This is a genomic window from Bacillus pretiosus, from assembly GCF_051294775.1.
GTDB classification, from domain to species: domain Bacteria; phylum Bacillota; class Bacilli; order Bacillales; family Bacillaceae_G; genus Bacillus_A; species Bacillus_A wiedmannii.
The window spans coordinates 1-115,343 of the sequence record NZ_JBPPHF010000006.1 but is presented as its reverse complement, the minus strand read 5'-3'; the positions used below and the strand labels follow the sequence as shown (position 1 = coordinate 115,343).

The 115,343-nt window shown below is 32.1% G+C and carries 90 protein-coding genes and 10 pseudogenes (1 of these 100 running past the window's edge); 40 read left to right on the top strand and 60 right to left on the bottom strand.

Annotation, left to right across the window (positions count from 1 at the left end; all coding sequences use genetic code 11):
* The 13 genes from ACSG5Z_RS24925 to ACSG5Z_RS24865 all read left to right on the top strand — a co-directional run.
* Window positions 1-2,364: the 3' portion of a hypothetical protein gene (locus tag ACSG5Z_RS24925; RefSeq protein WP_435712422.1), read on the top strand. 1,152 nt of this gene lie to the left of the window's left edge; 2,364 of the gene's 3,516 nt are visible here — the last part of the coding sequence; the start codon falls outside the window, past its left edge; it ends in the stop codon at window positions 2,362-2,364.
* A gap of 100 nt (window positions 2,365-2,464) precedes the next feature.
* Window positions 2,465-10,864 carry a carbohydrate binding domain-containing protein gene (locus ACSG5Z_RS24920; RefSeq protein WP_435712421.1) on the top strand — a complete coding sequence of 2,800 codons (8,400 nt, stop codon included), beginning with the start codon at window positions 2,465-2,467 and terminating at the stop codon, window positions 10,862-10,864.
* 32 nt (window positions 10,865-10,896) lie between these two features.
* A complete protein-coding gene (locus ACSG5Z_RS24915) occupies window positions 10,897-13,674 on the top strand; it encodes a hypothetical protein (RefSeq protein ID WP_435712420.1) in 2,778 nt (925 codons plus the stop codon).
* Between the two features lie 12 nt (window positions 13,675-13,686).
* Window positions 13,687-14,370, top strand: a complete 684-nt coding sequence (locus ACSG5Z_RS24910) for a DUF4376 domain-containing protein (protein ID WP_098000121.1) — start codon at window positions 13,687-13,689, stop codon at window positions 14,368-14,370.
* Between the two features lie 74 nt (window positions 14,371-14,444).
* On the top strand, window positions 14,445-14,672 hold the full coding sequence (locus tag ACSG5Z_RS24905; RefSeq protein ID WP_098000122.1) for a hypothetical protein: 228 nt from the start codon (window positions 14,445-14,447) through the stop codon (window positions 14,670-14,672).
* A 92-nt stretch (window positions 14,673-14,764) separates the two neighbouring features.
* Window positions 14,765-15,145, top strand: coding sequence for a hypothetical protein (locus ACSG5Z_RS24900; protein ID WP_327988606.1), 381 nt, complete (start codon window positions 14,765-14,767; stop codon window positions 15,143-15,145).
* Window positions 15,146-15,147: 2 nt separating this feature from the next.
* Entirely contained in the window at window positions 15,148-15,897 is a 750-nt protein-coding gene (locus ACSG5Z_RS24895; RefSeq protein ID WP_000456148.1) for a hypothetical protein, read from the top strand.
* 15 nt (window positions 15,898-15,912) lie between these two features.
* Window positions 15,913-16,860: a hypothetical protein gene (locus ACSG5Z_RS24890; RefSeq protein WP_435712419.1), complete on the top strand. Its 948-nt coding sequence runs from the start codon at window positions 15,913-15,915 to the stop codon at window positions 16,858-16,860.
* A 14-nt stretch (window positions 16,861-16,874) separates the two neighbouring features.
* Window positions 16,875-18,089 carry a hypothetical protein gene (locus ACSG5Z_RS24885; RefSeq protein WP_327988603.1) on the top strand — a complete coding sequence of 405 codons (1,215 nt, stop codon included), beginning with the start codon at window positions 16,875-16,877 and terminating at the stop codon, window positions 18,087-18,089.
* A gap of 12 nt (window positions 18,090-18,101) precedes the next feature.
* Entirely contained in the window at window positions 18,102-19,883 is a 1,782-nt protein-coding gene (locus ACSG5Z_RS24880; RefSeq protein ID WP_327988602.1) for a hypothetical protein, read from the top strand.
* 3 nt (window positions 19,884-19,886) lie between these two features.
* Window positions 19,887-21,941, top strand: a complete 2,055-nt coding sequence (locus ACSG5Z_RS24875) for a hypothetical protein (protein WP_435712418.1) — start codon at window positions 19,887-19,889, stop codon at window positions 21,939-21,941.
* A gap of 178 nt (window positions 21,942-22,119) precedes the next feature.
* Complete coding sequence (locus tag ACSG5Z_RS24870; protein ID WP_435712417.1) at window positions 22,120-22,893, top strand: hypothetical protein; 774 nt, start codon at window positions 22,120-22,122, stop codon at window positions 22,891-22,893.
* A 13-nt stretch (window positions 22,894-22,906) separates the two neighbouring features.
* Entirely contained in the window at window positions 22,907-24,154 is a 1,248-nt protein-coding gene (locus ACSG5Z_RS24865) for a hypothetical protein (protein WP_435712416.1), read from the top strand.
* Window positions 24,155-24,336: 182 nt separating this feature from the next.
* On the opposite strand, the gene ACSG5Z_RS24860 is transcribed toward ACSG5Z_RS24865, so the two are convergent.
* Window positions 24,337-24,540 carry a hypothetical protein gene (locus ACSG5Z_RS24860; RefSeq protein WP_327988333.1) on the bottom strand — a complete coding sequence of 68 codons (204 nt, stop codon included), beginning with the start codon at window positions 24,538-24,540 and terminating at the stop codon, window positions 24,337-24,339.
* A 659-nt stretch (window positions 24,541-25,199) separates the two neighbouring features.
* Between ACSG5Z_RS24860 and ACSG5Z_RS24855 the strand changes: the two genes are divergently transcribed.
* From ACSG5Z_RS24855 to ACSG5Z_RS24825, 7 genes and pseudogenes are all read left to right on the top strand, one after another.
* Complete coding sequence (locus ACSG5Z_RS24855; protein WP_435712415.1) at window positions 25,200-25,481, top strand: hypothetical protein; 282 nt, start codon at window positions 25,200-25,202, stop codon at window positions 25,479-25,481.
* 13 nt (window positions 25,482-25,494) lie between these two features.
* Window positions 25,495-26,562, top strand: coding sequence for a DUF3994 domain-containing protein (locus ACSG5Z_RS24850; protein ID WP_435712414.1), 1,068 nt, complete (start codon window positions 25,495-25,497; stop codon window positions 26,560-26,562).
* A 59-nt stretch (window positions 26,563-26,621) separates the two neighbouring features.
* The gene (locus ACSG5Z_RS24845; protein ID WP_435712413.1) at window positions 26,622-26,858 is read left to right on the top strand and encodes a hypothetical protein; all 237 of its coding nucleotides are present in this window, start codon (window positions 26,622-26,624) and stop codon (window positions 26,856-26,858) included.
* A gap of 369 nt (window positions 26,859-27,227) precedes the next feature.
* Complete coding sequence (locus ACSG5Z_RS24840; protein ID WP_435712484.1) at window positions 27,228-28,496, top strand: glycoside hydrolase family 5 protein; 1,269 nt, start codon at window positions 27,228-27,230, stop codon at window positions 28,494-28,496.
* Between the two features lie 1,290 nt (window positions 28,497-29,786).
* On the top strand, window positions 29,787-30,041 hold the full coding sequence (locus tag ACSG5Z_RS24835) for a UvrD-helicase domain-containing protein (protein WP_435712483.1): 255 nt from the start codon (window positions 29,787-29,789) through the stop codon (window positions 30,039-30,041).
* Window positions 30,042-30,453: 412 nt separating this feature from the next.
* Window positions 30,454-30,732: pseudogene (locus ACSG5Z_RS24830) on the top strand (GNAT family N-acetyltransferase); the annotation flags it as partial.
* Between the two features lie 339 nt (window positions 30,733-31,071).
* Entirely contained in the window at window positions 31,072-31,704 is a 633-nt protein-coding gene (locus ACSG5Z_RS24825; RefSeq protein ID WP_435712412.1) for a hypothetical protein, read from the top strand.
* A gap of 176 nt (window positions 31,705-31,880) precedes the next feature.
* Here the strand turns inward: ACSG5Z_RS24825 and ACSG5Z_RS24820 are convergent, their stop codons facing one another.
* On the bottom strand, window positions 31,881-32,135 hold the full coding sequence (locus tag ACSG5Z_RS24820; protein WP_002165351.1) for a SunI/YnzG family protein: 255 nt from the start codon (window positions 32,133-32,135) through the stop codon (window positions 31,881-31,883).
* A 244-nt stretch (window positions 32,136-32,379) separates the two neighbouring features.
* Here ACSG5Z_RS24820 and ACSG5Z_RS24815 point away from each other — a divergent pair, with 244 nt between their 5' ends.
* Window positions 32,380-33,123 carry a M15 family metallopeptidase gene (locus tag ACSG5Z_RS24815; RefSeq protein WP_088065122.1) on the top strand — a complete coding sequence of 248 codons (744 nt, stop codon included), beginning with the start codon at window positions 32,380-32,382 and terminating at the stop codon, window positions 33,121-33,123.
* Window positions 33,124-33,454: 331 nt separating this feature from the next.
* Here the strand turns inward: ACSG5Z_RS24815 and ACSG5Z_RS24810 are convergent, their stop codons facing one another.
* Window positions 33,455-33,859 (bottom strand): DUF3221 domain-containing protein, encoded by a 405-nt coding sequence (locus ACSG5Z_RS24810; protein ID WP_098649429.1) that lies wholly within the window; start codon window positions 33,857-33,859, stop codon window positions 33,455-33,457.
* A gap of 582 nt (window positions 33,860-34,441) precedes the next feature.
* Complete coding sequence (locus tag ACSG5Z_RS24805; protein ID WP_316250522.1) at window positions 34,442-36,088, bottom strand: S-layer homology domain-containing protein; 1,647 nt, start codon at window positions 36,086-36,088, stop codon at window positions 34,442-34,444.
* Window positions 36,089-36,483: 395 nt separating this feature from the next.
* Between ACSG5Z_RS24805 and ACSG5Z_RS24800 the strand changes: the two are divergent.
* The 4 genes and pseudogenes from ACSG5Z_RS24800 to ACSG5Z_RS24785 all read left to right on the top strand — a co-directional run.
* A pseudogene (locus ACSG5Z_RS24800) lies at window positions 36,484-36,627 on the top strand (gamma-aminobutyrate permease); the annotation flags it as partial.
* 592 nt (window positions 36,628-37,219) lie between these two features.
* Entirely contained in the window at window positions 37,220-39,829 is a 2,610-nt protein-coding gene (locus tag ACSG5Z_RS24795) for a putative mucin/carbohydrate-binding domain-containing protein (protein ID WP_435712411.1), read from the top strand.
* Between the two features lie 255 nt (window positions 39,830-40,084).
* Window positions 40,085-40,633 carry a fascin domain-containing protein gene (locus ACSG5Z_RS24790; protein WP_088123170.1) on the top strand — a complete coding sequence of 183 codons (549 nt, stop codon included), beginning with the start codon at window positions 40,085-40,087 and terminating at the stop codon, window positions 40,631-40,633.
* A gap of 1,565 nt (window positions 40,634-42,198) precedes the next feature.
* Complete coding sequence (locus ACSG5Z_RS24785) at window positions 42,199-42,534, top strand: hypothetical protein (protein ID WP_435712410.1); 336 nt, start codon at window positions 42,199-42,201, stop codon at window positions 42,532-42,534.
* 485 nt (window positions 42,535-43,019) lie between these two features.
* On the opposite strand, the gene ACSG5Z_RS24780 is transcribed toward ACSG5Z_RS24785, so the two are convergent.
* The 12 genes from ACSG5Z_RS24780 to ACSG5Z_RS24725 form a co-directional block, all read right to left on the bottom strand.
* Entirely contained in the window at window positions 43,020-43,394 is a 375-nt protein-coding gene (locus ACSG5Z_RS24780; protein ID WP_088065106.1) for a hypothetical protein, read from the bottom strand.
* 688 nt (window positions 43,395-44,082) lie between these two features.
* Complete coding sequence (locus tag ACSG5Z_RS24775) at window positions 44,083-44,244, bottom strand: hypothetical protein (RefSeq protein ID WP_435712409.1); 162 nt, start codon at window positions 44,242-44,244, stop codon at window positions 44,083-44,085.
* A complete protein-coding gene (locus ACSG5Z_RS24770) occupies window positions 44,244-45,359 on the bottom strand; it encodes a response regulator aspartate phosphatase (protein WP_330939117.1) in 1,116 nt (371 codons plus the stop codon). Before ACSG5Z_RS24770 ends, ACSG5Z_RS24775 begins: the two co-directional genes overlap by 1 nt.
* A 1,023-nt stretch (window positions 45,360-46,382) precedes the next feature.
* Window positions 46,383-47,471, bottom strand: coding sequence for a CDP-glucose 4,6-dehydratase (rfbG, locus tag ACSG5Z_RS24765; RefSeq protein ID WP_435712408.1), 1,089 nt, complete (start codon window positions 47,469-47,471; stop codon window positions 46,383-46,385).
* 28 nt (window positions 47,472-47,499) lie between these two features.
* A complete protein-coding gene (locus ACSG5Z_RS24760) occupies window positions 47,500-48,459 on the bottom strand; it encodes an NAD-dependent epimerase/dehydratase family protein (protein WP_435712407.1) in 960 nt (319 codons plus the stop codon).
* 82 nt (window positions 48,460-48,541) lie between these two features.
* Window positions 48,542-50,611 carry a glycosyl transferase gene (locus tag ACSG5Z_RS24755; protein WP_435712406.1) on the bottom strand — a complete coding sequence of 690 codons (2,070 nt, stop codon included), beginning with the start codon at window positions 50,609-50,611 and terminating at the stop codon, window positions 48,542-48,544.
* Window positions 50,612-50,631: 20 nt separating this feature from the next.
* Window positions 50,632-51,381: a sugar phosphate nucleotidyltransferase gene (locus ACSG5Z_RS24750; protein WP_435712405.1), complete on the bottom strand. Its 750-nt coding sequence runs from the start codon at window positions 51,379-51,381 to the stop codon at window positions 50,632-50,634.
* Between the two features lie 655 nt (window positions 51,382-52,036).
* Window positions 52,037-52,714, bottom strand: a complete 678-nt coding sequence (locus ACSG5Z_RS24745; RefSeq protein WP_340438645.1) for a papain-like cysteine peptidase — start codon at window positions 52,712-52,714, stop codon at window positions 52,037-52,039.
* A gap of 414 nt (window positions 52,715-53,128) precedes the next feature.
* Window positions 53,129-54,256 (bottom strand): Ger(x)C family spore germination protein, encoded by a 1,128-nt coding sequence (locus ACSG5Z_RS24740; RefSeq protein WP_435712404.1) that lies wholly within the window; start codon window positions 54,254-54,256, stop codon window positions 53,129-53,131.
* Complete coding sequence (locus ACSG5Z_RS24735; RefSeq protein ID WP_097891992.1) at window positions 54,253-55,356, bottom strand: GerAB/ArcD/ProY family transporter; 1,104 nt, start codon at window positions 55,354-55,356, stop codon at window positions 54,253-54,255. Before ACSG5Z_RS24735 ends, ACSG5Z_RS24740 begins: the two co-directional genes overlap by 4 nt.
* Window positions 55,343-56,851, bottom strand: a complete 1,509-nt coding sequence (locus ACSG5Z_RS24730; protein ID WP_097891989.1) for a spore germination protein — start codon at window positions 56,849-56,851, stop codon at window positions 55,343-55,345. Before ACSG5Z_RS24730 ends, ACSG5Z_RS24735 begins: the two co-directional genes overlap by 14 nt.
* Before the next feature lie 850 nt (window positions 56,852-57,701).
* A complete protein-coding gene (locus tag ACSG5Z_RS24725) occupies window positions 57,702-58,745 on the bottom strand; it encodes a Fic family protein (RefSeq protein WP_435712403.1) in 1,044 nt (347 codons plus the stop codon).
* A gap of 1,472 nt (window positions 58,746-60,217) precedes the next feature.
* On the opposite strand from ACSG5Z_RS24725, the gene ACSG5Z_RS24720 reads away from it, so the two are divergent.
* Window positions 60,218-61,594, top strand: a complete 1,377-nt coding sequence (locus tag ACSG5Z_RS24720) for a lytic polysaccharide monooxygenase (protein WP_435712402.1) — start codon at window positions 60,218-60,220, stop codon at window positions 61,592-61,594.
* A 194-nt stretch (window positions 61,595-61,788) separates the two neighbouring features.
* Here the strand turns inward: ACSG5Z_RS24720 and ACSG5Z_RS24715 are convergent.
* A pseudogene (locus tag ACSG5Z_RS24715) lies at window positions 61,789-62,145 on the bottom strand (phosphatidylinositol-specific phospholipase C); the annotation flags it as partial.
* A 1,071-nt stretch (window positions 62,146-63,216) separates the two neighbouring features.
* Between ACSG5Z_RS24715 and xerS the strand changes: the two are divergent.
* Entirely contained in the window at window positions 63,217-64,293 is a 1,077-nt protein-coding gene (gene xerS / locus ACSG5Z_RS24710) for a tyrosine recombinase XerS (protein WP_435712401.1), read from the top strand.
* 108 nt (window positions 64,294-64,401) lie between these two features.
* On the opposite strand, the gene ACSG5Z_RS24705 is transcribed toward xerS, so the two are convergent.
* The 9 genes from ACSG5Z_RS24705 to ACSG5Z_RS24665 all read right to left on the bottom strand — a co-directional run bounded on the left by ACSG5Z_RS24705 (window position 64,402) and on the right by ACSG5Z_RS24665 (window position 71,959).
* Complete coding sequence (locus tag ACSG5Z_RS24705) at window positions 64,402-65,646, bottom strand: MFS transporter (protein ID WP_435712400.1); 1,245 nt, start codon at window positions 65,644-65,646, stop codon at window positions 64,402-64,404.
* Entirely contained in the window at window positions 65,624-66,811 is a 1,188-nt protein-coding gene (locus ACSG5Z_RS24700; protein ID WP_435712399.1) for a spermine/spermidine synthase domain-containing protein, read from the bottom strand. Before ACSG5Z_RS24700 ends, ACSG5Z_RS24705 begins: the two co-directional genes overlap by 23 nt.
* Entirely contained in the window at window positions 66,804-67,478 is a 675-nt protein-coding gene (locus ACSG5Z_RS24695; RefSeq protein WP_435712398.1) for a pentapeptide repeat-containing protein, read from the bottom strand. The genes ACSG5Z_RS24700 and ACSG5Z_RS24695 overlap by 8 nt, the downstream gene beginning before the upstream one ends.
* Window positions 67,479-68,255, bottom strand: a complete 777-nt coding sequence (locus ACSG5Z_RS24690) for a CmcI family methyltransferase (protein ID WP_435712397.1) — start codon at window positions 68,253-68,255, stop codon at window positions 67,479-67,481.
* A gap of 13 nt (window positions 68,256-68,268) precedes the next feature.
* A complete protein-coding gene (locus tag ACSG5Z_RS24685; RefSeq protein WP_435712396.1) occupies window positions 68,269-68,886 on the bottom strand; it encodes a DUF6445 family protein in 618 nt (205 codons plus the stop codon).
* A gap of 12 nt (window positions 68,887-68,898) precedes the next feature.
* A complete protein-coding gene (locus ACSG5Z_RS24680; protein WP_435712395.1) occupies window positions 68,899-69,543 on the bottom strand; it encodes a DUF6445 family protein in 645 nt (214 codons plus the stop codon).
* Window positions 69,536-70,165 (bottom strand): DUF6445 family protein, encoded by a 630-nt coding sequence (locus ACSG5Z_RS24675; protein ID WP_435712394.1) that lies wholly within the window; start codon window positions 70,163-70,165, stop codon window positions 69,536-69,538. Before ACSG5Z_RS24675 ends, ACSG5Z_RS24680 begins: the two co-directional genes overlap by 8 nt.
* A 76-nt stretch (window positions 70,166-70,241) precedes the next feature.
* Window positions 70,242-70,388, bottom strand: a complete 147-nt coding sequence (locus ACSG5Z_RS24670; RefSeq protein WP_170955027.1) for a hypothetical protein — start codon at window positions 70,386-70,388, stop codon at window positions 70,242-70,244.
* Window positions 70,389-71,452: 1,064 nt separating this feature from the next.
* Complete coding sequence (locus tag ACSG5Z_RS24665; protein ID WP_435712393.1) at window positions 71,453-71,959, bottom strand: DUF3902 family protein; 507 nt, start codon at window positions 71,957-71,959, stop codon at window positions 71,453-71,455.
* Window positions 71,960-72,228: 269 nt separating this feature from the next.
* Between ACSG5Z_RS24665 and ACSG5Z_RS24660 the strand changes: the two are divergent.
* Window positions 72,229-72,649 (top strand): annotated as a pseudogene (locus ACSG5Z_RS24660) (helix-turn-helix domain-containing protein); the annotation flags it as partial.
* A gap of 253 nt (window positions 72,650-72,902) precedes the next feature.
* Here the strand turns inward: ACSG5Z_RS24660 and ACSG5Z_RS24655 are convergent.
* The 6 genes and pseudogenes from ACSG5Z_RS24655 to ACSG5Z_RS24630 all read right to left on the bottom strand — a co-directional run.
* Window positions 72,903-74,825: a M56 family metallopeptidase gene (locus ACSG5Z_RS24655; protein ID WP_435712392.1), complete on the bottom strand. Its 1,923-nt coding sequence runs from the start codon at window positions 74,823-74,825 to the stop codon at window positions 72,903-72,905.
* The gene (locus ACSG5Z_RS24650) at window positions 74,825-75,226 is read right to left on the bottom strand and encodes a BlaI/MecI/CopY family transcriptional regulator (protein ID WP_000661422.1); all 402 of its coding nucleotides are present in this window, start codon (window positions 75,224-75,226) and stop codon (window positions 74,825-74,827) included. The genes ACSG5Z_RS24655 and ACSG5Z_RS24650 overlap by 1 nt, the downstream gene beginning before the upstream one ends.
* A gap of 441 nt (window positions 75,227-75,667) precedes the next feature.
* Window positions 75,668-77,410, bottom strand: coding sequence for a methyl-accepting chemotaxis protein (locus tag ACSG5Z_RS24645; RefSeq protein WP_435712391.1), 1,743 nt, complete (start codon window positions 77,408-77,410; stop codon window positions 75,668-75,670).
* Window positions 77,411-77,633: 223 nt separating this feature from the next.
* The gene (locus ACSG5Z_RS24640) at window positions 77,634-78,455 is read right to left on the bottom strand and encodes a peptidoglycan-N-acetylglucosamine deacetylase (RefSeq protein WP_435712390.1); all 822 of its coding nucleotides are present in this window, start codon (window positions 78,453-78,455) and stop codon (window positions 77,634-77,636) included.
* 134 nt (window positions 78,456-78,589) lie between these two features.
* Window positions 78,590-79,093, bottom strand: coding sequence for a DUF3902 family protein (locus ACSG5Z_RS24635; protein WP_435712389.1), 504 nt, complete (start codon window positions 79,091-79,093; stop codon window positions 78,590-78,592).
* 69 nt (window positions 79,094-79,162) lie between these two features.
* Window positions 79,163-79,525, bottom strand: a pseudogene (locus ACSG5Z_RS24630) (pyridoxal-phosphate dependent enzyme); the annotation flags it as partial.
* A 227-nt stretch (window positions 79,526-79,752) separates the two neighbouring features.
* On the opposite strand from ACSG5Z_RS24630, the gene ACSG5Z_RS24625 reads away from it, so the two are divergent.
* Window positions 79,753-80,307, top strand: a complete 555-nt coding sequence (locus ACSG5Z_RS24625; protein WP_074565440.1) for a helix-turn-helix domain-containing protein — start codon at window positions 79,753-79,755, stop codon at window positions 80,305-80,307.
* Window positions 80,308-80,454: 147 nt separating this feature from the next.
* Here ACSG5Z_RS24625 and ACSG5Z_RS24620 read toward each other — a convergent pair whose 3' ends face one another.
* Entirely contained in the window at window positions 80,455-81,882 is a 1,428-nt protein-coding gene (locus tag ACSG5Z_RS24620) for an S-layer homology domain-containing protein (RefSeq protein WP_435712388.1), read from the bottom strand.
* A gap of 651 nt (window positions 81,883-82,533) precedes the next feature.
* Between ACSG5Z_RS24620 and ACSG5Z_RS24615 the strand changes: the two are divergent.
* A pseudogene (locus tag ACSG5Z_RS24615) lies at window positions 82,534-82,806 on the top strand (S-layer homology domain-containing protein); the annotation flags it as partial.
* A gap of 68 nt (window positions 82,807-82,874) precedes the next feature.
* On the opposite strand, the gene ACSG5Z_RS24610 reads toward ACSG5Z_RS24615, so the two are convergent.
* Window positions 82,875-84,110 (bottom strand): cytochrome P450, encoded by a 1,236-nt coding sequence (locus ACSG5Z_RS24610; protein WP_088609990.1) that lies wholly within the window; start codon window positions 84,108-84,110, stop codon window positions 82,875-82,877.
* Window positions 84,111-84,271: 161 nt separating this feature from the next.
* Here ACSG5Z_RS24610 and ACSG5Z_RS24605 point away from each other — a divergent pair, with 161 nt between their 5' ends.
* A complete protein-coding gene (locus ACSG5Z_RS24605) occupies window positions 84,272-84,856 on the top strand; it encodes a TetR/AcrR family transcriptional regulator (RefSeq protein ID WP_435712387.1) in 585 nt (194 codons plus the stop codon).
* Between the two features lie 231 nt (window positions 84,857-85,087).
* Here ACSG5Z_RS24605 and hfq read toward each other — a convergent pair whose 3' ends face one another.
* The 5 genes from hfq to ACSG5Z_RS24580 all read right to left on the bottom strand — a co-directional run bounded on the left by hfq (window position 85,088) and on the right by ACSG5Z_RS24580 (window position 89,047).
* On the bottom strand, window positions 85,088-85,276 hold the full coding sequence (gene hfq, locus ACSG5Z_RS24600) for an RNA chaperone Hfq (RefSeq protein WP_088609988.1): 189 nt from the start codon (window positions 85,274-85,276) through the stop codon (window positions 85,088-85,090).
* A gap of 430 nt (window positions 85,277-85,706) precedes the next feature.
* Window positions 85,707-86,312, bottom strand: coding sequence for a TetR/AcrR family transcriptional regulator (locus tag ACSG5Z_RS24595; RefSeq protein ID WP_435712386.1), 606 nt, complete (start codon window positions 86,310-86,312; stop codon window positions 85,707-85,709).
* Between the two features lie 259 nt (window positions 86,313-86,571).
* Window positions 86,572-87,153, bottom strand: a complete 582-nt coding sequence (locus tag ACSG5Z_RS24590) for a 5' nucleotidase, NT5C type (protein ID WP_088609985.1) — start codon at window positions 87,151-87,153, stop codon at window positions 86,572-86,574.
* A 51-nt stretch (window positions 87,154-87,204) separates the two neighbouring features.
* A complete protein-coding gene (ribD, locus tag ACSG5Z_RS24585) occupies window positions 87,205-88,317 on the bottom strand; it encodes a bifunctional diaminohydroxyphosphoribosylaminopyrimidine deaminase/5-amino-6-(5-phosphoribosylamino)uracil reductase RibD (protein ID WP_435712385.1) in 1,113 nt (370 codons plus the stop codon).
* Window positions 88,310-89,047 (bottom strand): GTP cyclohydrolase II, encoded by a 738-nt coding sequence (locus ACSG5Z_RS24580; RefSeq protein WP_404520289.1) that lies wholly within the window; start codon window positions 89,045-89,047, stop codon window positions 88,310-88,312. Before ACSG5Z_RS24580 ends, ribD begins: the two co-directional genes overlap by 8 nt.
* Before the next feature lie 303 nt (window positions 89,048-89,350).
* Here ACSG5Z_RS24580 and ACSG5Z_RS24575 point away from each other — a divergent pair, with 303 nt between their 5' ends.
* A complete protein-coding gene (locus ACSG5Z_RS24575) occupies window positions 89,351-89,668 on the top strand; it encodes a winged helix-turn-helix transcriptional regulator (RefSeq protein ID WP_435712384.1) in 318 nt (105 codons plus the stop codon).
* Between the two features lie 214 nt (window positions 89,669-89,882).
* On the opposite strand, the gene colA is transcribed toward ACSG5Z_RS24575, so the two are convergent.
* A complete protein-coding gene (colA, locus tag ACSG5Z_RS24570; protein WP_435712383.1) occupies window positions 89,883-92,765 on the bottom strand; it encodes a collagenase ColA in 2,883 nt (960 codons plus the stop codon).
* A 732-nt stretch (window positions 92,766-93,497) separates the two neighbouring features.
* Entirely contained in the window at window positions 93,498-94,196 is a 699-nt protein-coding gene (locus ACSG5Z_RS24565; RefSeq protein ID WP_435712382.1) for a DUF1963 domain-containing protein, read from the bottom strand.
* 361 nt (window positions 94,197-94,557) lie between these two features.
* Between ACSG5Z_RS24565 and ACSG5Z_RS24560 the strand changes: the two genes are divergently transcribed.
* On the top strand, window positions 94,558-95,028 hold the full coding sequence (locus tag ACSG5Z_RS24560) for a DUF5065 family protein (RefSeq protein ID WP_435712381.1): 471 nt from the start codon (window positions 94,558-94,560) through the stop codon (window positions 95,026-95,028).
* 182 nt (window positions 95,029-95,210) lie between these two features.
* Here the strand turns inward: ACSG5Z_RS24560 and ACSG5Z_RS24555 are convergent, their stop codons facing one another.
* The 7 genes and pseudogenes from ACSG5Z_RS24555 to ACSG5Z_RS24525 all read right to left on the bottom strand — a co-directional run bounded on the left by ACSG5Z_RS24555 (window position 95,211) and on the right by ACSG5Z_RS24525 (window position 100,159).
* The gene (locus ACSG5Z_RS24555) at window positions 95,211-95,972 is read right to left on the bottom strand and encodes a hypothetical protein (protein WP_435712380.1); all 762 of its coding nucleotides are present in this window, start codon (window positions 95,970-95,972) and stop codon (window positions 95,211-95,213) included.
* 109 nt (window positions 95,973-96,081) lie between these two features.
* Window positions 96,082-96,291 carry a DUF2642 domain-containing protein gene (locus ACSG5Z_RS24550; RefSeq protein ID WP_435712379.1) on the bottom strand — a complete coding sequence of 70 codons (210 nt, stop codon included), beginning with the start codon at window positions 96,289-96,291 and terminating at the stop codon, window positions 96,082-96,084.
* Window positions 96,292-96,377: 86 nt separating this feature from the next.
* Window positions 96,378-97,166: a flagellar motor protein MotB gene (gene motB / locus ACSG5Z_RS24545; RefSeq protein WP_435712378.1), complete on the bottom strand. Its 789-nt coding sequence runs from the start codon at window positions 97,164-97,166 to the stop codon at window positions 96,378-96,380.
* A pseudogene (locus tag ACSG5Z_RS24540) lies at window positions 97,097-97,456 on the bottom strand (MotA/TolQ/ExbB proton channel family protein); the annotation flags it as partial. The pseudogene ACSG5Z_RS24540 and the gene motB, both read right to left, overlap by 70 nt.
* Window positions 97,457-97,523: 67 nt before the next feature.
* Window positions 97,524-98,363: a peptidylprolyl isomerase gene (locus ACSG5Z_RS24535; protein WP_435712377.1), complete on the bottom strand. Its 840-nt coding sequence runs from the start codon at window positions 98,361-98,363 to the stop codon at window positions 97,524-97,526.
* Between the two features lie 45 nt (window positions 98,364-98,408).
* Window positions 98,409-99,755, bottom strand: coding sequence for a M56 family metallopeptidase (locus tag ACSG5Z_RS24530; RefSeq protein ID WP_435712376.1), 1,347 nt, complete (start codon window positions 99,753-99,755; stop codon window positions 98,409-98,411).
* A gap of 2 nt (window positions 99,756-99,757) precedes the next feature.
* Window positions 99,758-100,159: a BlaI/MecI/CopY family transcriptional regulator gene (locus ACSG5Z_RS24525; RefSeq protein WP_435712375.1), complete on the bottom strand. Its 402-nt coding sequence runs from the start codon at window positions 100,157-100,159 to the stop codon at window positions 99,758-99,760.
* A gap of 250 nt (window positions 100,160-100,409) precedes the next feature.
* On the opposite strand from ACSG5Z_RS24525, the gene ACSG5Z_RS24520 reads away from it, so the two are divergent.
* Together ACSG5Z_RS24520 and ACSG5Z_RS24515 are read left to right on the top strand one after the other, a co-directional pair.
* Window positions 100,410-100,670, top strand: coding sequence for a hypothetical protein (locus ACSG5Z_RS24520; RefSeq protein ID WP_435712374.1), 261 nt, complete (start codon window positions 100,410-100,412; stop codon window positions 100,668-100,670).
* 409 nt (window positions 100,671-101,079) lie between these two features.
* Window positions 101,080-101,847 (top strand): polysaccharide deacetylase family protein, encoded by a 768-nt coding sequence (locus tag ACSG5Z_RS24515; protein WP_435712373.1) that lies wholly within the window; start codon window positions 101,080-101,082, stop codon window positions 101,845-101,847.
* A 211-nt stretch (window positions 101,848-102,058) separates the two neighbouring features.
* Here ACSG5Z_RS24515 and ACSG5Z_RS24510 read toward each other — a convergent pair whose 3' ends face one another.
* Entirely contained in the window at window positions 102,059-102,271 is a 213-nt protein-coding gene (locus ACSG5Z_RS24510; RefSeq protein ID WP_435712372.1) for an alpha/beta-type small acid-soluble spore protein, read from the bottom strand.
* Between the two features lie 284 nt (window positions 102,272-102,555).
* Between ACSG5Z_RS24510 and ACSG5Z_RS24505 the strand changes: the two genes are divergently transcribed.
* Complete coding sequence (locus ACSG5Z_RS24505; RefSeq protein WP_435712371.1) at window positions 102,556-103,023, top strand: YndM family protein; 468 nt, start codon at window positions 102,556-102,558, stop codon at window positions 103,021-103,023.
* Between the two features lie 55 nt (window positions 103,024-103,078).
* On the opposite strand, the gene ACSG5Z_RS24500 is transcribed toward ACSG5Z_RS24505, so the two are convergent.
* The 3 genes from ACSG5Z_RS24500 to ACSG5Z_RS24490 form a co-directional block, all read right to left on the bottom strand.
* Entirely contained in the window at window positions 103,079-103,594 is a 516-nt protein-coding gene (locus tag ACSG5Z_RS24500) for a DUF3231 family protein (protein WP_435712482.1), read from the bottom strand.
* Window positions 103,595-103,906: 312 nt separating this feature from the next.
* Entirely contained in the window at window positions 103,907-104,119 is a 213-nt protein-coding gene (locus tag ACSG5Z_RS24495; RefSeq protein ID WP_002090678.1) for an alpha/beta-type small acid-soluble spore protein, read from the bottom strand.
* Window positions 104,120-104,344: 225 nt separating this feature from the next.
* Entirely contained in the window at window positions 104,345-104,908 is a 564-nt protein-coding gene (locus tag ACSG5Z_RS24490; RefSeq protein ID WP_435712370.1) for a spore coat protein, read from the bottom strand.
* Window positions 104,909-105,008: 100 nt separating this feature from the next.
* Between ACSG5Z_RS24490 and ku the strand changes: the two are divergent.
* Window positions 105,009-105,503 (top strand): annotated as a pseudogene (ku, locus tag ACSG5Z_RS24485) (non-homologous end joining protein Ku); the annotation flags it as partial.
* Between the two features lie 482 nt (window positions 105,504-105,985).
* On the opposite strand, the gene ACSG5Z_RS24480 reads toward ku, so the two are convergent.
* On the bottom strand, window positions 105,986-106,204 hold the full coding sequence (locus ACSG5Z_RS24480; RefSeq protein WP_435712369.1) for an alpha/beta-type small acid-soluble spore protein: 219 nt from the start codon (window positions 106,202-106,204) through the stop codon (window positions 105,986-105,988).
* Window positions 106,205-106,287: 83 nt separating this feature from the next.
* Complete coding sequence (locus ACSG5Z_RS24475) at window positions 106,288-107,460, bottom strand: tyrosine-type recombinase/integrase (protein ID WP_435712368.1); 1,173 nt, start codon at window positions 107,458-107,460, stop codon at window positions 106,288-106,290.
* Between the two features lie 403 nt (window positions 107,461-107,863).
* Here ACSG5Z_RS24475 and ACSG5Z_RS24470 point away from each other — a divergent pair, with 403 nt between their 5' ends.
* The gene (locus ACSG5Z_RS24470) at window positions 107,864-108,865 is read left to right on the top strand and encodes a helix-turn-helix domain-containing protein (protein ID WP_435712367.1); all 1,002 of its coding nucleotides are present in this window, start codon (window positions 107,864-107,866) and stop codon (window positions 108,863-108,865) included.
* A 298-nt stretch (window positions 108,866-109,163) separates the two neighbouring features.
* Window positions 109,164-110,318, top strand: a complete 1,155-nt coding sequence (locus tag ACSG5Z_RS24465) for a ribonuclease (protein WP_353841969.1) — start codon at window positions 109,164-109,166, stop codon at window positions 110,316-110,318.
* 381 nt (window positions 110,319-110,699) lie between these two features.
* Here ACSG5Z_RS24465 and ACSG5Z_RS24460 read toward each other — a convergent pair whose 3' ends face one another.
* A complete protein-coding gene (locus ACSG5Z_RS24460) occupies window positions 110,700-110,942 on the bottom strand; it encodes a hypothetical protein (RefSeq protein ID WP_060487299.1) in 243 nt (80 codons plus the stop codon).
* 243 nt (window positions 110,943-111,185) lie between these two features.
* Here ACSG5Z_RS24460 and ACSG5Z_RS24455 point away from each other — a divergent pair.
* Window positions 111,186-111,251 (top strand): annotated as a pseudogene (locus tag ACSG5Z_RS24455) (DUF2187 family protein); the annotation flags it as partial.
* 58 nt (window positions 111,252-111,309) lie between these two features.
* Here the strand turns inward: ACSG5Z_RS24455 and ACSG5Z_RS24450 are convergent.
* From ACSG5Z_RS24450 to ACSG5Z_RS24430, 5 genes and pseudogenes are all read right to left on the bottom strand, one after another.
* The gene (locus ACSG5Z_RS24450; protein WP_060487300.1) at window positions 111,310-111,609 is read right to left on the bottom strand and encodes an ArsR/SmtB family transcription factor; all 300 of its coding nucleotides are present in this window, start codon (window positions 111,607-111,609) and stop codon (window positions 111,310-111,312) included.
* Window positions 111,610-112,234: 625 nt separating this feature from the next.
* Window positions 112,235-112,975 (bottom strand): YrrS family protein, encoded by a 741-nt coding sequence (locus ACSG5Z_RS24445; RefSeq protein WP_262751746.1) that lies wholly within the window; start codon window positions 112,973-112,975, stop codon window positions 112,235-112,237.
* Window positions 112,976-113,213: 238 nt separating this feature from the next.
* Window positions 113,214-113,648, bottom strand: coding sequence for a hypothetical protein (locus tag ACSG5Z_RS24440; RefSeq protein WP_002004029.1), 435 nt, complete (start codon window positions 113,646-113,648; stop codon window positions 113,214-113,216).
* 355 nt (window positions 113,649-114,003) lie between these two features.
* A pseudogene (locus ACSG5Z_RS24435) lies at window positions 114,004-114,131 on the bottom strand (Holliday junction resolvase RecU); the annotation flags it as partial.
* Window positions 114,132-114,984: 853 nt separating this feature from the next.
* On the bottom strand, window positions 114,985-115,170 hold the full coding sequence (locus ACSG5Z_RS24430) for a hypothetical protein (protein WP_097890069.1): 186 nt from the start codon (window positions 115,168-115,170) through the stop codon (window positions 114,985-114,987).
* Window positions 115,171-115,343: the final 173 nt, after the last annotated feature.

Below are 115,343 nucleotides of genomic sequence, written 5' to 3'. Positions count from 1 at the left end.
ACTCTTGTTGATGCAATTAATGATAATAATCACCTGATTCATTATTCGAAAATTGCTGGGTTAACTGGGAGCGGGGCAACTCCGGATTCAATTAAGGATACAGTTATTAGGGCAATCAATAACTCTCCTGCGGCTGTAGCTAAGAATGGTCCTGGTGGTTATGATGCAATAGCAGGAAATGACTTCTTACACGGTGGTGTTATTGACTACATTGATGCGGGATCTATTAAATCAGGTGTACTTAACGTTGATGCAATCAAGACCAATATTATTGAAGCGATTAACGCTTATATTGGTACAGCTAAAATCAATACTGCTGTTATTGGTGAGTTATCAGCAGAACATATCGCAGCCAATGTTATTGACGCAATCAATATTTATGCTTCAAACATTTCTGCTGGACAAGTAAAAATTGATAATGCGGTTATTGGTGAACTATCAGCAGATAAAATTAAGGGGGCAGTTATTGAAGCTGTTAACTTATATGCAGGAGAGGCTGTAATTGATTCAGCAAAGATCGGTCAACTTGATGCAGACCATATCAAGGCAGCTGTAATTGAAGCAATTAACGCGTCTATTGAAACTGCTGTAATTGACTCTGCAAAGATTGGTACCTTAACTGCAAGTCATATTAAAGGTATGGTTGTTGAGGCTATTAACCTTTATGCAGGACAAGCGAAAATCGATGCTGCGCAAATTGGTGCCTTAAAAGCTGAAAACATTTCAGCCGGATTAATCGAAGCTTTAGAAATCTCAGCAGGAAGTGCGGACTTCGATAGATTACAAGCTTCTGTAATTGGAGCAATTAATGCAAGTATCGAACATGCTTTTATTGATGGAGCGATTATTGGTGAAGGTACGATTGATTCCGTACAAATCGCAGATGCTAGTATTACAGATGCAAAGATTGTTAGTTTAACAGCCGCTAAAATTAAAGCAGGTACAATTGATACCTCATTAGTAACCTTACAAGGTCCAGGTGCGCGATTAAAAATCACGAATAACAGATTGCAAGTTTTTGATGACCAAGCAACTCCAATTGAACGTATCTCTCTTGGTGATGTCAATGGAGACGGATCAGAGTTTGGTTTCCGTGTTCGTGGTGCAGATGGAACTACTATCCTATTAGACCATAATGGTGTAAGGGAAGAGGGTATTACTGACGGGGCAATTACTAATAAAAAAATTGAAGACGGAGCGGTAGACAATGACAAGGTTTTACAAAATTCCTTGCAAGGTGACCGACTAGTAGTTGATGCTATTACCGCTAGAGAGATAGCAGCAAAGTCTGTTAATGCTAATCACTTACAAGCAAACTCTATTGTTGCAGGTAGTGGGGTTATTGGAAAAGGTGCTATTGGTGAAGCTGAAATCGCACAAGCCAGTATCACAGATGCTCATATCAAAACATTAAGCGCTAACAAAGTGACTGCTGGTTCTATTCAGATGACGAGTAGAAACTTAGTATCGAATGCAACATTTAGAAAAGGGACAATTGATTGGACTCTTGATTCAAATTTTAGTACTTCTGGAGTAAGTGAAATTGTTCGTTTAAATACAACAAATAGTCTTCATTTATTTACTACTGGAAAACCTCTGCAGAATTCAAGTGCGTATTCTAAGTTTGTTCCCGCAAGTGCAGGGGAAAACTACTCCGCTTCTGTATATGTCCTCACAAAAAATCTCTCCGGTTATGATGGTGGACATCCTAGAGTCGAAATCGAATACCACAATGACTCCGCTCGTATCACATCTAAAATCACCACATCCATCTTAACAGGAAATGATATATGGAAACGTATTAGTGTTACAGAAACTGCTCCTGCAGGAACAACAAGAGTTCGTTTACGAATCTATCATCCTAAAAACGGAGATTCTTATTTCTGTAGACCAATGCTCCAAAAAGGAAACATCGTAACAGAGTGGACTGGTGACGGTTCATTTATGACTGAAGATGGTTTCTATACAGGAGAATTACATGCGGAACAAATAACTACTGGAAAGATTAAAGCTGGTATGGTTCAGATTGGACCAGATACACAGTTCGAACCAGGTTATAGCCCCGGTGAACTTCTTCAAGAAATAGAAAAACGAACGCCTTATCGTGTAGAAATAATAAGTACAAATGGAATGTTCTTTAAACAAGGTGTTGTTTCAACGACATTAAAGGCTCAGGTGTACAAAGGATCTACTGACGTAACAAGCCAGTTACAAAACAGTCAGTTTCTATGGAGAAGAGTAGATAAAGATGGTAATGAGGATACTGCATGGAATCAGACACATGCCGGATTAAAAGAAGTACCAATTACCAGACAGGATTTAAAACAAAGAGCAACATTTCTATGTCAGATTATTAATAATTAGGTGTTGCGATTCCATAATGTAATAGATTACTTTGATTGGGTAAAACAAAGTAGTCTATTACTTTTTTAAATAAAACATAAATCAGAAAGAAGGGAACAATATGGAAGTATTAGCAACTGGGCACATATCACTTGTTGATATTAACGATGCAATCGTATCAGATGTACCGCCCGCTGACCCTTCATTAGGAGCACTTTGGATTGACACAACTAAAGATCCTAATACATTAAGTAGTTGGGACGGGACTAATTGGGTTGAACAATCATTATCTATTTCCTCATTAGATCCATCATTTTATCAAGACGTAGAAAAACTAAAAGATTTTGCTGATAAAGCAGGAAGTGACGGTATCATTTCTTCAGGCGAAAAAGCAAATATTAAATTAATTCTAATGGAAATCACAGGTGATGTTCTTTCTGGACAAACTCTTCCTACTCTTGAAACGATTGATAAGGCAAAGGGCGGACAAGTTTATTTAGCAAGAGCAGAAGCTAGAGCTTCAGGTATTCCAATAACTCATGCGGATTATACAGCTTTTGAAACAGCCTATAGTAATTTAAAAACATATTTAGAGTCATTAACTCCGAGACCTTGGTTAACAGGGGATACGACAATTGACCCCGTTACATGGACAGCTAAATGGGATGCTTACTACGAAAAACTTTCAAGATTGGCAGTAGCAACATCTACATATCTAGCAAACAGTATTAGACCAGGAGAAGACTACAATGGTGTCACTATCAATACTGATAAAGGTATCGTTGTTTTAAGAGGGGATGGTCTTTTCAGAACAATCCTTAATGCAACTGAGGGTATTTCTATCGAGAAGAACAATGCAGGTACGTGGAACAAGATGTTCTATACAAACATAGACGGTAAAATCTATGCTCATGGTTTAATTATTAGTTCTGATTCTAAAATCGCTGGAACTGATGCAGGCACAGTTACAGATAACGCTGCAAAAGGTAAGGCAGGTATTGATGAATTAACCAGTGATTTAAAGGTCACTCCGTCGGAAAAAACACAGCTGAGCAGAGAATGGGAAGCCATCAAAGCAGAATACACACAAGTGTTAGCGCAAGCAACTTCTCTTGGTGTTACAACTTCTACTTACACGACATCTTATACAAACTTAGATGGTGTTACTCCGAAAATAGGAGCGGAAGTATTAGCTACTATGACAACCACTTATACATTCGCTTCAGCATCTACGAGAGATACATTTAAATCAAAGATAAGTGCTTATTTCAATGAATCCGAAAAAGTTAAGAAAGCAATTAATGATGCAATCAACAAGTCAGCAAGTGATGCTAATGACAAAATTGCTAATTTAAAAATTGGTGGAGTGAACTTTTTACGCTACACCTCAACTTTTGCTGGGTGGCCGGGTGTCACTATCAATACAAATGATTTTCAAGGTAGTAATTCTATAACTTTACAAAGAACGAATTATCAAAGTGGAAACCCTAGAGCGCAAGTAGCACAAAGAAATATCCCTTTACCAAGCATTGAGAAAGGTAGTAATTACTCAGCTAGTGCTTGGTTGTATGTTGATAGTAGTGTACCTCTTATTGGTAACGGTTCTGATGATCTTTCTGTTAGATTCACAAAAGCTACAAGTGATACAAGCGGTACGCAGTTTGATGTGAAAGTTACAGACTTGTCGAAATTGGCTAAGGACAAATGGGTCTACGTTTCTCTTTCATTTGAATTACCTCAAAATGTTACAGACAAAGCAGAATTTATGTTGTCTCTATCTCAAAACGGTATGGTAAAAATGGCAAGACCTCAGTTCGAAGAAGGAAGCAAAGCTACTAGTTGGACACCCCATCCTGCTGATATTGATGAAATGATATCTGCAGCAGACATAAAGGCTCAAGATTCAAAGAACTCAATTGCTGATATGTCTAATGATAGTAAGCTAACTCCTATTGAAAAAGTGCAATTGAAGAAAGAATGGTCAGAAATTGTAGCCGAAAAACCCCAGTATGAATCTCTAGCAAATTCATTTGGAATCGATACAGAGAAAACGAACTACGTAAACGCTTATAACGCATTAAACACAGTTCTTAATGTAACCCCTGGTTATTTCAAGAATATGCAAACGACGGACACTATTAATGGTGCAACGTTTCGCGGTCAATTTGAAGACTACTACAGTAAGTTAGCGACACTAGTTAAGAAGATAAACGAAACAATACAAGGTAATGTTGATAACATCACCATTGGTGGACGTAATATCTTGAATGGTTCTAGTGTTTTAACTGGTTGGGGTTCAGACCAAAACTTGGATGTTGAAAGAACGTTTCAAACTGACGCAAACGGAAAATACATTCAAGCTAAAGTTTTAACCGCTGGGAAACCATATTACAACATGTACAACTGGCTCAATGAATCTTGGACTAGAAAACCAGACAACAAAGAGTACACTCTAAGTGTAGATGCTTGTGCATCTATAGATGGCTGTATGTTTAAGATTCGCGATGATGTTAAGTCAAAATATGTTGAAACTAAAATTCCAGTAGGAGATTTTAATAGAATATCCGTAACCTTTAAATACGATTGGGCATTTACAAAAATGTTAGCTATTGCAACTCTTCCTGATAGTTCACCAGTCGGGGCGACAGTCAAACTTAAAAACTTCAAGCTTGAGGAAGGGAATAGAGCAACAGATTACACAATAAGTCCTGAAGATCTTGATAAGTTAATTTCTGCAGCTGATAAAAAAGCAGAAGCAAGTAAGAGTGCTATTGCTGATATGTCTAATGACAATAAAGCGACACCTTTGGAAAAACAACAGCTGAAAAAAGAGTGGGCTACAATCTCAGCAGAGAAGCCACAATACGAAGCACTTGCTACTACTTATGGAATCACAACTGAGAAAACAAACTATGTGAATGCTTACAACGCTTTAAGTGCAGCAATCTCTCCTATTACTGCTGATATTACAACAACTAGTGATATCAATGGTGCAACTTTCCGTAATACATTTGATGACTATTACGATAAGAAAGCACAATTAATTAAGAAGATTAATGAAACAGCTAAGAAGCGCGCAGAAGATGCTGAGAAAAACGCGAAGGATTACACGAATGTAATTGCATCTAATGAATCTTCTTATATTAATAAGAACTATAACTTTGCTGATTGGACGGGTTCACTACCTAATGGATATGCAGGTGCGGTAGGTACTGCTCCAACCAAAGTAGCTTCAGAGAATGGAAATGGTAATTCTGTTAAATTTACTACGGCAGCAGGGCAAGCGGGATACATGAATATTGTTTCTAAGAATAATCCGTTCTATGAGTATGTTTATTTGGAATCTACATTCAAATTAGAAAGCGGTTCTATCAATGGTGCTGGTGTCCTGTTTAGACATTGGAGAGCAGATATGACAAATATCTATTGGGACAGTTATCTAAAGTTTAAAGACTTAGTTCCGGCTCCAGTTTTAAACAAATGGTATACAGTTTCTAAAGTAGTTAAAATTACCCAAACTGGTGATTTTGGTGGCTATTCAGTTTATCCAATGGCCTCATTTAGTGCGATGGACGCTACAATGCCTGCTAATGTAATTTACTTTGATTCTGTGATCACAAGATCTGCAACCGAGCAAGAAATCAGTGCTTATGAATCTAAGTTAGCTATTGCTGATATGACAAGCGACATGAAGATTACGCCACTAGAAAAACAAACACTAAGCCGTGATTGGGAGTCAATCAAAGCGGAATACACACAAACATTAGCTCTGGCAAACTCTCTTAGTGTTTCAGCTGCTACATATACAACTGCTTATTCAAATTTAGACAGTGTATCTCCAAAGATCGCTTCAGAAGTTTTAGCGAACATGAACACAACATATACATTTGCTTCAACTACTGCTAGAGATTTATTCAAAACACAGATGAATACCTACTTTAATGAATCTGAAAAAATCAAAAAAGCGATTAATGATGCGATTAATAAGTCGGCAAATAATGCTAATGACAAAATCGATAATTTAAAAGTCGGTGGTAAGAACCTATTGTTAGAGTCCAATACAGACTCCTCAACAACAGATTACCTTATTAAGATGTATAGCTTGTCCGAGGATTGGATTACTGGACAAGAATACACTTTTGTTATTAAAGGAACTGTTCCTGCGGGGCAAAGATTCGGCATATGGCAAAATGGTGGCTCAAACAAGGTAGGGGAAGCTACAACTACATACGTTAATGGAGTAACTTATGTAACGTTTAAAGCAATAGCTACAACAACAGGAAACGAAAGAAAACTGAGCTTATATAACTATCCTCAAAATACAACACTGGCTACTGTAGATTGGGTTGCTCTATACAAAGGAAACAAACCAATGGACTGGTCTCCTGCTCCAGAAGATATTGAAAATACAATTCTTGGACAGCTTAACAGTGGTAACAATTTACTTAGAAACTCTGGAGATTTCAGAAATCTAAATGGTTGGGTATTAAATAGTGGTACATCTTTAAACATTGTTCAGAAGGATGGTTTTTCTGTACTAGAAGCAGTTGGTTCTATAACTTCTACTAACACAGTAAATGTCCCTGTAATTAAAGCAGGAACAGAATATGTATACACTACGGAAATCATGTTTAGTGAAGATACAGCAATAGCTAGCACAACCCCGATGCACTTTTGGTTCTTTGATACAGGTGGAAACAACAATGCAATAGAAAGAAGTGCATTGATATCTAGTGATACCGTTGCTAAGGCAAACACTTGGACACGAATTTCGATACTCTTCAAGACAAAATCTACTATTAGTTCAGCAGCTTATTTCAAAGCCTTTATCTATGGTGCTCAATTAACAGCCACTAATAAATACTGGGTTAAGAATGTTATGTTTTCTGAGGCTAACAGAATTGTTAACTGGTCTCCATCGGCTCTTGATGTTTCAGATATGATCACAGACATACAAGTTGGCGGAAATAATATCATTCCAAACTCTTTATTTAAAACAATGGGTAAATGGAGAGGTTTCGGTACTTCTGGCGGAACAAAAACAGTAGGTGTAGATGTTGACCTGGCAGGATTCGGAACTGGTTTCCAATTCGAATCAGTCGTAAGTGGTGAATATGGTCTTGCATTAGACAGTGTTAAAGTAACTACAGGAGAAACCTATACACTTTCAGCTTGGTTTAAATTAACTAAAACTGGTGTCATTAAGATGCAAGAAGGTAATTCGAATGTAAAATGGACGTATACAAAATCTCAACCGGAAGTAGGTAAGTGGGTTCGTGTAGTTCATACATTCGTTGCAAAAGACAGTACATTAAGTGTCTATGCTGGGGCAGATTCATCATCAGTAGCAACTGCAGGATTCGTTACTGGATTCCAATTAGAAAGAGGAAATAAGGTAACAGACTGGAGCTTAGCTACTCAAGACATTAATGATTTAATCGATGCCGCAAATAAAAGATATGATGATATGAAAGTCGGCGGTACTCAAATGCTGACTGGAACAGACTTTAAAGATGCTTCAGGTTGGAATCGTTGGGGGAGCATTGGGTCTATTGGTCATTATGCACAACCACTATTACCAACAGGAAAAGCACTCTTTATGGAAACAAGAACCGGACAAACACAATTGCCAGTTCCATTAGGTAGTAAAGTCGGGATGGCAAGTGATGGAAGGAAGTTTGCGGTTAAAAGTGGACGACAGTATACACTTTCTATGAACGTAGCAACAAGCGAACTAGGGGATACATTAGATTACATGTACTTAATGTATACAGTAGCTGGTGGTAACCGTCGTTTAGGTGATATTAAAACAACCGACTTCCCAAAATTCGCACCAATTGCTGAAGGAAGTTTAACGAACTATTACAGTGTTAAACTAACGTTTACAGCCGATCGCGACGACGACAATGCGTATATCTTAATTGCTGGTGGCACAACACGAGAGTTAACAGGTTCTAATGGTTATGCGTGGATTCGTGTTAACTCATTAAAAATCGAAGAGGGTAACGTTGCCACATCTTGGGAGTTGGCTCCAGCAGATATCGATAAGGCTATTGCGGATACAGATAAGAAAGCTCAGAACGCAGCGAATAATGCAAATAATGCATTGAAGCAGGGACAGGTAGTTGTAAACTCAACTTTCTCTGATTGGACAGGATCATTCCCAGCTGGACTCGCTTCATGGAGTAGCTCATCGGTTTCAAAAGAAACAACTTTAACAAGAACTGGTAGTGCAATGAGATTTAATGTCGGTGCAGATACTACACAAGTAGGAGCACAAATTACAACAGGATACTTTATTCCAAACCTTCCAAATAACAAGTACTACGTAGTTGAATTAGACTTTATGTTAGTTAGTGGTTCAATAACAGGAGCATGTGTCTTATTAGATTGGAACAGTATGAGTCCTTCTAGGGCATCAATTCATCTTTCAGATGTAGTAACTGCTCCAACGTTAGGTAAGTGGTATACGGTTCGAGCAGTTATGAAAAGACCAACAGACAATCTATCTGGCTATTCAGCTATGGCTGGTTATTTACTTGCTAACTACTCTGGTTCTACAACAAACAAAGTTAAGAACATTGTCTTTGACAGACTTGTGTTTAGAGAACCTACACAACAAGAAATAGATGCTTATGAAATCACTACTATTGAAAACGGAATAACTGTTATTGATGGTGGCAAACTTAAAACTAACTCTGTAAAAGCGGAATCAGTCGATGCAAGACGTTTAAGAGTAACAAACAATAGTGGTACTGTTACATTAGAAATTACCAACACAGGGGAAGTAACTGTTAATGGTACAGTTTATATTAATAGTAGCTCAATGTTTGCCGATGGTTACGACCCATCAAAAACAGATGGTGGACGTAATATTGTTTTAAACTCTCGTTTCTCTACTGCAGATGCAACAAGTTGGACAACCTGGGGATCTCCTTCTGTAAAACAGGTAGAAGATATTACAGACTTGCCTGGTTTTGATAAAGCAGTTAAATTTACAACAACAGGAGCAAACCAAGGATTATACCAAACGCTTTCTGTTGAAAGTGGTAAGAAATATACTGCTTCTTGCTATGTGAAATCTTCATCTGGGCAAGGAATTATCCAAGTGAATGATGGTGCATCAGGTTATCCAGGCGCAACTATGGATGCAGGTGATGCAGGTAAAAATAAATGGGTCAAGTTGTACTTTACCTTTACCGCAAAAGGAAACACCGCACAGGTATACATCGGTAGAAGTGGTGGAGGTACAAATGGAACCTATTGGTTTACTGGTATTAAGTTAGAAGAAGGATCAAAGTTGACAGCTTGGAATCCTGCTAATGAAGATATTGATGGATTAATTGGAAAAGTAGTAACTCCAAATGGAGACATTAAAGCACTTGATATTGCTTCTTCTATGTCTGTCACACCAGGAGCTATTGATGTAGTAAGTAAAAATATCAACTTAAAAGGTAAAGTAACCTTCTCTGATTTTGCTTCTGGATGGGCACTTGACTCCAAAGGAAATAAGATTAGTAACTCTGATCAACCGGGTTATGATCCAGCAAATCCACTTTATCTAGATATGGACGGAAACTACAGACCATTATCAGATGAAAAGAATTTCATGTCGAACCTATTTGCCAAAGATGACACAACTGGAGTTACAGTTATCGATGGTAAATATATTAAGACAGGAACAATTCAAGCGAAATACGCTAACTTTAGAGATGTTCAAGTATACAATGATTCAGGTCAACAGACTTTTCGTATCGACACGAACGGTAACCTTTCTACATCTGGTACATCTCGATCTATTGGATATGAAAGACAGAAAAAAGGTTGGAAGATCGATGCTGATGGTTCTGCTGAATTCAATGCCGCTACATTCCGTGGAGATATTGAGTTAGGATATTACGATGCTAAAAAAGACAGCTTTGTTGTTACAGGTGGACTGTTAAGTAGTATTGGTGGAACTGGTAAGGACTTACGTTTCTGGGCAGGAGATAACAAATCTACCGCTCCATTCAAAGTTTTCTCTGATGGTACTTTGGAAGCGACGAAAGGGTTCTTTACAGGAACATTCTCTGGTGAAGTGGTGGTAGGAAATATCTCAATTCGAGATAGTGCTTCAATAAAAGGCGATGCAAAAATCATTCTTACTGATGATTCTAAGATTCAGAAAGTTGTTCTTGGAGAATCCGCAGTAGAATTAAATACGAAAACGACTTTTGGTAATTTCTTAACAGTAGATATCATCAATCAAAAACTCGACTTCGGGGCAAATGATTTCAGAATTGATTATAAGAACAATACAATCAAAATGAAAAGCTTCTCTATTAAAGGAACTACAGCTTTAGAATTTGTATCTGATGGTTCATCTGGTGATGATTTCGTATTTAAAAACCTAACTGGTGATACATCGGTTCGAGTAGATGGTAGCTTTATTGCTAGGGACGATATTGAAATTACGAACGTCTTACGTATGAAAAAGTCTACAGATTCCGGCAATAAGGGTATAGACTATGTATTCATTTAATAGATAAATAAATTAAGAGAGGAGTAAAACATATGGAGTTATTTTCAGCATTGGCGTCGGGTTCATACCCGACCATGCTTTATACAGTTTATGCAGAACAGACAAGTCGTTCTGCAAATTCAGTTACATATAGCGTTACATGTTGGGCTAGGTTAGATAACCAAACTTACGATTATTTTAACGCACTTGTTTATCCCAAGATTAATATAGGTGGTACTACTGCTTCTTTTGCTGCTTTAGGTAAATTCCCAAAAGGAGCAGGAGCTAAATTTAGCACAATCAGCGTAACTGTATCTGGAATATCAGCGGCAACATCTAGCTTGTCATACACATTCTCAGCAACGTCACAACTTGGTGGAACATCAAGTAGTACAACAGGTTATGTCGGAGGTAAATCGGGAACCGTACCTGTTTCCGTTTATGCTACGACTCCCTCATTAGGTGGCTCAATTACCATTAAGGATGGTTCGACAGTGGTTTCTTCTTATTATAGAGAAAATCTTGGGACAGGCTCCTTTAATATTAGCTGGCCAAGCGCATCAGGGGCAAATGGAACTCTTGTTTATGAACTACAAAGAAGTATTAATGGTCAAAACTGGACCATTGTAAATAGTGCCATAAGTGGTACGTCTATTAATGATGCTCCAGGAGCAGGTGCAAACTCGGTTCGATATGCTGTGCTGGCAAAGAACCGTGTAGGAACAGACGAAATGATGTCTGGGTTTATTTACTCTCCAACAGTAAATAAAAATGAATTAAAATCACCGTCATTAACTTCTAGTGCTAATGTTACTTACAATACAAGAACCTTTGTTGTAACACTTGGAGCTGCTTCTGACAATTTGGGTTCTTCAATAAGTTACACCATTAGTGGGATATCAAGTAAGTACACAACTATTAATGGAACTACTAATGTTTCTCCAGGGAACATTACAATCAATGCAAACAATGGTACGGGCGGTACTTATATGACGCTAGATAATCTAAAGGCCGCAGCACTAAATGGGGCTGCCCATTCAGATACAAATCCCTACAAAGGAACCATTGATTTACAGGTAACTGCTACAAATGGTAAAGGTTCATCGAGAACTGAAACAGTAGCTATTCCACTCAATTTAGGAATAGACGCTCCTGTAAATGGAACTCCTAGCGTATCTATAGCAGCCAATTCTTACTACTCAATAAATTCAGTAAACTATATCTTCCCTGAATATAAACCACTTTCACTTTCGATTGCCGGCTCAATCAAGGACATGCTTGGCCGAAATTGTAGCTATGACATAATAATGGAAGAAGGAGAAGCATTATGGGTACTTAAAAATACAGGTATTGTTACTGCCGCAACTACAGCAACTCTCAACCACACTGAAGTCGGTTTATTAACTAGTAAGAAAAATGTTTCCTTCTTTATAGAAGCTAAAACAATAGGTAACGCATCGAAACTTTCTGCAAAAACCCAAAAAGTAGATCTTCACTACTACAAAAAACCAAGTGTTACCTCAAGTGAACTATCTCGTATAGTTGGTAAAGCAGCCTTCAAAGTTAGTATTACTCCTAATACTTCATTAGCAGGAGCTACAAATACCTCAACAATGCCATCAGGATATACAAAAGGAACTTCAAATATAACTTCCGGAACAGAGTCTTACACAGTAACAAGTAGTACAACTCTTGCTGATTCGTATACTGCGACAATTTCTGTTGTAGTTCGTGATTCAATAGGTTACATATTAAATGGTTCAAATGATGTTACCTTGAAAGTTACTATTCCTACATTTACACCTGCATTATCTATCCGTCAAAGAGGGGTAGGTATTAATGGTTTTGCAGGAACTACTGAAAAACTTTATGTTGGTGGTAATGTAAAACTTACTGGAAACTTAATTGTTGGTGGAATAATTGACATGGGTAATATGAATATCGAAAACGTAAACCATATTACAATCACTGATCCAGGTGGTGGAGAAGGGCTAGAATGGAAAGACCCTACAAACAATTGGAAGATTGTAGTTTCACCAGATAATCTTTCAAACGCTACAGGGGATTTACAGTTCGCTCGAAATGGTGCAAGAAGAGCTACGGTAAGAGCAAACGGTGAGGTTGCTGCAACAGGTGGTTTTGCTACCATTAATCCTAGCAATACGAATGCATCAGTTTCATTAAACTTCCTTAACAATATCGCAAGAATTCGTACTGGCGGATCAGGTGCTGGTGCAGATAATGGACTTGAAATACATGGAACAGGTGATGTTGTTAGATGGAAAGTAGACGGCGCTGGTAACGTATCAAACTATGGAGACCTAAGAATATACAACGGTAAGCAGATTCAATTTATGAATAGCTCAGGTATGGCAATGGACGGATACGGGAACATAAAACCTAGGGATCCTGCAAGTCATGGATCGACTGCAAACTGGTGGGTTTCAGATGTGAATGGTACCCAAGTAATCAGGGTTAACACGGGTAGTGCTGGTGGTTATGCAGAAATCATAAGTAGACCATTCACGCAGGTTACAGCATTCACAAATGGATGGGCTCAGTATGGTGGATTCGGAGGAGTTGCCTATACAAAAGATGCAGCAGGATTTGTTGTACTGCAAGGATTGTTAAGAGGTAATAGCGGTACGAGCGGGTCTGCATTCCAATTACCTGCTGGATTTAGACCAAACACAACACTTATTTTTAATGCTATTAATGGTTTTAATGGTAGTTCTCGTCTTGACATAAATGCAGATGGAACCGTTGTGATGCAAGGTGGCGCTCCTGATTTCTGTTCTCTAAATGGAGTTAGGTTCCTAGCTAGACAATAAAGGAGGTTTGTTATGGAAAGTTTAGAAAATATTGAAGTCGTAGGTGAGGTAGGAATTACAAAAGAACCTATTATAGAAGAACCTGTTAATAATTTTCCGTTTACTCCTATAAATGTAGGATTACCATGTTGGGAAGTAGATGAGGAAGGTTATGTGATTGAGCACTACTTAATGTCAGAGGACAAAATAGAAAAAGCTTTATCTGAAGGACGAAGAATTATTAAGTTTTGCTGGAAAGAAAGTTATTACAAACCCCGATTTGATGAAACTTTAAATGAGTGGGTTGAGGGTGCAGATATGGAAGTTGTTTTAAAAGATGTTAAGGCAGTTAAATTCAATCAACTAAATGATGCATGCAATAAAGATATCTTAGGCTACTTTGATGCTTCTGTTGGTTCAGAGACATATACATTCTCTTTTGATACAGAAGCACAGTCTAATTTCATTGGTAGCTTAGCATTATTTAATGAAGGTCTTATGACAGAAGTTGAGTGGACTGCATGGAAAGGTGATACACCCCATAGAGTTACTTTAAATAGAGAGCAGTTTATGAGTGTTGCATTTGTAGCGTACCAAGAAAAGGATGCGAAAATATCTAAACTAAGAAATGTACTTCAGCCACGAATAGAGGCATGTACAACTATTGAAGAAGTAAATGCTATTCAGTGGGACGAAAAACCAACACAACTAGCTTGATATTTTAATAAGTAGTCCTTATGATTTGTTCAGAAAATAATATGTTCCAAATATTCAATAGGAGGAAAGACAAAATGAATCAACAAGGGAATACAACAAATTTAGATGTAAATCTACTAATAAAAGAATATGAATCAACAATTACTACGTTAATCAGTGAAAATGTTAAATACAAAACACTTCTAAAACAAAAAGCTATCGAAGAACAGCAGCTTCAGGAAGAAATGATGCGACATGCAGCACCCCCTGCGCCACCTGCGGTTCCGACAAAAGAAATAGTAGAAGCTGAAGTCGTAGCATAACAATAACTTATATATTGACTGGTCATATACGAATGGTTACGTTCATGAGGGAGCAATAGCTCCCTCTTATTATATTTTGGAGGTGTTTCTGAATGACACAGCTACGAATCCGAATTCGTTCTATTACAACAGACGAAAAATCCCCCTGGGTTTATATTCAAGAAGAGACCAGAAAGGAAACTCCAAAAGCAAATGCATTCCAAGTGAAAGCGGAACCTGCTATGAAACGAACGACTAAGACAAATCAATATGGACATTTTCATTACAGCGAAATGCAATATGGAAGAATTGAATCAATTTTAGCTTCTGCTTTAGAGATAAGTAAATCTCCTATGAGAATAAGAAACGAAAAAGGAGAATGGATTTATATTCAACAAACAACCATCGATAGTGCTTGTCCTGCTATTCGGATACGAAATCGATATAGTGAACAGGCAGGTCCTTGGGTTTATATCCAACATAAGGAGGTGTAGATATGGAATATTTGAATAATTATTTATCTGTTCTACCTAATTATGATCGTAAAGAAGTAGAGCAGCTATTACAAGAAAATATGGATTTGTTTGATGTAAAAGTCATAACAAAAGAAGAGTTCGAAGCACTTATTCAACAACTTGCAAATAGAAAAGAAAAGGTTACGACTCTTACGACAACGGGTGAAAAAGTCGATGCCGAACATTTTAACCAAATTCACTCGAATGTAGCTCTGGATTTAAAGAGACTTTATAACTCACATCTTATTATTGAGAAAGTAATTGCGAATTACGACAGAATTCTTCGAGGAACATTAGATGATGTAAAAAGAGAAGTGGACTCACTTTCTACTCGTGTTGAGGAATTAAACCTCAAAGCAAAAGGAGAAGATGGTTTAGTCGTAAAGACATACGGTTTTGAAGAAAAAGAAAAGAGTTTGTACATGGAAACAGATCATGATCAATATGCACATTTATTCTTAGACCGCGACGGTAAATCTTTACAAAGCGCATCATTGAATCGTAGTTTTCATCAACACTATTTATCACTACCTATCAGAGAAGTGGAGAACACAATGCAAAATTCAAATGGGGCAACAACTGCAAAGATTGAAGTTATGTATCAAGCACCAAATAGCATTTCAGATAAAAACCATCCATTGGAACATGCAATAGATGATTCACTTGAAACGTATTGGGCACAAGCAGTTAAAACGAATGCACCTGCTTATACGGAAATAAAAAAACTATAGAAAGGAGGAAAGAGAATGCCTACTCCCATTTATATTGAACAACATTATTCATTATCCGTATCTGAATTTGAAGGACTATGGGAAATGACATTTATGCACCCATACAATCGACAAGAGCATTTTAGTATCTATCTAGTTGCTCCTAATAGTGATTATGAACATGCTGAGCTTGATGATCGCCCGATTGTAGAAGCTGGACCAAGATTAACGGAAGTATTAAAACGATTACTTTATAAAATCGAATACTATCCTTATTCTTGGGACTTCGCGGGAAAGAAAATTGTTTCATATGGATATGATTTTGAAACAGACTTTACAGGTACTAGTTTGACCTATATTGATTTAACGGAAATCGCCCTTAAAGAAGTAAATGAGTTTTATAATTTCTTCTCTGCGTTAGAAACAGATGTAGTAGATGAAACAGAAAAAGTCAGCGGAAAAGGTGTTATGGCCAAGCTGAAAATCACGTTAGACAAGCCTAAAACCGTAAATCATTTGTTCATTGATTTCTTTACAGAGTATCCAATCGAGTTACTTTCATTGATGTATCAAGTTGACCAAAATGAAGAATCGACTACTTACGAAATTCCTCTTTCAAGAGCAGTTCAAACAAATGGATCGATCTATCTTCATTTCTCTCCTGTATTTGCAAAGACATTCTATTTAATCATTAAACAAGAGTCTTATACATTACTAGACCAATCAAAGAAGGAAGAAGAAGTAATGAAAACAGAGTTATGGGATCAAGCTTCAACAAGAAGCCAATCTATTTATGAGTCTGCAGTTGGAGAATATGTAGACCAATTATTTTCTTCTAAATCTGGTATTCAGCTGCATCAAGAAATCTTAGATAGTTACCAAAACATTAATGTAAGTCACTCATCTATTTCATCGGACCCTATGAATTTATACCGTAGTGATTTTGAACAAGCGAAAAGATCTTTAGATAGCCAACAACGATAGAAAGGAGGATTTAGATGGTTAACAGTTTTGAAAGTGCAAGTAAACCAAAAACAACTTTACTACAAAGTCAAAGTACTACAAGTAGCACAACACCTGGACCGCTTCCTCCAATCGTAGAAGGAATTGGTTCAAGTAATCGTACAAATAGTTCAACAGAATATGTTTACCAATATGGAATAAAGAACCTTCAATTAAATCATTCTTTGTATGAACAAGCTGGAATTTTTGTTACAAAACCAATTGAAGTAGAGGGGAATATTGTAGAGGTTTCATTATCTACCTTTGAAGACCATCCGCTGTTTAATGAGCTAAATGGGATGGCAACAGATCGAGTCACTTCTATTGAATACTACATCTCATTAGAAGAAAATCCTTCACTTAATGATTGGGTTTCAATCCTTCCTGAAGGTACAAGGAATGTGAAGTGTGAAAAGCTATTCTTCCGTGGCTCAAGTGCGGGACTTCGATTCCATGCAGACATTAGTGATGAAGATAATACAAGAGTATACCGCAATAATATTTTAATGAATAGGAGTGACTGGTACTTTACAGAAAGAGGAGCTGCTATTCAGTTGGCTGTGCCTCATGATAATAGTTCAATTTACACTATTGATTATGTACCAAACGCAAACTTATTTGACCCTTGGACAGTTAAGGTAGGAGATCGATTTTCTAAAAGGGTTCGTAAAGTGGAGTCTTTCCCAAATGGAACTGATTATAACAATACAATTAAGCTGTCTAAGTATCCATATGTTGATTATAAACAAGTGAACAGTGAAGAGAGTTATGATCCGAATACAAGTGATTACAGACCAATTGATGTATTTCTAACGAATGGTTCAATTGTAGTAGAAGGGGGAAAGACACAAAAAGAGTTCTTCCCAATCTCTTATTCAAGCAAAAATGAATTTACAACAAAAAACCGTACAGATTATAAAACTAACAAAGATGTGTTTTTAAATAAGTACAGCATTGTTCCGGATTCTGTTTACAATACATTTGAGTATAAGCAAGAGAAGAATAAACTCATTTTCATCGAAAGCTTTAATCGATCGGATCTTTATTATAATGAAGCAACAAATCATGGTAATGCTACAGTGGTTGTACACTACGATTACTTAGTGACAAACTTTCGATTAAAAGTTATTTTGCGTAAAAACGTAGGTGATGAACTAGTGGTAACGCCAATGGTCGATAGTTACCAATTAAAATTTAAAGTCATGAAGTAGGGAGGTGCAAGAATGAATGCCCCTGTTATTGAATCTAAAATATTAGAGAAACAAAGAGAATATCTTTTAGAGCAAGCGAAAATACGATTAAGTAGTTCTGCTACACAAGAAGAAGTATCTCAATTAGCAGATGAAATCTTTTACAGGTATCAATCTTGTATAGGTAAGCCTTTATTCCAGGCACGTAAAGTTGTGTATGGAGAACTACCTTTTCTTGAGGATTACTATGATAACAACAAGGAGATGGAGAAAGACTTAGGTATTTTATTCTCAGAACTAAATACCATTGCTACATACCTGGTAGATTATTTTAATTATTCTCAGAGTGAGAAAGATAGAATCTTATCTATCGTGCGCAGTATTAATGGGGTCGTATCAGACCTTCAAATGTTAACTGAAGAAACAACCCCTAACACGGTTTATTTAAAAGAATCGTTTACGAATTACGATAATGTGGATCCTGCTTTAACTCCAGTAGAGAACAGAAGCATGATTCATACACAAGAAGGCGTATTAACGCTGCGTCGTACAAATGCTTTAAATAGAAGCATAGGAAGTACAGTTCGAGCTATTCAAGGTAATGGAATTGCAGGAACTTATTTTCTATCTCGTAAAGTTCAATCAGATTCAGATTTCGAAAATTACCAGTATGTTTCTTCTCAAATTAAGAATGATGATCCGAAAGCATTAATCGACGGAAACCCGGATACTGTATTTGAATATGAAATGGTAAACATCCCAGAAAGTTATAAGAAACAATCATTCTATTACGACGTTGAATGGGCAAAGGGAAAGGAACATGGTGACTTACTACGTGTAAAGATTGTTGTTCAATTACCTAAGAACGAGACAATCAACTGGATTAATTTAAATCCTTATCATGCTGCAGGTAGCCCAGGTACAGTTAATGTATATTCTATTCGAACATCTAATGACGGTATTGAATACCAAGGTCTTTTCGAAAAAGACCAATTTGTATTAAACCAAGAAATCAATAAAACACCTCAAAGCTATCGAGCCGAGGATTTATTTGATGGTAGTGAAAACTTTGCTAAAACAAAATTTTCTGGCCAAGGTGTTTGGAGCTTCCCATCAAGAGAAGCAAAATATATTGAATTCGTACTAGAACAACCAAATTCTTATAAAGAATTATTAGGACAAGAAGCATTCTATAGAAGAAAAAAAGATTCTACTTCATTTACACGTATTCGCAAACAGGAGGTGCCAAGTAATATTGTTGATGAAAAATACGGCATCCATACTATTAATAGCGACTATGAGATTAAAAAGGTATTAGAAGCTGTTGAAGGTTGGCGTTACGCTATAGGAGTTCGAGACATCGACATTATGAGTTTCGAATTCGCTGAAACGAGTGAATATATTAGCAAACCATTTCTACTTGAAGATGGTATTAAGAAAGTACTTCTATATGCAAATGAAAAAGTTCCTGCTAGATACAAAGAGAAGGTAAGTGAATCCAATGATTGGATTCAATACTTTGTTTCTTTCGATGATATAGACTGGCATAGAATTTCCCCACAACATCAGCAACCAGTAAACGATAAGTTCCCTGCAAAGGTGCTTTCAGTTAATGATAACGAATCTGATATTGAAAATGCGTTTGCTCTTTACAAACAAAACCTTCAATTAAAAGAACTTCCAAAGCAAGTAAGGTTAAAAATCATTATGAAGAGACCGGAGAAAACAACAGAAGATGAAATACCTCTTCTTCATACAACACCACTCGTTGAAGACTTCGCTTTAAAAATTCTTACCGAACAGAAAGGGGTGTAGGGGATGTCTATCAATATTCGTCAAAAACGTTTTACTGTAGCGGTAAACCAAATCCTTCAAGAAGAACTGAGAAAGGGAAATCTTCCTACATCCAAGGAATTCGCTTCTCGTTTAAATAAACTATTAAGAGATCAAGAATTAGGTGCTCCAGAGTATACATTTAAGCGTATTCGTAATGGTGAATTAGCTGAGTCTGATTTTTTTAATGAAGTTGTTGAAAGAATTCAAAAAGATTTGATGATTCTTTACGAAAATACAATTTCTGTTCATAACCAGCTAAAGGGAAAGTTTCATTGGTTTGAAGTAGAAAAGAATCGATTAGAGTATGAAGCTAGAAGATTAGAATCGAAATTAAAAGAGAAAATTTTGCTATATGGAAAGACAGGTTACTTAGCTAGTATCTTTGATACATTTGATGACCTATCTAAAATTGATTCAGAAGACAATGTTTCTATCGATATAAAAAATCATCAAATCACACTTAAAAAACAGGAGAATACCTCATTTTTAATTAATCCTGCTAGTGAAATTAAGTTCGTTATGCCAAAGAGTTCTGTAAGTACATTTAAGAAGATTCCCATTTCAGGGAAGATTGAACAAGCATTAAATGTAAATACAAATGAAACATTCCAAGAAGTATGGTTGTCTAAAACGGAAGGGCCAGCTGATGGATATATAGATATCAAATTTAATGATAAACAGGTATTGAATCGAATTGATTTAAGCCTACATACAATTAAAAGTGCTACTGTGTATATTGAATTCACGCTAGATGAACTGAATTATTTCCACTTACCATATTATCCAGATGGTAAGCAGACGGGGAATAATGTATCTTTTTATTTCCCGACAACAGAAATGAAGAATATGCGAATTTGGATTCGCAAACAGGAAAGTGATAAAGAAATTGTCCATCCTGAAGGTTATTCATATCAGTACTTGTTTGGAGTTAAAAAAATTCAATTTTTCCAATTAAGTTATCCAGAAAGAGGAGAGGTTGTTACAAAATTTCTTACGCCAAAAACAGATGAGACATTCTCTATTGGGAAAGTATCATTGGTTACAGAAGAAGAGATTCCGGACGGTACGGATATCGAGTACTTTGTACGAGTAGATGATAGGGAAGAAAGCTGGAAACAGATTTCTCCTGTTAACAGGGATACTGCACAAGCACCTAACCTAATTGATTTTAAATATGTTGTTCATGCTAGTCCAACAAACTTGGGCATTCGAAAGAATATCGGTGGCCAAGGATCTGAGATTATCGAACTGCAAGCAAATGGAGTGGCATTTTACTCATTAGGTTCTATTGAGAAGCGTAAAATCGTTCCGCGAACAGAGCGTTTGTATATGGGTAAAGATGCTTGGAGTGTTCAGAAGACAGTCGAGAATTTTGGTGAAACCCATATCCCTTCTCTTGATGATTGGAAGAAGCCATCAAATGATATCGTTCGAAATGTAATACCAATCCAGGAAGGGAATCGAGGACTGATTCTACAGGATGAACAATTCACACAACATACGCAACTGTATTATGGAATGGGTATTTTCTATGAAGGAAAAGAACAAGTGCTTTCTACAATCCCATCATCTACAGAACCGATTGCCATCTTCTTAAATGGAGAAAAGTTATTTGAAGGAATCCCTTCTTCTCAAACTAATGTAAACTACAAATTTAAACAGGGATGGAATGATCTAACTGTGTTGGTGTATGTACAGAATTTGAATAAGGACTGTACGATTGATTTAGGATTTGATCCGATTCGTGTTAGTACCCATTGTTATTCTTCAAGTCAGTTCCTGGAAAAGGTATCTGTATTCGACTTACGATATAACACAAAGAACAACGATTGGTCTAAGTACGCCCTTTATGAGAAAGATGGAAAGGTTTATATTGTGGTTAATCATTCACTACCGGGTGTAACATATGATTTTTACTATGACTATGTGGATGAAGTAGAGCACCGAAATATTCAATTAAAAATCGTTATGAAACAATTCTCAGTAGGGCAGTATACAACACCTGTATTACGTCGATATACATTACAATTTAGTTAGTGAAGAGTTATCAATGGGTAAAGAAATGCTAAGACATACTTGTTACAAGTCTTAGAATAAAATAGGTAAGTACTGTCCCAATTAGAAATGACAAAACGTATGTGTTGGTAATTTACACAACTGTATTAAAGAGAAATACCTATCTAAAGCTTAAATAAATGAAAGGGATGGCAAAGAGATGAAAATAGAAAAGAAATATAAACCTTCTTTCCATAAAGCCAATGCTCGTTACCGTGGTGTTACTGAGCTTTCCCAATATACGAATTTTGTTCTTGAATCTGCCCACGACCTTTTATTATTAGGAAACATTACAGAAGGAAATGAAGCAACACATAAAGATGGACACAAAAAAGAAATGTACAATAATTTCATTTCTATCATGACAGGTGATCGGGAAGTAGGGAAGTCGAGTTTATTTACGGCTTCCACACTTCAAAAAATTGATTACACACGAACAGTTCCTATTCCTGAATTAGATAGTTGGAGTCCTTTAAATGGCTGTACAAAAACAGCAGTGAGTGACGCAATTAAGCTCTCTTCAAATGGATTGCTAGATCCAGTAGGAATGTTTAGTACTCTTTATGTAGAACCAGGAGACAAGCTTTATATTCGAATGAGGGTAAGAAGTACAGGTGGTGCTTCAGACTTTTCCTTTGGTTCGAACAATATGCGTATGGGACCAGATAAGAATGGTGACACAAGGAAGGTTCCTTTAGCGAAAAGTAATGAATTTATCACTATCGATTACGTGTTACGTTTCCAATATGCTGAATCGGTATCAATTAATATAAACGTTCATGAAAAACCGAAAGAGTTAAAGGCGGAAAATGTTGAAATAAAAGATCTTGAGATATATTACTTTAATGAAACACCAATTCAAGCTTCATCTATCGACATGGTTATTAAACCAAATGTTGATGAACTAGAAGAAAAAATTAATTCGATACGATAGGGAAGGTGAGTACATGCGCCCGATTACATTAAGAAACCCGAATCTAAACAAGGGGCCTAGCTCTTCTGAAGAGTTTAATAAACTACGTAATGACATCCAGACTGATATTACAAATTTGTTTGATATTGTTAATAGTCATGATGGCACAATCTCTGAAAATATGGATCATATTTTACGTGAAAATTACTTCTTACAAAACCGTCTAAAGAAGTTAGAAGGACGGGTATATGAGCTAGAAAAGGATTACCAAAATAACAGTGTAGACGGGGAGAGTATCCTAACTCGATCCTTCTATCATGCAAGTAATATTATTTCCTCAAATGCAAATAATCCTATTAATATAGATACACTTCACGGAATTGTTACCCCAGTTGTTGTTAGATCTCATGATAAGATTGCTTATAAGAATGACTTAGGAGAATACATATTGCCTAGCAACCTAGAAGTAAGTGTATTTGAGTCCTCAGATGTAGAGCCAATTGATGAAGAAACAAAACAACGCAAGTTCTATGCAGTAGATTCTAGTGGTATTACTAAAGCATTTGATGGAGATAAGAACTCATTCTGGGTTCGTCAATCTGAATCAAACGAAAACAAATGCGTAACAGAAGTGTATGGATTAATTCATGTGAAAATTCCAAAAAATATTTCTAATAACATTTATACAAACACAATTACTATTCATCCATCTCCGGAGTACTCTATGAGTATTCTTGATATTCAATATAAGAATCAAAATGGAGAGTGGAGGCGTATTGAAACCTACCCAATTAAAAAGGTAAACAATACAGAAATTCCAGAAGAGATTGTTGAATCTGGTAAGTTAGTATTCTCATTCCCACGAAGACAAGTAACAGAATTACAAATTAAAGTAAAACAACCTTATTGGTTTAAGCATGATAACAAACGAATTTTTATGTATGGATTCCAAGATATCGTTGTTGAATACCGTGAATATTCCCAAGATACTGCGGAATTCACAACAAAGTTCTCTTTAGAAGGGACAGATCGTCGTTTTACAAATGTAAACACTCCAAAGGTAACAGTACCCGTTGGATGTCCATCATTTAATGATTACACTGTAAAACATGAATTGTACTTTGATGAAGGACTAACGGAGAAGTTTGATTTTTCAACAGATATTTTCCAACCAATTCAAACTGTATATGTAAAAACACTTTTAAAAACAGCAGGGGATCAGGTACCAATCTTACGTGAGATTGAATTACCTTACCGACATGAAGAATTAGAAGTGCTTTAAAAAGAGAAGGGAGCATAACCAAAATGGTGTGCTCCCTTCTCTTTTAATTTATTAAATGGTTCATCATTTTCATCAACAAAACAAATTTGTGATTTTTCCAGACACCATCATAATACTTACATTCCCCAGAGATAAAAGGAGGGATATAATTACGGTGTTCTTGATTATATGTTATTGGATAATCATCTATCGTATAAGTAAAATACTACAAACAATATTCCTGTAACTAATGCCGCTCCAAAAAAACCTACTAACATTTTCCCATCAGTACCAGTAATAATTTCTTTTAGCTCTTTTTTTGCTTTTTGTTTATTTTCTCCACTTGAAAAGAGATATTTAATAGAATAGGCAATTACTAAGAATAAAGATACTATTATATCTATTATATCTATTATCATTACTTATGTACCTCCTTAATTTAAGATATCCCATAAATTATATCAGCTAGAATACTTTTAAAGTAAGAAAAATTTATATATTATACTGTCCTTAAATCAAGTTTTGAATTATCTCTAGAATAAGCATTTTTCCCTTTTATTCTTAACTACACGAATTGAAGCATTAATGCTTCAATATAATTGTTTAGCATTTCAACAATATGTTTATTATTATTTTATTTAGTAAAAAAAAAAGACAGCCTAGGATGGCTGCCTTTTTCGTTTAGGGAGGAATTTAAATAATTAGGTAAAGTAGATAGGATGAAACAAGTTTGAATTCACGGGAGATGTGAAAGTACAAACTTGCGGGGTAACTTACTTACTTAATAAAACCTTTTTACCGTGAATATGCAACCTTCTATTGTGAAAAATTTAGGGGGAGAAGGATTAAAGCGAATTCCTATGTCTTTCAATGTAATATGAATTTAGTTGAAAGGTTGCTAGAAAAATGAAATTATGGGAAAATTCATGAGCAAAAAATAACAACATTATTTATTTAGTAATCGTTCCAAAATTGTTAATATATAGCTGCAAATTTCTTATATGTTGTAGTTGGTGAATGGGCACCAAAAATACTTGCGATTCAAAAGGATGAGAAGGTTCCATTATTGCTTTCGGCTCTGCTTATCTGGCCTTGTAAAATCTCATATTCTTTATATAATGATAACAAACTACCTGAAGGATTCGAGAAAGCAAATAATATAATTATAGACGTACTGAGTACATGGAAACCAATTTTTGATGAAATAGACAAAGATTTCCCTGATGCGAAACGTAAAACAGAGAAGAAAGTAGAAAGGAATTTAAGTGATGATACAGAAGGTAGATTTCGTATTCATAAATTAAATCCTAAAAAGGTAAGCAGAGAAGAAAATAACAACGATTATTAAAGGGGGATGACGTATGAAATCGAAGAAACTAATCACATTAGCGATTCCGGTTATGTTATTAGGGGGCTGTGCTACGATTCAAGATTTCACAAAGAAAGAAGCAAAGATAGAAGAGTCAAGCAAAGCTACTGAACAAGATAAAAAGTCTACTAGCTTAAAAGATAACGAGAAAGATATTCAAAGGATTCGAGTTTTAGAAGAGGATTACCCACAATACATGTTAGACATGGAGAAAGATTTAGTGAAGCGGTTAATTTTTTATAAAGATTCAATAAAATACTACCAAAAAGGTAGTAAATCAAGGGAAGAAGTCTTAATTTCCATTAAAGACTATATGAAAGTACTGGATAAGATAGAATCTATAGATGCCCCTTCTAAATACAAGGAAGATCACAAAGAAGTCCTTAAAGCAATCAGTAAGTATAGGGGATCCTTTGAAGAAATAGAAAAGGTATTCAAGAAAAAAGACTTCTCAATGGAAGCTGATAAGGAAGTAATTGAAAAGGCAGACAGTAAGCTATCAGAAGGTAATCGTATTTGGATACCAGTGTTTGAAAAACTAAAGAATGAATCAAAAGGAGTACAAAGTTCTTCTGATTCATCTAGTGAAGACGCTTCATCAAGTTTTGTTCCCAAATCATCTTCACCTAACTCAAGTCAATCAGACAAGAGCCAAGCCGAAACAGGTATGTTCAAAGGTATAGTTGGTACTGATGAAGAGTTAGGAATAAACGATTCTAATACATCTAGGTACATTAAAAATGAAAGGTCTATTGTAGGTAAGTATGGTATTGATTTAGGAGACGGATTCAAAACAATATTTGATTTAAAAGGTGATATGACATTTTCTTTTTATAAGTATGGGGATTTCCCAAGTAGAGATAATCTAATGAAGGGAACATACGAGTTAGACGTACCTTCTTTACAATTAACGTTAAAACTAACAAGCGTAACTGAGAACGGTCATAAGACTCAGAGAACTGAGAGTTTTAGATATCAGGTACAAAATTATGATTTAAATACGTTACAACTTTCTAGTGCAGACGAAGATGTCCGTATGAGATTAATTAAACAAGGGTAAATATATTAGTAGGGTTAGGTGAAAAAGCCTAGCCCCTATTTTAGGGGGATATTGCATAAATGGAGCGGGTTATACAAGAGTTTTTTTCTCCAAGTAAAAACTATAAGGTTCAAATCATTAAAAGAAAGGATGGTCTATATACAACAGAAGTTTATAGATGGTTGGAGGATTGTGGATATGAATTTTGGAGTTATATATCACAAGGATTGACTTTGATAGATAGTGAGGAACATGCGCAAAAGATTGCTATGGAACAACTAATAGAATGTTCAAGAGAAAGGTTTAAAAATACGTAATTATATTTGTAAAATTATAAAGAAGTATGATGTTTTATTATTAGTGAAAGAACACAAATCTTTTGTAAGTGAACCTATTAGTATTAATTTCTAGATTCATATACTTTTATGAAAATACATGAAGTGAATTCTATTTAATCTTATTTGTTTTGAGGGAATTATAATGTATACTAAAAGTAGGTGCAAAATGTACCATTTGAAAAAGAGTGCATTGCAAAAAGGAATCCGTAAAGGATTCCTTTTTTGTTTTTTTTTATGAAGCAACGTTCTAATTGTCTCTTTCTTTTTTATGAATGAACTATCACCTTATAAACTTAAAGTTTATTTTTGGGAAATTTCCATATTCCTGTAACAAAACAAAGGTATGTTATATGTGTAAAATATAAAGAGAAAGAAGGAAAAGCTGTGAAAAATTTTTTGCCAATTGTTGCGTTATTAGGCATGATGAGTTTTGGAGTACAGGAAATGAATGTAAGGGCTGATACTTATTACAAGAGCGATTCAAAAATTAATTTTTGGGATTCAAAAAGGAAGGGTACTAATTTCATGAATAGTACATCATTGCCTGAAAACTATAAAAGTGCAAAAGAAGCAAATATTGAATATGTTCGTTTAGCACCTGATAAATGGGCAAAAGATAAAGATTTTCTATTTGAGGATAAACCAGATACTTCCGGAAAGGATTTTCTGATAGGTAATGCAGATAACTATCAGGGATTAGTAAAGGAGGATTTAGAAAAATTAAAAGTGGATTTAGATGCTGCCCAATCGCAAGGAATGAAAGTTGTCCTTACAATGTTATCTTTACCTGGTAATCGATGGCGTCAATTTAATAATAACAAGAATGACGACAGAATATGGGAAGATGAGAAGTATCAAGAACAAGCAAGTCAATTTTGGAAGGACCTTGCTCTGGAACTAAAAGATCATCCCGCAGTGGTTGGTTATAATATTATAAATGAACCGCATCCAGAAACAGCTAAAAATAATAGATATAATGATTTTTGGACGGAAGATTACGAGAAATGGTATGCAAAAGTGAAGGGAACGACAGCGGATCTAAACAGATTTTATCAAAAGGTGATCAATTCCATACGTGAAGTAGACCAAGAAACACCGGTTATTTTAGATTCGGGTTTATATGCTACTCCGTGGGCCTTTAAATATTTAAAACCAGTAAATGATAATAAAACACTATACGCATTTCATATGTATGAACCATATGAATTAACGAGCCAAGGTGAAAAACAAAACAAGGAATATCAATATCCAGGGTTAGTAAAAGTAGGAGATTTAGAGAAACAAGTAATGTGGAATAAACAGGGATTAGAGAAATTTTTGAAGCCAATCCAACAATGGTCTAAGAAAAACCATGTACCATCTAATCGAATTATTGCAGAGGAGTTTGGAATTAACCGTACTGTTCCAGGAGCTACCCAATACATGCAAGATCTTATTTCTATATTCAACCAAAAAGGTTGGCATAAATCATTCTATGCATTCCGTGAAGACACATGGACAGGAATGAATTATGAATTGGGAACAGAAAAAATAAAATGGGACGAAGAGGGTAAAACGATACGTCAAGATAATTCACTCTGGGATGTAATTAAAAAAGATTTACAGGGACATAAATAGTTTAGATTGTTTGGCTTAAGAACTAAATGTAAGCATCTAATTCAAATAGAATTAGATGCTTTTTTTAAAAAAGCGGAGTTATTAAGGACTTAATACAAGTGTATATTAATGTGCAAAAAGGGCTGCAAGTAATTGGCAGTTCTTTTTCAAGGCATATTAACAGTAAGGAGAATCATGAAATGCTACTTCAAATCTTTATTAGGGGAAAGATTTTGAAAAAGCTTAACATACATCTATTTTTACATAAATGTAATATATAGCAAATTGATAATATTTATACTTGCTATTGCTAATATTCAATTAAGATCATTAACACTGTATGTATAGTGTTAATGATCGTTTAGCATAGTATACATTTAGAAATCTAATAATAGTCACAATTGGTTATATATGTATAATTTTAGATTTCATGTATTAAAAAAGCTTATAGATATATCATTTCAAAACCTATCTAATATCTAAACCATGTTAATTGAAAATGGGTGTGTATCAACTCTAATAATTCAAATAAAATTAAATAAAATAAACAAAGACCCTGTAAAAATACAGAGCCGGATACAGGGTTAAGGGAACGCATAGTTTCTTAAAATCATAATAGCATTTATTTTTTGTATAGCCATATGAGGATTTTGACAAAATTAAGAACAAGACAGAAAATCTTTAAGAAAGCGAATATAGTGCTGGAAATTCGGTTTGGAATTAAACTATTAGCATGTTGATATAGATGACAACTCTTGAGTACCGTGATCAAATTGCCTTTATATACGTGGTTTAGATTAGGGGGATAATTGGATCTTACTGAAAAGGAAAAATGTTTTTTAGATTAAAAGAAGAAAAGACACCTTTTGGGTGTCTTTTCTGTAGGTATACAGTTCACATATTACTGAATTAGATACGAAACCATAATTCGACTAAGAAATAAATCTTAACATAACCTTGACTGAAAAGAATATGTAATATGACATTTTTAGTTTTCATTTGCATTATTGAATATAGAACAGCCATGTAAATAAAAAGGGCGTGCAGTCGTATCTGCCGCCCTTTTTAGTAGGAATTCAAGACACCAGACAGGTATTGGAAAACAGGTTCAAAAATAGTATATGTGAAAATGGCAGACAACTATTTTGTTGCCTGCCGGTGCCAGTGAATTGAATGAGTTAGTCAATTACAAAAAATTGCTATCCCATTACCAGAAGAGTGAAGCCGCTAGTTCAAACGGCTTAGACATAGTTTGCCTAATAAAGAAAAAATTATGAGTAAAGGTTTTGTTTGCTCTATATGAAAAGATAAATAGATATTCATCAGACAAGGGTTCTAGCAAGTAGAGTGGGGTATTTAATGTGTATAGCAGATGTAGATGTATCAAAAATATTAGTTTTAGCATTCACGCGTAAGGCAGCCAATGAGATGAAGGAAAGGATTGCCGGATTATCAGGTATAAGTAAATCGGTAGTAAATACAATTGAAATTATTAGGGACATGATAATGAAAGTGAAACCTGTTCATGGATTTAGCAAGATCTCAACTAGTTGCTTTAGGACATAAAATAAAGTATGCGAGGAACCATGAACATGAGGCTACAGCAACAATTAATCATATACTTAAAAGTAATTTAGTGGTCAGAAATTTAAGTGAAATTTTCGAAAAACGTTTACTAAAGTAACTGTTATTTTGCTATATCGTAGCTATAAGCCTAAAACTTTGTACCAAAACTTAAATGGAGATAGAAGCTCTGGTACAAAGCGCTTTGTACAGAAGTAATTAAGCTAATAGTTAGCTTATCATCTAAAAAAGTTATTTAGCCTAGAGTGCGAGAGGTTCTGTTGTAAAAACGGGTTCAACCCTTATTGGGTTACAGCCGAGATACGTGTATATCTCAGCTGTAACCCATTTAATGGAATAACGGCTTTTGAAATAAATTTATTCGTTTACGAAGTTCGAATATAACAAACAGTAAAATATGAAAGACACTGTTGAGATTGGTTATAGTTTTTTAAATGAAGTATCTGGGAGAGGTTTGGCAACTGAAGCAGTAAGTACTTTGGTATGTAAATTATTTGAGGAATTTAATGTACATCGTATACAAGCTAATCTTGATGCACGTAATATAGCTTCACAAAAATTGTGTGAACGAATAGGCATGAGAAAAGAAGCCCATTTCAAACAAGATTATTGGAGTAAAAATGAATGGACAGATAGTCTTGTATTTGGAATATTATCTTCTGATTTGAAGTAATAGACGTAGTGATGTTATTCAACTTACGGGTGCGTTAGTTGAATAACAAAGGGCATAACATATTGGTCATAGATAATATGTTATGCCCTTTAATGTATTAACCATTTTTTATTTATGTCTTGATAATGTTAAATGTAGAAAGGCACCTACAATTTATTATTAAAATAAATTAATAAAAATTAAAGCCCGCGAGCTCTCATTTTTATATTCTAGGAAAATGATATGCAAGATTGCATGTGTAAAATGGTTGCAATATCACCCAACCTGTAACTATAATGATTACAGGTTGGGTGATACCAATCAAACAAATACAATCATCATGAATGGAGATGTTATCGAATGGGTATGAAAAAATTAATCTTAGCAGGTGCTTTAGGGTTCGCAGCATTATCAGGAACAAATCTACCAGGATTAGAAGCAACAAAAGCGAGTGCAGCTTCTATTGAAACTAATTTCTCGACGTTAGAAGGACGCGTAGTAGAAGTGGATCATGGTGTGATTGTTGTGAAATCTAAACAATACGAAGAACTTGTTAGTGTGTATATAGAAAATCTTTCAAATGTGAAAGTAGGAGACGAAGTAAAAGCGACTGGATCTATGATGCGTAACTTTACAGAGTATATGGTAGCAACAGAAGTTGAGAATACGACAAACAAATTAGGTATGCATTTGAAAGAAAATGGCTCACCTTATTATGTGATTGGTGAAGTATCAGAAGTAGGTACGATTGAAGACAGTGCTACTAAATATGTCGTAGTTGAGTATCCAACACAAAATGGGGAGAAAGACGTTATTGACGTGTTCTTAACAAAGGGACAAGTATTTAAAACAGGTGAGAAAGTGAAAATTGATATGGAGTATGTAGGCTGGGGTGGCATTTCTATTAATTACAACACAGTGGATCATATCGAAAAAGTGCATGAGGTAAACAATAGCACTCAAAATAATGATGATGTGTGGATTTGGTCTTAATTTGATTAATAATACCAGAATCAAAACAGTAAGACGTTCTTATGTTGTAAAAGCTATACTGAAATGAGTATGGATTATAATATTCATTTCAATTAAATAAAGGAGAGGAGTCTATTCTATGACTTCTCTCCTTTGCTTTATTTGCACTTTGTTTGAGTCTATTTATATGACCATATTTAAGCAAGAATAGCTTTTAAAATCGACACTTTGTTTGTAGTAAATAATACATAATTTTGTTTTACAGTTCTAATTAATATACGATCAGTTGTCCCATATGCAGTTCCGATACGGATTGCACTTGGTTCTTCAACACCCGCATATGTAGCATCTTCGGTAACCTCAATCACATCACGTAATGGAATCGTGACCTCCGCAAATTGCCATGAAATAATTAACTCTTCTTTTGTTTTTTTGACATCAATACCTAGCATTATACCAAGACCTTTCTATAATAGAATGCTACACTTCTTATCTTATTATACAAATTTTTAGATTATTTTTCTACATGTATGAATAGAACTGATATTTTAAGGGTGTCAAAAGAACGGGAAGATATACTATCAATCTATTAAGGAACACGTTATGAAGAAAAGTTCACAGGGAATTAATATGGATTTGATATGCTTGAAGTATGATGAATGAGTAACAGTAGGAGTTGCAGGAAGGAAATGAATGATGAGGCTTAAATTAGTAGGAACCTTAACTTGTATAGTAGTAATGTTAGGTATCTTTATCATTTACACCAATATATCTATTGGTAAAGAACCATATAAGACAAACCATGAAACTAGTGAAAACTCCATAAATAAAGAAAAAAATAGTAAGCAAAATGGGACTTCAAATAAGATAGCAAGTTCTTTTGCTAGTGTACAGGCTGTAGTAAATAAGGAATATGGTTTACCCGAAGACTATATGCCAGAGGATTTAGTTGTCCCAAATGTACCGTTTTCATTTAGTGGAACGGTAGAAAAGAGTCATCTTCGTAAAGAAGCAGCGGAAGCGTTAGAAAAACTATTCCTTTTAGCTAAGCAGGATGGAATCCAGTTGAATGCTGTTTCAGGATTTCGTTCCTATGAGTATCAAAAAGGCCTGTATGCCAACAATGTTAAAAAGAAAGGGCAAGAGCATACGGATCGCTTCTCGGCAAAGCCTGGACATAGTGAACATCAAACGGGATTAACGATGGATGTTTCTTCTAAAAGTGCAAATAATGAGCTAGAGCTAACTTTTGCGAATACGAAAGAAGGAAAATGGCTGAAAGAAAATGCGCATCGTGCAGGTTTTATTATTCGTTATCCAAAAGGTAAAGAGGGTATTACTGGATATGCTTATGAACCGTGGCATATTCGCTATGTAGGAGATATTGCTGAAAGTATATATAAGAAAAAACTGACTTTAGAAGAATATATGAATCTGTGAAAATAGAATTAAAGAATTAAATTTGCTAGCGATAGCAGTAAGAGTGTAAAAGATAGGGGTATGAAACAAGGTATTTCTTAATGCTCTTAAAGGGTATACCATGGTTTGTAAACGATACTACTATTTTAGAGATGAAAGATGGCGAATAATATCTTTACAGTAATGTGAGATGTAGGATCTTGCGTCAGGTGCAGAATGATAAGTATTAGGTTAATATATGATGGAAATCAGAAAGCAACGAAAACGAATATAAAGATTACGTATTCGGTTTTTTACTAAATAACAGGGCATCATTCTAATTAGAATGATGCCCTGTTATTTTTAGCATAATCTATTGAATTACTGTTTCAATTTTAGGCATTACAGCAATTGGTGGTAAAGATTTGGTCCATGCAGCAGCATAAACATTTAACTGTTCACCTATAGTGTAATTTTCACCATCTGAAATAGGAACCCTTAAAATCTTATTTTGATTTACTAACTCCCACCAATCATTTTGGTAAGAGAGAGCTTCATCTTTTGTAGATGTAGAAGCAACCACTAAATAATTGTTTTCTACTGAAATGACATATCCAGTAAAAGGATCTTGTTCTTGTTTATGAATAGAATAAATAGGTGCAGTGCTTACAGACGCCTTATTAGAATCTGCAAATGCCGGTGTTAATCCGAAAGTAAATCCACATCCTAATGTTAAAGCTGTTACGGTTGTTACTAATTTTTGTTTTTTTGTAAACATAATACATATCCCCCTTATATTTTATCCCTACACCAGCAATTTTCTAGTTCTATCATATAAAACCTTTTAATATTAAGATGTTTAACAGTTCTGTCACATATAATCCATAAATGTTAAAATTATCTATTAATGGAAGTGGATTTGTGTTATGATTCACTATGTGAAATATTATTATTACATTCATCCCCTGATGAATGTATACCCTTCCTTAATTGTAAATATGTTTGATTTTATTGGTGAAGAGGGAGGAAATCCCTCTTCTTTTTTTGTTCCTTCTAAAGTTCGAAGGTGCCTTGAGCAATAAAATTAGATTTTTTTAAAACAGTTGAATTACACGCGTTCACTTTATTTAGAAGTGAGAGTGGGGGAGTTCAAAGAAAGATGGGGAAATAAAGCTCTGTCTCTTGATAAAAACTTATAGAAATAAAAATAAGATAGTTACTGTTGGACAGATAGTAAATCACGATTAATATACTAGGTCTTACGAGCACGATAGAAAATATATAACTTCATAAAAAGAACTCCTATGTTACTTAGGAGTTCTTTTCGGATGAAGTTAACAAAATTATAGAATGTTGAACATTAGTTTGTTTTTTCAACAATAGGAGAAATAGCTTTCACAGGAACACCAGCAAGTAAAATAGGGCTAAACTCAAAAGATGCAGCATAAACGTTCACCGTATCACCGATTACAATATCTTGTAATACTTCGGTTGAAGTTTCAACTTCATAAGTTATGTTGTTACTTGAAACTAAGATTGAATTATCAGATTTCCCTGTAACATTTCCTGTAATTTTTTTGTATTGATTCTCTAAAATATTTTGTTCATTTCCTTTTTGAATAATCGCGTTTCTTGCCTCGAAAGGTAAGTCCATTAGAAGAATAGGGGCCATTTCAAATGCTTGAGCATAAACATTTACTGTATCACCTATCTGAATGTTTGGTAATACTTTTGGATTAACATGGGCAAGAATAGTTTGATTTTCACTTGAAATTTCTAAGCTATCTTCGGATTTTTTTGTCACTGTACCAGAACGTTTTTTTAGTTGTGCTAAGAGTTTTTGTTCTTTATCTTTACTCATTACATGGTTTTGTTGTTGTTTGTTAGATTCTTCGTTTATTTTAGAAATAGAACTTACATCAGTGTAAAATACAGTTTGTCCATAGATTTTTTGATGTTTCCATTGATCTTTGTTAGCAACTTTAACTTTGTCCCCGTTTTTAAAGTTAGAGTTACTACCATTTGGGAAGTCTATAGTCACTTCTTGATTATTTCCATTAGCATCTTTATATGCAACAGTCACATAATAAGGATCTGCATCATTTATTACCCCAATTACATGGTTTTCTTGTTGTTTGTTAGATTCATCATTTACTTTAGAAATAGAATTCACATCAGTGTAAAATACAGTTTGCCCATAGATTTTTTGATGTTTCCATTGATTTTTGTTAGCAACTTTAACTTTGTCACCTTTTTTAAGGTTAGAGTTACTACCATTTGGGAAGTCTATAGTCACTTCTTGACTATTTCCATTAGCATCTTTATATGCAACAGTCACATAATAAGGGTCTGCATCATTTATTACACCAACTACAGTATTTTCTTCTACTTTTGTTTGTTTGTGGATTTGATCAGATTTTGCAATAAATTGTGCAGCTTCTGCACGGGTAATCGCTCTATTAGGGGACCAGCTATTTCCGTCTTCAGTGCCCTTAGAAATTTCTGTTTGTATTAAAATATTTGCATATCTTTCTCCCCAATGCCCTTTTAAATCCTCAAATGTAGTTACACTATTTTTAGCAACTTTATTTTCTAATTTATAAGCATTTGCCACCATTGAAGCCATGGATGCACGATTAATCAAACCTGTTGGAAGGAAGTTACCATTTCCATCTCCTTTAATAACACCTGCTTTTTCAACAGCTGCAATGTAAGGTGCTGCCCAGTGGTTTTGAGCATCTCGGAAAGATGGTTTAGCATTCTTATTAATTTCTAATCCAAGCATTATAGCCATTATTTTGGCAGCTGAACCGCGGTCAATTGTTTCAGCAGGAGCAAAAGTACCATCGGGTTTTCCGTGTAATGCGCCTTTTTCAACTAGGTAATTTACAGAAGGGCTTGCCCAATTTGGGACATCTGGAAATTTATGAGTATTTGCAAATGCACTAGATGAGTAGGATAGTAGACTTCCAGCAAGAATTCCTGTAGCAATTAATTTGTATTTCAAAATGTAACACTCCTAAAAAATAGTATAGCTTGGTAAATCTGTCATTTATAGTGAATCTTATAAGTAATATGAATTAGTTTAAATAATAGAGTAGGTTGGCAATTTCGTTATATTACAGGTAAATAATAATTAGTTAATTTAAATTATTATTTCGAAAAAAATCTATAGGCATACACTTATAATAGGGGGCTATTTGATATATTTACCAAGCTTGTGTAACCAGTATAGTTACTTATATATATGAGTGTCAATTAAAAAAGAATTACATTTTTGTAAGGTAACCATGTTAATAATATAGTAAGTAATTATTATGTAAGGTGAATAATTACTCATTATAATAACTATAAGGATGAATTAAATAAAGAGGGATGTTTAGCGTTATTTACCAGTTATTTATTGTGGTTTTTATTTTCGTTGGACTTCTATTATTATTTGTATTATTTGGTCATCATACTGCGGGGTTTTTAAATTTAAACAGTCACGGTGGCCTCTTACCAAATGGTGCAACAGGTTTAATTATATCTATGTTGGTCGTTATCAATTAATTATTGAAGATAATAAATTAAATAATTTGGATTTACATGTGGGGTATTTTTGTACATCTCCTGAAAAAGGCGAATAAGAAGTACTCTCCTAAAATTTCTAACGAAGTACTTCGTATATACTATTTACTGTATTTTAGATAGTAAATTTGATCGCACTAATTCTTGAATAAACAATAAGATTCTTAGAGAATAGTTTAAAAAAAGTTAAGGAAGTTTAAATAAATGTGGTTGCAATTATTTAAACCATTGAAGTTAAAAAACTTTTATGAATTTTTCGCTAGATTATAAGCTTTAAATGTTGAAATTTATTTACTTATTTCGCCAAATGAATACATTTATACAATTAGATGGAAGTTATGGGTGTTGAATCAAAACATAATAGTTTGTTATTGATGAATTTATCGTAAAGTTGTTATTTAATGTGTCATCAAATAGTATTTGTATACAATGATAAATAAAGAAAAGGAGATTATTATGAGAAAAAATAGATTAAAAGATACAACATAGATAGCATGAATAGCTTGGGGTGTAAAAACATAAAAAACAAAAATCCTTAAGTGCATTAAGGAAAAATGAGGGAGTTAATATGGGGAATAATTCAAAACATAAAACTAGAAAAATACTTGCAGCCACCGCTACAGTAACTATGCTTGCAACTGGAATGATTTCTACAACAGATATCATTGCAGAGGAAACGCAGCAGCAAAAAAATTTATCGACATTACTGCAAAGTGAAAAATCAGTTAAATCAGAAGATAGAACATTTACAGTCCCAGGAAAAGGGGATGTTGAGGTACTGAAACAACAGGAAAGAAAAAGTATAGCATTTAGTCCATATGAACCAACTGGTTTATATGCAAAGCCAAATGAACAAATAACGATTAATGTAGAAGGTAATCAAGATATTCAGTTATATATTGGAACGTATTCGTATGATGCTTCTTGGAGAGAAGATTCTAAGATAAAATCATTTACATTAAAACCTGGTATAAACACAATCCAATCTCCAAATGGGGGGATGATTTATTTTTATAATAAACAACAAGGTGGTACCATTCGAACAACAATTACAACAGGTGGAACGACTACGCCTTTCTTTGAACTAGGAAAGCATACGAAACAAGATTTAATAGACATGCTGGACCAGTATCCTAATGCACATGCAGTGGAGTTAAAAGGAGAACGTGTATTAATTACGGCCAGCCCTGCACGTGTTAAGAAATATTTGTTGGGTTCTAATACAGATCCTGTACAACTCTTAAAAAAGATGGATGAAGCTACTCGAATTCAAGACAAAGTAGCTGGATTATCTGAAGAACAAGTAGATAAACATTATGTTCATTACGTAGAAGAAAATCATTCTCCCGATTATTATATGTATGCAACTACTTATCGAACCGCATATGTAGGAGATGCAATTCAATATGTATTAGATATTAATAAATTTATAAAAGATGGTTGGGGTCCATGGCATGAGGCAGGGCATTTGAGACAGCAATCACCTTGGAATTTTTATAATATGACAGAAGTACAAAATAATATATACAGCCTTTCTGTAGAAAAAGCATTTACATCTAATCAACCCTTTAGATTGCAACAAGAGGGTGCTTATACTAAGGCATTTCAATACTTAGAACAACCTAATAAAAATTATGACGAAGTTAGTGATGTTTTTGTTAAGCTTGTTATGCTTTGGCAACTACAGTTAGCGTATGCAGAGGACTTCTATCCTAAATTGCATCAATTGTATAGAGACATGCCTTCAAGTGAACTTCCACAAACTGATGAAAATAAAAAACAATTATTTATGATCTCAGCATCAAAAGTAGCCAAACAAAATTTGATGCCTTTCTTTGAGAAGTGGGGATTACGTCCAAATAATGATACCATTCAAAAAGTGGCTGCATTAGGATATCCGATTTTAACAGCAGAGATTTGGAAGGGGACGGATTCTAATCCGATTAAACCAGATGTCCCTAATACAAATAATATTTTAGAAGGAAGCCAGTTTGCATGGTCAATGAAAGGGATTAGTGATTTCGAGTTTGCTAAAATCAATTTCAGTAAGTCAGCAGAAGAAATGCAAGTGGACTTAAAAGCAGGAATACCGCATCACTATTTTAATGAAACATATGCGAGTATTAAAGTACAAAATGCATCAGGCAAAGTAGTATACAATAAAGACATTTATGGAAACAAACAACAAAATGCTGAATCGCAAAAAGTTCCAGTCAAAGTAGGAGATTATATTGAGTTAACACATCAAGAAGGTGTGCATAGAGCTACTTTAACAAATGTAGATAACAGTAAACAAGAAAGCTTTGGAAAAAAAGCAATGTACGAAGTTACAAAAGAAGGCCTGAAAAAAGTAGAAAAAATGCCAGAAGCAACAATTTTAGATGGAAATCAATTTGCATGGTCACTAAAAGGAATAAGTGATTTTGAGTTTGCTAAAATCAATTTCAATAAGTCGACAGAAGAAATGCAAGTGGACTTAAAAGCAGGCGTACCGCATCATTATTTTAATGAAACATATGCGAGTATTAAAGTACAAAATGCATCAGGCAAAGTAGTATACAATAAAAACATTTATGGAAACAAACAACAAAATGCTGAATCGCAAAAAGTTCCAGTTAAAGTAGGAGATTATATTGAGTTAACACATCAAGAAGGTGTGCATAGAGCTACTTTAACAAATGTAGATAATAGTAAACAAGAAAGCTTTGGAAAAAAAGCAATGTACGAAGTTACAAAAGAAGGTCTGAAGAAAGTAGAAAAAATGCCAGAAACAACGGTTTTAGATGGAAATCAATTTAGTTGGTCTTTAAAAGGATATAGTGATAGAGAAATTGCAAAAGTAAATTATAATAGGGTAACAGAGAAAATGCAGGTGAATTTAGAAGCAGGCGTACCACATTCTTATTTTAATAATACGTATGCGAGTATCAAAGTACAGAATTCATCCGGTAGTGTTGTGTACAATAAGGAAATAGTGGGAAATAGACAGCAAACTGCTGAAAGCCAAACTGTGCCGGTCAAAGTGGGAGATTATATCGAGTTTACCCATATAGAAGGGGAAGCAGTAAATGAAAAGACACGGGCTAAACTTACTAACCTTGAGAATAATAAACAAGAATATATAGGCAAAAAAAGAATCTATCAAGTTACTTCAACGGGATTAAACAAAATAGATTAACATGAAAAACATTCAAATTTTTAGTTTGATGCTTAATAGTCGTTCATTATGAACGACTATTTGGCATTTATTTAATATAAAGTGAAATTAATTTTAAAAATATGTTTGAGGACTGAGTGATGTTTAGGTGCTATAGATTTGAGAAAAAAGAAACAGAATAATAAGGTATTTGTTGATAAAGGCTCTATTGTATTACAATATTTTACATATTTGGTATGATGTATATGAGTGCTATATAATAAGGGAGGAATGAGAATGAAGTGGTTCATAGCTCATGCAAATGGTAATAATATCTTTAAAAAGTTAGTTTTAATGGTGTTACCAATGGTTCTAATGATAATGATGATAACCCCATCGAATGATGCATTGGCAGCCAACCAATCAAATGCAAGTTCACTAAAAGGTGTGAATCTATTTAATGGAAGCTGGACTGTTGCTATACAAGCTGCAAATTTACAATATGTTTCTGCTGAGCCATCGGGCAATGTAGTAGCAAATCGTAATGCAGTTAATGAATGGGAGAAATTCGAATTAATTCCGACTGGAGAATTATATACGTATGCTTTAAAAGCGAAAAGTAATGGCAAGTACGTTTCGTTTGAGCCAAATGGTAGAGTAGTAGCAGATCGTACATCAATTGGGGCATGGGAAAAATTTATTTTATATAATGGTGGAGACAATAGGATATATGTATTACAAGCGTTAAGTAATGGTAGATTTATATCAGCAAATAGTGGTAGAGAATTAACTGCTAATAGTTATGTAGCTGGAAGTTGGGAAAGATTTGTTATTGTGTATTTCTAAATTTTGAATTGTTTTATATATAAATAAAAATGACTGGTTTAGTTCATATGCATGCTAAATAAAGAGTTAAGTACTTAATACAAGTGTATATTAAGGTGTAAAAAGGACTGACTGCAAGTAATTGTCAGTCCTTTTTGTATGTTAAATAAGTAATTACGGAGGATATAATGAGAAGAAAAAGAACCCTATTGGGTTCTTTTTCAAGGCATATTAACAGTAAGGAGAATCATGAAATGCTACTTCAAATCTTTATTAGGGGAAAGATTTTGAAAAAGCTTAACATACATCTATTTTTACATAAATGTAAGATATAGTAAATTGATAATGTTTACACTTACTATTACTAATATTCAATTAATATAGTTAACACTATGTTTATAGTGTTAACTGATGTTTCGTGTAGTATACATTTAGAAATCTAGTATTAGATTATAATTGTCAAAAAAGCTAATAGATTTATCATTTCAAATTCTAACTAACATTTAAACGATTTTAATTGAAATGGGGTGTGTATTAACTCTTATAAGCTAATGAAAGTAAATAAAATAAACAAAGACCCTGTAAAAAAATACAGGGTCGGATACAGGGTTAAGGGAACGCGTAGTTTCTTAAAAACATAATAGCATATATATTTTGTGTAGCTATATGAGGATTTTGACAAAATTAAGAACAAGACAGAAAATCTTTAAGAAATTATATTGGTGGAGATATGGTTTGGAAGTGAACTGTTTACCTGTTGATATAGATGAAAACTTTGGAGCATCGTGATCAAACTTTCTTTAAATAAGGGGTTTAGGTTATTGAGGTAATTGGATCTTCCTGAAAAAGAAAAATGTTTTTAAATTAAAAGTAGAAAAGACACCTTTCGGGTGTCTTTTCTTTTGGTATACAGCTTACATATTGCTGAATTAGATACGAAATCATAATTCGACTATGAAATAAACAACTTAAGAAATTTTAACATAATATGGACTGAAAAGAATATGTAATATTGCATTTTTAGTTTTCAATTTATTTATTTATTGGTATAGAAAAGCAGTATAAATAAAAAGGGCATGCAGTCGTATCTGCCGCCCCTTTTAGGAGGAATTCAAGACACCGATAGAACACGTATTGGTAAAAAGGCTCAAAAATAGTATATGTAAAAAGAAAAAGTCCTATACCAAAAGTGGACTGAGCCGTATCTTTTTTACTTATTTAAAAATTAAATTTCATTCTTTTCAAAATAAGTACGGTAAACATATGATTTGGAATGAAATTAGCAAAAGTATACATGAAAATGGCAGACAACAATTTTGTCGTCTGCCAGTGCCAATGGACTGAATGAGTTAGTCAATTACTATATATTGCTACCCCATTACCAGAAGAGTGAAGCCGCTAGTTCAAACGGCTTAAACCTAGTATGCCTAATAAAGAAAAAATTATGAGTAGAAATTTTGTTTGCTCTATATGAAAAGATAAATAGATATTCATCAGACAAGGATAATACAGCATACCTTGAATAGGGTGTAGGAACGAATTAAGGAAAAGAATGTAATGTTATTAGGGAAGGGACTGAATCAGGAGTGGGAATTTCGGACAGGATTTTGGGAGCCGTGGTTGCCTTTGGTATTACGACTAATATCACTGCTTGTATAATAGCATTATACATTCAAAAGTATGAGCTAATGATAAACTGCCTTATAAATATTTTATTTTTAATACGTATAGCTAAAACGTTTATTAAAATGAAAATTAACAAATGGATGGCATTAGGATTTACGTTGGTTGTAATAGAAAAAGGTATTAAGGCAGGTTATGACTTCTACACACATGATTACTATGGTGTCAGTTGGAGTTTAGCTATCATTATCTATTGCATATACGAGATGGAAAATTATTATGTTGAAACAAATAATTAGCCGCAAAAATAAGGATTAGTAGGCGTAATTCTTATTAAAGTATACAATTTTTTTGAACAATGATATTACGATCCTGTTTTTTACTTCAAGAACATAAAAAAAGACGCCATAAGGCGCCCCCAAATTGGGTAAATGAGGTTTTAGTTTTCCAATCTAAAGAAATTATGTATCAGCTCACAATGAGAGTATATCATAATATATAATCAAAATAATATGCATTATTACATATCCGAGTTTAACAAAAGTAAGATGAGAGTAAACTAAAATATTATAAAAAAGACACTACAAGAGTGTCTTTTTTGGGGAAATACTCTATAATTAACTTTGGGGAAGGTAATGTTAGAGTATTCGTTTAGCATTATCTTTATATTTGATAAACCATGAAATCGAAAGATTTTGTGGTTTATTTTTTGAACAATAGATATTACAGTATTGGCAGTGAGCTATTGATTATTATAAGCATTGGGAGAGAAGGGATTAAAAGTCTAACATCGAATAACGGTTCCGGAATATAGTGTTGCGAAATGATCTCCCATATCCCAAACGGTACTTGCTTGTATATAGCCCTTAAAGCCTTCTGAAGAATAATAAATCTCTTTTGGTATACTTTCTTTAGTTTGGAAATGTGCTTTAGAGTACTTTACATAATGGTTTTTAATAACTTTTGATTCTGGAACAATAGTGTTTTTTTGTTCCAATGTTTGCCTAGCACTAGAAGGTGGTATGAATCTTACAGTGTCTTGGTAATTATGATCTAAGGTGTCAGCCTGTACACTGTGTGACGACACAAAGACGCTTAAACCACTTCCCACAATTAATGTTGCAAATGCTAACTTTGAGAATTTTGTTAATCTACTCATTTTACAATCTCCTTTTCATTATTTTATAAGGTATCTCCTTACACCTCACAGTCTATATCCACTACAAAAGGGTGTACATACATATTGATAGACAAAATTCTACAAAATACCTCATCTTTTTGGGGATTGTGTATAATAATCCAATGTTTAATAATTTATCAGAAGTAAAAAAGTAGGTCTTATATAAAAGAAAATGAATAATTTATGCAAGTAATGTATATAAAATTATTGTTTAAATATTCTAAAATGAGTTGATAAAGATGTGGGAATTTTTTTAGAAAATAAATGATTCCAAAGATTAAATTTGAAAGTTAGATTCTCTTTTAAGTTTATTTTTATAGTATTATTCACATGTGTGAATTATTAAGATTTAAATATAAAAAAGTGAGAAAAATGATAAACATTCTTCTCACTTTCATCAATTAGGGTGGCATATACATAAATATGCGTTTAAAAGGATTTTCGGATGAAAAATCCACATGAATAGTATAACAAAATATTTAAGGCTATTTACATGTAAAATTGCATATGTAGAGTCGGTAGTTATAATAGCTAGAGTGTTTCCATTATTATTTAACAGATTTTCCTAAAAGATTCGCCTTCCTTAAGCTTGTACAGGGTGATACGTGAGAGATAAATTTTGATATGTAAAGCCCCTCCGAATGGAGGGGCTTTACATACACTTACATTAAGTTTGTTGTGGTGCACCACCATGATCGCCAACACTATATGTGGGAGCGGGGTAATGTCCATGAGTAGCAAACGGATCCGCTTTAGAAAATTGAGAAATTCCCACCGTTAGAACCCCAATAAAAGCAATACCCGATAATAATAGGCTGATTTTTTTCATTATTTCAACACTCCTTTTTCGATTGATTTTCGTCTTGCTTGGTAACAAATATGGAAATAGTCACTTACCTTTTGGTGGTTCTCTAATTGTCTACATTTTATGGCAAATAATTCGGCGTATTCGACAACATATTCCCATAATTCTTCTTCCTCAAAGTATAAGATTCCTTCTTGAATGATTTTTTCTAATTCTTCCAGTGGAATATTTTCATTTAATCTTTTTAAAATAGAGAAGTGGTGTGTGTATTCTTCGTTATGAATTCCTCTGCAAATCTGTAATCCCTTATCAATGAGTTTGCTAGCTGCTGATTGTTCTCCTAATTTATAATGTTCCTTAGCTTGTAGGAAGATAGCCTTGAAGTGTGTAGGGATTTTTTCTGTTACTTCTGAAAGGTGACGAATAGCTAACGTAGACATACTTTGATCAGAATACAGCCACCCCATAGTACTTTTTACGTATAACAAGGAATCTTCTTCCTTATTATTCTGTAGTAATTCAATTGCACAATGTAGATATTCTTCTGCTTGTTCGTACTGCTTTAAATAGATACAGCAACCACCTAGCAAACTATTACAAAAGGCTGTTTTTACTTCATAACCTTCATACTTCGAAAAGATTGCCCTTGATTTATTTGCGTATTCGATAGAAGCGAGCATGTTATAGGTATGGTGATAAAAAGTAGCAATTCTATAGTAGAATTCAGCGTGTTCAATTTCATCTGGAATGTTTACTAATATCTTTTCTGCCAGTTTATAATGTTCCTCTGCCTCAGTAAAACTTGATATAAAAGTGGAATGAATGGATTTAAAAAAGTGATAATAGAAGCGTAGAAAATGGTCTGTAGGCATATCATAATCACTAATAGCATCAAAACTATTTTGTTGAATACCGAGGCTATCTGTTAAGACCGTGTAACGAAATTCAAGTAGTGAGTAATAAAGTAACAAATTTTGATCCTGACGTTCTTGATTTGGCTCAATGCTTAACTTATTAATTTTTTCATCAATCTTCTTTTTTAGATTAGTAGCTTTTATAACTTGTTGAGATAGCATAGATCGATACCAGTCGTTCAATAGAGAGGTTAATTGCTCATTTCCCTTTACTGAAACACTCACTATATACTCCCCCATCCTATAGAAATATCTTAATCCTATATAATTGTAACTATCATAGCAAAATAAAAGAAAAAATGGAGGTATTTTACAATGTTTTTCAATAAAATTCATAAAAAACAATCAATTTATGTCGAATGTACTTAGAATTTAACACAAATGTATAAACTTTGCGTATGTAAATAAGAAGAGAATAAAGAAAGAAAAAACTTGTAGGAATTCCTACAAGTTTTTTTAGATAATGTAAAAATGTGAAACAGACTATCTCATTACTCGTAACAGGGAAACTATCTTACTTATGGCTTGCTTTCATTATATAACGAGTTTTAGCATTTAGAATTTTTGTGTTTGAAAATTATGTGAATTTATGCTGAAGATGTACTATTTTAAGGATTTGTTCTCGCTGTGATTAAGACAAATTAAAGAAAGGTAGTGGAAAAGGCGCATAAAAGGGAAAATTTCCTTTAAACGTTCTAAAAAGATGATTCTAAAAGTTATTTGTCTGTAGAATAAATAGTTCATGAAATTATCCCCATTGGTGAAAGTAAATGAGAGACTCGATATATAAGTAAGAACTTTGGGGGAGTATATACCAGAAAGGTATAATTATAAAATTGTTAAAGCTTAGTATAATTATCGAGATTTTCACCTTGTTTGCTTTTCTAATAGGATAAGTTGAAGAAGATAGGAAGTTTTTCTTTGAAATAAGCTTTTTTGATAGGAAAAAGTTTTTTTCATAACTAGAACAAATAAATGGATAAGTTCATATACTGTATTGTCGTTAAAGTAAGACATTATTCTCTCTGAACCAAGGAATCACTAGCACAATATGTGATTCCTTGGTTCTTAAGTATAATGTCTATGAGTAATTTGAAATAACCGAAGAAATAAAATCTTTGTTAATGGGCAGTCACAGGATTCTAGGTATAATAGGTTCACAATTTAGACTATAAAAGTTAATGTCTCTTTAGCTAAGAAGACTCCCTCCTTAAGAAACAAGCAGTGAGTATGAGTAAGGGGGATAGTTTAAAGTGCGGAATATTGTTTGATTTGGTTAACACATAAATTTAGCATCTCTGTACTGGTGTAAGAAGTATAATGTTTATACCATTCTATTGTATTTTCTAAAGTCTGTTGTAGGGACCACCTCGGTTGCCAATTAAGCTTGAATTTTGCTTTACTAACGTCAAGGTTTAGTAAATTTGCTTCATGGAAATTCATTGGACCCATATTTTCTGTTGTCCAATCCCCGCAACCCCAAATATCTAGTAAACTCGTCACTAATTTTTCTACTGGAACAATATTGTCTAGGGATGGTCCGAAATTCCATGCACCTGAAAAAATAATATCATTATTAATAATTTTTTCTGTGAGGAGTAAATAACCGCTTAAGGGTTCTAATACATGTTGCCAGGGTCTAATAGCGGTAGGATTTCTAATAATAATCTTTTTATTCGATTCTAATGCTCGTATACAATCAGGAATAATCCTATCTATTGACCAATCACCACCACCAATTACATTACCAGCTCGAACGCTTGCAATTATTTTCTTGTGGTGAGAAAATTTTTCTTCTGATAAATAAGAATTTCGATAGGAAGAAATTAAAAGCTCACAGCATCCTTTACTTGAACTATATATGTCATGACCGCCCATAGGATCAATTTCACGATAACCCCAAGGCCATTCTTTATTTTCATAGCACTTGTCACTTGTCACCATAATTCCTATTTTAGCTGATTCATGTAATCGAATTGCCTCTAGTACATTCATAGTTCCTAGAACGTTTACCTCGTATGTTTCTCTAGGATATTCATATGAATACTTAACTAGCGGTTGTGCAGCTAAATGGAATACAATTTCAGGGTTATAATCTGTAAAAACTTTATTTAGTTTACTAAAATCTCTTATGTCACCGCGAATGTCTATTATATCATTTTGAAGATTGGTAACATTAAAGTTGTCGTTTTTATTTTTAGGATCCAATGAATATCCAATTACAGTGGCACCTAATTCCTTCAACCATAGGGATAACCAAGAACCTTTAAAACCAGTATGTCCTGTAATTAAAATTTTCTTTCCGTAAAAAGCGTTATTAAAGTTTTTGTTTAACAATTAATCCACCTCCTTTAGTACAATATTTTCAGGGGATTAGATATAAATGTGTATTGTTTTTATACCAATCAATAGTTTTAATAATTCCTTCTTCAATATTAATTCTAGGTTCCCAAGAAAGAGATTCTTTAATTTTGTGAACATCTGCTTCAGGAACCCATCTTTCATTTGTTCTAGAGGAAATTGCACCGTAATTTGGTCTGGAATTGGTGTTCAAATGTTTGAATAATAATTCTACATAATGTTTTAAGGGATGAATGGTACCACTCCCAATATTAAAGATATCATTTTGTACAGTGGTATTTTCTACTGCTAGGATACAGGCATCTATTATATTTTCTATATAACAATAATCTCTTAATTGATTGCATAAAGTTAAATTTACATCTTTATTTTGCAACACTTGCAAGATAATATAGCTGAATATTTTATGTGGCTCCTCAGCCTCTCCGAATATGCCAAAAGGTCTTAGTGTTATAAGATTAATATTGTTTTCGCTTGCCATTTGATGGGCTAATATAGTAGCAGCAGCTTTGGTACTTCCATAGATATCCACAGGAGTTAGTAGCATATTTTCATGAATAGGTTCCATTTTATTGCCGTATTCAGAACTACTACCCATATGAATAATTTTTTTACAATTTACTAATTTTGCTGCCTGAATTATGTTACATGTCCCTATAATATTTGTTTCTATAGCGTGCATGTAGTCTATATGGGCAGAATTTACACCATAGGCTGCCAGGTGAAAGATATAATCCGGGTTAACTTTCTTTATTACATCTTGTACTTGTTTTTTGTCTCGTATATCTATTTCATAGGTTTTAATATTTTTTAGAATATCCTTTAGTCTCCAAGAATTGGATGATGTTCTTATAAAAAGAACAATTTTTGCTTGTAAATTTAAAAGTCTTCGTACCAAGTGAGAACCAATAAAACCATATCCACCAGTAATAAGAAAAGTTTTATTTTTAAATGAAGTAATCATAGTGATAATCTATCCTTTATTAAGATTTATTTTTAGTTAATGGAATAAATTCACTTATTTTAACATAAGGAGAATATCAGTCTTAATTGTGATGAGGGGAGGAGTATTTAAAATAATTTTTTATTGTATTTGTATCAATTTGGCCAGCAAATAAAGGGGATGGGGATTTTTGAAAAGTGTTATGAAGGATATGACATGTCTTGTTCAATTGTTCAATATAAGGAATATATATATGATCTAAAATCGTTGGAGGTAATTCTAAAGTTTCATGTTTCCACAAGTCGAACTCATTTGGATTAATAATCTGCATACTTCCAAAATGAAAAGCAATTAATTCATCTTGATCAATAAGAACTTTATTATCTGTTTTTGATATAGAACTGCTATTTAGAATTACATTCCAAGGTGCTGCATCAATACCTTTATGAGTCATGATTTTTATATTAGAAAAAATGTTAGGAATGTGATTTAAATATTTTTGGTCACCCCACCTATTCATTTCAACATCATAATGATTTTTGCAATATTCTAGGCATTTATCTTTCCACCATGTTAAAATTTCTTTACTATTTTGATCGTTTTTAAAGCCAACTAAACCAGCTTGGTATATACCGTGTATGCTTTCAATTTCAGTAGAACTTCTTTGGGGGCATAGGAATATAGAGTATTTCCACCATTCATCAAGAATGATATTAGGTGCTGTAAAGAAATACATATCAGCATCACAATGTATAATGTGATCAACCTCGGGATAAAGACTAAGGACATGTAGACAAAGAGGTGCTTTTAATGTCCAACAATATTCTTGTAAATTTCTCTCATTTTTTATACTGAGGAGTTCATGATTTTCAAGATCTTTTACCGGAATGAGTATGGCGTGCTTTAATTTTAAATCCTCCAATATTTGATAAGTTAAATCATCCATACAACAGATCCATACAGTAAATTTAGTGTTGAGATTTTCTAAGGAATAATAAGAGGTCAATCCTTGAATTAATCGTTCTTTACTTATAATCATAGAAAAGTTCATAAAATGGTTGGATTGATTCATTTTTCTTCTTAATTGTGAATCTTTATATAAGGTTTGAGCTTCATTTATATCTTTTTTACTTAAAAATTGTTTCGTATTTTTATTAAATTTTTCTTTTAATTGCTTTAAAACAAATTGGATTCTCTCTAAATAAGGAGTGTAAATATGGTTTAATATATTGTTTGGTATTGAAATTGCTCCCAAAGACCATAGATCAAAATCATTTTCAGTAAAGATAGTAATACATGCAAAATGGTAAACAACTAGTTTATCATTTTCAATAAATACATCATTGTTACTCTTGTCAATTTTGTAATCGTTATTATATATACAGTTCCAAGGCGCAGCATTTATACCTAAGTTATTGGAAATTTTTACTTTTGGAAAATAGATAGGGATATAATCTAAATACTTTTGGTCGCCAAACTTTCCCTCCTCAGGTTCGGCACTACACCAATCTATACATTTATTTTTCCACCAACTTACACTCTTTAGTCCATAGAGATCATTCTTAAATCCAATTAGACCAGCCTGATATTTGCCGTACATTTTTTCTACCCAATCACGATCTCTTTGGGGAGTAAGGAAAATAGAATGTTCACCCCATTCCTCAAAAATAATATTAGGATCAGAGAAAAAGCATAAATCACCATCACAATATAGAATAGATGGTAAATGGTAATTTACCAATAAATATTCTATCAAGACAGATTTTAAAGTCCAACAATATTCATTTACTTTTCTTTTTCTCTTAATTGCTTTTAGTTCACTATCTTCTAATTCTTCAACTTGTAAAAGGTTTACGTTAATTAGATTCATTTCTTTTAATAATGAATATGCAAAAGGATCTATACAACAAATCCACAATGTAAATTTTTCTGAGTACTGCATTAATGATTGCTGTAAGGCAATGATTTTCAAGACATATTCACTACCTACAATGACACAGAAATGATTATTTAGATCATGTTGTTGATTATAGAATTGAGGGTTAATTAGTTTTTGAGTATTTTTAGGGGAGAGATTTGAAGTCTTAATTTCTGTTGAAAGCGGGTTAATTATTTTCTCATTAGAGGGGATATATAATCGAGGTAAACTTATTTTTTTATCATTAAAGCTCAATGTTTATTCAGTCCTCTCCACTAAAATTTATTAGGATTCCAACTTTCATCTACGGTTTTTAAATCTTTAGGTGTATCGACACTAGCCCAAAAATCATTGTGTTCATAGACTGCCAGCTCATTATCTTTTATTAAATTTCGGAGAGGAGCTTCTTCTAGAACACAATCATCACTATTACCTAAATAATTGAATATTTCTTTGTTAAATACAAAAAACCCGCCGTTAATTACTTCATCAAGTAAGGGTTTTTCTTTAAAATCAATAGCAATTCCATTTTCAACCGCCAATAGGCCATATTGACTATTCTTTTTAATTCCAGTTAATGTAGCAATTTTTCCTTTTTCTTTATGGAATGCTATTAGTTGATCAATATCTATATTGGCTAATCCATCGCCATAAGTTAATAAAAAGGTTTCACCCTGTACAAAGGGTTCAAGTTTTTTTAGCCTTGCCCCGGTCATTGTATCAATTCCTGTATCTATAAAGTGTATATTCCAATTTTCTAATTCCTGAAGTAGCGTATATTGACTGGTTTTAAAATTCAAACTAAAGTCATTCTCTTTCCAGCTAAAATTCATAAAATATTCTTTAATTTTCTCACCTTTATATCCTAAGGGCAAAATGAAATCAGAATGTCCATATTTTCTATACCAATTCATTATATGCAAGAGGAGAGGCTTTCCTTGAACTCGAACTAATGGTTTGGGAATGTCCTCTAAAATTCCTTGCATCCGAAGCCCTTTTCCGCCACACAAAATTATGACTTTCATAGATCTATTTCCTTCCTCTCTATATATTTTACTAATTTAAACTATGTAGCTTGTTTGATAAATGTATACACGGTTGTACCATAATGACAATCAACTAAAAAAATATGTTAGATTTATAATTCAAATGCTGATTAAATGTGGAGAATACGCACTGTAGTTTATCATCAATTGTATGTAAATTAGGTTATTTTAAAAATTAATGCTTTAGTTATATTTAATACTAATGAAAGACATTGCTTGTTTGTAAGATAAAAGAGGGGGAGGGAAATCAGGGGAATTGAAGAATCTTATAATGAAAAATCTAAGAAGACAAAATTATACTGAAAATAAGATAAAGTATGGAAGTAAGTAGTCATGAACATATTACGTAGCAGAATAAACTGATTGTATAAATGATTTCAAAGAAATTAACTATTTAAAGGAAAAGTGAACAAATATTACATTTTACATTCTAGAAATCTAAAAAAGAGCACCGCATAAAGGTGCTCTAGTCATGAAATTAATTTTGTAAAGAACTATTGATCCTATAAAGAAGGACTTATGAATTATTATATGAACGGATAATGAATTAAGTGTGTATCAATTAGAGGGGAATTTTATTTCTCTACGCCTATTTTAATCTACAGACAAAATTATGTGAAAAGTAAAAAGAAAATTAATAAGTTAATGCTATTTTATTTAAAATATAATCCCAATCGGAATCATCACCTTCCCATCTATCCTGATAACGTGGGAGTTCAATTGAACAAACCCTCGGTATGCCCCAATTTTGTTCAACAATATTAGATAGACCCTCCTTAAAATTAACGATAAGAATATTAAAATCTTTATTTGTAATTTTGGATAATACGTTTTCTAATTCAACTGCTTCATCTCGATTTCCCCAAATTCTAATGAATAAAATTGATTCACTACTAGTTATTTTTTCAAGGAATCGATTAATTTTAGTGTCTAATTTAGCTTTAAAAGAAGGATAGATTACTTTCCAATCCTCATCTGAGTTAATAGGAAAGTCATGCATTGAAAAACAATTATAATAAGTGTCCTTTATACAGTGGGTAATTCGTTCTGCCCATTTAGTTTGATTATCAAATTCTGATTCAATAAGACCGTAACTTTCTGAACCTTCTATGACCATATTTTCCAACTTCATAAATTTTTCAAATCGATTTTGAAGTAATCTGTTTACATCTGAAAGTGATGGATAATAAAACCAATCTAAAGGTCCAGAAAATGTTCTTAAATGGTGCCTTTTGATTTGGTTAGTAACTTGGCACAATCCTCCTAAACTTACAATTAGGCCATAGGATTTTTGTATATCCTCTAGGTTCATCCTCATCATCCTTTTTATAGAATAATTTAAATTATCTCTTCAGTATATGATGCAATAATATATTGATGTGGACCTATATATCAAAGTAGATAAAGCCAATACATTCATACAAACTTAAAAAATCAAAATGCCTAAGTTAAGGAATTTAATCCTTGATGTTATATCATGGAGTTGCCATTGGAATGAAAGTGGTAGGGAGATTACACGAGGGTTATATATTCTCCAGCAACCTAAATTAGAAACCTGTCCTTGTTTACTTCAGTAAAATTTTAATCCTTTTAAAAAATCCTTAGATAAAAAAGAAAAAACTATTGGTTAGCATTTAACCAGTAGATTTTTCTTTGAATTAGCATCTTTTACATAATAATTATTGAAGATGGAAAATTCCATTAAGAAATGCTATTAAATACTAGACTAATTTCTAATGGTCCCAGTATCTTTTATTTTGACGTGTGTTTTTACATTTATTTTAGCCTCTGCTAACGATTGTAACCAATCTCCTTTTACTTTTTTCCACTCTTTATATTGAAAGGCTCTAGCGTATAGGGATAATCCAATTGGATCAATTTTATTCTGCTGTATCTCATTTAATATACTTTTTAAATTATTATTAATTTCTTTTTCAATAGCACTTTTTAAATTATTTATATTTTTTTTATTATCATAGTGCCCCTTTTTTAAATTCGGATTGGTTTTTTCTATTAAAGCTACATTGGCATTGATATCGAGATTAAATATAAACTTTCCGTTTTGAAAAGTAACATCTACCTTCCTTGTCGCATTCTGTATGAAGATAGAAGTGTTTGTTTTTTTGTTTGATTTTTTAGGCGGAAGCGCAAGGTGTAGTATCATTCGGCCGTTACTTTTTGGCTTATTTATAAGATTGAAAAATTTAACATCTTTTTTAGGAATATGAGTTAAGTATTTCCCTTGGCGATTTAAAAATGCAATTCCTACCGTGTCGATTTCATTCTTTGTTTTTTTAATAAATGGAACAGTTTGCGTCATTCCTTCTTCGTTTTGTTCTCTCATTAATTGTTGAATTGTAGAAGAGACGGATTGGTTATTTTGAATGGAGGATTCGATTACACCATTTATATAAGATGAAAGTGATGGTTTACTAGGCTTGTGAATTTTAAAAATTTCTTCTGCAGATCCATCTACAAGTACTATTTTAGCATTAATGGTAGCGTAAGGATCACGGTAAGAAGAATCAAGCTCCTGCAACCAATTTGCTTCTTGCGCTAATTTTTTCCCAATTAAAATGATTTCAGCTTTGGAAGCTGTCATAAAGCCCGTTAACTTCGTATCTATCTTACTGAATCCAGTATATACAGTTGATGCTTGTGTCCAATGTTCTATAGTACTTTTTGGCTGTTTATGATGAAAGAGTGGTATACTTGTTCCAACTTTTATGTCTCCATTAGAAGTTCTATCCAGGCCAATTAACAGGATTAATGAAACCTTTTCAAGAGGAATTCTCTGACTACAACCAATTATATATACACAACAAGTTACAATCCATATCCATTTTCGAATCAAAGTTGTTTCCTCCTAGTAACCCAAGTAAAAAGAATACTGTAAACGAAAAATAAGATCGGTAATAGAATAAAGAAAATGACATTTAAGATATCCATAAGAGAATAAATAAACAAATATTGATCTACATCGGGATTTACGAAAATAAATAGGCCAACTATAAATAACACAAAAGCAAGTAGCGCCCAATTTCGGGCGTTTTTTTGAAGTGATATGGTCATAGATTTAAAACTGAAAAATAAATACGGATATAAAGTAGTGGAGAATACAATTAAATAGTAAGCGATATAAATAATTTCTAAACGTTCCACGAAAGAAAAACGAACCCCTTTTAACAAATGAAATACGGGCCAAATTACGTCTTTTATCCCCTCGGGACTAAAGTATATATAAGAAAGAATAGTCACATATAGATAGAAAATCATAGTTCCAGTATTAGCTATTAGTAGTCCTTTTATGGCCTTTTGTTTTTTTTGCAAGAACGGATATATATAATATGCAATTTCTAAGCCAGCATAAGGAGTAATAGTTTCTTTTGTTGCCTTTAAAATAGGGTATAATCCCTCTTTAAAAATAGGTAGTAGGTGTAAAGGGTTGTAGTTACTCTTTAGTGAAAAAAGAAGAAATAGTGGCATCCAAGTAGTAAAGAAGAAAACAAGCATAGAATAACTAGTAAGAGCCCTTAACCCACTCAGAGCTAAAATAATAAAAGGTAATAGTAATAATATGGTGATTTGATAAGCAGGAGTGGAAGGGAATATCCACACTTTTACAATATTAGTTGCCTTTAATAAAGTATTGAAGCCAGCAAAAAATAGATAAAAGGCATATAAAAGAAAAAGAATTGTCCCTATCCATTTACCAAAGTATGTTTTTAAGATTTGTGAGAAGTTTTTGTTAGGATTTTTTTGTAACATTAATATAATAAACACGCCAATTATAGAAGTAGCTATCCATCCAAGAATGATCGAAATCCAGCCATCTGTCCCTGCCGTGGTAGCAAGTGGGCTTGGCATAATTAACATACCAGATGCAAGTTGCAGTGAATGAATGAAAATAATGAATTCGAATAAAGTTAATTTTTGAAACTTAAGATTCCCCATGTGAACCACCTTCTTTTTTCTTTCTTTGTTTCGGCTGACCTATACTCGAGCGGCTGGTAAGCATAGAAATAGGAAATCTTACAAAAGAATCTTTTAACTCTTGGAGACGAAATGGTGCTATTGGCAATCCGTATGGTGAACCATAAGAAGTTAGTGAAACAAAATGAGCAAATAAGAGCATTAATCCACTAACAATACCTACAATCCCATAAAAGTAAGCCAATAACATCATTGGAAAACGAATAAGGCGTATAGAACTCGATAAATCATAATTAGAAACAATAAATGAGGCAATGGCTGTAATAGATACGATAATAACCATAACGTTACTAACAAGCCCAGCTTGAACAGCCGCCTGTCCAATTACAATCCCTCCAACAATTCCAATGGTTTGTCCAATTGGTTGTGGTAAGCGAATACCAGCTTCACGTAGCATTTCTAGTGTGATTTCCATTATAAAAGCTTCCAATAAAGGAGAGAAAGGGACTTTGACTCTTGACGTTGCAATAGAAGTGTATAAATCTATAGGAATGATTTCAAAGTGAAAAGAGACTACAGCAATATAAAATGCCGGTAAAAAAATAGCTATTATAAATCCTGCAAATCGTAATAAGCGAAAAAATGATGCAACGAGCCAATGAATATTATAATCATCTGGAGTTTGAAAGAATCCAATTAAATTCATTGGAACAATCATTGCGCCAGGGGATCTATCCATTAACACTGCTACTTTTCCATCAAGTATATGATTTGAAATAGCATCTGGACGTTCACTTAAATAAGCCTGTGGAAAAGGAGACCAATTTTGATCCTTTGTAAAATTAGATAGTTCACCAATGCTTAATACCGCATCCGTTTTAATTCTACAGATTCTGTTTTCTATTTCTTGAACTACATCTGCATTCGCAACGTCACCTAAATAAATTAAATAAACAAAAGAAGTTGCTCGTTCTCCAATCGTCAGCTTTTTGATTTTTAACTCTGCAGAAGGAAGATATCGACGAATTAAGCCTATATTTTTTGTGGCATTCTCAATAAATCCATCATGCGATCCTTTAATAGTAACTTCTGAAATTGGTTCTTGAATTGCTCTCTCTGCCCAGCCTTTTGTATTTATTAGAAGTGAACGATTTTCTCCTTCCATAAATAGTACACATTGACCTTCAAGTAATCCTTCTTTAATTTCATTCCATGTATATACTATTTTGGTATGAGTAGCGATAATATTAGAATTAAATATTTGACTGTCTTGATTTACTTCTTGTAATAATGGTGTAACAACATTGCCTTTTAAAGCAACACCATCAGTAAGGCCTTCAAAGTAATATAGTAGAATATTCGTATTTGTTTTTAATTGCAAAGGGTGTTCAATTAAATCTGCACTAATATCAAAGATATTATCTAATGTATTTTTAAGTTCTTTTAAGTTACTTGTTTGGATTTTTTCAATATTTTTATCTGTTTTAGTTTCTAAGGTCTCTTCATTTAAGGACAAAATTGACACCTCTTTAATATATAACGATTAGTTGTATTTATTATTTTTATAAGATGGAATTTTATTCACAAATTCAAACAAATTGGGAATAGAAATTAATAATTGAGAGCAAAAAAGTAGAGGTGATTTGTGTGGAAATCTAAGTATCGAGTTAGAATTGAAATTTGAATGATTATAATAAAAAAGAACCCTTGATGGGCTCTTTTTTATAGTTGGTAAATATGTTATCAACAATAGATGGCATTTAAGGCAGTGATTTAGATCTCATTAAGTCAATCAGCTGAATTTTCTAGGAAGAATTTTTTTCATATCTGAATGCTCGATAAAAAATGAAATTACAATTATTTGGGTGTTCTAGTGTAATTGAACTTTGCACGCTAACAAATTTTGTTTAGGGACAAAATGTTTTTTCTGAATTAACAGAAAAATATATGTGCAAAATTCCTATTGGTTATTTTGTTAGGTATCAAATATTTCTTTGGCCTTACTTTCTTGATATTACCGTACGTTTATATGTTTCTAAGGGAAAGAAATACTTTCAGTCGTATTACCATCTATTGTTTGATTAAGATGGTAACATGAAAATGAAACGTTTACAACCAGAAAATAAAGAAAGAATATTAAATTACGACTTTTTTCGACATTTTTTCTGTATTAATATCTAATATTTTTATAGGAAAAGGTGGAGGGAAACGTACCTTTTCCTATAAAAAGTTGTGTAAGAATTAGAAATAATTAAAGTAGTAATAATAGCTTAAAATATAATTCAATGAATTTGAGCCCAAAATCATTGAAACGATTGCTAACGTTATAATTGAATTTTTGAGCTGTAAGAGTTTTAAAAATATGGTCAAACTTTAGTCCACTTTGCGTTTCTTCCTTTTGTAACTAGCTTAATATGGCCAAATAATTGCAAGGAATTTAAAGCCTTACTAATTGTACTCTCTGCAATGTCTGGATATCTGTTACGAATACTTTCCTTAGTAAAGGGTTGTTTTTGTTTAAATATAAAATCCTGAATTCTCTCAACTTTAGTATGTTTACATATAGAATCTAGAACGGTGTTATGCAGATCTTTGTAAGCCTCTAATATAATAGTTAAAAACGTTTTTAACCAAAAGCTACTATTATGTTCCTCGCAGTACCAATTTACCGAAGATTTATAAATCGAATTGTAATATTCAGATTCATTTTTCTTAATATACTTATCCAAACATACATATTTTACAAATGTATGTCCACTCTTAATTAGCAACAACTGCATTAACATAAATGCTAGCCTGCCATTACCCTGATTGAAAGGGACTATGCAATAAAAATTTAATATAAAACGAGCTATTAATAAAAGCGAATGTAGCCCCTTACTAGTATTTAATGAGTTGTATTGATCACATAATTGCTCCATAAACTGTGGAATTAGTTCATGTGGAAGAATGCGGTAACTATTCAAGTGCATTCCATGCTCAGGAATACCTGGAATAATAAAGGGTTTTTCACGCCATTTGGCACTGTCAGAGGTAATGTAATGTATTAACTGAAAATGTAATTCCTGTATAGTTGCTGGATTAATTGATAAAGTACAGGAGTTTTTATGTACAAAAGAAAGTGTTTGATAATAACAAAAAATAGCATCTTCCGAAATGTTTTGAGGTACTATATCATCTAAAATAAGTTCTTTTAATCTTTTATGAGGAACTTTTATATCCTCATAAATAGTAGTGAAATTTTTTATGTAATGTAGCGGTATAGTTTTTTCTAAACTATTAAATATGTCAGGGTTTTGTTCCTGATAAGCAGCTAATTTTCCTTTGAACTCGCTAATTTCACTTATTAAATTGATTAACCTCCTTTTTAATTCAATATTTTTATACTTATCATCAAAAAAGTCTCTCATTTTTGTTCCCCCTGTAACCCCTTAACACGTTGTTGCATACATCTTTCCATTCTAAAGGTATTTCATGACATCATTGTGAAATAACGACATTTTTTGTTTTGATTTTGATCGTGTTTTAGAAGCTATATTTTTATTTGATAATAAAAATATAGGAATTATAAAGAAGAATCGTTAGGATTCAATTTTAATAGGCATAATCCTAACATCAAATGTACAAATGTACAATAAAAAAATAAAAAATATAAAACTATAGAGTCTTTTGAAAGATTATTAAGTAGTTGTAGCTATAGATGTGTTTTAGTTTAAGAGTAAATATTGAAGTGATAATAAAGTTTTTATGGTTGAGAAAATGGATAAGTCATTAATTTGTGACAGTTATATGCCTAATCAATTCATTTGCTATTATGAGAATTCTAAAATTAAATCTAAACGAGCTTAATTTTCTATATTTAGCATAAATATTAGGGGAGTAAGTTGATGAAATGTATCATTAAATATAGAAATATGTAACGTTTCATACTGGTATTGTAAAATATTATGACATAAGTTAATTTAAATACTAGGTACAGGAACATGTAATAAAAATTCAGTAATGTACCCTTTAAACGTTTCACCCTAAAAACGTTAGTGAAAACCTCAAACATACTGAAGTTTTTCCCTTTGTTTCTGTACCTTATTAGGTAAAAATAATACAATAAATTGGTAGAACTTTATGGGGGAAATTGGATTTTTAATCTCTTTCTTATCTTACATAATCAATCTCTTAATGATTTGTTTAAAATAAGGATTAACAGGGTAGGAGATGACTAATAAAAAGGACTATAAAGTTAAGTTGGACAAACGATCAGGGAAACGAAAGGTTAATTTCGTCGTGTAACTGAGAAGCACCCACTTTATGTTTTGCTAAGTGGTGGGTAGTTCATTTTGCTTGGTAATTTTAATATATGAGTTTGAACATCCTGCCTGAAGCAAATCACTATATAAATTACAGTAGTTATGTGGTTATAGGAGTAAATGTCTAAGATTAAAGGATTTGTGTGCATTCCCCATGTGAATATAAGTAGATTATTTATTGTGTTTTTTAAGGTTTAGAAAATATGTGTGAATTTAGCTTTAGAAATGACTTATTTGCAAGTTATATAATAGGAATGTGAAGTCTGGAAGAAACTGATATTATCAGTTCCTTCCAGACTTTTTTACTTTAAAACTGTATTTTTTTACATAAGGTTAAATATAATTCTTTAAATTAACATTTGAATTTTTTGTGAAAATAAGAGGGGTTTTCATTGCTCTATTAATACATAATGTTACAAAATAGACTTATTGTATTTATTTTATTTTTATATGAGATTAAAAATAATAATAAACGTACCAATGTATGAGAGATATTAGTATATTTATTAGTAATTTGTTCGTTTATCTCTATATTGCTATTATATTAGCGATAGCAATAATATATTGGGGGGACAAGAATGAATTTGAAATTTACATCTAAATTTGAAAGATTAAGAAAAAGTAAAAAAGGAATTAGTGCTTGTGTTTTAGCCGCAGGGGTGACGGCTATTACTATGATTCCTCAAAGTGCTTATGCACATGGATTTGTTGAAAAGCCAAGCAGTCGTGCTGCTTTATGTAGTCAGAATTATGGAGCGTTGAATTTAAATTGTGGAAATATAATGTACGAACCTCAAAGCCTAGAAGCACCTAAAGGATTCCCAGATGGGGGACCGATTGATGGAAAAATCGCTTCGGCAGGAGGACTGTTTGGAGGAATTCTTGACCAACAAACATCAAATCGCTGGTTCAAAAACACGATTAAAGGTGGAGCAAATACCTTTACATGGAAATATACAGCTGCACATCCTACAAGTAAATGGCATTATTACATTACAAAAAAGGGATGGGATCCTAATAAACCATTAACACGTGCTGAATTAGAACCAATTGGAACTGTGAAACATGATGGTTCTGCTGCATCAAATAATTTAACACATACAATTAATGTACCAACTGATCGCAATGGTTATCATGTTATTTTAGCTGTATGGGATGTAGCAGATACGTCAAATGCGTTTTATAATGTAATTGATGTAAATCTAGTAAATAATGAAACTCCCGATACAGTAGCTCCAAGTCAACCAACTGAATTAAATGCGTCTAAAGTTACTGCCAATAGTGTTGCACTAACATGGAAGGCTTCTACGGATAATATAGGTGTAAAGGAATATCAAGTGTTACGCAATGGGGAAGTAATTGATACGGTACCAGGTACAACATTTATTGATAAAAAACTAAAAGCAAATACGGAATATACCTATACAATAAAGGCGTTAGACTCTGCTGGAAACATATCAAAAGAAAGTGAGGAACTAAAGGTTAAGACAACAAATGAAATCCCAGATATAGAAGCTCCGACGCAACCGAAAGGATTACATAGTATGAGTACAACAGCGACCACTGTTGATTTGATGTGGAGTCCGTCTGAAGATAATGTAGGTGTAGACCATTATATTGTATATAGAGAAAGCTTTGGAGTTATGAATAAAATTGGGACAACGGCTAATACATCCTTTATGGATAAAGAATTAAAGGCTAATACATCGTATAAATATGTAGTGACGGCGGTTGATTTAGCTGGAAACGAATCTAGTAGCAGTGATGTATTAAATGTAGTAACAAAGTCAGAGGATTCCACATATGAAAAATGGGATGCAAGAAAAGCATATACAAAAGGTGATAGAGTAGTACATGAGGGAAAAGTGTATGAAGCAGTTCAAGATTATCAAGGCAATGGTGACACAAATTGGATTTTTGCCCTATCGCTTTGGAAGCCAGTTTTGAATAAATGATAAGCGGGAAAATGTAGTTAACATTAATGGATTTTTCTTTGAAAGTAAAGGGTCGTTCCAAATATAAATCTATTAATGGTTTAAATGATATGCTAATAAATTTACTCACCATCCTAATGTTGACGAAATAAAATCAGAAAAGAATCCCAACGGTATTCCTTCAAAAAGGAACTCCAATGGGATTCTTTTATTTTCTAATTTGTAATAGCGTATATTTTCACAGTGAATTTGCTAGTGGCACCAATTGGACTTGCGATATAATATTTAGTATTTGTGTAAGCCTCAGTCCTAGATCCATGTGAAATGTTTTTCTAACGAATAGAATCGGTACCTAAGGAAACATCAATCATTACATTGAAAGAGATAGTAGAAAGATGATCTTTCTCTGAAGGCTCAATAACCCATTTTAATTCTTTAGTACCTACAGGTAAATTATCAATTTTAAAGTTTTGACTAGAACGATTTTTTTGTCCAGATAAAGGACTAGATTGGGATGGAGTTTGCGAAATTAATATCTCTTTTTCATTCGAATGTACACCATTTAAGGGTAACTTGTTTCCCTAAGTTGATGGGCATGTGACAATAGCCCCATAAGAGTTCATAGTCATTTAGTTTACATAATCTATCTTATAGGTGTTTGTAAACTAAAGAGTTCAATGAATCTCAAATAAAAAAGAATACTTGTGTTATTGAGACCGAAGGGGATTTTAGAAGTTATATTTTGAAATCTGTATTAATATCACATTTAGCTGAATGATCAGCTAAACCAAGTACAATATAAAAGCACTAAAGGAAACACTCTATTTCGACATCATAGACAATCAAGTTTTGTGAAAAATACAATCTATTTAGTGTTAAGCGATTAAAGTTAATTGTTTTGTATTTAAGTATATATACTGAATATGTCCTATAAGCAATCGTATAGTGAATATTAATATGTATAGTGGAATGTAGCTGAAACTAAATGATACTGAGACTGATGAAAGGGTAAAGTGAATGACGTAGTGTGTTAGATGAGCATAAAAGTTAATATGAAGAAGTAAAAACAAACACTCCATAACTTCGCACGAAATACCAATTTTACGAACAATAAGATAGTTAAATAAAAATCTAATACCGTATTTAAGGATATCAAGCTCAATTACATGAGTCTTGATATATTGGTATGTGGCTATATAATTCATATTTTATATAGAAATTATTAAATGTTGGACTATTCATTGAAAAATTTCATAGTAAATTACCTTTTAATATATAGGATTTTTTCTTATGTTAATCTAATTAATTCCTCAAAATCATGATTAAATTAACTAATACATGTTAGATAACGAATTTTAAACTGTTTTCATATATTGATTTTTTTGCATGAATTTATATATATAAATTGTTTTATTTTAAATACATTTATATGTAGTTTTTCCACCATTTTTTATGGTTAAATACGAATTTCTCACTTAATTATCTATAATTTTTATTTGAGTAAATACATTATTCCTTTCACTATTGATTATATTTTAGCATCTCATAATTTAATTATGTAAATAAGTTTGTGTAAAAATTGAATTTAATGCGAACTTGTGTTCGAGTATCTTTTCTGTTATAGTATATATGAGGTGATTTTTATGGATTACAGTAAACAACGTCAAAAATCCGTACATCGTAAGAAATTATACGAGAATTTAAATGAAATGCCCTTTTACATAGAAGAATTTGTGGAGTACAAAGAATTGCATGATGCCTCTCCCTCCACCCTACTGAATTATGTATATGATTTTAGAGTCTTCTTTAATTGGCTATTATCAGAACAAATTATTGAATTTAAGCCCATTAAAGACATATCCTTCTCTGATTTGGAGAATTTAAAGAAAAAAGATGTTGAGAACTTTATGAGGTTTCTAAAACTACAACAAAACATGCAGAATTCCTCTGTTAACAGAAAAATTTCGGCCTTAAAGTCTTTATTTAAGTACCTCACCTCCCTATCAGAGAATGAAGATGGAGAATGCTATTTTTATAGAAATGTAATGGCTAAAATTGAAATACATAAAGATAAAGAAACATTAAATGCTCGTGCAAAACGTATGAGATCTAAAATATTCCATAATGATGATGATCAAGAATTTCTGAATTATGTTAAGTACGAACATGAAAAATCTTTAACAAAACATCAGTTATTCTATTTCCTAAGAGATAAAGAGCGTGATGTAGCTATCCTCTCCCTCTTTCTTGGTAGTGGTATTCGTGTAAGTGAATTGGCCGATCTCCGCATGGAAGATATAAACTTAAAAGAAAGACTAATTGATGTAATCCGAAAAGGAAACAAAGAAGATTCCGTTTGGATTACCCCAATTGCATTAAATGATCTTGAAAAATATATGGAGATTAGAGATAACAAATATGCTCCAGGAAAAGAATTACAAAATGTGTTTTTATCGAGGTATAAACATACTGCACAACCTCTTTCGGTTAGAGCTATCCAGGATATAGTAGAAAAATATACTAAAGCCTATGGTAAAAAAATGTCTCCTCATAAATTAAGACACACATTGGCAAATAAATTATACATGGAAGAAAAAGACTCGTTACAAGTGATGCAGCAACTTGGGCACACGAGTCAAGATACAGCTTTGTTATACACTCAGCTTGGAGAAACAACTATTAAAGATAGTTTAGGGAGAATTGGAAAGAATAAAGAATAAAAGTTCAGCGATATATAATTGCTGAACTTTTATTCTTTATGAATGGAAAAGCATGTTTTAAATACTATTTCACATCTAATTTTATTATGTAAAAAATATATAGTTTTTTTATAAATTAGATTCAGATTTTAAATTATTCCAACCTTCATTTTTGTTTAAATTATTGATTAACCTATACAATACCATTGTTAAACATATAAATATTACTCCTAGCAGGATATTTGGTATTCTTAGAGCGAATTCTCTACCAATTATAGGCTCAAAAAAAGTTACAAGGCTTCCCCCAAATAACATACCAATTGGGTTCATACCCCATGATAATAACCTTATTACGCTACCAACCCTACCTAATTTTTCATTGGGAGTAACTTTTTGTCGGAAAGAAAGATTAGATACATTCCAAATGACAATAAAATAACTTCCTATAAAATACATTATCATAACAAAATAAGAATTGTTTGCAAATCCAACCGCTCCAAAAGTTAAACCCATTATTAATAATGATATCAAAATAGTCTTCTCAAACCCCCATCTATTTTTGATAAAGGATATGGTTTGGCTACCAATAATACTACCAATAGTACTCACAGATATTAGTATCCCAAATCCAAAGGAATCTAAGTTTAATATTTCTCTTACAAAGAACACTTGTATGCTTAATGTCGCAGAAAACATCAAAGTGATTCCAACTCCTAAAAATGAAAGATATTTTAACATAGGATTAGTTAAAACAAATGAAATTCCTTCAGATATTCTTGCCCTCTCGTTTGTTTGTTTAACTTTTAAGCCGGCTTTTATTAATAAAATAAACGGCAATGTAATTATAAGAAGAATCAAATCCACTGTAAATGGAAGCATTATTCCAATTGGTATAATCATTCCTCCTAGAGCTCTTCCCAAGACATCGCTCATCGTCAATCTTGATGTCATTACATAGCCATTTGCTTTCTCTAAATGCTCAGCTTTAACAAGATTTGGGACAACTGTTTGAGAAGTACTATCATATACAACTTTTGTTATGCCTAATCCAAATGCAATAAGAATTAGAAGGGGAATACTAACTTTATTAGTTAATATTATTAAAATGAGTATTATCAGTAATACAATTCTGCTAATTATTGAGTAAATTAATAATTTTTTTCTTGAAACAGAATCTATTAAAACTCCAACATGTAGACTGAATAATAACCATGGTAGAACCATTGAAGCAGAAACTAAAGAAACTAAGAATGTGTTGGATGTTAAAGACGATGTTAACCATGGTAGTGCGAGTAAAGTTAATCCGTCACCCAAAGTAGAAAAGGAAACGGCAGTCAAAAGTTTTATGAAGTCACTTCCATAACGAGCTCTCATAGCAAAAACCTTTCTCTTGGATTATACTATCAATATCATTAATAAAGTCGTCATATTTTCCATGCTGGTTTATTATGATGGAAACTATTTGAGTTAGTGCAAAATGAACACCCCACTCCAGGTGATTTTTCATTATAAAACTTTTATTTGTAATAAACCACTCAATAAACCAAGAAAAATCATAATTTATATTATAGGACAAACTGCCAAGATATATTGGTAAAAATGAAGCTTCAACTCTTTTGTCTCTTAATAAATCAATAGTAAGTTGTAAAAATATTTCTCGTTTATTTAAAACAGAATCCCTAAGGTTTTGAATTGTTAAGGGTTCTTGTTTATCTATCGTATATTTATTTAATACATTTAATAAAGTGTCCCATCTTAATAACATCTCTTCATTAAGAAATTTTTTTGTTAGTATATCTAATTTTAGATAATCAAGATTAATCGGTTTATCTATTTTAAATCTAGACTTCCACCTTAGATTAAGCATCTTATATGCTAGTAAGTCATGACTATTTAGCTTAACATTTGGTTTCCCAAGTGATATGGGAGTATCGTCCATAGAAGAAACCATGGTCATATTTCTTCTATTTGATATATAAGAAACATTATTAAACACCTGATTAAGTAAACCCAAAATATATATTTGCGGATTGTTCCCTTGTAAAGGATGCAAATGATCAGGTAAACCAAAGGCATTTAATATTACAAGTCCATTATCACTGAGTAGACTTTTAATTTTTTTCAAATAGTTAATAGTAAATACAAAATCTGGATAACCAATATTTGTATATAGATCAATACAGATACAATCAAACTGATAACCTTCAAAGAAATCATAAATATTTTCAGCATTTATATTGAAAAAGTTTATATTTCTTGATATGAAAGGAATATATTTATTATGTATTGCATTCGTAATTGCAATATTGTTTTCATCAAGATCAACAACATAGACTTCTGTTTCAGGATTGTTAATTAAAAAGGGTCTTAACGCACCACCTTGCCCTCCGCCTAATAATAATATTTTCTTGTTATTCTTTAAGTTTACTAAGGCGAAATCATCAGTTTGAGACCCATTAAATATTCGGTCTCCCCTTAGTACAGAATCAACACTGTGTAAAAAGATTTGTTCTTTACTATAGAGGGAATATTCAGTCATGTTTAGAACCTCGCGTATCTGCTCTTGAAATGTCTAATCCATCCATAAAGCATTCATCAAATTTAACTCCCCATAAATAAGCTCCCCATAACTCAGCTCCTCTTAAAGAGGCTCCCTTAAATAATGTGTCTCTTAGTTCACATTGTCGAAGGTTCGATCTTCTTAGGTCAGTGTGTTGAAAAGTTGAACCTAGCATATTTGATTTTTCTAAATTTGCACCTTGTAAGTTTGCATTTGAAAAATCTACATTTTTTAAATTTGCATTTTTTATAATGACTCCTATGAGTATTGAATCTCTTAAAGTAGAACCATTTAAGTTTGCATTTGAAAGATTCGCACCAGGGAAGTATATACCATCAAGTGTTAAGCCGAATCCATAGTCTATTAGAAATTCTTCTACACTAAAAAAACCCTCGAAAGTAACTTCTGAGGATGTACTAATTTTTGTCTCTGAAAAAATTGCTAGTATTTTGCTTTCAATTTTCCCTATTGATCTAAAATCCTCATATAAATTGATATATTTTTTTTCAACAACTGTTCCAGATTTTAAATTAGGAAGGAATAAATTATCTATAAAAAGATTTTTATCTACTTTTCCTAGAAAAATTCGTTTACTTCCTTGGTTATTCAGATATACTTCTCTAATTCTATCGATTGGATTAATCATCTAATCCCCCATTTTTGTAATAATAGAGTTAACTGCTGATACACTGTTTATGCCAAAAAAGTCTGTGTATCTGGTGTCAACAAAGAACTTCATTTTATTTATTGCCCAATCTTTAATTTCTTTCTGTTTTGAGATACTATCTTCTATAATCATATAGTCCCCAGGTCTCATTAAATTAGAAAATACTTCTAATATCCCTTTTGTATTAACATGACAGTCTTCAATAATTATCAATGGGTGTTCTAAGTTATCTAATAATTTTTTATATTTTATATTTTGAATATCATTTGCATCTAAATTTAAGTAGTCAACATTTTCCTCAATTTGAAAACCTTTAATATTTACCCCCATCACTTTTGTTTTATAATTATATTCATTTGCGACTGATTTCAACCATCTAAGACTCGTGGGAGTTGCACCAAATTCAAAAATTGTTAAAGGACGGATTTCATAAATCATTAATTCATATATAGATTTATCGTATAAATTTTTAAAAAGTGGTTGACCCTTCCATAAATACACTTCATCTTTCCCCTGACTATATAATCTGCATAAAAGGGGTAATTCCGAAGCTTTGATTCTTTCAATTCTTTTTGATACCTGCTCATACCTAGGACTAGATAAATTTTTACTATTTATTATTTTTTTAAACAATGTAGATTGGTCTTTAGAATATAGTTCATCAAGAATAAAATTATCTAAAACCGTTGGAATTCCACCCTGTTCAATAATTTTCTTATTTATTTCTGCAATCAAAAATGAAGATTGATATTTCATTTTTATCCCCACTTTAATCATTATTAAAAAAGAAGACTTGTGAAAGCCTTGAATTAATTATATTACTTCCAAATTGTTCTGTAATTCCATGAAAGTATTTTTCTCCTCTAATTAATATCAGCCTATTAAACTTTAAAGGTATTTCTCTTAGTAAGCTCCAAGAACCTTTTTCTTTCGTAATAGGTAACACATATCTTTGGTCAAATTCAAATACATCCTTGCACCCAATATGTTCCAATTCATCTGATGAAGGGACGGTAGACAAATCTAATTCCTCATGTTTATAAATACCAAGGCCACCTTTACAATCTTCATTTAAACTTAAATAAACAATTGCTGCCCAGCTAACTTTATCAAAATGCACTTTAGTTCGAGAATTATCATTTGCAGTACAGAATCTGAATTTACCGAAGACATATTTTTTTGGATCTACATGTATCCTCCGATTAACTAAACCTTCAAATTTTTCAATATGTTTCTCCGTATAAAATGCCTTTATAGATTCCCCCCCTGGAAAGTTAGCTTTATTTTCGAAAAAATTGTAATCAGTATTTAATGCCAGTTTTCTAATTTTCATGGGGTCACTATAAAAATTGTCAATAACTAGTATATCTTCATTTAGAAAAGTCAATGTTTATCATCCTTATATAGTAATCATTTTTGAGAGCGACTCAGGTTTTACTAATTCTTTAAAAAAGAAATTTTGAGTAATTCTACAATCGTTAGAGTTTTCCCCAAAACCCTTCATAGGTGCGTGATATAATTCGCAACCTTTAATTAATACTAGTCTATTAAATGTATTTCCTATGAAGCTTATTAACTCCCATTTAGAAAGGTCATCCATATCCCTTCTAATCACATTCATCTCGAATTCAGAAGCATCTTCGTGCCCCAACTGTCTTGCCTCTTCGTCAGTAGGAGGACCTATCAACCCTGTTTCTCTATGCCTATATATTCCTAATCCTGAATCTAGTGGAGCGTTGGGAGTTAGAAAAACCAATCCTGCCCAATCAATTATTGTATCTGCGTGAACTTTTAATACTTTTCCTGTATTTTTTGTTATTAAACGAAAACCTCCAAAAGTAAATCTCCCTTTAGGATCCTCAATTTTATTACCTACTATTTTTTCAAAAACCTCAATAATTCCATTAGCATCAAATTCTTTATCACTTTGATAACCTGGGTAGTTTAACTTTGCAACTGAAGAATAATTAGATTTCAGCGCTAAATTCCTAATCAATTCTGGATTTTTATAAAAGTTTTCTATAACAATTATTTTATTATGCATTTAAAACACCCGCCTTTCTATTGAAGAAAAATCTTTGGGTCAGCCTTCCATTACTAGGGGAATCTCCAAATCCAGAAGAAGCTCTATGAAACAATGCACCCGATTTAAATAAAACCAATCTATTATATCTCATATCCAGATGCATTGTTTCTTCCCAATCTTCTGGACTAAGTTTCCAATTAAGATAATCTTCATACCAGGTCTTCATTGAGCTATACCCTAGTTCTTGTAACTCATTTATTTTAGGTGGGCCAGTCAGCCCGGTTGGCTTGTGACGATATAAAGATAAACCACCTTGGCATAAGCTATCAGGAACTAAATATATAATTCCCGACCAATCAGTATCATCAAAGTGTGTAGTTTGATCCACCCTAGAATACTCAGGGTAAAAAGCAAAAACACCAAATCCCATTTTTTTAGGGTTAACATCAATATTAAATCCTAATATACTCTCAAATTTATTTATAATTTCATTTGTATAATAATTTTTTTCTGTTTCTATGCTTGGTTTTTTCTCACCTTGTAGATTTTCATCAATCCATCCGTGAACATTTAATGCTAAATTTCTTACTTTATTCGGTTCTTTGTAAAAATCATCTATTACAATAATATCTTTTTCCACAATATTACCTCCCTAATATATATTGAATAAGCGTACTGATTAGTAAATAAATCTCCTAACCAAGTACGCTTATGTATTAGAATGAAATTGCAGATTCTAATTGTGCCCTCTCTTCAGCAGTAAGGGGTTCAGAACTACCATGAGACGGCATGTTGTTATCAGAAGTACGTGCATATACTTCTTGATCGAATTCTTCTAAAGTATCTAATACTTTATTTTCCATTGTTATCACCACCTTCCAAATAACTTCCACTTTATGATAACATTACCAATCATATTTGTCTATATTTTCTGTTTTTTTAAAATTGTATATTAATTAACTTCGATCTTAAAAGTGAAATGTGTGGGAGTAATTCTTCTTTTAGGGTATCATGTTTCTTACATTTCTTTGACTATCCGAAATAATGAACTTTTTTTAAATTATTATAGTAATTGTGTATGCATATCCCATGTAATGTTTGTAGTTTTATATTACTACCACTTTGAATATAAAATACTATTTAATTGATTTGGAATGCACTATTCCGTAAAATGATTTGAAGATATATTTTCAGGAATAACCATAGATTTATTCTGCTTATTAATTCCTAATCGTTTGTTCACTTCAAATAATTTTACAGATGGAAGAACAAGAATCGTTATAAGTGATGCAGCAACTTTGGGAAACAACTATAAAAATAGTTTGGGGAGAATAGGAAAAAGAATAAGAGTTTAGCAATTTTGCATTGCTGAACTCTTATTCTTTTTCTTCCTTTCCTATAAACAACAGCTAGATATAATTCGCTTAAAATTTACTTTTATTACATAAAAAATACATAATTTAAATTCTACATTAATTGGTATATATAAACACTTTTTTTATTAGACATGATTAAAAATTACGGATTCTTATAATTCTAATTTATGTTAAATTCTCATTTAACGAACACTTCAGAAGATGGGAAGTAGAACTCCCCTTTTACCTTAAATTGTAGAAAGATATGAAAATGGATACTTTTTAGACACGAAAGTAGATACTTCTTGAATATCTTTCGTTACTAATATAAATTCTAAATGAATTTTCACTTCACATTTAATCAATATTATTTTAAAAAATTTAAATAATAAAAAATAGCCAGTCAAAAGAGCGTGTTGTTATATATTTAGCTAAACACACTCTTACAAATATTTAAACCCTATATTAATTTCTTATTCCATTCATTTAACTTATTCATACTTTTTTATATTCGGTTATAAGCTTAAAATTCATAACCTTTTTATTTTAATCCTTTTATAATCTGTGAGTTGCTACCATCCTGCACTTGCATTCATAGCAGATCCCATAAAATTAATAAATAACGGCCATAATAACGGCCATAACGTAAGAAGTAAATTTAGAAGTATAAGTATACTATATACCCCAGGAAAATTATGATTTTTACTATTTACCAATACTAAAATCACTAATAATATTATGGGTATTAAATATAAAAATAGCATTATAAACCAATACCATGTCATTAAAGTAAGACTCAATGGTCCTAATATCTCGTGTACAACTCCGAATGATATTCCTAATGCTCCAAAACTAAAGGTTGTAATTATTGTTTTTAGAAGCAATTTAGCCAATTTTGAGTCGTACGATTTTCTACTATATAGATCTATCACAATATACAACGATAGATATGCCATTAATACACCTATCCAAATCAATAGCCAGTCTGCATCTAACATAAAGATGTCAAACAGCGCCCAACACACCCCTACTATTGAAAAAACAAGGGAAATAATTATATATTTTAAAACAGGTTTCATATTCATTTCACGTCCTTTAAAAACTTAAGAATACATTATTAGCTTGTACTCCCTTTTTCTACCGCTTTACTATAGTCTGTTGTATATTCAATAACAGTAATCTCTTTACTTCTAAGTAGATCCTTTTTCCACGTTTTCGCATCAGTTGACAGTTTGAAAATTAATCATAATTTATTTTAATTAAATATATATTAACGGTATATTAAGTATAAGTAAATAAAATTAATTTTAATTTAATATACTTCACTCATTTAATAGAGATTATTTATATGAACAATATTAATGTTGTTCAAAAAATTATGGCATTTCGAAAAGGTGCAGGATTAACTAGTAAACGTTTAGCTGAAATAGCTGATATAACACCTTCCATGTTAATTAAGATTGAGAAAGGGATCACGAATCCATCCTTACAAACACTAAAGTTAATTTCTGTAGCATTAACTATTCCTTTATTTAATTTTTTCTTGAAAGATACTAATACAGAAGAATTAGTTGTAAGAGCGGATCAAAGAAAAAAATAACTTTCCCTGAAAGCTGTAATGTTTCGTATGAGTTATTCTCTCCTAATTTAGATGGATCACTGGAATTGGCTTTAATATGAATCTGCTACCTCAAACCGCTTCATCTCAAGTAAAACTATATCTAAATGATGAGGTTTTACTTCTCAATCCAGGTGATAGCGGTAAAATACATCACCATTTGCTAGTATTCTTCCATTACTTCTTTTTGAATTATACTCCCTCCTGTTCTCCATACAATATACCTACCTAGATTCAATTTATGTTTTAAATTGTTATTTTTTATCCACCTCAATCAAGCTAGCAAAACTAAATATCATTTTACTTTCTTATTATATAGACTATACTAATTTCTCTTCCCACTTATAGGTTTCGTTTAAGCTAAAAAAATATAGCCTCAAGAACGGGATCCTGAGACCCTATTTTTATTTTAGAAAGGACAGCATAATTTTCTCTGTTTCTTCTTTACTTAAATCACCTGTAATAATAAAGACTTGATAAGCGCTATTCTTTCCTTTTGCAGGAACAATCATTTGCATTGCTTTAGAGGGTTCCTCTGGATCAAGACTTTCAACTAAGGTTATTTTTGTACCTTCTAATTCATAATTTGTTACCTTTTCATTATACTCCGCTCTTTTATTCGAGAAATTTTTTGCATCATCAGTAACTGCAGATTGGTGCACAATATATACATTATCTTTACTTTCATTTTGATATTCATAAATAAAATCGGGATTCATTTTTCCAGTAGTCTTCGGTGTTGTAACACCTTCTCCAGTTAATTTAAACCCTTTTACCACATAACTTGGGGTCTTAATTGGAAAATCAACATATTTCTGTGCTTCCTTTTTAGTTAATGTAAATTCCGAAGTGATTTTCTGTCTAAATGGTCCAATTTCTTCACTGTTTTTCTGATATTTTTTTTGTTCTTCTGAATCTAACTTTTCAGGACTTCCTACTAACTTTACTTTTTTACCCAAAGTATATGCCTCTGTTTCTAAATCAATAAATCGTTTAAATTCTTCTTTTGTAAACAGATTTCGTGCCAAACCAACTTCTTTAAGTAAAGTATTATACTCTCCCTCTGAAACAAAAAATTCTGCATCTGCCCGTTCTTTTGTACCAATCATTTTTTCTACAATTTGCTGTATAGAAATATCGGTTTGTGCTTTTACTTCTTTCATATTATATTTCACTTCTATTTGTTGTTTCTCAGGGTTAGTCGGCTTATCAGCACGGGCATTTAATAAGGATACAGATGATACTGCAATCACTGCCACAGCCCCTATCGCAGACCAACGATATGATTTTTTTTGGAATCTTTTAATCATTAGAATTCTCCTTTTTAACGCTCTCTTGTTTTTACTAAAATTTGCTATACTTGGTACTTGATAATAACTTGAGTAGTGTTCTAATAGACTAATAATAGTATGTCCATACGCAATTTGTTCCTCTGCATCTATACATGTAAGAGCTAATGCATCGCATGCTAGTTCTTGATCTTCCCGCATACATGAGTAGGCATACCATAGAATTGGATTAAACCAATTTAAAATTAGTAAGCCGTGCATAAGCCAGTTCACACCAACATCTCTTCGCTTGATGTGAGCTAATTCATGATGAAAAATATATCGTAACTGTTGCTCATCTAATATTTTCATATGTACAGTTGACAATAGCAACTTGGGACGAATAAATCCAAACACTGTTGGACTGGAAACCTTTCCAGATACAAATAGAGGTATATTCCGTTGAATAGACATAGATTGCTTACACTTTTCAAAAATCTGGACAATCTTCTCGTCTGTAATAATAGGGTTTTTTTTTATGTAAAGTAATAAACGTCTGTTCATTATAAAAGTAGCAACACTTAGAAGGATAACGCCAGTAAACCAAATGTACATAAAGATTGTATAGAATGAAATCGACTCATCATCCTGCTTTTCATTAATGCTTGTTTGTGTCTTGTTTGCCTGAGCAGTTTTTGTTGAACTTGAGGTATAAGTATCTTCTTTTGTGAGCATCTTTGTATCGTCTATATCTTTTAATCCTTGCATACGTTCTTTTATAAGAAAATTAGCTACAGGATTTCGGCTAGAAATGAATACATCATCATTCTTGTAAGTAAGAACAGAATAGATACTATAGGAACTATCTGGCGACCAAGGTAAAACAAGTCTTATAATTAATATGATCCATAGCATATACTGCCAGCGTGGAGTTAACTTATTTCTAAACAAGACCTTGATACACAAGATTAGTCCCACTAAAATACTAGCCATAATGGAAGTCTCAATCATCCAATCAAAAAAAGCAGGTAGATAGATATTTATAAATTTTTCTATCACTATAATCTATCCTTCCTCTGATTTTCCTCAGTTTTCTCATCCAGAATACGTTTAAGTTCGTTAATATCTTCTGAAGACAGCTTTTCTTCTTTTAAGAAATTTACAAGTAAAGGTTTAAATGCTGCACCATAGAAACGTTTAAGTAAAGATTTCGTTTCTACTTGTAAATAACTATCTTGCGATACCAAAGGATAATAAGAGTACAAACGCCCTTTATCTTGATGGTAAGCCACTGCTTCTTTGTGAACTAATCGATTAATCAGCGTTCGAATCGTTTTGGGTTTCCAATCCATTTTCACCTCTAACGCTTCGATCACCTCATTTGCCGTTTGTGGAGATTTTGACCATAATACTTTCATTACTTCTAATTCAGCTTCCGAAATTTTCGGTAATTCTTTCATTGTTTAAAATTACACCTCCCTGTATTACGTTTGTAATCTACAACTGAATATTACACTTGTAATCTCGTGTTGTCAATCGTATTTAATGTTTGTAGAATCCTTTCCTATGCCCATTAACATAAATTTGGACTATCATGTTCTCCTAATGAGACAAGAAAGTGGATACTATTTTATAAACAATAGCTTCTGTAAAATTTAATATTATCACATTAACAAATATTTACATATAAACATAAGGATGCAGGTATTATATTAATTAAAAACTTATATTTAAAAGACATTTACTTACTCTAATTCATAAGTAAATGTCTTTTGATTAAAAAATAGTTATTTCTATTAATAACTCCGAGTGGGAAATCCAACAATATAATTAACTATTTAAATTTAACTGTTAACCAGACCTAAAAATTGCCCTATTTTAATAGCAATTTTTTATTTTTCTTACATTATATTTGATTGCTCTTTGTCTTGCTTCTCGATAGTAAATTTTGAAACTAATGCTGACAATGCTTCTACTTTTTCTTTTATTTTGTTCGATTGATTCGATATCTCCTCGATTGATGCTGCTTGTGATTGGATAGACTGTACAGTTTGAGTTGTTTCCTTAGCTACTTGCGTTGAAGTTTCAGAAACACTGGACATAGAGGCATTGACTTCTTCTGTACCGGCAGACATTTCTTCTGTCGCTGCAGATACCTCTTGAATTTGGCTAGTGATTTTATTAATCGCCACCATAATAGATGAGAATGCTTGATCTGCTTTATTAGCTGTTTCTTTTCCTTCTGAAGCTTTTTGTTGGCCTTTTTGCATTGCAGCAACTGTATCTTTTGTATCTTGTTGAATGGCTTGTATTAAATGATTGATTTCATATGCAGATGTTTTAGACTGCTCAGCTAAATTTCCTACTTCCGCTGCCACTACTGCAAATCCTTTGCCGTTTTCTCCAGCACGTGCAGCTTCAATTGATGCGTTTAAGGCAAGAAGGTTTGTTTGTTCAGCAATATTAGTGATTGCATCCAGAGCTTTATCTATTTGTTGCGTACGTGTAACAAGCCTCCCAATTACTTTAGAAGTTTCTTCAACAACCTCATGAACACTATTCATTTGAAGTATAGATTGCTTTATCACTTCACTGCCAGAATTGACTTGTTCTGTTGTTGTGACAGCTACTTCTGTAACCATTGCTGAAGATTCAGCTACTGTTTGAACTCCAGTCGTAATTTCTTCCATTGAAGATGAACTTTCTTGAATACTTGTAACTTGCCCTTCTATTTTTTTATCAACCTCAGATATTGTTTGAACAACTTCTCTTGAAATATGGGATGCTCGTTTAGTATCTTTTAACATTCCATTGGTAGAAGAAATAACCTCTTGTGTTGTATTTTTTACTTCTCCAATTAATTGTTGCAAGTTATCCAACATACTATTAAAAGACGTTACAATATTCCCCAATTCATTATTTGATTTATAAGAAGTACGTATCGTTAGATCACCTGCAGATACCCCTGCCATATCCGTTTCTAATAATACAATTGGTTGATTAATAGCTTTTTTAATGATATAGCCAATAAAAATAACGATTGCAATTGCTATAATGGAGATACTAACAAACAGCATCATGGTATTTTTTGCACTGTCAGTATTATTTTTTTGTAATTGATCTGCATTATTATTATTAAATTCGATAAGTTCGCGAATTACCTGAATTGACTTTTTCATATTAGGATCAACCTCTTTTAGGTAATAAGCATATGCTTCTTCATTATTAGATTGTCCCAAATCTTGCACTTTTTTCAGTTGTGTTCTTAAGTCCTTGAATATTGTATAAAATGTGTTATACAATTCCTTTTCTCTATTAGAACTAACTCTTGTCTCAAACTTCTTTAATAACTGATCAGTTTCTGCACGAGCTACATCTATTTCTATTAAAAGTTCTTTTATTCGTTTTTCATCTTTTGATAGGATCGTTTCTTTTACATTCATATTAATAAGATAAAAATTAGACTCTATAGCTCCTATCCACTGAATAGGTAACAAACTATCTTCATACATAGTAGTAGAAGCATGCTCCCCTTTTTTAAGGCCCCAAAATCCTAGTATAGATAATATGATACAAGAGACACTTGCTATAACTACCATTGCGTTTAGTATTGTGCCAATTTTACTGTTTTTTAAAAACGACAATTAAATTCACTCCATTTTCATATAATGATTAAGTAATTTATTGTATAAAAATAAAAGATATTTAATTATTTACATACAATAAAAAACCCTATACTTAAATTTAAATAATAAAAAATAAATGGTTAAAAGAGCGTGTTGTTATATATTTAGGTCAACGCGCTCTTACATATATTTAAACCCTATATCAATTTCTTATTCCATTCATTTAACTAATAAATACTTTTTATATTCGGTTATCATGCCAGAAGTTTATTGAAAAATGATTACTCTCATCATAAGCTTCAAATTCATAACCTTTTTCTTTTAATCCCTTTATAATTGCTGGAACTGCCGAGACAGATTGTGGATGAATATCATGCATTAAAATAATTTCTTTTGAAGACGTCGCACCAGCTAAGACATTTTGAACAATTTTTGCTGCTGCTACATCAACGGGTAATTTATTGTATTTCCAATCTAAAGAATCAATTGTCCAATCCCATACTTTTAAATTATTTCCGACCACTTCATTTCGAAGTGATTCATTTAACCCGGGCATCGATCCATATGGTGGGCGTGTTAATTTCGGTAAGTTTCCAATAACATTTCTAATTAAAGATTGATCCTCTTTCATTTCCTTAACATATTGCTGATTGGTGTATAGCTTTTTAAAATCATGTGTCATACTATGCATGCCCACATAATGGCTCTCTACATGCTCTCGTTTCACTAAATCTGGGAACCTTTTCACATTGTCGCCAATTAAAAAGAATGTTGCTTTCACATTATTTCTTTTTAATACATCTAATAGGTTAGCTGTATATTTTCCTGGTCCATCATCAAAAGTTAAATATGCAACTTTTCTTTCTTTACCATCAAAACGATTAGGTATCGATTTTTTCAATTCATTTTTAGGTAGACTGCTCACTTGTTGAACACTGTTTATCTCTTCCGCATTTACCAGCTTAGGATTTGTAATAGATTGAAACATGTAATACCCTATTGCTACTAATGTAATAGCCAACAATACACTTATAATTCTTTTTTTCTTAAGCTTAATTTTCATATTATAATCTTCTTCCTATCCTATTATTCCAATTTATGTTGTTTAGTTATATTATTCTATTAGCTTATAAAGCTCTTTAACTTAACCAATCTCAATTTTAGATTACTTATTTTAATAATCTATATAGGTAAAAATTAGTGTCCTGCACTAGCATTCATGCCATTTCCTATGATAGTTAGAACCAAAGGATATAATACTGGTCCTAGGGTAAGAAAAATGTTTAAAATTACAATAAATGTATATGACAGGCTGTGATTTTGGATATTTTGATGTACAAATACTAGGATAACTAATGTTATTATAGTAATAAAATGTAGTAATAACATTATCAACCAAAAATACATCATTATAGTAAGATTCGCCTTTCCTAATAGTTGGCATGTTATCCCTATTATTATTCCTAATACTGTAGCATTAAAGGAAATAAATAAAATTCTTTTTAGTATTCTAGGAAATGTTTTGTAATCCACCGTTTTATTATATAAGCCTATTAAAATGCCCAAAGATAGATATGCCAGTAATAGCCCTACCCAATCCCAGATCCAATCTTGACCTCCCATTAAAGTAAACAAAAGCGAAATGACCCCTCCTACTGCAAGAATTAAGGAGATCATAATGTTAGTTAAAGCTGATTTCATAATGTTTTCACTTCCTGAAAAATTTTATAATAAAGCATTAGTGTTTACTCATATGTTTTCATTTACGTATTAGAACTTCTTTTTAATTAACTGAGAATCTGTTTGATAGTATTCTTCCATTACTTTTTTTGGAATCATACTTCCTCCTGTTCCCTATACAATTTGTGTACCTTGATTCAATTTATGTTTTAAATCATTATTTTGTAAAGAGCCTCGCCCCCCTTTATGCAATTTAATAGGTCTAATCATTCCTGCTAATGCTGATGGTTCTAGCTAAATATCCTCTTTACCCACTATTTCTTTTAATAGCTTATATAAATGATTATCATCAACTGTATATGCTCCACTTAAAAATGGTTCTATTGCTTTCCCTACAAACCCAGATGATATTCCAAGTGCCAGTCCATCCGCTATTGCATTATTGTCAATCCCAAAACCTTATACAGAAATTCAATCATATAATCAGGTCATCATACTTAATAATTCGCATGGAAGAATAAGTATCAATCATTTCTCGTCTTATTTACTATTCTCACAACTATGCAGGTGCTTGAAAATTAATCATACTTTATTATAATTAAGTATATTAACAACATGTTTAGTATAAGTGAATAAAATTAATTTTAATTTTATTCACTTATTTAAAGGGGATTACGCATATGAACAATATTAATATCGGTGAAAAAATTATGGTATTTAGAAAAGGTGCCGGATTAACTAGTAAACGGTTAGCTGAATTAGCTGATATAACACCTTCCATGTTAAGTCAGATTGAGAAAGGAATCACGAATCCATCCTTACAAACACTAAAACTAATTTCTGCAGCATTAAATATTGCTTTATTTAATTTTTTCTTAGAAGATACCAATACAGAAGAATTAGTTGTAAGAGCTAATCAAAGAAAAAAAATAACTTTCCCTGAAAGTGGCAATGTTTCGTATGAGTTATTATCACCTAATTTAGATGGATCACTGGAATTAGCTTTAATGAATCTGTTACCTCAAACCGCTTCTTCTATGGAGCCTATGGCACATAAAGGTGAAGAAATAGCATTTGTTATGGAAGGACAAGTAAAACTATATCTAAATGATGAGGTTCTACTTCTTAATCCAGGTGATAGTGTTAAAATACCACCATATGCAAAACATAAATGGGAAAACACCTCTTTGCATAAAGTCACTGTTATATTTGGAGTAACCCCACCATCTTTTTAATTTCAAATACTAGCGCATAAAAGTTAGAGAAAATAATTCTCTAACTTTTTTGTATACATAACTGTATTTAAAAAAAGTAAAAAACTTGTCTCATAATTATTTGAGATTAAAATCTAAAAGATTAAGAGCAGTTAGAGACCTTTCTAATTACATACTTAATTTACTTTTTAATGTCCAGTATTTTTCTCCATTAGTTTCAAAAGAGAATTCCACCCATCCATTTGGATCTTCACGATAAATAAAGATGTTTGTTCCACGAGTTACTGTACCAACTTTATTTTCCTCGACTGCTACATCTGATTTACTTTTAATTTTTAAGTTAAATGGATACGGTACATGGTAATAAGCAGCTGTTGATACAACATTTGCTGTTGTCCCATCTTCATACATGTTATATGGAGTGTTATTAGATAACGCTTCAACATCTAATGTTTCAGGATTCTTTGGTAATTTTTTTGCAGATGTATAGTCTTCCGCACGGAAAGGTTTAATACGTTCCATAATATTTGCAATTTTTCCAGCCCAGCCTTTGTCTGATGCATATTTTACGTTCATACCAGCTAATGTTGGTCCGTTATAATGCATGCCATCTTCTTCTAAATATCTTTCTCGTACATAATTAGCATTATAAGCAATACTGTCGCCGTAGGTTGGTAAATATTTTGCATATTTAAACGGATCCTTATCATACGCACGTAATCCAAATAAATTGTGTTTTCGATATGCAATTTCTGATTTTCCATATCCGGACTCTAAAATTGCATGTGCTGTTAAATACTGTGCATTGACACCGTATTGATTTTGCGCATTAATAAAATCTTGCCCATGTCCAACTAACGGACTATCTGAATGGTATTTTGCAATAAAACTATCAATCTCTTGGGCAGTAATATTAGAAGCCACTGTTAAGTTTAAATCTTCATATGATGTAGCAGTAATGATTTCTTTTCCTTCTAAACCATCGTTTAGATTTTGTTGCAACATATCTGTTTTAGCAGTAAGTTGAGCGGCCTCGGCGCGTGTTATAGACCTATTTGGTTGCCAACCATTATCAGTACCAGCGGAAATTTTTAAGTCAATCAAAATATTGGCATATTTTTCTCCCCAATGCCCTTTTAAATCCTCAAATTTACTTTGGCCATTATCATGTGTTGTACTCTGTAATTTATAAGCATTTACTAGCATGGTCGCCATGGCGGCGCGAGTTACTTTACCGGATGGATTGAAGATGCCATTCCCTTCTCCTTTAATGATACCAGCTTTTTCAGCTGCAGCAATATACGGAGTAGCCCAGTGGTCTTGAGAATCTGTAAAGGAAGGTTTGGCATTGAAGTCAATTTGCATACCCAAAACCCTTGTCATAATAGTCGCCGCAGAAGCTCTGTCTAATGAATCATTTGACCCAAAAATCCCATCTGGGTAGCCACTTAATACATGTTTATCTACTAAATAATTAACAGATTGCTCTGCCCACTTTGGAACATCAGGGAATTTCTTGATATCTGCAAATATATTAGATGAGTAGGATAGTAGACTTCCTGCAATAATTCCTGTAGCAATTAACCTGGATTTCATAAAATATTCTCCTTCTAAATCTTAATTTCTATCCATTTTCATGCAACTAATTTATATTATCCCTTTATTAAGAATTAATAATGAAAAGTTGCAATAAATGTTGGTGAGATTATTGAATAATTAACTATATTGTTAATGGACAATATATATACTCTGTTGCATAAATAAAGGTTCTTTATCCAACAGAGTATATAGAGAAAAGGTTTTCTATCAATACGTATCTTTTAAAAATTTTTAAGCATAACATACATTTGGTTCAACGATTTTAGCTACCTGTATATAAGTGTCAATGAACAAATATAAGTTTATATTCAACTTTTTTAATTAAATTCAAGTTAGTTTTTGTATACTTGTTAAACTTGTAAACAAACTTGAAAATCAATCTCAATTAATATTGATTAATTATAGTTAAGTATATATTAATACGTCAACACATTATTAATTTTTAGTGAATAAAATTAATTTATATTAATTTTTTTATGTAAATATTAAACATTTTTAGTAAAGTTATTCATTGACACTTATGCATATAAGTAACTATAATCGTTACACCGAATTGCTATAGATGTCAGCATCATCACAAACATATAAATATAAAAATAAAAAATCTCAATTTGGTAATACAATAGATTGGTAGAGGTGTATATTTTTATGAAGCGCAAATTAATTACAACAGGTCTTCTTGCGGGGGCTATATTATCCTATTCTTCTAGTATTTTTGCGGATACTCAAAAGTTTCCTGATGTTCCAAAGTGGGCAGAGCAATCTGTTAATTATTTATTGGAAAAACAAGCCATATCAGGTTTACCAGATGGTACCTTTGGCTCAAACGCTACGTTAGATCGAGCTTCCGCCGCAACAATTATAACAAAATCCTTAGGGATAAAAATTGATATAACAGCCAAACCTTCTTTTACAGATAGTCTGATGTTGATAGTTCTAGTTTATAAATAGAGTTGGCTCTAGTACAGCCTGTACCAGAGCCAAACTATTTACTTTATATGAATAATTTCACTTTTAACAGGGAGAGATTTCAAACCATATACAGAACTAACACTTGAGATAGGAACGGGAAGATTATGGTCAATAAACGAAAATGATTTATATTTTTTCATTAATTCCGTCAATACAATTTTAGCTTCTAATCTAGCTAGGGGAGCACCTAAGCAAAAGTGTATTCCATGGCCAAATGCAAGATGGGGATTTCGACTACGATGTATGTTAAAGCTATCAGGATCTTGAAAATGAAGAGAATCACGATTAGCTGATCCGAGCCAAGCTGAGATGATTTGATCTACTTGTAGAGTTTGGCCTCCTAATTGAACCTCTTTTTTTACTTTTCGTACAATTCTTTGAGCTGGTGAACGATACCGCAGTACTTCTTCAATTGCTTTTGGAACAAGAGATATATCCTGTTGTATTTGCTTATAAACATCTGGATGTTCTATCAAACAATATAATGAGTTTCCAAGTAAGTTAGTTGTAGTTTCATTTCCTGCTACCAATAGTAATTTACAAAATGATACTATTTCCTTGCCCGAAATATTTTTGTCTATTTCACTTTGAACCAATAAAGAAATAATGTCATTTGAATCTATTTTGGATTTTTCTCGATTGAGTTGTATGATTTCTTCAAAAAATTCCTCTAATTCATTTTCTGCTTGTAAACGTATATGAAAAAATTCTTTCAAATAATCCGGATCATCATGACTGGGTGAACTTACTATAATATCAGACCACTTCTTGAATCTTTCCATATCATTAACAGAAACACCTAACATTTCAGCAATTACTATAACCGGTAAAGGATAAAATAACTCTTGGACAATATCAAAATTTTCACGATTAGATAATTGAATAAGAATATCATTTGTGATTTGCTGAATTCTCGGCTCCCATACCTTTACTGCTTTAGGAGTGAAAGATCGATGTACAATAGACCGAATTTGCGTATGTTTTGGTGGATCCATCCCAAGAATACTTTGTGGAAATGGAGACTTTTTTTCCTCTGGCATAACATTAGAAAAAAACTCTTTATCCTCTAAAACCCTTTTTACATCATCGTACAAAAAAACATTCCACATGTCAGCCTGAGGATTAAAATAAATAGGTTCTTTTTCTCGCATCTCCTTATACCATGCAAATGGTTCATATGGATCTCCTAAAGCCTCTTTTCCTACCAACTTATTTGTAGGAATCATAAAAATTGATTGATAAGGTGTTTTCATATATAACAATCTCCCCTCCAAAAAATAATTCTTAATACACCGAATCATATTCATAGAATCTCATTCGGTGTATTGAGAATTATACAATAATAACACGAATTTTCAAAATACTTTTTCACTTTTAAGATATCAGTTACTATATAGGTAAGGGGGAATAAGGGGTGCAAAAAAAAAAATTAACGAAAAGAAAACAACAAGCTCTACAAACAGAGAACAATATATTTCTTGTGTTTTTAAATTTAACGAAAGAAAAAGAAATTGAAAATCTAACTATTGAGGATATTTGTAAAAAGGCAAATATCTCCGTAGGCACTTTTTATCATTATTTTTCTTCCAAAGAAGATATTTATCAAAAATTATTTCAACAAATTGAACAAAACCTACATGTTGAATTAGAAAGTATAGATCAACATACGACAGTGCGAAAAACTATTTTGAATTTCTTCCAATGCATAGCAGAATATACAACTAAATTAGAGTTACATATAAATCTCCTTAACGACTTCAACAAAAGAATATTTGTATATGAACCTTCTTTAATTTATAGAACTCTAAATAATCTTGTTTATAAAGGAAGAACGGAAAAAGAATTAATAAATGATATGACTGTAGAAGAAATCACAACGTATCTTTTTATAATTGCTAGAGGAATTATATTAGACTGGTGTCTTTTAGGTGGTAGGTACTCACTAGAGCAGCGAATGGATACTTATATGAAATTAACCTTGAAATCTTTAAAACTCTAAATTTTAATCAAACGCTACGCTTTCTTGTCCCTATTTGTGCGTTTAGTAAAATTTTATCATTTGGGGGTATTTGAACATCTAAATCAAAAGAAAAAGTATAACCCTTCTTTATATTGCGAGAAAGAAGAATTATGCTTTTTCTTTTTTTAATAGAATATATTAAGCCAATATCATTTTTGCTTTTTATAAAATCTATTGTCTTAAAACTAAAATTTTATTAACTTTGAAAAATTACTTAGTAATAGTAGAAATAGCTTGTTTATAAATTAATTGGTGTTTATTATGAGCCATTACAAGGACAGAGTATGTATCCATTGAAAGTATTTGTCCTCGTATCGGAACACCACTTTTCAAAAATATAGTAACCGTTCTTTTTGTATCTATTAGTTCTTTATACATATCCTCTTGTATCATTTTCATATTTTCCCCTCCCCGTTTAAATCGTAACATATTTTAAACATTGATATCATTGGATTAAAGTAATTATTACTTGAAAAATTAATAAGGTTTTATTGTTTTCTGATAATATACTCCTTCCTCAAAATTTTGAAGGTGTGAAACTTCAATTATAAGTCGGAAATGAATTTCGGTTTGTCATAGCCAGAAACTCTTGATAAACGAGCTATATGAAATTCATTGATAGTTTGATATAAGAAGTTGCAGAAAGAAAATAGAGTGCGAAAAACAAGCCATTCGGTCTCTGCATAACATATCAACCGTACCAAAAGAATGTCCATGCGTCGGACATCTAGGGGGGAACACCCTAAAGTAACGCTCAGGGAGTCGAAAGGTTACTTTCGTCGTGGAACTGAGAAGCTCCCACTTCAAGCTTTGCTAAGTGGCGAGTAGTTCACAATGTTGGATTATGTATTAATGAAGAAATAATTCTGTTTACAAGATCATCTGTTATCCACTCTGTTTTCATATCGTCAGCATCTTTTTGATCAATGGAATCAATAAATTTTTTGAATTTCGGAAATAAGACAATAGATGTAATCCAATAAATTGCATGATTCGTTGAAAAGAAATGAAAAACGCCTTGTTCTTTCCCTTTCAATAAAATTTGTTTTAATTGTTCGAAATTCCCAATAATATATGGTTTAACTTTTTCTAATCGTGAACTTTCCTTGAGAATTTCTTCATATACAAGCGCTCCAATTTCAGGATGTTGTTTTATATGTGTAATAAAGAAAGTTAAATATTGTCTAAGAGCATTTCTAGAATTATACTGTGTTTCCTCAAGAAAATTGGGTAGTTTTTTTGCAAAACCATATTTTTTAAACACTTCTAAGTAAAGATTCTCTTTCCCTTTAAAATAATATGAAACCATAGCAACATTTACCCTTGCTTCTATTGCGATTTCTTGGATACTTGTACCATCATAACCACGCTCTCCAAATTTTTTCTTAGCCGCTTCTAAGATGTTTTCAATCGTCTGCTCGCGGGATTTCCCCATTCTATACACCTCAAATTATAAATAATGTATTAAAAAAATTAATATGTGCTTTATATCACAAACTTTTATGAAATTCAATTATATATTTTAAATTAAGATTTAACAAATAATCAGATATTAATCGTTTTTGTAAAAATATTTCCTATTTACTAAATGTAAAATAATGATGATATACAAAAAGAAGGAAAGACATACCACATATGTCTTTCCTTTTAAAAATATCTAGCCCCAGATAATTTTGACTCCATTTGAATTCTTTTTAGTTATCTACATATGTATCTTTTTTTACGATATCTATCAATTCAGTCCAACTTGTAATGCGGGGAATATTAAGGTAATCATTGTAAGAAGTATTTTTTGCATACACTTTAATTGGTTGTCCTATTAAAGTTTCTAAGACAGCTGGCTTATCATCAAAGAAATAATCTAGCTTTATTTCCTGTATGAAATGTATTTTCTCTTCATCTTTCATCCCATAGAAAAAGCGATCCTCATGTACTGGAAAATTCTTTTCCAGTAACCATCTTTTTGTTTGCTCTCCATGTTCTTTAGGTCGCGCAGTTATATAATATACTTCATGTCCCTGTCTTTCTAATTCTTGTAATGTCTCTACTGCATATGGAAACGGTAAACAAGAAGTATAATAAATTTCATCAAGCAAACTGTTCCACATCTGACCACCTTCCTCGGAGGTCATGCCAAATGCTTCATGAATTTCAATTGTTTTTAAAGAATGAAATACATCCAATCCTACTTCTTTGTTTAATTTTTTGTTATATAAATGAAAAGCATGCTGTCTTAAATCAATTAAAGTATCATCGATATCAAATCCAAACTTCACTCTTCATCGCCCCTTTCTGTACTTCATTTAATGTAAAAAATAAGTAGTTTTTTATTTTCCTTCTTCCTCATATTCACCACATTCAGGATAACCAATAAATTTATAATCTTTTCCAACTTGGGTAAATGATATATCCTTAAATTCAATTGCATCTTGCATTTTAGTAATGCCTGTACCCTCTACAAAGCTAGGTGCCATTCTTCCCCCAATAATCTTAGGTGCGATATACAATACAAGTTTATCCATTAATTTATTTTCAATAAACGATGCATTCACCTCTCCTCCACCTTCAATAAGAAGAGAAGAAACCCCTTTTTGTCCTAAAATATCAAGCATTTCATGTAAATTTATATGTTTTTCTCCACTAGTAACAAACACTTTGACACCTGCATGTTCTAATGCTTGCTTTTTCACTGCATCATGATTATTTGTTGTAAAGATCCAGGTAGCAGCTTCTCCATCTGTAACAACTTTTGATTTCATTGAGATCCGTAAGGTAGAATCTACTATCACCCGAATTGGATTTCGTCCATTTGGAATACGCGTTGTTAATGAAGGGTTATCTTTTTGTACTGTATTAGCCCCTACTAAAATAGCTGCATTTTCATTTCTTATCTGATGTACATCCTGTCTTGCTTCTTCAGATGTAATCCACTTACTATCCGATTCAGACGTAGCAATTTTCCCATCTAATGTAACACCAGATTTAACCGTTACAAATGGACGTTTTGTCATAATATATTTGTTAAAGACTTCATTCATCTTTCTCGCTTCTTCTTCATAGATTCCTACAATTACTTCAATACCAGCATCTTGTAGAATTCTAATGCCACGTCCAGAAACAAGAGGATTAGGATCAAGTGTAGCAACTACTACTCTTTTAATTCCTGCTTGTACAATTGCTTTTGCACAAGGACCTGTTCTTCCATGATGAGAACAAGGCTCTAGGGTAACATAAATCGTGCCACCACGGGCCTGTTCTGCCGCCATACGTATCGCGTGTATTTCGGCATGTGGTTCCCCCGCCTTCATATGTACTCCGATTCCTACAATTCGATTGTTATTTACAATTACGGATCCAACCAGTGGATTTGGAGTAGTTTGTCCCTTCATAGCCTTAGCATTTTCAAGGGCTAACCTCATATATTTCTCATGCTCACCCATGTAAATGACCTCCCTCAAAATGCCCAGAGCGATGGATTTTCGTTTGTAAATATTTCTCATTGAATTCTGAGACGTCCCCCCATAATGGCTCACGACTCGTAACATTTAATCCTGCTTTTTGCAACGCTTCTAGTTTTCTTGGATTATTTGTAATCAACTTTACAGGTTTTAAGCGTAATGCTTTTAATACTTCAATTGTATCATCGTAATTACGAACGTCATCATCAAAACCTAAATTTAAATTAGCTTCTACTGTATCTAAGCCGTTTTCTTGCAGGATATACGTCATCGCTTTACTAAACAAACCAATTCCTCTTCCCTCATGATTTGCTAGGTAGAATAGAGCGCCTGCGCCATGTTCTGTAATCATTTGTAAGGATTGCTTTAATTGGAACCCACAATCACAACGTTTACTACCAAAAATATCACCCGTATGACAAATACTATGCATACGAATCAGTGCATCTTCAGCATTCTCAAAATCACCGTACACAAGTACACTAGATTGTTGCATATCTGCTAAATTAAGAAATGATAGTTTTTCAATAATACCTTCTATACCATTCGTAACTTCATTAGTTTGTAACCAAGAATACCATTGGAAAATTTTCGTTTCCCCATATAAATTAATTGGTAATTTGATAGGGCCAACAAGATAAATCTCTTTTCCATCTTGATGTATTAATTGAATTTTATCTTCTAACATATGAATTGTATCTGTTGTAACCATTAGGTACCTCCTAGTTTAGAGAATCTCTAAAAAGTTCTCTTCCATTTTATATTTTTTATTATTTAACTTACACAACGTAAGTATTTTTACAAATGATATTCTTGTTCTCTTAGCTTATATTCAATATGTATCATCATATCTTTAGCAAATTAGAGAAAAGAATTGTTAGTTATATAAAATAACTTAGTTACTTTATGTAAGTGAGTATACATTTACAATCAGTTTACGTCAAGTAATTAATTATAAAAAAATTTGTTACTAATTGTAAGATGTTATATAATTTCTTTTAGGAGGTGAAGTAAAATGAATGATTCTACATTATGCCCTCACTTTGAAAAAGGAATGAGATTTTTTAGTCAAAGATGGACAGCACTAATTATTTTCCAACTTTTCTCTGGATCTCAGCGTTTTTGTACGCTTGAATCCTCTCTTCCTGTCAGCGGAAGATTACTTTCAGAAAGACTAAAGGAATTAGAACAAGAAGGAATTGTAGAGCGTAAGGTCTTTCCTGAGACACCAGTTCGTATAGAATATTCTTTAACTCAAAAAGGATTTGCTTTAGAATCCATTATTCGCGGAATAGAAAAATGGTCACAAGAATGGATAGAACTTGAAGAATAGTATAAGAGATTTTTCGTATCTAGCTTTAATTAATCAAATTATGTATATTTAAAACGCTAGCTTTTTCAAGTATTTATGAAAGCTAGCGTTATTTCATGATTCAATAAATAAAAATACTCACTTAAATTTTATGCTTTTAAATAAAAAATAGGAGGAGTCTATCGTGACAGACTCCTCCTAAAAACCAACCGTTATATACATATTAAAAATAAAATTATTTTATTAATAATGAATATTCGCCAGTGTTATCATCAAATTTATACACATTCAAATAATATTTTCCTGGTTTCGCTACGAATTTTCCCTTTATAGCATTTCCTTCATCTTCACCACAAGCTACGTAATTTTGCATGTCTGATTCATGATAAAGTACCCATGTCATCCCAATGTTTTGTTCATTTACCACAGAAATATCTACTTCTTTTGAAACTGTAACATCAAACGTATAAACATCTGTTTGATCAGGAGCAATCAGATTTCCTTTTACAAGCTTATTAAACGGGAGTACCTTTTCCTCTTCAAGGGATCCACCTGTATGCGGATCTTGCTTTACAGTAACTTTTGTTTGTTCTTTACTTTCTTTTCCTCTACTATCTTTCACTGTTAGTTCCACAGTATATGTTCCTTTTTCTCCATATACATGGGTAGGGCTGGCTTCAGTACTTGTTGTACCATCTCCAAAGTTCCATAGATAAGAAATAATTTTTCCATCATCACTTTTTGTGCCATCACTATGGAATTGAATTCCTTCATTTACTATCCCGCTATATGGTCCATTCATATTTACTATAGTCGTTGTTTTTTCTTTTTCCTCTGTTGCAACACCATGGAAAACAATATCATATTCAAACTGATTGGCTGCATTCACACGATAGTTAACAAAATAGGCTGTAACTGTTTTATAGCCGCTCCATCCTTTTTGAGACAACTGCTCCAAGGTTTGATTGATTTGTTTACTCATCGTTTTCCAATCTTCAGACTCACCTTTTGATGTACTACCTATATACTTACCTTCCACAGTAAATGTGTTAAAGAATTGAGACTCATGTTTTGTAATTTTTGCATCTTTTATATTAGTTATATCTACAATTTCTTTCTTCACTTCAGCTAACAGCTTAGGTGCATGTTGTATTAAATAATCATTTGTTACTTGTGGTACATTGTATTTATCTTGATTATCAATAAACTGCTGCATATACGTTTGATATTCTGTATTCAGCTGTGCATCTTTACTTAATGCTTCACGATACACGTCATAATTTTTCACATCGTTTGCACGGATTAAATCCTGGATCTTATCAAAGGTTTCAAAGTGATGATTATATAGATAAGACTGTAGTGCAAAGGAATAATTATAAAAATCCCATGATCCATATTTTGCGAACAAAGTTTGCTTTGCAGTATAACGGCTTGCTGGATCAGATGATAAGCCACTTATAATACTTTTACGTGGAACAACATTATTTGTACGTGTAGATCCTGCAAAGAATTCTGCATTCCCCTCTTGGAACCAAGTTAAGCGTTCATTTTGATATAGTTCTCCACTCCCAAATAAACCAGGAACCTCGTATCTTCCTTGTAAATAATGAGTGAATTCGTGACGGAATAACTCTTCTAGACTATAAATACTCTGTTTTGGTGTACGCTCATATGTAAAGAAAGTACCCTTCTCTTCAATATAAATACCACCGTTGTTCGTTTCATATCCATATAATTGTCTATTTAATTGATAATCATCTGGATTATTATAAATTACAATTGTCAGCACATCATCTGCGTTACCTGGTTCTAGTGCTTTATCATTTCCAATTACACGGTGATATTGTGCCTTTACTTCTTTGGCTGCCCAATATAACTTTTTAATTTTTTCTTCTGTTACTTTATCGCCTGTCTTAAAAACAATAGATCCATCATCAAATGTATATGTTTTAGGTAAGTATTGTAGCTTCCCTTCTTCACGTATTTTCTGTAAATCTACTGCATTTCCATCATAATCTTTTCCACCGTAGTTTGTTTTGATTTGCTCTACCGCTATAAAATAAGGTCCACTTAGACGAGGATACATATTCATCGCTTGTGTAATAACTTCCAATCCTTTGTTTGGATTGCTATGAAATTTTCCTAAACGTCCTGCATAATAAATCCCATTATTAATTAGCCAACTATTCTTAGTTGTTAAATTCCGTATGAGAGCAATTCTACTAACCTCATTTATAAAGTTATCTATCTTTCCATACCACATTGTTACATTAGGCTTTTTATTCGTTTCCTGCAAATAAGATTGTATATCATAATCAATACCTTTTACGATTTCATATACAGCTTGTTCTTTCGTATAATCATTAGCATAGATAGAAAGGTTATCATTAAACTGTTTTAAAATATTTGCTGCATACTGTACTGTTTCAGCATCACTAGAAGCATTACTAATTAATTTTCCATACGCAACTACTACTCTATCTTGCTCAGCTGTACCTAATTTAAAGTTTGGATTTTTTGCAATGGCTTTTAATGCTGGTAAACATTTGTCATGGAAGCTTCTCTCATTTAAGTAACCCAATTCATTATTAAAATATCCCACATAAAAAGCAGAACGTAATATTTCAACGAAAGTTTCAATTCCCATTGAGTCCTCTTTCGTAAAAGATTTCCCTCTTTGTCCTAATTCATCAATGATAACGTTCATACGTTCTCTATTTTGATAAAAAGCTTTCGTCTCTTGATTGAATTGAAATAAGTCTGTAATTTGATTCCATGAAACTCTTGATAACGTATCAAAGAATTCACTATCAGACATTTTATTCAGTTCTGCCAGAGTATAGCTTTGCTTTAATTGCCTTTCACCCTGTTTCTTCACCGAAGTAGGTCGTTGTGAAAAATCGCCTACTTTTAAACGCTCTTCAAAAGTCAAAGTGCCATCTGCTTTTGGAGCATGTGCAATTTCATCTTTTAAAGTTTCTGTCCCGATCGGTTTCATCTGTAACGTATTATAGGGTGCGTTTTCTTCTGCTGAAACCTGTGTTTGTATACTTCCAAATGATAATGCCATCGTACTAATACCAATCATCATTTGAGTAAATTTTAAATTCTCGTTCATAACATTTCCTCCATTTATATATCCCATCTAAAAATATAACATTTTATCTTAATAAATTATTATAAAATGTATTATTTCATATTGAATTACATGAGTTTTCATATAAATTAATATTAAAAATTATTAATAAAAATTTTACATATAATCAAAAAAGGACAAACTACCCAAGGTGAATAGCTTGTCCAAAATTATAAACTCTATGGTTTAACAATATATAATTCAGTTCCGCTAAAAGTCTTTCATTCTCTTTTCAAATCCTACTATTTTTGCACCCGAACGAACAATAGTGAATTAGAATAATGACTTAATACTTGCTAGAACAGTAAGTATTCCTATAACAATTATAAATGCATTGCTCATTATTCAAAATCTACATTAATAAAACTCATGGCAAGCTTATGGGTTAATAATTAACGCACGGCAAAATTATGAGTAAAGTGACAATGTTGTTCTAAAAAGACCTGGTTATGTAGTACGGAAACGATTCCGGGGATCAGGAACCACTATGGGAGGGCAATTACAAATTAAAAAAGAACTTTATTCGAGTTCTTTTAAATAATGAGACTGGATGGCCTACCTAACACCTGTAACTTGACATATTTCTTCATCGTAAATCCCCTTTTCCCTTTTAATCCATTAATACTTATAGTTATATGCATACCGCCAATATTGTAACGAGAATATACGCTAAGCAAGATTTTATATGAGAAAACGTCACTTTATATACTAGTCCTATAAGAAATCACAATGTGCGATCCAATCATTTGTTTTCCTATTTTTAGCAAAATAAATTCCGCCACCATGAATAATCTTTAAATGTGCTTTTGGATCATCTGTTATTTGAAAAATAAATTCATAATCCGCGGGCCATTGGATACCGGATTGGGCAAAGCAAGCATAGCCCCCTAATTTATGTATATAATGATTTTCTTCAAAAATATCCTCGTAATAGTCAATCTCAATTGTGTTTTCAAGTTCTAAAATTCTATCCTGTATGTTGTTGGGGAAATCTTCCGTATCCCATTGTGGAAATTCATCAACTACTAACTTTGGTATTAAGGGGAAAGGCTTTAGAGCTGGAAACGTAAGTGACATCTCATTCGGCACTAGTTCCTCTATAGAATCATATTCTCTAATACAAAAATTTCCTGATAAGTTGGATAAGTCTTTTGCAAAGTTTGGAGAAAGAAACACTGCGATGGCTTTCGTGCCTTTTACTGCTTCAGGAACAAAAGGTATTTGAGTTAAATTAAGCATCATGATCGCATACATCTTTTCTTGATAGCGGTCGATTGGGTAAGTTTCATTTGGTAATGAATAGGTAATTCTTCCAATCCAACTTTCATTTATAGATAAATCAGGTCTTTTTCCTCCTGTTTGAAAGAGAGTTGCTTTTTTTCTTAGGATATTCTTAATTTGAACTATTTCCAAAGTATTTCTCCTCCTAAATTTATATTTTGTTTTCTCTGTATTTCAATTAATAAGTATATTGTATCAATAATGTGTGTTTTTTGTTATAACGATTCTTTTGAAAGGTGCTGCTAGCAGCAATTTCAAAAGAATCAAATTTGTTTAATCTTTTTTTTTAATGGATTCTTTTTAGTGCTAATTTACTAAGAATTTTCAAAGTATTTATACTCCAACTTTATTTTATCCCATATTTTTATCAATTGATTGGCAGGGAAATCTGTATATGTTAAAATTTGGATAGAAAATATTACCATCTAATGATTTGACAGCTGTTTTTCATGAGTAAGATTTTATAGTTCTTAATAAACTAGGAGGCTTAAAAATGAAACTTTTAGGAAAAGTAGCTATTATTGGAGCATTAACTATTGGAGGAAGTGTATTTTCCTATACTGCAGGAAGCATTACACCTGCTTCTGCTGAATCTCAATTTATACAAAAAACATCACCGGTTTTCGATGACTGGCAATGGCAAAACTATTTTTTACTTCATCATAATGCTGACTTCTTACAAGAATTAGCTGTTGGTGATTTAAAACATGGAGATACTTTGGACATTAAAATTTATACAGGTAGTAAAGATAAAGGTATTGTAAAGATATATCGATTAAGTGAAGATGAGAATGAAGTAGTAAATATGCAAAGATATAAAACAATTTATGATACTGGTACTGAGCATAATTATGGTAGATTTGTAACACCTATTACATCAGTTTATGATCCAGGATCATATGTAGCTGTTATGAAACTTGGAGAAAATTATTATTATGGTGGCAGCTTTAAAATTAAAAAATAATAAAAGTTAATTTCACTAATGATAATATTTTTGATATGATCAATGTATAATAAAAACATAACTCATGTAATAGTCTAGGCGGTATACTTGACCAACGGCCGCTTAGCTAATGAGTTATACCCCTTAGAAAAGGTACCTTGCAGCAGGGGTACCTTTTCTTTTATTTTTAGTAATAAATTATTTTAAATAGAAGCTATATAGTTAAAAAGTATAATGATTAAATTGTAATTGAAGTGAAGTATGTATCCCATATGAATATTTTTAAATATTAGAAAGAAAATCATTTGAGCGATAGCTGGTATTCCAATGATAGTTAAACATTGTACCCAATTATAGTTATACGTAGAGAGATGGAGTAATCCAAATGAGCTTCCAGACAATATTAAAGAGGTTGTAATTGAAGCTATGGGGCTTATTTTGAAGGAGCGTATGATCTTATGCCAAAAGAACAATATAGATACAAACATAATGTTCTCTCCGATTAATTGAATTGCAATCCCAGGCGTTTTGTAAAACATATTAGTAATTCCTTCATTCCCAATAGGATTAGATGTTCCTTTGAATGTTGTAAAAGATATTAGTACGGCTAAAAATAACAATATAATAGCATAAATAATGAAAGCACAGAAAACAGAAATTTTTAGTTGCTGGAAAGTGATTTTTTTAGAAAACAAAAATCTTTGATCCCTCATTATAAATAGGAAAACTAATGAAATAGGAAAAGAAAAATAAACAGATTTAATTATGTATTGCATCAGTATATCTAATTCATTTATATAATTAAGCATGAATGATGGAAAAGGTATGTAAACAGTAATAATACAAAATATGATAAGTATTAGAAACTGCAGATACGTTTTAGTTTGCACTAAGCAATCTAAATATGTGTTAGCAGCACTTAATGCGTTTATGGTCTGCTTAAACTCTTTAGAAACTGCGTTCATAACACTCCTCCATTTTTATAAAAGTAAATGTATTTAATCCATCATCTTATATGCCATTCTTCCCTAATTGTATTAAATGTAATCTCAACTCTACACACTTTATAAAATTTCACTCACCGTATTTGTAAATTATATTTAATATATAGTCAGCAAGGGGATTTCTATTCCAATAGAAAAGTTTCACATTCTTTAACTTTCCTCTTACAGTTTCAATAACCACATGTTTACCAATTACCGATTGTAGTGTCTGATATACATAGGGATTAGGTACACTTACCATATTGTATTCACTCAAGTCAATTTCCTCCAAATAACTCATTCTATATAAGGGTTTTAAAATTAAACAATTTTATTGTAAGCAAACACAGCGCTCTGCAAAGAGGATGACATTCGCACCATCCCCTTTTATTTTGTCTTCTCTGTTAAAGGCAAGATAAACACTTCCACACGCCTATTCTTTGCTTTTCCTTCTTCCGTATCATTTTTCTCAATTGGACGATATTCTCCATGAGCAATTGCACTAAAACTTTCTGCTGGCAACTCCTTATTTTGAAGCAATACTTGCATAAAGTTTACAGCGCGCTGTGAACTCAATTCCCAGTTTGAAGCAAATTTTGCATTGGCAATTGGAACATTATCAGTGTGACCAGATACAGTTATTTCACGTGGAGCTGCTGAAACAAGTAAATTAGACATTTCCTTTGCAATCCCAAACGATTCCAATTTAACATCCGCTTTCCCTGAATCAAACAGTACATTCTCTAATATCGTCACCATTAATCCCTTTTCAGTTAACTTAGTTTGAAAAGAAACAGATAGTTGCTTCTCATTAATATATTGATTAATCTTTTTTTGTAATGCTTTCAATTCATCCATTTCTTTTTTTTCTTTATCTCTAGATTCTTCTTGCTTTTTTCCTTGTTCTTCCTCAAGGTTACTTGCTGATAATTCTTTTTTCTCGTTTGGCTTTTGATTACTTAAAAATTCTTTATTTCCTGTTCCACCTGCTAGTTCACTTCGTAAAGCTACTGCCATCTGTTTAAATTTTGCAGTATCTATACTACTCATTGCAAATAAAACAATGAACAAAGCAAACAACAACGTTAGCATATCAGAATACGGAATTAACCAAGTTTCATCAATGTGCTCCTCATGTTTTTTCTTCTCGCTTCTTCTATTTTTCTTACTCCGCATTTTTTCGCTCCTTTTTCTAGCTTCTTACGTTCAGTCTCAGAAAACGCACCTGAAATACGATTTTTCATAATAAACGGATATACAACTTTTTGTAGCATTAATAAACAATCAATAATTAAACGCTTCTTCTCTAATTCAGCGACAAATTTTTGCTTTAATTTATTTGTAAATGGATGTCATGATACGTAACCTGATAAAATACCGAAAATCGTTGCAATAAATGCACCGGAAATAGCATGTCCTAACTTTTCAATATCAGTTAAGATAAGGATAATAACAATGCCTAAAACCAAAATCATAGACTTTCTTAAGTGTCCATGATTTTGGGTACAGTTTATTAAATCGATTAAGTAGGCTTTATTCTTCAAATTCCTTAAAAGTATCTTTTAAATCTTTATCGGTCACTTTTATATCTGCATGTTTGAATAATTCTTTGAAGAATTCTTGTTGCCACTGTTGATCTTTTAAACGTTTTGCTTCAAGTTCTTTACGAATACTTCCTTTTTCTTGATCAAAAGGCTTTAATTCTCTTTTTTCATTTAATTTAATAATATGATAGCCATATGATGATTTAATTGGATCACTCACCTGGCCAACTTCTAATTTATAAGCAGCTTCCTCAAATTTGGAATCCATTTCGCCTGAACCAAATTCTCCTAATTCTCCACCCTTTTCTTTTGAACCAGGATCTTCTGAGTATTGTTTAGCTAATGCGGCAAACTCTTCTCCACTACTTAATTTTTCCTTTATTTCTTTTGCGGTCTTTTCATCTTTCACCAAAATATGACTTGCTTTTAATTTTGGTTTATAGTAATCTCTTATCTCTTTTTCTGTAACAGATGCTTTAACAGCTTTTTCAAAAGCTAATTGTGATTTTAGTATATCCTTTAATCCCTCTTCATTTTTAGCACCCATTTGTGTTAAATACATATTAAAATTGTTTCCCATTTGTTTTTTTATTTCTTCCACTTTTTTCTTTGCTTCATCATCTGAAACTTTATATTTATCAAGTAAAATTTTGTTCAACATTGTTTGCTGTAAAATAGCTTTTCCAGCTTTTTCTTTTAAATCCTTATTAAACTCTTCTTTTGTTAAATTTCCTGATTTTGATGATGCAATAGTATCTAAATTACCACATGCTGCTAATAATAAAGCACTACTTATTGCAGCCCCCATAAAAATATGTCGTTTATTCAATTTTTTGTACCTCCCTCTATACATAAATCTATCGTTACAAATTTATTACCACTCCTCAGTAAACGCATAGCTTCTTATTCCATATTTCGTTGGATATTCTTCTTTTTTTATAACATCTACTTCACCTGAAGCACTAATCCAAAAACCGGGTGCTTCTTCTCGGTTATCAAACCTAGAATGAACCAAAATCAGCCCTGTGGACTTAGCTTCCTCACGTGTTTGTTTTGTGGGTAATCCTCTATCTTTAAGACTCTTTATTTGTGCTTCTTCAAGCATAAATAAAAATCTTTTTGGTTTATTAATATCTTGATTACCATTAGCTTCTCTATTTTCTACTTTATGTTCATTTTTGTTAGAATTCTCTGCTGTTTTTGCATTCGTTAAAGAAAATATAGACAAACCAACGACTGTTGCTATTCCTAAAATTGACCAGCGGTATGACTTTTTATTAAATTTTTTAATCATCAAAATTCTCCTTTTTAGTGCATATTTATTGCTACTTAAGTTCTTTAAACTTGGCGTTTGATTGTATTTTGGAAAGTGTTCTAATAATGTAATAATAGTATGGCCGTATGCTAGTTTTTCCTTGTAGCCAATAAAAGTGAGTGCTAACTCATCACAGGCGATTTCTTGATCTTCACGCATTGCATAATACGCATACCACAGAATAGGATTAAACCAATTTATGAGAAGTAAACTATACATGATCCAATTGACTCCCACATCTTTTCGCTTAAAGTGAGCTAACTCATGATAAAAAATAAATCGTAGTTGTTTATCATCTAATTGCGTAACATGTTTCTCACATATTAAAATTCTAGGCCTTACATATCCTTGGAGTGCTGGACTTGAAATTTTTCCAGCTAGAAGTAATGAGATATCTCGTTCAATTGACATTTGCTCTTTGCAACTTTCAAAAATACGTAAAACTCTGTCGTTCGTTATAACAGGTTGTTTATGTAAATAAATATGCAAACGTCGATTTACAATTATAGTAGAAGAACTTAAGCAAAGTACACCTAATAACCATACATACATGAGGATTTCATATATAGATAAATGTCCGGAACTTTTGCCTTCATCCTGAAATATTACTTCTTCTTTCACTTCATTTTCCGCTTTTAAGGTTTGCTCCTGCATGGGATTACTTAGATTTTCATAGCCTTGTAAAAGCATAGAATACATACTAAATGAACTATTAGGTGACCAAGGTAGCATAAGTCTTACAAGAAGAATTAACCACAATGCATATTGCCATCTTGGTGTTAATTGATTTTTTAATAACATTTTCAAACATAGGATCAAACCAACTAATATGCTTGCCATAATAGAAGTTTCTATTACCCAATCAAAGATTATAGGAAGATACACATTGTGTAATACACCAAACATAATTATTTATTCCTTCTTTGGTGAGGTTTAGCTTTGTCATCTAGAATTTCTCTTAATTCATCAATTTCTTCTAAAGAAAGTTTTTCTTCTTTTATAAAATTCACAAGTAATGGTTTTAATGCAGCACCATAAAAACGTTTCAGAAAAGATTTTGTTTCTATTTGCAAATAATTATCTTGGGAAAATAATGGGTTATATGTATACATTTTCCCCTTTTCTTGATTAGAAGAAATTGCTTTCTTTTTTACTAACCTGTTGAGCAATGTCCGGACGGTTTTAGGACTCCAATCATTCGTTCCTTCAAGGGATTGAATTACTTCGTTTGCAGTAAGTGAAGCTTTCGTTTCCCATAGTACTTTCATGACTTCTAATTCCGCTTCTGATATCTTGGGTAGACTATTCATACTGATTCTCCTTTCAAAGATTACAAATGTAATACGATAATCATATTACATTTGTAATCTTTAGAAGTCAAGAGTATACTAAAAAGGAATTATGAGTTAATTACGTCGAAAAATACCTATAATTAACTGGTTTTATTTTGACACAATGGGCATTTGAATAGAAAATATGTATATATTCTTATAACAATTACTATTTTAAATGCTACCAATCTTTAGGTTGGCGTTCTATTTTAAATAGGAGATGAGGAAATTGGATAAAAAGACGATGATAGCTACTATTTTAGGTTTCTTTCTAATATTTTTGATTTCTTTTGCAGGATGGTCAAGTATTTGGTTGGGGGTAGCATGGGTTATTAGTTTTAATTTTAATGTTAGCTACATGGCGGTATTTATAGTTAGTTCAATTGTATATATATTGATTATCATTGCGAAGATAATTGTTGCTTATATGGGTTCTAGAGTTTTGGATAACTTATTTGTTAATGGTTGTCTAAAACATCAAATAAAATAAACAAATAAGAATGGAGATAGTTAAAGGGGTACCTCTCCATGCCCATCAAGCTAAGATTTTAAAGTACCCCCATAACGAAATTTTTATCTCTATGGGGTCACCATATCAAAAAAGAAAATTGTACGTTTAGACACACTTCCAGATAATCCCCTATACGTTAAGTGGTGGCAACCGAGATATGATAAAATGGTTAATCAAAAAGTAGAGAATTTAAAATATGAGAAGTGTGCTATTAAAAGGGAGTGTATACGATGAATAGCACCAATATAAAATTGAACCCTCAACTGATGAGAAAATGATGGTTCTAATCTTCAACTTACCACTATCCAATTTTTAAATTTCTTATTAAATAATTTGATAATAACTCCATAAACTAAACTTACTTGTATCTCATAGGAGTGTATTATTCGTGAAAAAAAATTGGATAGCCCTCATTCTTTTAATCGTTTCTTTTTGTTCCACACAGATACCCATATATGCTTTTACAGATAGTCGTAAGGCGTATGAAAAAACAGGGAAGTTAATTTGGGAAGTAAATACAAAGGAAAAAATAGTTGCAATAACATTTGATGATGGGCCTCACCCTGTATTCACCCCTCAAATACTTGATATTTTGGCTAAATACAATGCGAAAGCAACCTTTTTCGTAGCAGGTAATAAAGTTAAGAGATTTCCTTCTATTTTAAAAAGGCAAGTAAAAGAAGGACACGAAATTGCTAATCATACTTATAATCATATATATGACAAAAACATTACTATTGCTAAATTAACAGCAGAATTAGATCAGACAGATGAAATTATCAAGCAAATTTCTGGCTATAAACCAACTCTCTATCGTCCAGTCGGAGGCCTTCACAACGATTTAATTATTAATACAGCTATACAAAATGGGAAACTCGTTATTCTATGGTCATGGCATCAGAATCCTCAAGATTGGAGAAACCCAGCAGCTAGCAAAATTTCTAAATATATAACCAAAGGTGTTAAACCTGGTAATATCATTCTACTCCATGATTGGAATGGTAGTGAATTTTCTCAATTATCTCAGACAGTTAAAGCATTAGAAAGTATCATGAGGTATTTAAAAGACAATGATTATAAATGTGTAACGGTATCTGAAATGCTCTATCGTTCCATAAAAACAATTCCCGCCCCTTTTGATCCTTTTTATCAGTGAATCTAGGCTTATTTACGGAAATTTATGAGGATTGTCTAGAGGATAATATTTTTAGTAACTCTACATACTAAAGGTAATAATGAAAAAAGGAACTTACTTTTATAGATCAAAACTGAATGAAGAATTGAAAAGTAATTTATTCCTTAATAAATTACACTTTAAAAAAAGGAGAGACGATGTGTCTCTCCTTTTTATCCATGCATATTTAAAGTTAACGATTAACTCCACCGCCAAGTTGTTGTTCAGCCATTGCTACTAGACGTTTTGTGATTTCACCACCAACAGAACCGTTTGCACAAGCTGTTGCGTCTGCACCAAGTTGTATACCCAATTCTTGAGCGATTTCATATTTCATTTGATCAAGAGCTTGTTCAGCGCCATGTACTAATAATTGATTGCTGCTTCCACTATTATTGTTTGACATGTTATGTCACCTCCTTTACTTTTTAATATGTTTAAAAGTAATAGGAAATATATAATCCTTTTTTGGTATTCACTTTTTCATTTTTTCAAAGTATAAATTATACATATATTTCACAAAATAGTAATGTGTAGGAGAGCAAAATGAAAAGTGCTTGCCATATGAGTATCATGTATTAAACAGACCTCCACAACACGATGAAACGGGTTGTGCTTTATGAAGGCAAAGCCCGTTTTTATTAAGACGTTTTCTCCTTACATACCAATTAAAGAATTGGAGGAATACAGATGAAACATATAGTTGCCTTATTAATTAAATATACCGCTATTAGTGCTGTTTTATTGATGATACTAGGGGTCTTTCAGGGTATTTCGATTCCTAGAATATTGGTCATTTCATTATTAATTACTGGAGTGGCCTATTTAATAGAAGATTTATTTATTTTACCTAAGTATGGAAACATAGTTGCTACCATTGCTGATTTGGGTTTGAGTTTTGTGGGAATTTGGGCATTAACTTACTTTTTAACAAATATAAATTTAACTCGTAATATTGAAGCGTCTGCTTTTTTTGCAGCTTTGCTTATTGGTGTGGCAGAAATATTTTTTCATATCTATATGAAGAAAGTTGTTTTACATGCAGATGAGGGTTCACGAGAATCCACTACTATTGGTCACGATAAATATGCCATGGAGATTTCTGACGAGTATGTAGATTATTCTAGAATAAAAAAGAAAGTCCATCTAGAAAAGTAGAAGATGAAACTGATAAATTGAAATAAAAAAGTGGCCGTTGGCCACTTTTTTATCGTTAAGCTTGTTCAGAATTTCGAACATGTAAAGGTGGAGGAACTATCCACCCCTTCTTTTTGCTTAAACGTAGTAATGTTACGCCTGCTTGTGCTTTCTTCATGTGAATTTGCCCAAAAAGCATGCCTACATCTTCTCGAAGGCATTTTCCCATAACTTGGCTACAAGTTACTAGTCCTGCTGCAAGAGCTGCTGCAACGGCTGCTGCGATTTCTGCATCGTTGATGCGTGCACCAGAAGGAATGTCTTCAATAGAAGCAACCGGTCTTTCTGGAGGTGCTGGTGGTAAAGCCACTCCATTTACTTTTAAAAGGGTTTTTAGCTCTTCTATTTCAGGAGTCATATCATTCTCAATTAAGTTTTGTAAAAAATTTTTTAAATCTTCATCACCTGTGTGATTCATAAATACTTGATGTCCGGCAACAGCTCCTTGTGTGGCAAGAAGATAACTCCAAATATCAAATACCTCTCCATAATGTAAAGGTTCATTTTGAGGGTTTCCACTTAATACACCCATTTTAAAAAACCTCCCTTTCGAAAATATCATTATAAGTATATTTTTCAATATTGAAAATAAATTTTTAAGTATGTTTTTTCCTACAAAATATTTTTTATCATGCATGGGAAACACCTTCCCAACAATGTATGTTTGTAGTCTAGTAAAGAAATTTACAAATAAAATACTCAAAGATTATTAAGTAAGATTATCAATAATCTTTGAATGGGAAATCGTTTACTATAAGGGTTTATCTTTTAATGAATGAACAAAAGAAATTGATTTTAATATTTGATATTTCTTACACTAATTCCCTTTTATTTATAATTGAACTTAGCGATTAACTCCACCGCCAAGTTGTTGTTCAGCCATTGCAACTAAACGTTTTGTGATTTCGCCACCAACAGAACCGTTTGCACGAGCTGTTGTGTCTGCACCAAGTTGTACACCAAACTCTTGTGCAATCTCATACTTCATTTGATCAATTGCATTCTCAGCGCCTTGAACCAATAATTCATTACGACTTCCGCTATTTGTGTTTGCCATATTGTATCACCTCCTATATTTTTAATATGCTACGAATCATGGAAAAATAATTATTCCTTTTTATGGAAAAAACTCACTTTAATTATGTATAAATTATTGAATTTCTTCCTAAGAGACGAATAAAAAATAAAGCTGAGCAGAGTAAAAATCATTAATCTGTTCAGCTTTATCCAGTATCATCTAATTAATATATATTTTTAAATTTGCTGCTAACTATTTCCTATATTATTGTAACGGCTGATTAACAGGCTGATAAATACTTGCTATAGCTTGTATTTCAGAGTCTGGTGCTGGAGATAGCGGATAGTAACCCTTTTTCACCATGTATTGCCAAATATCATATGCATGTCTACTACTATTTAAAAAAGCTTTTTCTAAAAAAGACCTCAAATTTGGATTTGCACACTCTAATAAAGACCCAGCATAATTTAGTGCAGCTGATTTTTGATTTAAGAGATATCCCGTAGCAATTGCTCGATCGTTCGGAGGTGCTCCATTTATACTAGGTGCAACAGAAGGATAATGTTCAATAGGTGCTTTTAAATAAGAAACCAATACTGGATTTAACTTAGAGGGCTGAAAACGTTCAATATCGGGCGTACTCTGGCTTTGGACAAATTCTACTTTTAAATTATAGTCTTCCACATGGAGCGGAAAATGTTGCTGTAATATTTGTTTTAATTCTAAATCTTGTGCTTGCTGAATGTATGTACTCATCGTATTAATTGTATTGTAACAACCAGCAATTAATTCACTTAAATCACGTAACTCATGTGTAGCTAATTGCATTTTTGAACCCTCCCTTTCAAAGTTTTTTTAGTCTCTCCCGAAATATAAAAAATATAAGAAATGCATATGAATTTTTTATTTATGAAAGGAGAAGTTTCAAATGCACACGGTATGGAAAGGTTCTCTTTCACTTGGATTATTAAACATCGGTATCAGGTTATATAGTTCTGTAGAAGAAAAAGATATTAAATTTTTAAGTCTTCATAAGGAATGTCTTACTCCCATTAAATATAAAAAGGTTTCTCCTGATTGTACAGATAATGAAGTAAGCGATGAAGACGTTGTAAAAGCTTATGAATACGCGCCGCATAAATATATAATTGTTGAAGATAAAGAATTAAACACACTACAAAAAAAACATGAACCTCGATTAATTCGCCTTTCATCCTTTATCCAAAATGATGAAATTGATGAAATTTTTTTCGATCGCTCTTATTTTATGGGTTCTACCGTTGGTAATGAAAAGACATATTTGTTATTAAAAGAAGCTTTGGAGCGAACAAATAAACTTGGTCTTATTCAGATTACTATCCGTAAGAAACAACATCTAGCTATTATTCGTAGCTTTCAAGAAGGCCTTATTTTACAGACTATCTAAACTATAAATTATAAGTATAATATATATTAAAAAGAGGCTCTTAACTATTCTATTAAACCAAATACCCCCTAATATGCATAGCACGGTGAATTATTAAAGGAAGTGCCTACTCAAATTATCAAATGTCTTTAATAATTTATTTATAAAGTTTAGAGCTTAGAAATACTTATTTGTTTCAAGGATAATCCTTTATTTACCTAACAATCGGGATATAGTAAGGAATGACAATTTTAAAATTGGCTATATATTATGCACTTGAAATTACGAAATAAACCAACATTACGTTAAACGCTATTCATTTCGTTTTTATAAAACCCAAAAAAACTCTATACTTATCGTATTACCCTCGTTAGTAAAAACCCTTACAAAGGAATCTGAGAGTTCGTTTTTTCAAATTCACAATTGCACTTTTTATTTTTTGTAAATAAAAGGGAAAAAGAATCCGCATTACAGATTCTTTTTTTTATTACTGCTTTAACTTAGTGTAAACTGTATTGACCTGTTAACTGTTCTTCAGCCATTCGAACTAAGCGTTTTGTAATTTCTCCACCGACAGAGCCATTTGCACGCGCTGAAGTATCAGGTCCCAGTGTGACTCCTAATTCACGAGCAATTTCATACTTCATTTGCTCAATAGCACTTGCAGCGGCAGAAATAAGAACTTCATTTGTATTATTTTCGTGTCTTTGAATATTCATAATTGCACCTCCATCATATTTGTATATAACATGTGCCTAATTATGATATTTATGCATGAGATAACTATTTTCTTCTATTTTATTCATTGCAGCATATCCGCAAATGAAGTACCCACATTATTCTTCCGTTTCATATGCTTCTCTAAATAGATCTTTGTTGTTTGGATATTTTCATGACCCAACGTTTGCATTAAATGATATAGATCTGCGTTTCCTTGTTCAACTGCCATGATTGCAAAAGCATGACGGAATGTATGCGCCGTTACTGGATTTTCGCGATACAGTAGAAACTCTAAGTTTGTCTTTTTTATCATATCTGTTACCTGATTCGATAACGTTTTTGGATTATAAAAATTCCCTCTTTGATTTACGAATAAAGGACATTCATCTCCCCGATCCAATATCGTTTGGAATCCTCTTCTCCGTCTCATTTCGCTAATACATTGGAATAAATGCTCAGGAATGAAAAGTTCACGTACTTTATCCCCTTTTCCCTTAACCCTTAGCCAATACTTTCCGTCATAATGTAAATCTTTCACTCTCGCGGTGCACAATTCTTGAATTCTTGCACCGGTACTTGCTAGAGATAGTAAAATTGTATAGTTTACTAAATGACCTTGTTCTTTATAAAACCCTAAAATTTTCATTACTTCATCATAGGATAGGTCCCGATTTGGCCGATCCTGTTCATTTACGTTTGCACGCTGCAGTTCTTCATGAAGAGGTCTTTTAATATAAGCAAATACATAAAGGTGTTTTAGAAAAGAACGTATAAGTACTGATTTTTTGGCAAGTGTTGCGACCGCGTACGTATCCCCATCCCTACCGTTCTCTACCTGCTTCAACCAAGCATTATATTTACGAATATGCCAAGGCTGCAATGTTTTTAATAAAGAGTCATTTTGCTGTACCTCTTCCCCATTCAAATCGAATTCTTCTGCATGCTGCACCATGCATTGACAAAATGATAAGATTTCAGAAACATAACTCTTTTTCGTATCCTCTTTTCTATTCTTCTTCTCATCCATATCTTTTTGTAAATGTACGAAATGATAAATAACTTCCAGATCACGTAAATACGTATATTTACTCTTTCCCTCTTTTTCTGCAACCTCCATCTTTTCTTCCACCTTATCTACATAACGACTATCATGCAGGAATGGAACCATATCTCTTATATTTTCTACATATGTATCTATATCTTCACTTTGATTCATTGTTATAGGTAAGTTCTCTTTTTCATTTTGTTTATCCATATTTCGAATTCACCTCTCCTATTGAAGATTATGAATATAATTCTCTTTATTATCCTTACTTATCATTTTATTTTACTTCTATTAATTATACAAATGATAAATCATTTTCTTTCTGTAAGAACCCTATATTCTTCTCTATTATCTTATACTTATATTTTTTTATAATTTATTAGTAAATAGATATCATTTAATAGTTAATACCTTAGAATTTAAATCCCTTTTATAAAGAAAATAAATTTAAAAATACATTAAGAGATAAATTAAATTTAAAACGCTTTTGAACTATAAATATTTATAAAAACTTTAATAAATTCTATTTCTCATTTTAAATATATCTCATATTCTGATATGATATATACATATCTAAAATACTAGTAAACAATAGTTATGGAGGTGTCCTTTCATGACACAAGATTTATTGTTCATTACAAAACCTACTGTAACGACAAAAGAGGCAGCCGACTTATTAGGAGTAACGGTACAAACAATTTTAAAGAAAGAAAAAGATGGATTAATAGAATGTGTATATAAAGATAACTGGAAGCAATTCGGTAGTAAGATTTTCTATTTAGAGGATATTGAACGTTTAAAAAATAGCGAAGAGATTGAGGGTTATAGTACAAAAGAAGCAGCTGAGATTCTGAATGTAGCAACATCTACTGTCTTTACATATATCAAATCTGGAAAACTATCTGCTTCAAAGATTGAAAAGCGCGGAAAAGAAGTATATATCATTGATAAAGATGACCTTGAAACTTTTCAACTTACTTATGAAAAAACTACCTCAAAAGAGCGAAAAACATTCATTGCTAAGATTCAAGACGAAGATATATATTTATATCAATTATTAACCCATCAACATACCAGAAAAATAGCGAGAGTAATAGAAATCAATGGAGCAGACGGCAAGATTCTTACAGAAGACGAAGAAATTTTCCCCCTATCCACGTATAAAGAACATAATTACTCCTTTGAACCTTTCCGTAAGCAAGCTGTAATTACAAAACGAGGGTATTTATCTTTTTCATTTAAAAAACCTCAGCTATTTAATTCCATTACTTATAATCTAATAAATTTATTTTACAAAGAGCTAGGTGTCACAAATATGCGATTGAGTATTTCATCAGATACTATTAAATTAGAAATTAAACCTTTCATATTACAAGTTGATCCATTACAGTTTCAAGAAGAGATTAAATACTTACATTCTCATATGAAATCAGGTACGATCCTTCCACATGTAGAAGGAGTTTACTTTAAAAGTAATGTAGAGCCATTAACTTTTCATGCGGATCATGAATTTAAGCAAAAAATAGTGCAAATGGCAACGAATGCTGGTATGGGACAGGAAGAATTCTTATTGCAAGCTGTGAAATCTTATATAAAAAATTTAGAACAACAGTAAATATTTATTAATAATAAGAAGCCTGGAAAATAAATCTTTCCACGCTTTTTTAGATTTATAAATTTTAACTTAATAGCAATGTGTACAAAGACATGAAAGTAGGAACTAATCTTATAGTGTAAAATACTGAATTATTAACAGATACATTTTATTTAGTACCCATTTTTTTGTCCTCATATCAAGACAAGAAAATGGGTACTTTTTTAAATTAAGACACCAAAGTGGATACTTTTAAAAAAATAGGGAACTAAATTTTTTATAATAAATATTACATTTGAATATTTGGAGGAATTGAATTTTGAATAAGAAATTATTAGTAGCTTTAACATGTAGTACTTTATTTATGGGGATGACAGCTTGTGAATCTAATGATACTGCTAGCACAGCGGAAAAATCCAAGCAAGAGAGCTCAAAAAAATCAAGCGATACACAGAAAAAAGATACAAAAGAAGAGGTGCCGGTAAAAGAAATAAATGCAACTATTAATGCTGGGCCCTATAAATATAGTCCTAATGGTACAAATAATGAGCATTTCATAATTTATGATAATGCAAAATTCGAAGATAATTTTGATGGGCTTAAAGTATATATGAACCAACTATCTTTAACTAATAAAGAAAGGACTTTAAATGGAAAAGATGTGGGTTCTCTCCGAATTGCATTTACAATTGAAAATACAACAAATTCTACTTTCTCTTTTAGCTTTAATAGGATACGTGCTACTACTAATCAGGGTGATCTATTTGAGCCATCCACATTTATTAAACAAAATTTTATAAATCCTACTAAAAAAATAGATGATACACAGGATAATAAAATTGTATTTAATGATTACGGAACAAAAGATTTGGAATCTATACAGTGGATTGATTTTACTTTTGAAATAAATAAACAAAGTCCTGAAATAACCATTGCGAAGACACAAAAATATAAAATTAGATTTAATATAAATCAGCATTATACAGAGACTACAACTAAACAAGAACAGCCTCAATCTTCTTCAGACAAGGATGCTGCTACATACAAGAATGAAATTAAACCTAAAATTGATTCCATGATAAAAGAGTATAATGATATATGGAATCAAGAAGTAAAATCAGTTTTCAACAAAGAGGGAGAAACTCCAGCAACTGTAGACCAAAATACTTTACAAAAACAAATGGAGATTGTATCAACTAAATACAGGGAATTGTCAAAAGTGAATATCAATTTTAATGCTGCTGATAAAATAAATGACCCTGTTCTAAAAGAAAAAATAAATAAATTTAGAGAAGAGTTTGGTCTTGCGGCAAATTATAGAGAAAATGCAGCAAATGCTATATTGCAAGGGGCACGAGGTGTAGCTCCAATGGAAGACAGAATGAAGGAAGCTCAAAAATCAAGACAACTTTCTGAACAAAAGTTTAGTAGCGCTTCAAGTACTTTAGCTGAATTTGAAACAAAATTAAATTGAACTTAGAAAAAGCATGTTTTAATAAAAAAATTTTTCCGAATGCACTTTTTCTTTTTGTTCTTCTATCAGGGATCATAACGTTAAATTAATCAAACATTTTTCGAAAACTACAACAGTTATTTACGAGAATACAACCTCAACTTAAAAAAGACCACCCCTTTCAATAAAGGAAGTGGTCTTCCTAAATTATCTATTTTCTTAAAATAAACCTATAATAACTTTGATACCTCTTTACTCAGTCATCCGATTATAGGAATAAAATCCATTAATACATGTAATTCTATCCCTATTAAAGCAGAAATAAAAATGATTTTTAAGAAAGTACTCTATTTATAAGTAAACAATATTATTAATCTAAGTATTATAAAATTAGTAACTCACTTAAGAAGTTTTAAAAGACAAGCTTGTTAATGATGTCCCAACACTTAAGTCGTTATTTAATACGAGGGATAAACAGGCTACTAATGGTAATGTAATAGTAATTGAGCCATCAGAATTAATCACTATACTAGGACTAGATCCACACTCTTCTCCACCACTTACAATTGATTCTACCCCACCACTCGGAGTAAACGTAACTATAAGACACACATCGATACAAATATCATTTAAAGTATATGCCATTACTTATACCCCTCCCTAAAACAATTTATAATAAGCTATGTAGTAAAAAGGGCTAATGACACAAAAAAATTTTAGATAAATGCGCATTAAGATGTTTTTTCTATTTTTACAGAGACCCGCTCAATTCATCCTTAAAAACACAAGGTAAAGTGAACCCGTTATATTCCATGAAATGAGCTCTAATCCCCCCTTATCTAAAAAGGAGGAACTATTATTATGGGATATGATTGTAGTAAGCGGTGTACTTTTGAATTTGATCGAACCATTGTAAATCATAAAAACTATAAAATTTCAAATGCAAATACATAAAGCAACACAAAATAGCCCCTTCTCACCAGCAGCGGCTATTTTATATGAAAATACTTCATTAGTTTATATATCCTAAAACACTTACAATCTTACTCGCTTTTAAATTATGAATATGATAATAAATTTCTAAACCTTTTCGCTCAGCTCGTAACACTTTACCCTTCATTTTTGATAAATGTTGTGAAACTGTCGATTGTGGAATATTCAGTAATTCTGTTAATTGTGTTACATTACACGTTTTTCTCGTACTTAATTCATTTACAATTTGTAAGCGGATTGGATGCGCCATAATTTTCAAAATATCTACATCTTCTTCTGAAACTAAACTTTTTCTCAATTCACTTGTATATGTTGTCATAGGACATTCCCCTTTTATATGAACTCCTTTTATTTTGATCTATTTCCAAAATATTTAAAAATCCGATGTAAAACCTTTATATAAAAATAAAGGAATTTTAAATTTTTAAAAACAGAACGAAATACAATTCACTTTATTTATTCTTACATTACATATAAATAATAAAATATTAATATGTGCTCTATGTGAAGTTAGCCTAAATTTATAATGAAGATTTTTCAAATCATTCACATGTAGCTACCGATTTTTCTGCTTTGTGTTTCCCTTCTATCTTTGTTGTTTTCTTTCCTTGAGCTTTTCATTGTTTTCTCTAGGTGCAGGAGTGTTGGTCATATAAAGATCGATACTACTAAGTCGTTTACTACGAGGAGAATATTTCCTTCCTTTCTATTTTCTTGTACAACTTAATCCTGTAATCGTTTTTTTGTTGTTCTTTGGTTAATAGATGAACGCTCACACGAGATGAGACTTTATTGATTATCAAAGTTGATCCACATCAGGATCTAACAAATGAGTCCAAGTAATTAATGCTGTCAACATAACAAAAAGAGTCCTGATTGATACGGACTCTTTTTGGAGTTTTAAAAAAAGTAAACTTTTAAACACATAATTACATTTCTATTATTTATTTCACCACTTGAACGGATGCTGGTTTCCACCCCTGATTCTCTACCCAATCAATATCAACCTTATATTTTTTATTACTTTGCTTATCTCGTACATTACCGTAGGCTTTATTATCACCATTATTCCCAATAAAATCGAAAATCAATTGGCTCTCTGGAACATCAACAGCATAAGAAATTGCTTGTTTCATCTCACTCCAATCTACTGTTCCTTCTTTAAATTTCATTTCAGGTTTTGCTCCTTGCACTGTACCAATTGGCTTCCAAGAAGGATTAGTTTGAGAACCCTTTTCTTGAGATGCCGTTTTTTCTCCCTCTTTATTTTCATTTCCGTTCATTTTTACCGATTTTTCTGCTTTTTGTTTCTCTTCTAACAGTGCTGCTTCTTTCTCCTCACGTTCCTTCTCTTCTAACTGCGCTGCTTCTTTCTCCTCACGTTCCTTCTCTTCTAACTGCGCTGCTTCCTTCTCCTCACGTTCCTTCTCTTCTAACTGTACTGCTTCTTTCTCTTTACGTTTCTTCTCTTCTAACTGCGCTGCTTCTTTCTCTTTACGTTTCTTCTCTTCTATCTTTGTTGCTTTCTTTTCTTGAGCAATTGCTTTCTTTGATGTATCAGAAGGGGAAAACAACTGGTATGTCACTATACCAACTGTCACTAATACCAAAGTAAATGCAATATTAAAAACCACCTTTTTACGACGATTTTGTTGTTTTTCTTGAAACCTGCTTACTTGTCCCATTTTTTAAACCCCCGAGTTTATTTTCTCTTCTAATCTTTATGCATTATTCTTATAATTCTTAATATTTTTATTAAACGATGGAAATAAATCACAATTCCCATACAAGATTTCATATCATAATAAAATTCGTGTTGATTCAAGCATCTGACATATGTTATTCAAAAATATTTTAATACATTAAAAATTGATAAACTCCTGTTCGTAAGAAACCTTCAATTTTATTCAAAGATGATTCCAATTACGTCCACATTAGATCTCCTGTAGAAATCTTTTTAACAATTAAGCCCCTTCTTCCCTTATTTATAATTTTTAAATTAAACTGCCCTCTATGGTACAATAAAGATGTGTTGTTTTCTACTGGGGTATGTCGTAAAATCAGAAGGGATTTTATCTCTTTTACCTTTTTTTCAGAGTAACTTTCACCACTAGGAAACTCTATTATTCCTAATGTAATCTTTAATTCGCTTTCATCAAAAGTCCAATCCTTATTAAGTTCCCTTATCTTTTGTATAAAGCTTCTTTTGGTTTTTCCTATATAGATCAATGTTTCATTTTTAGCATATACTCTAGAGATTGCAAATATTCCCTTCTTAAAAGCTTCTTCTCTACTATAAAAATCATTTAAACTATACAATCCATACCATTTAATATGTACTTTTTCTATTAATCTCACCTCATTTTTAGATAATATTATAATTTCTGAATGTTCAAATTATTGTGGATACATAGCCTTGATTACTTGAATTATAAATAGTGCTTTTCAATAATACATTTTATTATTACTAATTTCAATAATGAATATGTATATCTCAACATGAATTTCCTATCATTGGTTTCGTCAAGTAAGGCTCATAATTCTCTTCAATAATTTTATCGTTCTGTGGTGGGAGAATCCTTGTACAGGGGAAATGGCGCGTCAGCCGGATGAGTTGATTTTTCGTTTTCTAAATACCTTTTCTTAAAATGATATGCGGTGTTTTCACGTAGGACGTCATTTGCATAGAATAGCGTACTTTTTTGGGGAAATTCGAAAATAACACCTTCACAGGAGTCGGACACTCGTCGATAAGCGCCACGCCCCCTCTTTGATACATTTCGTTTGCTAAATTGATAAGCATTTCAAATGCCATCCCACCCCACGGTTTCCTAGTCCCATTGTTATTCCTCGCTTCCTACATGTAAATTTCTACTTCAATAAAATATGCAATATTTCATATTTTATTATTATAATATTACTTTATTATTTATCACTTTCGATCCTATCATTGAAATTCATTAATAAACCAACATTTGTAATTTAATTCCTGATGTTTATTTCTCTTATAACACGTTAATTTTATATATTAAAATAATCATACTGGAATTTCTTGTTCTGTACATCTATACTTGTCTTGTGTATTATATAGCGGAAGAGTAAGGTAAGAGTTACTCTTTGCCATTTTAGGAAAGGGCCTGTTGAAGACAACAGGTCCTTTCTTCGTAAAAGGATTATTTTGTTTAAATTCCATTTACTCTTTGCTAAAATTTAGTAAAAAATATCATGTTAATAGAGAAGCAATCATGAAGCATACTATAAACTTATGGTCTTTTATTTTTTCATTTATTTGTGTTGGTTTACTTATCCTATACTTTGAAAATGAATCTATTAATACAGCGATGAATTGGAGTTCTACCGACCCAATAATTTTTTTACTAATATTAACAGCTTGGACATTCATTGGTGGCCTTATAGGAATGAATACGCCAACTACTTCGAAAACAACGATTAGAAGTATAATTACAATCACACTTACATTGTTCTTACTTTTGTACTTAATATCAATAGTGTGTTTTAAGTATCTTTAATCGCATCGTAATTATTAAATTTGTTTTTTGGATTTTAATAGAATAAAACTCAATATTCCGTCAATACTGTATATGACATTAGATTTTCTCCTTGTTCCCCCTTGGAGAACCAAGCAGTTAGCTTTTGCTAGCTGCTCTTATTTATTGTTTGGTTTAAACCATCCTTATTCTTTTGCTTCATCCATTAACTTTTCTATCGTGATATCTGTTTTCCCTAATATATTTTCCAGAGTTTTATTAACTGTCCATATCTGTGATCCGCTTAATCCACGTAATGGCGCATCAATCATAGACATTGACAAGCTCAAAATGTTCTTTTTAAGTTGTTCGAGTTGTTCTGTTTCTTTCATATCCATTCCCTTTTGTATTAAAATGAAATTTTCATTATAAATAATGAACTTTCAACGTTACTCAATTGTAAATATACATACAATACTATTTATCCATAAAGGGGCGTCTTTATATGAATCCATATCAAAGAATATCTTTAATAATGGTTATTTTAGTACCACTTCTTTTCTTA

Excerpts from the sequence above, each read along its gene's own strand:
- ACSG5Z_RS24920 (WP_435712421.1), top strand. The coding sequence starts at position 2,465 with ATGGAAGTATTAGCAACTGGGCACATATCACTTGTTGATATTAACGAT.
- ACSG5Z_RS24915 (WP_435712420.1), top strand. The coding sequence starts at position 10,897 with ATGGAGTTATTTTCAGCATTGGCGTCGGGTTCATACCCGACCATGCTT.
- ACSG5Z_RS24910 (WP_098000121.1), top strand. The coding sequence starts at position 13,687 with ATGGAAAGTTTAGAAAATATTGAAGTCGTAGGTGAGGTAGGAATTACA.
- ACSG5Z_RS24905 (WP_098000122.1), top strand. The coding sequence starts at position 14,445 with ATGAATCAACAAGGGAATACAACAAATTTAGATGTAAATCTACTAATA.
- ACSG5Z_RS24900 (WP_327988606.1), top strand. The coding sequence starts at position 14,765 with ATGACACAGCTACGAATCCGAATTCGTTCTATTACAACAGACGAAAAA.
- ACSG5Z_RS24895 (WP_000456148.1), top strand. The coding sequence starts at position 15,148 with ATGGAATATTTGAATAATTATTTATCTGTTCTACCTAATTATGATCGT.
- ACSG5Z_RS24890 (WP_435712419.1), top strand. The coding sequence starts at position 15,913 with ATGCCTACTCCCATTTATATTGAACAACATTATTCATTATCCGTATCT.
- ACSG5Z_RS24885 (WP_327988603.1), top strand. The coding sequence starts at position 16,875 with ATGGTTAACAGTTTTGAAAGTGCAAGTAAACCAAAAACAACTTTACTA.
- ACSG5Z_RS24880 (WP_327988602.1), top strand. The coding sequence starts at position 18,102 with ATGAATGCCCCTGTTATTGAATCTAAAATATTAGAGAAACAAAGAGAA.
- ACSG5Z_RS24875 (WP_435712418.1), top strand. The coding sequence starts at position 19,887 with ATGTCTATCAATATTCGTCAAAAACGTTTTACTGTAGCGGTAAACCAA.
- ACSG5Z_RS24870 (WP_435712417.1), top strand. The coding sequence starts at position 22,120 with ATGAAAATAGAAAAGAAATATAAACCTTCTTTCCATAAAGCCAATGCT.
- ACSG5Z_RS24865 (WP_435712416.1), top strand. The coding sequence starts at position 22,907 with ATGCGCCCGATTACATTAAGAAACCCGAATCTAAACAAGGGGCCTAGC.
- ACSG5Z_RS24850 (WP_435712414.1), top strand. The coding sequence starts at position 25,495 with ATGAAATCGAAGAAACTAATCACATTAGCGATTCCGGTTATGTTATTA.
- ACSG5Z_RS24845 (WP_435712413.1), top strand. The coding sequence starts at position 26,622 with ATGGAGCGGGTTATACAAGAGTTTTTTTCTCCAAGTAAAAACTATAAG.
- ACSG5Z_RS24825 (WP_435712412.1), top strand. The coding sequence starts at position 31,072 with ATGGGTATGAAAAAATTAATCTTAGCAGGTGCTTTAGGGTTCGCAGCA.
- ACSG5Z_RS24820 (WP_002165351.1), bottom strand. The coding sequence starts at position 32,135 with ATGCTAGGTATTGATGTCAAAAAAACAAAAGAAGAGTTAATTATTTCA.
- ACSG5Z_RS24815 (WP_088065122.1), top strand. The coding sequence starts at position 32,380 with ATGAGGCTTAAATTAGTAGGAACCTTAACTTGTATAGTAGTAATGTTA.
- ACSG5Z_RS24810 (WP_098649429.1), bottom strand. The coding sequence starts at position 33,859 with ATGTTTACAAAAAAACAAAAATTAGTAACAACCGTAACAGCTTTAACA.
- ACSG5Z_RS24795 (WP_435712411.1), top strand. The coding sequence starts at position 37,220 with ATGGGGAATAATTCAAAACATAAAACTAGAAAAATACTTGCAGCCACC.
- ACSG5Z_RS24790 (WP_088123170.1), top strand. The coding sequence starts at position 40,085 with ATGAAGTGGTTCATAGCTCATGCAAATGGTAATAATATCTTTAAAAAG.
- ACSG5Z_RS24780 (WP_088065106.1), bottom strand. The coding sequence starts at position 43,394 with ATGAGTAGATTAACAAAATTCTCAAAGTTAGCATTTGCAACATTAATT.
- ACSG5Z_RS24775 (WP_435712409.1), bottom strand. The coding sequence starts at position 44,244 with ATGAAAAAAATCAGCCTATTATTATCGGGTATTGCTTTTATTGGGGTT.
- ACSG5Z_RS24760 (WP_435712407.1), bottom strand. The coding sequence starts at position 48,459 with ATGATTACTTCATTTAAAAATAAAACTTTTCTTATTACTGGTGGATAT.
- ACSG5Z_RS24750 (WP_435712405.1), bottom strand. The coding sequence starts at position 51,381 with ATGAAAGTCATAATTTTGTGTGGCGGAAAAGGGCTTCGGATGCAAGGA.
- ACSG5Z_RS24745 (WP_340438645.1), bottom strand. The coding sequence starts at position 52,714 with ATGAACCTAGAGGATATACAAAAATCCTATGGCCTAATTGTAAGTTTA.
- ACSG5Z_RS24735 (WP_097891992.1), bottom strand. The coding sequence starts at position 55,356 with ATGGGGAATCTTAAGTTTCAAAAATTAACTTTATTCGAATTCATTATT.
- ACSG5Z_RS24725 (WP_435712403.1), bottom strand. The coding sequence starts at position 58,745 with ATGAGAGACTTTTTTGATGATAAGTATAAAAATATTGAATTAAAAAGG.
- ACSG5Z_RS24720 (WP_435712402.1), top strand. The coding sequence starts at position 60,218 with ATGAATTTGAAATTTACATCTAAATTTGAAAGATTAAGAAAAAGTAAA.
- xerS (WP_435712401.1), top strand. The coding sequence starts at position 63,217 with ATGGATTACAGTAAACAACGTCAAAAATCCGTACATCGTAAGAAATTA.
- ACSG5Z_RS24705 (WP_435712400.1), bottom strand. The coding sequence starts at position 65,646 with ATGAGAGCTCGTTATGGAAGTGACTTCATAAAACTTTTGACTGCCGTT.
- ACSG5Z_RS24700 (WP_435712399.1), bottom strand. The coding sequence starts at position 66,811 with ATGACTGAATATTCCCTCTATAGTAAAGAACAAATCTTTTTACACAGT.
- ACSG5Z_RS24695 (WP_435712398.1), bottom strand. The coding sequence starts at position 67,478 with ATGATTAATCCAATCGATAGAATTAGAGAAGTATATCTGAATAACCAA.
- ACSG5Z_RS24690 (WP_435712397.1), bottom strand. The coding sequence starts at position 68,255 with ATGAAATATCAATCTTCATTTTTGATTGCAGAAATAAATAAGAAAATT.
- ACSG5Z_RS24680 (WP_435712395.1), bottom strand. The coding sequence starts at position 69,543 with ATGCATAATAAAATAATTGTTATAGAAAACTTTTATAAAAATCCAGAA.
- ACSG5Z_RS24670 (WP_170955027.1), bottom strand. The coding sequence starts at position 70,388 with ATGGAAAATAAAGTATTAGATACTTTAGAAGAATTCGATCAAGAAGTA.
- ACSG5Z_RS24665 (WP_435712393.1), bottom strand. The coding sequence starts at position 71,959 with ATGAAACCTGTTTTAAAATATATAATTATTTCCCTTGTTTTTTCAATA.
- ACSG5Z_RS24650 (WP_000661422.1), bottom strand. The coding sequence starts at position 75,226 with ATGAAAGAATTACCGAAAATTTCGGAAGCTGAATTAGAAGTAATGAAA.
- ACSG5Z_RS24640 (WP_435712390.1), bottom strand. The coding sequence starts at position 78,455 with ATGAAAATTAAGCTTAAGAAAAAAAGAATTATAAGTGTATTGTTGGCT.
- ACSG5Z_RS24635 (WP_435712389.1), bottom strand. The coding sequence starts at position 79,093 with ATGAAATCAGCTTTAACTAACATTATGATCTCCTTAATTCTTGCAGTA.
- ACSG5Z_RS24625 (WP_074565440.1), top strand. The coding sequence starts at position 79,753 with ATGAACAATATTAATATCGGTGAAAAAATTATGGTATTTAGAAAAGGT.
- ACSG5Z_RS24620 (WP_435712388.1), bottom strand. The coding sequence starts at position 81,882 with ATGAAATCCAGGTTAATTGCTACAGGAATTATTGCAGGAAGTCTACTA.
- ACSG5Z_RS24610 (WP_088609990.1), bottom strand. The coding sequence starts at position 84,110 with ATGAAAACACCTTATCAATCAATTTTTATGATTCCTACAAATAAGTTG.
- hfq (WP_088609988.1), bottom strand. The coding sequence starts at position 85,276 with ATGAAAATGATACAAGAGGATATGTATAAAGAACTAATAGATACAAAA.
- ACSG5Z_RS24595 (WP_435712386.1), bottom strand. The coding sequence starts at position 86,312 with ATGGGGAAATCCCGCGAGCAGACGATTGAAAACATCTTAGAAGCGGCT.
- ribD (WP_435712385.1), bottom strand. The coding sequence starts at position 88,317 with ATGGGTGAGCATGAGAAATATATGAGGTTAGCCCTTGAAAATGCTAAG.
- ACSG5Z_RS24580 (WP_404520289.1), bottom strand. The coding sequence starts at position 89,047 with ATGGTTACAACAGATACAATTCATATGTTAGAAGATAAAATTCAATTA.
- ACSG5Z_RS24575 (WP_435712384.1), top strand. The coding sequence starts at position 89,351 with ATGAATGATTCTACATTATGCCCTCACTTTGAAAAAGGAATGAGATTT.
- colA (WP_435712383.1), bottom strand. The coding sequence starts at position 92,765 with ATGAACGAGAATTTAAAATTTACTCAAATGATGATTGGTATTAGTACG.
- ACSG5Z_RS24560 (WP_435712381.1), top strand. The coding sequence starts at position 94,558 with ATGAAACTTTTAGGAAAAGTAGCTATTATTGGAGCATTAACTATTGGA.
- ACSG5Z_RS24555 (WP_435712380.1), bottom strand. The coding sequence starts at position 95,972 with ATGAACGCAGTTTCTAAAGAGTTTAAGCAGACCATAAACGCATTAAGT.
- ACSG5Z_RS24550 (WP_435712379.1), bottom strand. The coding sequence starts at position 96,291 with ATGAGTTATTTGGAGGAAATTGACTTGAGTGAATACAATATGGTAAGT.
- motB (WP_435712378.1), bottom strand. The coding sequence starts at position 97,166 with ATGCGGAGTAAGAAAAATAGAAGAAGCGAGAAGAAAAAACATGAGGAG.
- ACSG5Z_RS24530 (WP_435712376.1), bottom strand. The coding sequence starts at position 99,755 with ATGTTTGGTGTATTACACAATGTGTATCTTCCTATAATCTTTGATTGG.
- ACSG5Z_RS24525 (WP_435712375.1), bottom strand. The coding sequence starts at position 100,159 with ATGAATAGTCTACCCAAGATATCAGAAGCGGAATTAGAAGTCATGAAA.
- ACSG5Z_RS24510 (WP_435712372.1), bottom strand. The coding sequence starts at position 102,271 with ATGTCAAACAATAATAGTGGAAGCAGCAATCAATTATTAGTACATGGC.
- ACSG5Z_RS24505 (WP_435712371.1), top strand. The coding sequence starts at position 102,556 with ATGAAACATATAGTTGCCTTATTAATTAAATATACCGCTATTAGTGCT.
- ACSG5Z_RS24500 (WP_435712482.1), bottom strand. The coding sequence starts at position 103,594 with ATGGGTGTATTAAGTGGAAACCCTCAAAATGAACCTTTACATTATGGA.
- ACSG5Z_RS24495 (WP_002090678.1), bottom strand. The coding sequence starts at position 104,119 with ATGGCAAACACAAATAGCGGAAGTCGTAATGAATTATTGGTTCAAGGC.
- ACSG5Z_RS24490 (WP_435712370.1), bottom strand. The coding sequence starts at position 104,908 with ATGCAATTAGCTACACATGAGTTACGTGATTTAAGTGAATTAATTGCT.
- ACSG5Z_RS24480 (WP_435712369.1), bottom strand. The coding sequence starts at position 106,204 with ATGAATATTCAAAGACACGAAAATAATACAAATGAAGTTCTTATTTCT.
- ACSG5Z_RS24475 (WP_435712368.1), bottom strand. The coding sequence starts at position 107,460 with ATGGATAAACAAAATGAAAAAGAGAACTTACCTATAACAATGAATCAA.
- ACSG5Z_RS24470 (WP_435712367.1), top strand. The coding sequence starts at position 107,864 with ATGACACAAGATTTATTGTTCATTACAAAACCTACTGTAACGACAAAA.
- ACSG5Z_RS24460 (WP_060487299.1), bottom strand. The coding sequence starts at position 110,942 with ATGGCATATACTTTAAATGATATTTGTATCGATGTGTGTCTTATAGTT.
- ACSG5Z_RS24450 (WP_060487300.1), bottom strand. The coding sequence starts at position 111,609 with ATGACAACATATACAAGTGAATTGAGAAAAAGTTTAGTTTCAGAAGAA.
- ACSG5Z_RS24445 (WP_262751746.1), bottom strand. The coding sequence starts at position 112,975 with ATGGGACAAGTAAGCAGGTTTCAAGAAAAACAACAAAATCGTCGTAAA.
- ACSG5Z_RS24430 (WP_097890069.1), bottom strand. The coding sequence starts at position 115,170 with ATGAAAGAAACAGAACAACTCGAACAACTTAAAAAGAACATTTTGAGC.